The following is a 115,343-nucleotide window of genomic DNA, read 5'->3' as shown; positions in this document are numbered from 1 at the left end:
TTTGGTTACACTTATTCTGCTTGCAATACTAGGAAAGTAGAAACTCTTGAATCATAATGACGTGCCACAAAAAAATACTCTAATTGATATTAATTATAGGTGGTGTAGTTTAAATATAGTTGCTAAAAAATTTTGATGATGAGTGATGTTCGAAGGAGAAGAAGAGAGGAAGAGAGGAAGATAAAAAAAATCAAACCAAACCCAGAGAAAGAAAAAAAAGACAAAAGGGTGAAGATCTATGGTATTACGGCCCTAGTGTTGTTTTTTATAATAGCCATAATCGCTATTTTTTTGAAAGCATGGTGGGAATTCAGAGCTAAGTATGGGAGCTAATTTTTAATGTTATGAAATGAGCCATAACAACTCTTGATACCCACCGAGATGATTAATGGCGAATTACATCTGACCTATTAAAAACAATAAAAATAAACAGATGAAAACAGTATTGTATATAAAAAATATGGTTTGCCCACGGTGCATTATGGCTGTACAAGGTATTTTAGACAAAATGGGGATTCCATATGCAACCGTCACTTTGGGTGAAATAACCCTGAAAGAGGAACTTTTGGGTGAAATTAGGGAAGATCTGAACATTAGACTTGAAAAAATTGGTTTTACCATTATCAATGATCGCAAAAGCCAGCTTATTGAGCAAATGAAAAACTTGGTCATAGATAAGGTTCATCGTTCTAAATCGCTTGAAGGTGTCAAATGGCCCGAATATATTACCAATGCGTTGAATCTAGAATATAAATATTTAAGTTCATTATTCTCGTCAGTTGAGAGCATCACCTTTGAGCAATATATTATTAATCAAAAAATAGAGAGAGTCAAGGAATTGCTTGTCTATGATGAACTGAGTTTAAAGGAAATTGCCTACCAATTGGACTACAGTAGTGTCGCCTACTTAAGCAATCAATTCAAAAAAATAACAGGAATGACACCAACACAGTTTAAAACAAGTGTAACCTACAACAGAAAATCACTTGATGATGTTTAATTTCTACTATTTAGGTTTGCGATATACTTCCCAAGGAAACCATCACATAGGTCTAATTTAAACAAATATCCTTATTATCAAATGGGTCAAGGTTTATTTTTTTAGGAACAACGGGTATCTGTTGCAAGCCCTAATTTAGAACAAATATTCAGGGCAAAATAACTTCAACATGAGAGCTATTAATAAGTGAAATTCGGGTTAATTCATACATATGCATTGCAATATAGTTGCTCGTGTAAATTACCTGAATCCAATCCAAGAATTTCGATAGCCCTTGCACGATTTTATTTTTCAATCAATATTACAGCCACGAGCAGTTAAAATTATTATTGTAACCAAATAAAAACATGAACAATGGAAAACAACACCAAAAAGCCAAACAATTATTTAAAGTTCTTCGCAATGATTGGCACATCAATGGTCACGATGTTCTTTTTAATGTACACACATTCATATCAGATAATCGATCATTTCTGGTATAGTGAAACCAGGTTCTTTATGACTTTGATTATGGGTGGGTCGATGGTCATTATTATGCTACTATATATGCTACAGATGTACAAAGACCGAAACAAGAATATTTTAATTTTGAGCCTAGGTGTTTTGCTCATTGCAGGCGGAATATGGCTGGTCAGGAGTCAGGTTACGGTTTCCGGTGTTGACTATATGGAAGGTATGATTCCCCATCATTCCATAGCTATCTTAACTAGTGAACGAGCTCAAATAAAAGATGTCAGGGTAAGGGAAATTGCCGATGAAATCATCAAAGCGCAACGTAGGGAAATAATGGAAATGCAATGGTTGATTAACGACATCAAGAAAAATGGAATAGTAGAAACAGAAGAAGAAAAAGAAAAGCGTCCTCTTCCCAAATTCGAAGGATCACTTACCAAAGAAACAACAAACCTTGACTGAAACGGAAAAGTGAATGCCATAAACTAACATAGGATAAGCTCAGGGCTGACAAGGATCTCACATAGCCTATACCCTTAGTTAACTTTCCAATTGTCCGGTAGTAAGTCATCCGGGAACACAACATTTTCAAGAAGGGGCATAACGTTGTCGGCTACAATGACCTGTTAATTGGCCTATATATTTGACCAATGCGATGAATCTAGATTATAAACATTTAAATTTATTATTCTTGTCAGCTGAGAGCATCACCTTGGAGCACTATACTAATAACCAAAAATCGATAGGGTCAAGGAATTACGTGTCTATCATAATCTGAGATTAAAGAAAAAACCGGCCAAAACTAAGTCGCCTATGGAACAAGCAGTAAAAGACATTAAAAATTTGTTCATCGAAGCAACACAAGCCAGCGAATTCGACCTTGTCCTTACGCTAATCAATTACCGTGGCATTAGTTCTGCGAACTTGAACTCTAATTTGCACGAGTGGTTTGATGCCATAGAATTTTATCGTGGGCTTTATAACGAGCTTGATGGAAAGGAAAAAGCCCGCATAGGGGTGCTGTTATACTCTACCTTTTTTGAAAACAGTGATTTCTATAATATCATTGGCAATCTATGCCGTATAAGGTTAGGATTTAAGGGTTTTTCTTATTTGTTCTGGAAGACCAAAAAATATGAAAGGCTACTTGGAATAGGAGAAAAACAGGACTTTCTACAGGAGTTGCTCGTTGATGCCGAAAAATCCGGATTGGTTGAATTTTATGAAAAGAATCATTTCAAAGAAATCAGAAATACCTTTTTCCACTCAGCATATTCCATCGATGAGGAGCATTACGTAATGCATGATTCCGAGGCCATTAATCTAGATGGGGTTTTAATCCGTTCCTTTGACTTAGAAGAGTTTTTTTATCCAAAGGTTGAGCTCGTGATTGATGTTTTTGAAACGTTTAAGGATGCTTACTGGCATCATTTCAATTCCTATACCAAAGACAAAAAAGTACAAGGAACATTTCCCAATCCCTGTGAAGTAACCATTTTGGGTTCAGAAGAGGGCTTAAAGGGTTTTCGTATCAAAGACGCGGTTCAGTTTTATGGCAAATGGCATGATTCTGGAATTTGGTTCGATGAGCAATATGGATTTTGGGCCGGTCACAATATCAATATGTACTTTGACCGTATCGAGGATATTGAGATTGATGAGCAGTTACAACGGTTTGAAAACAAGGAGGACATAACGAAGAACAATACAGAGTTCTTCAATTTGGTTGACAAGGTCAAAGAACGAAATGACCCAAACGAGTTGGTTCGTGCAACGCAACTGCTTCTAAAATTCGGGGATGTCCGTAAAACCAAAATGGATTCAGAAGAGAACCCTTACAAGAAGAAGAGTTTTCCAAAAATAATTCTACCCTACTACCGTAAGGCACTGGAAATAGGAGAGCCTTATTTTAAAAATGTAGCTGAATTCAAAAAATCAATTGCCATTTTAGAAGAAGCCCTTGATACAGAGTAATGATTTATTACTCCTGAAAATTCTACAACTCTTTAAGCAAATTTCGTAACATGGTTGGCGGTAACAATGCTGAACTTTGCATAAAGTAATTCAGGAAAAGCCATGGAAAACACAAATGTTTTAGAGCAAGAGCATAAAACCAAGAAATCTGGATTAAAAAAATCCTTTCCGGTAACAGGTATGACCTGTGCCGCCTGTGCTGGTAGCGTTGAATCAATTCTTTCCCATACCGATGGTGTCAATGAAGCTACCGTAAATTTTGCCAGTAACTCGGTACTGGTGGATTATGATGAAAACATTTCAGAAGAAAAACTACAAAACGCTTTGCGTGAAGTAGGTTATGATATCATTATTGATGCGGAAGACCCCTCGCAGGCACAAGAGGAACTTCAGCAACAGCATTACCGAGACATAAAAAACCGTACCATTTGGTCCGCGATTTTAACGCTGCCCATCTTTGTCCTCGGGATGTTCTATATGGAATGGGTGCCCGGAAAATGGATTTCGTTGGTATTGACCGTTCCCGTCCTGTTTTGGTTTGGTCGTAGTTTTTTTATCAATGCCTTTAAACAGGCCAAGTTTGGTAAGGCCAATATGGATACCTTGGTCGCCTTGAGTACAGGTATTGCCTTTCTCTTCAGTGTTTTCAACACCCTCTTTCCTGAATTTTGGCTGAGCCGTGGCATTGAACCCCACGTCTATTACGAAGCGGCCACGGTCATTATTACGTTCATTTCCCTTGGAAAATTATTGGAAGAAAGGGCCAAATCAAACACCTCTTCGGCCATTAAAAAGTTGATGGGATTACAACCCAAAACACTAAAAATCATTGAGAATGGGGAGGAAAAAGAAATTCCCATTTCGGCTGTGCAAGTGGGTCAAACCATTTTGGTGCGCCCAGGAGAAAAGATTCCCGTTGATGGCGAAGTTTCCAAGGGAAGCTCATATGTAGATGAAAGTATGATTACAGGTGAACCTGTTCCCGTAGAAAAATCAGATGGTGGAAAAGTCTTTGCGGGTACGGTAAACCAAAAAGGAAGTTTTCAATTTACCGCTGAAAAAGTAGGCGGCGAAACCTTGCTGTCCCAAATCATTAAAATGGTTCAGGAAGCCCAGGGAAGCAAGGCACCCGTTCAAAAACTGGTTGATAAAATAGCGGGAATATTTGTTCCTATCGTTTTGGGGATATCTATCATTACGTTTATTGTTTGGATGTTTGTTGGAGGTGACAATGCGTTTTCTCAAGCCTTATTGACTTCCGTAGCGGTATTGGTTATCGCTTGTCCCTGTGCATTGGGATTGGCTACACCTACGGCTATAATGGTGGGGATTGGCAAAGGTGCCGAGAACAATATCCTAATAAAAGATGCCGAAAGTTTAGAACTAGGACATAAAGTGAATGCGGTCATTCTTGATAAAACGGGTACCATTACCGAAGGAAAACCATTAGTGACGGATATTCATTGGTCTGAGAATAATAAAGACACGAAGAAATACAAACAAATTCTTTTAGCAATTGAAGCACAATCAGAACACCCTTTGGCGGAAGCGGTAGTTAACTACTTAAAAGATGAAAATATTGAAAAAGCTGAAATTGCTTCTTTTGAAAGTATTACAGGAAAAGGCGTTCAAGCTGAAATAAAGGACGGTTCAAAATATTATGTGGGAAACCATAAATTAATGCTTGAGAATAATATTCAAATCGATGCTTCCTTAATGCAAACAGCAGAAAGTCTCGAAAAGCAAGCAAAGACGGTCATATTTTTTGGTAACGAAAAACAAGTACTTGCGATACTCGCCATTGCGGACAAGATTAAGGAAACTTCAAAAAAGGCTATAGCAACCCTTCAAGAAAGAGACATCGAGGTCTTTATGCTTACTGGAGATAATAATAAAACTGCATCTGCTGTTGCACAGCAAGTAGGAATAACAAATTATCAAGGAGAAGTAATGCCCTCGGACAAAGCAGCTTTTGTAGAAAAACTGCAAGCTGATGGAAAGATCGTAGCGATGGTGGGCGATGGCATCAATGATTCCCATGCCTTGGCAAAGGCCAATGTAAGTATTGCAATGGGTAAAGGTTCTGACATCGCTATGGACGTCGCGAAAATGACCTTGATAACATCCGATTTGCAGTCCATTCCCAAAGCGTTGGAACTATCAAAAAAAACGGTTTTTGGTATACGTCAGAACCTGTTTTGGGCATTCATATATAATATCATTGGAATACCTATCGCGGCAGGAGTTCTGTATCCCGTAAATGGGTTCTTATTGGACCCGATGATTGCAGGAGCAGCAATGGCATTCAGTAGCGTATCTGTAGTTGCAAATAGCTTAAGATTGAAACGAGCAAAACTTTAATTTTAATTATAAATTTAAATACGATGAAAATTTTAAAATTCAAAACAAATATCAATTGTGGTGGTTGCGTCTCTAAAGTAACCCCCTTTTTGAACAAACAAGAAGGCGTTGAAAATTGGGAAGTGGATACCGCCAATCCTGATAAAATCTTGACCATAGAAAGCGATGGTGCTTCCGAAGAAGATGTAAAAGCCACCTTGCAAAAAGTAGGATTTAAGGCAGAGTCCGTAGAGTAATACCTTTAAATTATTATGGGTTACGTTATTCTCTTAGGTGTCATTCTTCTTTTGGTTGTTCATTTTTATAGAAAAGCAAAACGACAAAAGGTGCAGCCTTTCCCAGAGCATTGGCATGGATTGTTGTTGGATAATGTGCTCTACTATCGTAATCTTTCAAAGGAAAGGCAAACAGTATTTCAGCAGCGAATGATGCAATTTTTAAGTGAAGTCTATATTGATGGCGTACAATTGGAATTGCAAGAACTCGACAAGATTTTAATTGCCGCAAGTGCAGTAATACCTGTTTTTGGTTTTGAGGAATGGCACTATACCAATTTAAGCGGGATTCTATTGTATCCGGATAACTTCAATGAGGATTTGCAATTCAGCAGCAAAGATAAGTTGCGAAATATTGGCGGAATTGTAGGGAATGGACGTTTTGAAAAGCAAATGATATTATCGAAGAAAGCCCTTTACCATGGCTTCAAGAACCAAAGCGATAAAAACAATACGGGCATACACGAATTTGTACATCTTATTGATAAATTGGACGATTTCACGGATGGAATTCCGGAAAGGTTGTTGGAGCATCAATATACCATCCCGTGGTTAAAGTTGATCCATAAGGAAATGGAGGCCATCAATGCCAATAAATCCGATATAAGAAACTATGGCGGTACCAACGAAGTGGAGTTTTTTGCCGTAGCTGCCGAGTACTTTTTTGAACGTCCCGATTTATTTAAGAGAAAACATCCAGAACTCTACAAAATGCTGGTGGAATGCTTTAGGCAGGAACCGGGAGTTTTAGAAAAGTAACGTTTCAAGAAACCGATTTTTTAGTTTAGGGTAGTAAAGCACCACAACGTAATTCCTTATTTAGGTGTTGTTATTACTAGAAGAACCTTACGAACCATTTTTAATGTTATACCTAGTGGATGTTAAAAGATTGAAGCATAGATTTTTTCGACATTTTCAATTTCCTCTTGTGATAATTCGTCGAATTCTTTTTCCTTTTTGTTTTTCGATAGCTTTCCGTTGTTTTGATTGAGAAGCTTGATCAACAGATCTACTTTGTTGTTGGGCAAATTAACCAACGCATTGATTTGATGGGTCATTTGGTCATATTTTTCCAGAAAATCCAACTCTTCGGGTATTATCTTTTCAATGGTCTCTTCGACACATTCATAAAGAAACTCTGTCTGCGATGTGGCATCAAAATAACGATAGAGGTCAATGGTGTCGTTCAAGATTTCAACGTTGTGGTCAGGGGCCGGCTTCCATTCAATCAAATCAAGTCTGGGCGATGAGAAATGCTCCAAAATATCTTGATACTCTCCTATCCGATTCAGTATAGCTGCCGAAATCGGAAAGATCATATCCCTCTGGGTATAGCCCATGCGAACCAAAATATGATGTATGATATATCGATGTATTCTGCCGTTTCCGTCTGAAAGAGGGTGGATGAACACAAAACCAAAAGCGATACTGGCTGCCGCCAAAACTGGGTTATAGCCACTGTTTTGCAATAAGTTGTTGGTTTCAATCAACCCACGTAGGAGTGATTCCAAATCTTTTGCCTTGGCCGATATATGGTCAGGCATCGGAAGCAAGCTTTCACGGTCATGTTCGCCAATAAATCCTTCATCTTTGCGAATGCCCATGTGCTTCAATTTTTTGGTGCCCATTACTATATCCTGAAGACGTTCTATCTCTTCTATGGTGAGCGGTTTTTTGCCTGCCTGGCCAATGGCCTTCCCCCAATTTCTGGCCCTCATGTTTGGAGGATATTCCCCCTCGATGGCAAAGGATGCTTTCGAATCTTTCAACAAAAGGAATGCGGCCGTCCTACGAATCAAATCCTTGTTTCTTCCCTTTAATCCTTTTTCCATGATTTCAGGAAATTTTGTTGAAGTGAAAGCCTCCAGTTTTTCGGTCTTGCGTGTCATAGGACAAAATTCCCTAGTGCCCGGTAAATTATTCTTTACGCGATGCCTGGTACTATTTTCAACCGGTCCTACATATTGATGCTTGGGGTTTACAACTTCAACATAATTACCGGTTTTTAAATCGGGGATATCCAGTTTTTTACCAAAGAGCCATTCATATAGGAACCAAATCCTTCTGGAATATTGACCAGTGGGCTCGTTCTGCACCATGCTCATTACCGGCGCATCACCCACTGCCAGAAAAAACTCTTTTAAAATGAGCAAATCAATACCTTCGTACTTCAGTGCAAAAGTGAGATGGCCACTTGCATTATCCTCGGGTATATACCGTTTTGCAAATACCTGCCATTGTGGGGTATTGTACCGCTGTTGTTTCTCTGTTACAATGGCAAGTAGCTCTGGTAAAGGTAATCGTCTATTTCTTGTATCCTCGATAAATTGTAGAAGCCAACCATACCCAACCAAAATTCCTTCCTCTGGCAAGACCCTATCGTGAAAAGTGTTTATTTTTCGTGCAAATTGATTACTCATAGTTACATTTCATGAAATATAAGTACAAATATAATATGAAAAATGGTTACTTTTCATGAAAAACAGTTATTTATAGTTAAGAGACATGAAAATAAGTTTCTCTTTGCTTAAAAGGAGTTTGACAGATACCTTATTTTAATATGTACTCAACCACTGTTGAATTTTAACAAATCATCTACATCAAGATTTCCAGAGCAGACGTAATTCGCCGCGACACAATCGAGATCTTTCCGTTCCAGATTTATCAACCTCCTCGGAGCCGCACCTGAACACGTGGAGGCGTAAAAGTGCGCTCCCTGCATTTATCTTGTCAAATTACGCAATTTAATCTTCCATTTCTTGTTTTAATCTCATTGATAGTTTCTTAATCGACTGGAAGGGTTAAAAAGGTTAGGGATAAAAATTTTATCTTTATAAAGGCGTCTAAACATTTCGAAATGAAAATCTACACTAAAGTCTTTCTAGTTTTATTGGTGCTATTAATTTACTCTTGTAATAATGACGACAATGGTGTTTCTGAAGCAGATAGGGCAGAAGCCTTGCTTGGTCAATGGGAGTATGAGGCCATTGGTTCCAACATCGCAGTCGATATTAATGGGGATGGCACAGTGAATGATGACTTTTATAATACAAACGAAATTCGGCAGTGCCTAAAGGACAATTTGACGTTTTTCAATGATAGGGGACCTGGGGAAAAGGATGTTTTCACCATCAATGAAAATGGACTTTCTTGCGGTGATGTTCCGGCATTTCAAAACGTGGAAAGTGATACCTATGAATTAATAAATAACGAGATTATCCGATTTGATACCCGTAGCGATTGGACGATCATAGAATTTACCCAAAACCGACTAGTTGTTGAAGAAGAGGACTTTTTAGATGACCGCAATGTGATTGTTACCTATGTATTTAGACGTAGTTAACAGCCTCAAAAAGGAATCTTTAAACGAAGAGATATTTGTCTTATACCCTTATTACTTTACCAAAAGCCACTTCACTCCACTGTCCATTGGTATCCCTGACCCTGACCTCAAAGTCTTGGTCTAAATAACGTAGTCTGCTTTCTCTGGCCTCCTCCTCTAACAAAAAGTATCGGTCCACACCATTCCCCACAGCCTCATTATAGTTGAATACCCGGGTATCCCATCGATTATCCCTTCTGTTGTAAATCCTGATCTCTACTCGGTCCAAGGTGGCACCCCCATAGGCCTCGGAACATCCGATATCATAACAAGTGTATATCCTTACCTGATAATCGCATCCATTCAAACCGCCACAACTGACATTGTACTTTTCTCCTTTTACAAAAGCTACAGGCCTTCTCAAGGTATCCACAAATGTGCTTCCGGTTTGCGTTTCCCCCGTTGAATTCTCCACCTCAAAATCAATGGTGAACGTATCCTGACTGTCGGGATAGAATGTGAGATTGGTGCTCCCATAGTTCAATGGAACGGTTTCGCCCTCATCATATCTTGATCCTGAAAGAAGAAAATAACCCGCTCGATTACCCTCAAAGGAAAAGGTCATCGTATAGGAAACCGTATTATCATGGGTTCCTATGGCATTGGTGATGACAGTTATATTGAATGCCTCTCCCTCAAGGCGTTCACCAGGAGCCTGACTTATGGTTAAATCGAATGGCTCAACATATCGCTCATAATCAATATCCACACTTTCGTTTTTGGTGACATTGGAAGAAGATATGGTGTTGAATACTATGTTGTGCAAACCCTCCGAAAGGCCGGTGTAGTTACCCGAAAATGAACCAACGGGCACTGGGAATGCCTCTCCTGGGCCATAAGAGTTTCCGTCAAATTCAAAAGTACTATTAGCATTGCCGGTAGAATAGTACATGGTATACGTATCTCCCCCCAGGCCGATTTCAGTAATATTAAAGTTAATGGGTATGGCCTCTCCAATAAATGCGCCAGGCCCCGTAGCATTTACAGTGAGAACATAGTCTTTCGGGCTGACATTGACCGTAATGGGAACAGGTTTTTCCAGCCCTGTCTCATTTTTGGCATAAAAAGTTATAGTAACCGTTCCCTCGCTGATGCCCTCCAAACTCCAATTGAAATTCCCCTTGGGAACATCGTAACTATTGCCTGGGCTTACGGCGTTTCCATTGGTATCCTTCAACAATGCATTGCCGTTCATTGCAAACCGCATGGTATAGTCCGAAGACCCTACGCTTTCTGAAATATTGAAGTTTACCGAGGTCACCTCCCCAACAGAAATATCCGATTTTTGGATGCCGCCAGTGAAAGAAAAATCAACTTGTTGATATGCTATGGTTATAGGTTCCGTCGCATGGGTTACGCCTGATCCCGACTCGACACTAAAGACCAAATTATGCTCACCAGGCTCAAAACCGGTATAAAATATGTTGTTTATGTCTGCGGTCAAGTTAAATTTCTCCCCAGGTCCATAAGAATTTCCGTTAATACTTACCCCACCACTTTTTCCAGAGGTAAAAAATGCCTCATAGGTGTCATTGGTGCCTTCAGGTTCTTCATCGATATTCACAATAGCAGAAACGGGAATATTGGTAAATTCAGATGTTTTTGATGGGGTGAAAGTCGCCTCGAATTCATTTTGCTTGATTTCCAGATCGATGATAACCGGTTCAGAGGATTGTCCAAAATTATCCGTTACCACAAAGGAAACTCTATGGGTATCAGCCGTCTCTGGGATATAGAACAGTGAAAAATTACCGAAAGCGACTGGATAATCCGTTGAATTTATGAGTTCTGTACCGTTCACGTTGCGTACAATACCATTTCCCTCCAGAATTTCATAGGAAATGCTGTATTCTATATTGTTCGTGTTTCCATTGGATTTTATATTGAAGTTGAATTGGGTCCTTTCATTGATGAACACCGAATTACTTTCCGAGTTGCCGGAGAATGTGAACGGAATATTGGCGACCTCGATTTCGACGCTGTCCCGTTTTTGCTGACCATTACTGTCCCGTACGTCAAAATATATTTTACGCTTTCCCAGATTCGTACTCGTAAATGAAAAATTATAAGTGTCAGGGTCAATGGCCCTAAATTGCCCCGGTTCCATAACCCCGCCGTTCTGGTCCCTTACGGTTCCACCACCCTCACTTGAACTGGAAAAGGAATGGGTTATCTCATAGGTCACATTCGAATTTTCATCCTGTGTTGCAAGGTCTATGGCAATGGCCAGATTCGTATCGAGCTCCACCTGTGAAGAGGAAGCCGTTGTATTGAGTGTAAAACCAAGATTTAATACAGTCAATAATAGTTCTTGGGTCAAGGTAGCGCCATCAGGGGCTTTGGCAGTAACGATCAGTTTATGTTCACCCAAATTCTCGGGTAGGTAGGATAGTTCGGAAATGCCTTTTGGTAGGAAAAATGGATTCCCCGCATCAAAGACCTTATCGCCCAAATATAATTTGCCCGAGCCGTTCTCGATTTGATACGTTATTTCAAAATTCCCTATTGTACTTGGACTTTCAGTTTCCTTATCACGAATAAGTGTAAGATTGACCGGGTTCTTTGAATTGATGATAAATTCATTAAGTCCCTTGTTGAGCAAGAAACTGAAACTGGCATATTTGGCACGATGAAACAGCTCCAATCTCTTCTCTCGCATGTTGGAATCCCATGCTAAAAAATTGATCTTATGCATACCGGTATCAATAGCCACGTAATTATAGGCCCAATTTTTATCGGTTATGCGCAATGTGTCGTTCTCACGTATCGTATCCCCCTCCATGTTTAAAAAATAGCCTTTTGCATTGGCTGCCGAGTATTTTAGAAAATAATCTACTGTAGAGATTTCCTTTTCCGGAACCAGGGAAAATGAGGTTCTCGTACGTTCGAATACAAAGCTTTCCTCGGGATGTTCCACCGAGAAGCTGAAATCGAAATCTTCCAAAATGACATCCTCAAAATCCTTGCTACAGGCAATAACTAGGATAGAAATGAGGGTCAAAACCCCTATTGTCACTTTTGTAGTAGTTTGTAACTTTTTCATTTTCGACTGGTTTTAAAACAGAAAATAACGAAGGCCGATACCTGCATAGGGATAGAAATTGCCCACATCGCTATTTACATGATAATACTCGTTGGCCTTGACCAAGAGGGAAAAATCATTGCTCAGGGTAAGCTCGCCCTCAAGCCCTACATAGGCTCCGTAGATAAACTGGCTCTTGGCATCGATGACCGCACCCGTTTCCAAGAGGCTATTGCCATTGTTGATGACCTCGTAACCGATAATGGCACCACCCCCGATATTGAGCGCATAACGTTTAAAGTTTCTTTGTTCCAGAATTTTAAAGAAATAGCCAGGTTGTACCGTGAATATGTTGTAGGGAATCGTGAACGTACCTCGGTCTTCCGCTATGGCGGCGAATACGCTCAACTGGGCATACCGATTTCGATTCAAGTGGTAATTATAGGTTGCCATAATGCCAAAACCGTCTTCGGCATATCCGCTGCTGACCCCGATTGATGAAGCATAATTGCCTTCCTGGGAATGAATTGAACTGCAAGCTATTATTGCGGTTATGAATAATAAATTTTTCATGTTCAAAAGTGTATTGGGTTGTTGATTATTTCATGCCCGATTTTCAGGGACAGGTTTCGGTTGCCCGATTCTTCGTCCAATTCCACGACCACCTCTTTTTTTTCGTCCAATGCGAATTTTTTAAAGACCACCACGAAATGGTTCTCGCTCTTTCCGGCCACCGTTTTGGGCTGTTTGTAGGTAAAAAGGGGCTTTAGTTCCATTCGCTGGTTGCTGCTACTGTTCCTGTAATTTGTGGCGATTTGGTGCTTGATGAAATTGATGTCCAGATCAAGCCCTTCCTTATTCTCGATCCGAAACTGAAAATAGAGTTCGTCCTCGTTATAATAGACCCCCTTGAGCCAAAGAAAAACATTATCCAACCGTGCAAAATAGCGACTGATTCTGGCCCTGTCAAACTGCATATAATAGCACCGAAGACGATAGTATTCCATTGGATCTTTTTCGTAAAGCTCTTTGGTTGCCCTGTCTATGGAATTGTCGGAAGTTTTTGCAGATTTAGCCGTTGATATGGCTACCGCCTCATTCTCTTTGTTTTCTGATGTAGTACCCTCAGAAGTGCTATTGTTATTTTGCACATTTCTTGTTGTTCCATCAATATTGGTAATGGCCATTTCGGGCTTGATGTACCAAGTGAACTGTTTTGGTCGCTCGGTCAGTTCAAGAATGAAATCATAGACTTGGCCCGATTCTGTAATTACGGTATGGTTCGTAAAGTTTTTTTCCTCCGTGGCAAGTTCATCGTAATATAGCTTTAAGATCCTTCCATGAAATTTACTTCCCTCAGCTTTTGGCAGGTCTGCTATAAACCCAAAATCGTTCCCGATAATACTTTCAGAAATATTTTCAGGAAATATCAAAATGGTCTTGTAGTTTCTAGCCACTTCCAAAGTGTCGCTATAACGCTGTGCGGCACATGCCGAAGCGAAAATAAATGTTGATATGAGTAGTATTTTCTTAGCCATTCATTTAGGTTTTGGGCACCAAAAAAACACGGTCTCCATTGACCAATAAGATTTTATCCTGTTGTTTGTATTTTTTCTTCTGGAAAAAGTTGCCGAAGGAGCGGACAAGGTTTCGACCGAGTGGTGTTTCAGAAACTTCTCCTGCCGCTTCGGAAAGTTCATTGACTCCTTGTTGTCGGATCTCTGCGTTAAATTCATTCAGCAGTTCACCTGCCCTTTCGTTGTGTAATCCGACCATTCCATCTTCTTGGTCGATAGCCGTTAGCGGTATCTTTACGTTGTCGATATTGGTTACTTCCAACAGAACCCGAGATCCTTGCAAGTTCGATTTGGCATACACAAAGGTGTTCTTGGGGAATCGCTTGTTATTATAGTGCACATCTTCCCTTAAAATAAGCACTACACGATTACCGGGCAGTATGAACTGATCGCGATATATTGACGCATCAAATTTTATTGATTCCACGGTAACTGTAGATGGTGATTCCATATAAGGTGCGGAATAGTCCTGACTTCGCGAAAGACGTTCGTCACGAGCTTCCATCAGTAACTTCCTGTATTCCAGTTTTTCTTTGGCTACGCTCTTTTTTGTAACATATTCGGGGGTTGTAGTGTTTTGGTCGAGGGTGTTTTCATCATCGATATCTTGCGAAGCCGTTTCGTCCAATGAAAAATTGTTCAGTTCTTCCAAGAGGCGTTCCAGTGAATCGTTTTCTTTTTTTGAGCGGAGAATGCTTTTGAAAAGTCCATTATTCTTCTGGGCGTCCAAAGAATCTTGTTGAGCATTTTTATAGATATCGTTTGGTTCCTCGACCTTAAGTTCCTTCTTTTGGTCCGGCAGGAAATTGTTGTAACCATCCTTATCCAAATCGTTTTTCCCATGGTTCCGCACAGAACTTATACTGGTCGTGATAAAAAATACCGTAAGCAACACGATTATGGGTGCAGAAATAGCGAACAGCTTATGCTGCCGTATCCAATGGTTAAACTTTTCAATCATACTGTTCATAGGTTGGTGGTTACAGATCCGTATTGTTCAAAACATCGAACCTGAGGATCTTTAAACCGTTCAAATTGTTCGGTGTCGATTTGGTCTCCTCGATAAACCCCGTTGTGATCAAGGTTCGATATTCCGCATTCCCATCTTTTAAGATTCGTTGTTTTCCGACAAACCGAAATGGAAAGGGATAGCGTGAGTAATCCACTAAAATCGAATCCTTTTCCACTTCGATGGAATAGCCACTTTTGGCTATATCCTCATAATAACTTTGATCGATCAACCTATTGTACAATCGCTGTACCGAATGATCGCCCATATAAAGCGCCCTGCCTTCAATATTTCTTTTGATATGGCGCAAATCAGGTTCCAAGGCAAAGAAGAGTTCATGGAAATTTGCAATATGGCCTTCGCATAAAATATCTACCGCCCGCTTGTAGTCCTTGATTCTGACTACGGCCAATTTCTGGCCTTTATCGAGCAGATAGAAACTGTTCCTGGCACTCTCGTTCGTTCTGTAGGTATAGTAGATATTGAGGATGGTCGAGACGAACGTAAGAATTAAAGATACATATAGTACCTTGTTGCTATTGCTACGAATCCTACTTAAATCGTTGAAAATCCTGTATTTACCGTCCATCTGTTCTTCTGTGTTCGTTTAAATTCTTCTTTGATCGTTGAAAGGATTATTGTATCAAAGTTCTTACGCCTTTTGTAGCTCCGCCCGTCTTTGCATCGACCGCTGTCTGTGCCGCTTTTTTGGCATAATGTTTTGTCCTGTCTTTTAGTTGGCTTGCGCTTACGTTCATGCCCTGCACAATAAAGTTGGACAAGACCGGTGCCTTGAGGTATACGAATACGTTCATTAACATCAATAGGGCACTTGTCAGCACCAGGCCCAAATTGGCTTCTCCGTCGTATAGCAAAGTTTGTATAAGATTATCGAGAATCTTGAGCATAAAATTGTCGATCAGATATAGCATGGGTATCCATAGGCATACGCTCATAAACTTCTGTAGCCAAGCTTTCCACATCCCCGAAAAGACAGGAATGAATGACAGCCCGATATTCAACGGGCCAAATATGATCAGGACGAAAAGGTAGATTACCGACATGGCTTTGATGCCGACAAATACAACGGCCGATATGAACGAGGCAATCGACGTGGCCGTAGAGGTAACAAATCCCAAGGCGATGGATGCAAGTCCTTCCGAATCCAAAGCCAATAAGCTCCATGTGCCGTCCTCGGACTCAAGGGCCTCCATCTGTGCTATAAAAATCTTCGTTTGAAGTACGTCCCACGAAATATCGTTGGCTTTAAAAGTTGTTCCGACCGTTTGATAAAACTCGTATATGGTCAGGATAACCACTTCGTAGTTCAAAAGCAATATGGCCAAAGGCACCCATTTGAGGTAAGCAAGAATGTTCGCTCTTTTTTCTTCGTTCAGAAACACGCCCAGTGCGATAAGCCCGATACCGATATAGGCGAATTGTTGCCCGATACCTATAATGGGATCGACCACCTCAAAAGCGTCAATAATATATTGGTCAAAAAGCTCGTTGACCGTTTCCCGAATTCCTTTGTCCGTAATCTGCATGGTTTCTTTTTATTCTTTGTTCATATTTATCAGTGTGCTTCTGGACTTTCTGAAGGCATTGGTCCGTGAAAGTTTGTTGTTATAGACTATCAGGTTATCGAGAATACTTTCCAGTTCACTGTTGATTCCGTTCACTTTCTTTAGGCGTTCCTCGGGTAGGATTATCGCCTTGGTCTTCAGGATATCGTTGCATTGTTTAAAAAGGTTTTTGGTTTCAAGGATAGCGTTCGCGGCAAAGCCAAAAAACTCCTGCCTTTCTTTTCGATTCAAGTGTTCCAATTGTTGTACGGTCTGTTTGGAAGTGCGATACGCCTCCAAAATCTTGGTTTTTAAGTCGATGGTCCTGCTAACGTCCGTCGATTTGGTCACATAGGCCGGTGCCTGTTTCTTGGCCTCCAGCTCTTCTTTAAGGATCTTTCTCGATTTTAAGGTTTCATTGTTGTTTTTCTCCATCAGGTTAATAAGGCGGGAAAGATTTTTGTTGACGGCCTTTAGCTGTATGTTGATATTCATCAGTTGACTGTTTACCATTCCAACGCTGGCGTTGGTCGCGGCATCGGTAACCGGAATTTGGGAAATGATCGCCAATGGAAAAAGCAAACCCATTAATACAAATGTTCTTTTCATAGTCTTAGTTTTATGGAGCATTTTCAAAGGCGTAGGCCTTTGCGGTCAACTCCCAATTTTTATGATTCTTTTTATACAGTTCCAAAATTTTACCGCTCTCGGTCGGATTGGTTTCGTAAATGCATTTCTCTTCCAAAGAGGTTTCCAAGCCGTAGACCTTTACCTTGTCCATCCAACAGAACGCGGCCTCACGGAACTTTCTGTCCTTCGGTAAATCCTTATTGATGGAAAGAATAAGCTGTTTTTGTTTCTCGTTTAAACCCATAACGGTCTGTATCTTATCGAAGGATTGGGCAAAGTCCCGCATGTCCAGGAAGACCTTGATGTGCGAGTTGACCACAATGGCATTTTTGATGATTTCGGAGGAGATAAAGTCACTTACTTTTTGGGAAATAAAAATAGGCTGGCCTCCCAGTTTTCGCGCCATTCTTGATTGGCTGTTGAAATAGTGTACCAGTTCGGGCCTTACCAAGGCCTTCCATGCCTCGTCTACGGCCAATATTTTATTTATGGACAGTTTGGCGAGGTCATGCATCTTCTTGTTAAAGATCTCCATTATCATCAGCGCAGTGATGGGAAACAGCAGCTCGTTATCGATCAGTTTGCCCAATTTGAAGTACACCACTTTTTCATCGCTTAGTCTGGTAATCCTATCGTCCTGTTTGTTCAAGAGTTCGCCTCTCGGCCCGCCTGTGTAATACTTTTCCAGCAGGAAGAGGAACACATTGGCATCGAATTTTTCCTTCGGAATTTCTTTGGTTCCAATAAATGCTATTATATGATTCCTGCAATACTCATAGAAAGTGTCAAACCTGAAATTTGTATTACCGCTTTGCCACATTAACTCGTAATAACCCGTAACCAAAAGTTCGATAACGGTATTTGCGACTTCCAAACCTGTGACATCCTTACTGTTACCCGTAATCAATTTGAGAAGCGTTACAAGGTGCAGCAGTTTGCTTTCGGCCAAAGTCTTGCTCCGAGTGCGGTTCTCGACAACATCGTGATTGTCCAGAAGAAAAGGATTGAAGGTAAATGGCCGGTCATCATCATGCTGCAGGATTATGCCACCAAATACCTCGGTAAGTTTATCGTAGGAATTGCCGTCCTCGATGATAACGGCCTCCCCGCCTTGCCTCAGTTCGGAAGCGATGTAATGGTTGACATAATAGGATTTGCCGCCGCCCGACCCGGAGGCGACCAACATCCCCCGATTGAATATCCAACCTTTTTCTTCAGGTATTCGATACAAGCTGGCAGTAAGCGGCCGGCCGGAGATTCTATCCACCGTACGCAGCCCATCAACGGCTTTCGACGAATCTTTATAGCCGCCTTCAAAATAGAGTAGGGAGGAGGCCATATCGCTCGGCATGGGTAGGTATAGCTCGAACGGGATGCCAATAGCATTACCAGGGACACCGGCAAAAAACAGATTCTTCCTATCTATACTGTTCCTCTTTGCATTGATCTTCAATTTTTTAAAGGCGGAAGAAATGGAGTTTTCCATTTGCCCTTGCCTGCTCCGGTCGTCCTCGAACCCGAATACATTGAGATGGTAAAAGACCGTTTCCTTGTGGTTTTCAAGGATATCTTTGGTATAGTCGAATATTTGATCCGCGTATATCGCGTTACTGTCATCTTTCTTTCCGGTACTGAAGCGCTGGAAGCTTTTCGCTTTTTTCCGTAGGCTGGAAAGTGCTTTTTCCTGATCCGGTATGTGGATATATTGATTGATGATATGTTCATGGGGCACCTTGAAACCCAAAGAAAACAGATTGCCGATAGGGAAACGATTATGACGGGTAGTGAACTTTCCATATAGCTCATGGGTGCCTACATGCTCTTTGGTGAACTGATCCAAATTTTCCAGCGTGAAAAATTGCCCCTTCTTACTGCCAATATTTATGGAGTTGTTGGCGAAATCCACATCGGTTAGATTGGCGTTTTCTTCACAAAGGCCAAAATATTTGGGGTATAGCCCATCCGGGGAAAACAAATCGTCATAATCCAATAGTTCGGACTTTATCAGACCGCTCGAATTAATCAAATTGTCGACATTCTCCACTTGATTTTCGAACTCCTTCAATATTCCGCTATCGATGAATTCTTCGGGAACGGTATGCGACAAATAGAATTCCCGCCTTTTGCCCAAGAACGAGTTCGCCCGTTTGGAACCATAGGTAATGTAATTTTTGGGAACAACGCTGATATATAGATAATGGCTGCCGACCAAATAAGGGCGGTCCTCAAAATGTTTTTCGTTGGCGCGTTCCAACATATCGCCTCGTAGCCTTTGGGAATTCGGAGTATAATTTTCCTGAAGAAAGAAATCCTGCCGGTGTAGGAGCCTATTCGGGCCCAAGACATTGATGATGTTGGAAAACAGCTCTTGAAGCATTCCATATTCCAGAGCATCCAATGTATATACTTCGGGTAATTCAAGTTTTAGGGGAACGGTCAAACAACCCTTCTCTTTGGATATCAATGCCCTTCTCTCATAACCGTAAATAGGGAACGCGTCCCAAAGTGCTACTTGTTTTTCCATAGCAATAGGTTTTCGTATGTATTGGATATTTTTATGGAATCGGGTTTGGCGGCATCTGCCATTTTTTTGACAAACCCATTGGCGCCGTAGGTTCGTGAGTAGAACAGAAGGACGAGGAATATGATGGCGATTGCGATGACGATCGCTAACATGGCCAATACCATCGGAATAAAAGTGGATAGGACCAGTCCCAGTATAATCGCTGCCAGGCCAAGATAAAGGCAGTACATAATGTACTTTGCCTTGAGGCCTCGATATAGGACATCCTTTTGCAGCCCTTTCCTGATCGGGATAAAATTATTCTCCATGACGTAAGGAAATTTAGATGTTGGCAATTTCCTCGCCAATGGCGATCATGGCAAAAAAGATGGCTATCCCAATAATGGCCTTTCCAAGTTTATCCGCAAGATCCGTCTGTTGGTTACGGATATAGATATAGGCCAAGGCCATAATACCAAGTGCCGTGCCCGCTATAATCTTGATAATATCTATGATTTCACGGGAAAGGCTTTTGGAGTCGTTCTTGAAATCTTGCGCCTCTTGCAGGAGTTGGTCAAACTGGCCGTAGAAACATATGGGAATGCAGACCAGAAGTAGGAATAGGATAATGGGATCAGGTTTCGGAATCCGGCCCATTGTTCTCGGCCGTATCCTCATTGCGGATAACTTTGAGTTTTTCATGCTTTTTGCGAGTTAAGGAATTTGCATCATCTTCCAATGAACCCTCTTTAAAAGCTTCCAGAAGTTCCGAGGTGTTTTCCACTTCGGTCATCTGGTCGAGTACAGCTTCCAAATCAGTTTGTTCATTATCTGACTTATATGCAAATATATTATTTAAATGCAAAAAAGCAATATTTTTTGAATCTTTTTTCTTTGACGTTTTTTTCTTCTTGAACAGCACCCACAGAACATACCCGTAATAGATTAGGGCCAAACCTATCAATATGTACCAGTAGCTGCTCAAAGTTTTCTATTTTTGTTCTATTATGTTTATCAGTTTTCTATACTTTTTATCTATAAAATCTTCCAAAACCTTTCTTATCAAGTCATTGCGATGGGTTTTTATGTCCAATTTATAGGATGCCCCCTGTGCCAATTTTTCATATTTTCCCATGCAGTCCTTACTTAAGGAAAGCACGAAGGATTCCTTTCTATCGCGAAAGTTTTCCGTGCGTAGGAACAATTTAAATTGTCGAACCGGGTACTCGTCGGTCATTGAAGAATTTTTGGATGTCATCCCTTTATGATTCTCAATGACTGCGGTTTCTTTCGTATTCCTAACGGTTTTAGGCTCAAAATGTTGTTTGGACCCACTCGGCGTTTCCTCAATCGAACGCTCACTTTTCAAGGTCTTCAGCACATTCACGGTTTCTTTGTTCTGTTCCGCCATTTTTTGGATCAGACCTAGTGTATTTACTTTTTTTCCTCTTTTCATAGTATTGCGCTATTTTGTTAGTTGGCTTACTTCCTCAAAGAAATGTTTGATATCTTTTTCGCCCCTTTCTTTATGCTCAGGTATGGGGTACAGTGTATTCCGATATCTTTCCTTGTAGATGGTCTTGTCCTTGACTACACTGGTCATCATGGGAATACCCGCCTCTTTAAATTGCTGGCGCAGCACCGCAAACTTGTTTCTTTTGACCAGCTTGTACTTGTTGAAAAAAAGATGGATGCTCTTTAATACACGCTCTTCATTATCAAGGAAATTATTTTTCAACGTGAAATAAAAGTGTGAAGTGCTGTCTATTTCCAGTTCGTCATGGTCAAAGGGCACAAAAACATGTTCCACATACATTAGCCCTTTGACCATCTCTACATTCAAACTGCCAGGAAGGTCGAGAATTATATAATCCACTTGGCCATAGTACTTCAGGATGGCATCCTGTAGATTCTGAACGGTTACTGGTTCAATAGGATAAAGTTCCAAACCTGCCCTTTCTTCGGCATCCAACATTTCCATTTCCCGATTCCGTTTTTTGTAGATGGAGTATTGAGGATTATCGGCATCCAAAAGCACAATTTTTTGCTGCTTTGCATAGAAAAGATTTGAAGCTAGAATAATGTTCAATGTCGTTTTTCCGATACCACCTTTTTCGCCTACCACACTAATAATCTTTGTATCCATAATCCGTTATTTAGTTCTTTCAATAATTAGTTAAATGATGAAATAATCAAGGCATTGTTTAATGACCTAAATCCCTAATTAATTATATAATTATTGAGAAATATATAATTATAATTTGTTAATAACTAGATGTTTATGAAAAATAATTTGGGCTAAAACCATATGAGGCCAAATGAATCTAAATGGATCCACAACGTGGTTTCATTTGGCTTAAGGACGAATCTATTTTTATGATATTTCGATGATTTTCTTGAAATGTATAAAGGTCCAATAATGCAAATAGGACCGATTTTTTAAATAATGATTTTAAAAAAACAGGATGGCTGTATCTAGACCGTTTTGGATTCAAATACAATATGATCGAAGGATAAAATCAAAGGAAAGTGTAGCCCATGTTCCTGCGGAAGCCAAGAAATGCCTATCGGCCTCCTTGGCATCCTCGGAACCGCTCAAAAGCCCATGGGACAAAAAAGTCCCATGCACTTTTTTTTGCCCAAGCGCGGTGTTTAAGTTTGCTGTATCGTTTATTATCATTTGAGATGGTGCATATCATAAAATGAATCCGTTATGGGGGCAATAGGTTGTCTTGACAACCCTACCTAAGATGGTAAAAACAATCGTTCGCTGTTATCCAAGATGTTATAATGTCCATAATTAATTTGATGGCACATTTATACCTTAAATATCCCATTTACTTTCGGTAATAATTTCGTATATTGAAATTCAGAGAATTTCGCAAGTTATGTTTTAAGTATCTTAAAACTACTACTTCTAACGAAGTGAAAAATGCGGTTATACCGTTAAACCAGAGAAATGGCACGTAAAACAGGCAGAAAACCTTTAGGCAATAAAAAGCGGATACATGGCATAGTGCTCCGCTTTAATGATTCGGAACTGCAAATGGTCAAGGAGACCATGGGAACCTACAACCTCGATTTTACCAAAAGGGGAGTAGTGGCCCCTTTTTTAAGGCGGCTGATACTTGATAAACAACAGGCCGAGGACACCAAAAAACTGCCCGGACCTTCGGCAAACCTCATTTATCAAATCAATAGGATCGGCACCAATATAAACCAGCTTACAGCAACTGCACATGCCAAAAATTTGAGAAGCCCATCCGCAAAGTTGGATGCTGAAATCGAAAAAACGAATACCTTATTGATGCAAATTTTGGAACTGTTAAGTGAAAAATTACCATAAATGATCGGTCGTATTCTATATCGCGAGACCATACATGGGGTATTGAACTATGTTTTTGGAAAGAACGGAAGTACCATTTTGGGCTTTCAGAACACGATATCGGAATTTGGCACCACCCCTAAATTTTTCGCGAATACATTACATTTTCAGGGCCAACGCCATGATTCGGCCAGTCGATATGCCCATATTACCCTCAACCTGCCCCATGGGGAGCATCTTGACGACAAAACGTTCTATAAGGTTGCCAAGGATTATATGGATGAAATGGGATACGGGGAACAGCCCTACGTCGTGGTACGCCATAGCGATACCATCCATGAGCATGTACACCTTGTATCTACCACCGTGAACGAATCCGGTACGCTCATCAATTTGCGCAACGATTACCATAGAAATGTAGCCACCCAAAGGTTTTTGGAGAAAAAATACGGTCTCTCTCCTTCGCCGGGCACAAAGGTTCAAAGGGACCTTCCGAAGTACCGTTTGCCCGAACTACAGCTTTCTGTCGATGAAAATAACGGGACTAAATTCTATATGCAGGATGTAATCAACGGCCTGTTGCAGAAATATAAAGTTCGGGGTTTTGAAGAGCTGGCGCGATTGGCAAAACCTTACCATATCGTCGTAAGGACGATGACCCATGCCAGCGGAAGGGTAGGGGTGGCCTACGGCATCGACAACCAAAAACAATACAATACCCAGTTCATAAACGGCTATGTCGTCCATCCTGAACTGAGTGGGCCAAAACTAAGGACCATCTTTGAAAAATACAGCAAATCAAAGCTTTTACCCATGCACAAAAAACGTTTGGAAAAGCAACTGCTGACCACATTTAAACTCTTCAATAATATTAAGACCGAGGATTTGCCCGATGTCCTGAAATCTTATCAGAACATCGATTGTCAGCTACTATATGGAAGGAATAGGCAATTGGCGGACTTTATTATATATGATAAGTCGGGATATACTTTTAAGGCATCCGAGATAAGCCTGCAACACGATTGGCCCAATAATTCCCGATTGAGTGGAGACCAGTCCTCCGAGACCCACATTGATATTGGGAGTAATCAGTTTAGCCTTGAAATCAAAAAACTGATAAAGAACGCTTTCTACAAATCGTATCTGGGCACAAATAAAAGCAAGGAGCTATTGTCGGAATTTGTTGTAAACAGAAATCTTAAGGACTTGCTGCCACTTATAGCACGTACTGAGCACTATTCTTTTTTGAACCACTATCTAGGTGCAAATAACGGAAAAATGTTGCCCAAGACCCTTAAAAATAGGTTTGATGACATTCGAGCCGAATTCGCGAAGACCGAATCGAAAAGGGAAATCAAAAAACTGGAAATAAGGACGGGGTTGATTAAAAAGGTGCTGGAAAAATCGGTTTTTGACATAACCAACGATACGAACATCGCATTTTATCTACTACGGGGGTTAGGTCTAAAATATCATCACGGCAACGTTACCTTTTTGAATTCTGGCACACATTCCATTCCCCTTACATTGCAAGGAATAATTCCCTCCAATTCCGATGAAGCCTATATTTCCACCGGGTCCATCAACCAAAATGAAAAGGTGTTGGAAATGCTAACAGCGGACGATAGCACAAAAGCCATGGATTTAAATCCAACATCATTTTTCCTGCCGACATTGATGCCGGAATTATATGGGAGCATGACCAAAACGTTTCGAACGGGTTACGAGAAAAAGAGTTTAAAGGCCTTTCATAAGGCAATGGAAGGATTCAATATCCTATTTGAAAAATCCCCAACCGATTATATAAGGCTTTTCAATGCCAGAGGTTTCTTTTTTGAAGCACGGGGAGATAAAATCCATGTAGCATCCATCTATTCCAAATATCCGGTCAGTGTTCCATTACGTAAAAACACTAATGAATATCTCAGTTCCCTGAAAAATTTGGATGATGTACTGAAAGAACAACGCACGGCCATGGATAGTATAAAAAAGCAGGGACGAGGGCAGCTTAAAAACCTATGGGTCTCTTATTTAATGGAAAAGCAGTGGTACGGAAAGGTTGCCTACATAATGGTCTATGAAGGTATTCAACCCAATTTACATCCTGAAACGATGGAGTACCATATGGAAAACGGCTTACGGGAAAAATTGATCGAGATGTCAAACCGAAAAGTTAGTGCCGAACAGGCCTCATTGCTACGAAAAAGTGTTTATGCATTCAGTTCACTTCTAGGTGGCGATTATAAAGAAGAAGACGTCTTTAACGGGTTTAAGGACGAGTTTACTGACTACTCGAAATATAAATCTTTATTTATCTAGGAAAAGACACCTTATCGGGATTTGGTTTTGGCGAAACACTTTTTCAGACAACAGGCTGGTACCTATAAGTACCACCATCCACCAAAGCTACGACCCGCGACGTGGTCGACTCGGTAATCTGCGAAACACTGTCGGCATAGAATAGTCTTACGATAACTTTTGGGTTGTTGAAATAGGGTGGTTCCCCTCTCAAGGGCTGCCCTTCGTCAATTCCGGCTATGAACATGACCTGGCCTATGGATTGCCATGATTTCGCCTTGATGAAGAACCCATATTTCAATTCAGCTTCGTAGTATTGTTCGTAAATATTTAAAAGACCATCAGAATTCATACCCTGCTTATTTTAAGCTCCTTGTATCACGGAGAATTTTATTAATAAAGTGTTTCAAAAAACATGGCTAGTGTCGTTAATTTAGAAGTTGAAGCCAATGTCATGATTTTGGGGACGCAATAAAAATTGATTATTTGCGCCTCTTATTTTCAACTAAATATCCCAAATTCTTTAATTATCCCTAAGAGCTTGACTTTTCGAAAAGCCAGTTGGAGTTAACCAAAACTCCATCACTCCATGCCGAGATTTTTATATTTTTTATCGAGGATTTTCTAGTCCGTTTTAATCTCACATCATAGACATTTGCTCTTTCGTCGTTTAGTTCTCGTATTGAGTGCCATATCTTTTGGACTACGAGTTTTTCTCCCAGCTCTATTTTTGATCTAGGGTCCTTTGAAATTACTGTTAGAATATCCCCAGGTCTTGCATTGAACCATAGTCTGGCCTGTTTCAAATTTTCCTCAACTTTGGCTTTTTCCTTACTTTTACGCCAATTTGGGTAAAGAAGTCCTGAACTTGATAAGGATTTATATTCCGAATTGGTCAATCCATTTCTACACCAATCGGCGAACTCAAGTAATTCTTCCATGGTAAACTTTTTTGCGGGACGCTTCATTTTATTGGTTTGAAATATAAAGTCATTGAAATATTGAATTGGTACACGAGTTTAAATTTCCCATCGTAACCTGGTTACTTATATCCAATACGTTTTCTGGGCCCGGTCTCTTTGACGATAAGCTTTTTGATCGCGTCAAAGACCACTTTGAACTGCTGGTCGTATTTCCGTTCCATAGCCAGTATTTGTTTCTCCAGCTCCTTGTTCGATTGAAAAAGCTTTCTGAGTTGGACAAAGGTTCTCATTATAGCGATATTGACATCAAGTGCCTTTTGGCTTCTAAGTACACTGGAAAGCATAGCCACCCCTTGTTCGGTAAAGGCCATGGGAACGGCCCCACCTAAAATACTTCTGTTGGGTATCACATTCTGTGATACCAGTTCATCTATCTCAGGGACGCTGAGCTCGAACATGAAATCCTCCGGAAACCTGTCGAGGTTCCGTTTGACCTGCTGTTTTAACGATCTTGTTTCCACTTCGTATAATCTTGCCAAATAAAAATCCAAGATTACCTTGTGCCCCCTTAAATAATGGATTGTTTCGGCAATGGTTTCTGATACGATCTTTGTCATATTTGGTCGGTTTTGGGGTATCACAAATTGTGATACCCCTCTTTAAATTTTCTTCTTGAAGGTCATTAAGGCATCCACTATAGAGGACTCCAATTCCTTATATTCCTCCTGTACATCCGTTTGGTACACCACGTTCTCGCCGATATTGTGCTTTTCGATAAACTCGTTATCGTACGAAAAGATCCACATCATATTATAGCCCAACGTATAATAATATAGTGCCAGCTTTATAGTGGTAAGGGAAATGGTTCCCCGTTCGACGTTCGCGATGGTCATGGGATTCATATCAAAACGCTCCGCAAGTTTTTTCATTGAGAATTGACTCGTAATTTGATTGTCGGTGTCCTTCTTGACCAGTTCTTCGCGTATCATACGCAAACGCTCCCCGATGTAAGCAAAGTCCTTCTTTGACCCTTTCATGATTTTTTCTATATCTTCCATACTATTTAGTTTACTAGTTTATATGACACTTCAGCTATCGGCATTCTTGATTGGTGAATTTGAGGCTATGCTAAGTTGCTATTCATTATTCTTCTTTGGTTTCGACCGGAAAACTCGAATATAAAGCCTCCAGATCCTCTTGTTCGGCAGCGGCGAACAAATTCACTTCCTGGCTTGCCGACACCTTTTCGAATGTCGGGATTTGATGGACCTTTAAGAACGCATCTGCCAATTCCCTGCTCGGCTTCTTACGATATTCTTTCATGAAATGCGCTGCGATGGCCTCTTCCTTCTCTAGGGATTCCCCGATCTGATCACCCATTTTATTTTTATCGAAAACGGTGGATTCGAGTTGCTTTCCCGTGCTTATCAAATATTCCTCCTGAACTAAAGTATCGATATCCTTAATGACTTTCAAAAAATTGATATCCAACACATTATCGATTTCCTTGTCAATGTACATCCGGTCCACTAACTTAAAAATGAAAGCCTTTAGATCTTCTTTTGAGGTTTTCCTTCTTGAAAGCTCTTCCAAACGGGGCAGGTGGTCAAAAAGTTTCAGTTCACGTACCAATGCTATGAACTGCATACGTTTTATGGTATTGGAATAGTGCTTATGGGCAAACTCCTTTAGATATACATTGTAAAAATCAATATAGTCCAATTGCTGGAAATCGATTGCATGGACATTATCGAAAAAATCAAGGGTCCCAATAAGTCGTAGCTTTCCTTCGACCAACTCTTTATGGTTCTTGCATTTAAAATGGGTATGTACGGGAATATCGTATCTACCTTGAATTTTCTTCGAGGCCATATTAGGTCTTATCTGGCCGAAACATAGTTTTTGTTCAATGGGATTTTCAAAGGTGTCGGCAACGATTCCCCCAAAATGACCTGTGGACATGCTCGTAATCTTACTCTTCGGCAGCAGTTCGGAGAGAATGGTACTATAATTGACCGTAGTGTCGTTATTGGAAACCGTTTTGCTCTTTTTTTCCTGATGTATCCTACCGAATATTTCACTTATCCGTCTTGCGGTTTCTCCTTTGGCGGCCCCACTGAAAACGTTCGAGCAATTGTCGAATATAACCTCCGCAAGTTCTCTACCGTAATCCGCAATCAGTTGCGTGACGCTCTGGATGCCCAATATGGTAGCGATATAGTGCGACCTTCCGGTATCGATTATCTTTCGAAGCCCCATAATAAAGACAGTCGGGACTTCATCGAAAATCAATCCTAACGGTCTTCCCCCGGGTTTATTGACTACTTGCAAGGTCTTATTGATGTAGAGGCCGATAGGGGCCGCGTAGACTTCCGAACGGTCAGGATTGTTTTGGATACACACGATTTTAGGTTTTTTGGGATTGTTGATATCCAGGCGAAAATCGTTACCGGTCATGATATAGTAGATTTCCTTGTTGGCCAACATCGATAGTGAAATTTGTGCGCTCGCGGTCTGCCCTGCCAATTGCTGGCCCGCTTGTCTTTCCATGGCATCCTTAAATGGAATCATCAAGGTGCGTACCTCCAGGTCCTGCATCATGATTTCCAACAGGTACTCGATGTTGACCATGGATAAGGTAATGGCGTGGGGAAGCGTACATATGTTCTTGCCCAATTCCTCGGATTTCTTCTTCAAGTACCAAATCAGTCCCGAAACGAAACTTATGGCGCTCTTCGCGAAGAAATCGCTGCGCTTTATCCAATCCTTGTTCAGGTTTTTCATGATAACGGTGGCCGCATCCGCAGCATCGGACTGGTTCTTCATCAAATACGGATCGATGGGATTGCAACGGTTCGACTTTTCGATGTTATCAAAACTTATGACGTAGAATTCCGGAATTTTTACGGTTCGGGGGGCCTTGTCATTTTCGGGCCGTTCCCTTTTTCTTCTGAGGTAGTTGTAAGCGATTTTGCTCAGGGTGTCGAATTTAAAATCATAGAGCAGCATGGTAAAATCCTTTTCTATCATTTGCTCGATAATTTCCTCGATCAGGGCAAAGGACTTTCCGCTACCTGGCGTACCGATAATCAACAAAGCGCGAAAAAGGTTGACAAAATTTATCCAGCCCTTTCTTAATCTCCCTTTATACCTATATTCATAAGGTATGTTTACCGAATGTTCGGTGTCCACACGTTTTTCCGTTTGCCGAAACATCTCGTTCCGGTCATTGAAAGGGTCGTCATCGACCATGTTGCCGAAATTCATCGTTTGGAAAATATGAACCGTACCGGACACGGTAAATAGGAACCCTAAAAAATAGAGACCTGCGGACAACCACAACATACCGATATGGTTCGTTTTAAAATATGCAGATATTAAAAGAAGCATACAGCCCATACCAAAATACGAAAGGCCACTGGAGAGCGATTTGCCTTCCTGTTTTTTAGGGTTGTATAACAAGACCGCACCAAGAATGCACATCACCAACAATCCCCTGCTTTTCAGGGGGCTTTGTAAGGGTCCAAATCGCATCAAGAACCGATAAACTATTTCGGAAAGATTGGAATCCAACTGCCGGTCCTGCAGGATGGGATAGTAGCCCGTAAAACCTATTACCGTAAATACCAGCACGGATAGTAGCATTGCCGAAAAAGCCAGATTCTTGTCCTTCATGTTGAAAACTTCAGGGTTGGAATGAAATTGAAGGACTAATTGAACATACGTTCCTTCCATTGCTCTACCACTATGTTGGACGCAAGGACGAAAGATACTTCATTCGACTTTATGTAGTCTATGGTCTTATCCATCAATAGGCCTGCCTGATCGTTGATGAACTGGGCATAGGTATCCGCTTTTTGCAGACGGTGCTTTAGTTCGATATCGTTCTCTTCGACGAGTTCGTCCAAGAGGGCGACATAATATTGGTTGTCCTGTAGTTCTTCCGATAGTGGTTCCATGATATTCATGCGATATGGTTTTGTAAGTTATCGTTTTTCTTTGTTCTTTCATCCTCCCTTTCCCTGGAAAGAAAAGCGGTGTTCTTAAAATGGGAGACAATGGCCGAATAGGGGATGGCATACGTATAGGTCAACCCGAAATCACATTCGACGCCATTTGGCTTTATGGACTTGATGGTTCCTTTGTTCGTTGCGCCCTCTGGACCCTTGGGCGATTTCAATTCGATTTGATCGCCAATCCCCAATTCCTTGGGTACGACTTTTTCCATTTTTATAAATTTTGTTTTTTTCGAAACCATGAGGTCGTCGTTCCAGTCCTTTCCGTTTGATTTATGGATGTTGGCGGTAAAAGGGAGATACAGGCCGTTAATGGCGTCGAGTAAGGTCTTGAATACATTTTGTTGCCGTATGATATGGGTAGTATTGATTACTTCCTGTAAAGAGAATTCCAAAAGCAATTTATCGGAGAACCCCACACATCGAACCAAACCAAAAACATGGTTGTCCCTACGGAGGTCAGAGGTCAATCTTTCCTCCAAGAGATTTTTGTGGGATGCAATTCGATTTCGCACTTTTTCAGTATAATGGATGCTCAAACTGACATTGCCATTTTTGAACGAGGCTTCCGCATAGAGGTCCGTATTGTTTTGATTGATCAGGGCCGTAAAGATCTTTAGGTCATACTCATGGCCAGAAATGTCATTGTCCATGATGGATTTGAGTTCGAGGCCTTTATTTTGTAGCATTGGCGTAATCAATTGCATGAAGAATTGTAGTTTTTCCCTGTAGACGTTCCCACCGAAGGAAACGTAGAAATCATCCTTTTTGCCATGAAGTTCTTGGTAGGAGAGAAGGTCTATACCGCTTTCCCCGAAAATAATTCTGGTCGGCCTTGCCATGATTTTGGAATGAAAAAGAAAATAATCTTTTTGATTCAATACAAGACGGAACTTTTTTACTTTATTGTCGGCCCTTCTGCGGTAGGGCTTGTTATAGAGGATATAGTTTTTTGGGTCGCCCGCCAAGTCATATTTGGGAAAGGCGATGTTGGCGATTCTACCGCCGTTGTCCCTAATGTGATAGGCATTGAAAATGCGGCCCCTAAAGAGCGGACTGTTTATGGTAGCTTTGCAGATTCCCCGATGGATCCGTAAGTAGTTTGAATTCCGCAACGGCACTATATTGTAGTTTTCTTCCAACGATTTTAGGAAAGCATTCGATTTTGTGATTTTGATAACGGTGTTGCCTAGATCGTAGGTTCGATTGGTTATTTCCAAACCTCTTTCTATGGCTTTGTAGAAATTGGCACTACGTTGCAAAAGGTATTTAAAGAACAGGCCCTTGTCGAAGGAATCGTTCCGGTTGAAGTAGGTCATGGGTTGGCGCATCGTCTGCAGTACAATGCGGTCCTCGTCATTTTGAAACTCCATAGACCCGGCACTTTGTTGTACCAACTTGTATCCGTTCTGATGTAGGTACATCGGAAAATTAGCCTCTTCATTGATCTGGGCAATCAAATTTTTATAGTGTTGCGGGTTATCCCCGTAGTTTGGACTTTGCATGGAAAGGTTTTAAAATGGCCGACACACCAAGCATGTCGGCCATTACATTGAGTTGGTAATTATTGGATTACATACTTATGGCGTTGCTAGGCTGTTTCTTTTTTTTTTCGCCGCTTACCGTTATCGCCTCCTTGGTTTCCATATCCTTGACCTTTGCTTTTTCCAAAGATTTAGTAATAAAGCGCTCGGCTCTCGGGCTGTAGCTGACCATATAGGTCAAGGGCCCCTTCTTGGTTGCCTTGATCGTTATTTTCGTCTCCTTGCCCTGATTTAAGGAATCCGCCTGTTCTTTGGTCAATTGTTGCCCATAGAGATAGGTGCTGGACGACAAAGCCGATTTTGTACGGATATCGTTCAGTTTTGGCTCGTAATAGGCCAGTTTCGTGAACGATTCTCCATTGGAGGAACGGCCCTCAAAGGAAACGAACCGGCCCTCATTGACCATTTTGTCAAACTCGGCCTGTGTAAACTGGTGGTTGTATGCCTTGGCCTGGGCCAACGTTACCTCCTCCTTGCGCTTGATCTGAACATCCAATCGGGAACCCGAAGTGGGACTGTATACCATTTGCACCATTTTAACGCTTTCCTTGATGATACCATCTTTTGGATACGCGGATTTATGGAGGTATTCTTCCCCTCTTACGATGGCATCCTGCACATTCTCGGGGAGCTTGGCAAAACTGATATACGCACCTTCAAGCCGTTCTTTGGCCTCGCCCAACGCAAATCGCTGCGCAGGAGACCTTTGCATTTCGAGATATTCGCTCTGCTTATCGATTTCAAAGGTCAGATTGTCGGCCGTCTTCACTTTGTACGTTGTGTCGTTGACGGCGACCGCATCGCCTTTCTGCCATGCCTGATTGAGTTTTACGAACACTTTTTCTACTTGTTTTTCCATTTTTGAGTGATTTTTAATTGTTAAGGAATTTTTAATTAAGTACTTTTGAGTAACGAGCATTTCAGGAGTGATTTGCTAGTTAAGGAACGGAAAAGGGGCGGGAGCGCCCTTTTTCCATTTTTTTATAGTGCGATTCTATATTCTTTCAACTGCACCTCCTTTCCGCTTTTGGATCGATGTTCCATGGTCTCCCATTCCGAATACCAATTACCGGACTTGGGTTTTAGAATATCTATCGCCTTGTTCAAATAGTTTTTATAGTACGACCAGACCAAAAGTTTAATGGCGTTCGTCTCCAAGGGCAATCGCACCTTGATACTTTCCTCGTTTTTGGAAACCGAGATTCCGTACCGGTTCAATCGATGCTGGTCGAGTATGTTGTTATATCTTAAAAAGCTTTGGGCCAGTTCCTTATTGTACCTTTTCGTATGGTCATAAAATCTGGAAAAGGCTTTTTTGTCGCCAATAGGGAATCTTAGTACCATATCCCTGTCCGTCAACGACAATTTGAATCCGGAATCCTTTATGAAGGTTATGAAATGAAGGTCCCGTAAATAACCTTCTATTTTCTTTTCTCCGGTAAAACTAAGCATAATCTTGTCCACTTTAACGGTTTGCCGTATTTGAAAAAGAATATCGGTTGTTTGTGAATTTATTTCTCCCAACGCCATATACACCACGTTTTTCAATTGGAATTTTTTATGAAAGGCCAAGGCCTCCTTGGGATTCTTGAAAAGAAAGAGTCCGTCAATTTTCTTGGGTATATTGGAATACCATAAGGCATGCTTCGCAGCTGATTCCCGGTAGGGGGCCACATTTTTGCCCGCGTCGACGAAATACCCGCAAACGGTATTCTGCATATTGAACAGGGGGAAAAGAATCTCCCCTTTTTCGTTTAGGAACATACGGCCGGTAAAAGAGGGTAAATCGGCAGCATCACCGTACAGGCCTTCGCCATTATTTTGGATGGGAAGTCTATAAGAATCGAAATGATTGAAATCCTTGGGCACTTTTTTGAACTCACCCTTCCAATCCCTTGATATGGTCAAAGCGTCAGTCTCCAATACCTTTGTATGGTAGGCCGCTACCTTGTCCCATAGCATTTCTTTTTGTACGCCCTCAATTTTCGAGACGTGTTCGGTGATCAGATCTGTTGCCGAGAGTTTTTCCTTCGGACGTTGGGCCTTATAGTACAAAAAGCCCTCTTCTGTATATATGACTATATAATACAGTCCGGCATTTTCGAAAATGCGATGGGTCTTTTCCGTTCGAATACTTTGGAAACCCAAGTGTTCAAAAAGTTTGGGGAGATGAATCCTATAGTCTTCCACAAGCCATTTGTTCATCATATCCTATTAATGTTTGTGTATTTGCATTAAAATAATATATTTGCTTATAAATACAAATATATGAATTTTTTTGAATTCACAACATTTCGAACAAAAAATATCATCTTGGGCATTTGGGAATGCTTGAAACAATTGGGAAGAAAGGAGTTGGCCTATCTTCTTTTATTGACGCTTGTATGCCTTGTGTATTTTGTACAGGGAGATCACAAGATGTCGGAAACGAGACTGCATGACGCCACCGTTGCCATGGCCCAGTATCAAGAACGCCTAAAACTGAATATAAATTCCGATTATGGCGATTCACTGACCGTTCAAAAAGAGCGGGAACAACTACTGATGGCCATCGAGGAACGCATCGTGACGTATCTCTATCAAATTCCCGATTATTCCTATATAGGTTCACTGGAAACGTACTTGAAATGTCGCCACGTACTATTGGAGCAACTCCCTTCCGCCGTTCCCTTGGAAAAAGGAGATTATATACTTTCGAGCGATTACGGTATTCGGAGCCATCCGATTTCCGGAAAGACAAAAAAACATTTTGGAATCGATTTGGCCGCATCCAACGGCAAACCCGTTTATGCATCGGCCTCCGGTATCATTACCGATATTTTCTATTCCGATAAGGGCTATGGAACCCATATCATAATCAAGCACCGATTCGGTTTTCAGACCCTTTATGGGCATCTGGATAAAGTTTTGGCCCATAAGGGCCAAAAGGTCGAACAGCATGAACTCATCGCTACCGTGGGAAGTTCGGGAAGTTCCACTGGCTACCACTTACATTACGAGACCATCAAAAATCAAGTAAAGATCGATCCGAGACCCTCACTTGCCTTAAAGAAGAAGATATATGAACATGTAATCCAAATAAATCCAAATAAAGATGGAGAAGAATAGCATTAAACGTTGGCAGAAGGTACTGCGTTCGGCAAGAAGGCTGTACCATTCCGTAAATAACTATAGGATGAGCGCTAAAGACCCCGATTTCAGGGATTTCAGCCTTCTGGAATACGACAAAGTAACACCTGAAGAGGTAAACGATGCGAAACGATTGGGTTTCATGAAACAACTCCAGCTTGCAAAAAGGGGATATGTAGATAAGAACCTTAAATTACAATTGGTAGCCGCAAAACGGAAAGAACGTTTTATAGAACAAGACCACAAGATTGTTCCCTTCGGAAATCTTCGGGTCATGGAAGGGGAAAAGCTAGTGGCCATGATGCAATTGGGCTTTGACACCCTTAACGAAACTTTCTGCGTAGCCTATCGCAATCATGAAAATATTCCCCTATGGAAACCTTATGACACGGTAAGATTGGAACGGTACTTTGGTGCACTGCATCCGGAAATGGGCAATAAACTTAAATTAAGCCATATTTTTTTCGATATAGGTGCTCTGAAAGTCGGCCAAGATTACAAATTGGCGATTTGTCGGGTCTATAATGATGCCGTTCGGCAAACATTTCATAGCAACACCTATTTTCAAAATAGTATTTCCTCCCCAAAGGAAGACCTATTAGTGAACCCCAAAAACTATTTTGGCCAGCAATTTTATCTGTCCTTGTCGCAAGGGAAGGAAACCATAATGACATTGACCGAGGCGACCGACCTTTATTTTGTTTTTCAGTCATTTATGGAAACGGCACCGAAACAGGAATCCATTTATTTTGAAAAGCAAGAGTTTAAGAAGCGATTTCTCGATAGCGGAATTATAGTATTGGCCCATCTTAAACATGGACTCCGCCTAGGGGTTCAAAATGGAACGTTACAGATAGGGAAACATGACGGGGCAAATGGAAAGGGGCGTTTACGCTGGGAAAATTTTGAAAGCCGGATGCAATCGGGTTCGCTCTCGGCCATTGAAAAGTACTATATATCGAAAGAGGTCATTTCAAAAAAGAACTTTTTGGTCGAAACGGATGCCATTTCCTTGAAATCCGACACCAATGAGGCCAGTCTAAAAAAGCACTATGGCACAGGAAAATGGCATTTTTTGGAAGGGAAACATCATCGGTCAGCAATGAATTCCAGACCGGTTGACGACTCGGTATTGGAACACATCAACCGAACCTATTCCCGAAGTACTAATTTCCAAACTGCGTTGGCAAAACTTCAAAAAAATCAAACCATACAAACTGCACAAGTAAAACAACAATAGCATGGATCGGAATATGCTTATACATCAGGGCAACACCTTTGAGAAGGTAATGGAAACCATCGATTTTACCTACTACATGGATTTTAGCGAAGGGGACGATAACGGCAGTGTTATTCTATTCGATAGGGAAACACGAAAGTTGGTTTCGGATAACTATATGGCGAACCGTGATTTGTACGAAAACCTTTTGTACTACAATTACGAATGGATTTGTAAAAGGCTCAGATATGCCAGAAAATGTATGGTCGAAGAACACGGAATCGACCTTGCCAAGGAATATTTTCTCAAACATGAAAAAGAGTTCCAGAGAATTCTTTGCAGGTCTGAAAATATAACGGACAAATGCAATATGGCTTTACAAAAGGACTTGGGTTTTACGCTCTCAAGAAATGATCTGCAAGAAGTTCGCAAGCTTCTGAACAGTAACCAAAACAAAGGATTAAGTATGTAACATAACCATCCGATCAAGTTCCTTAACTCACTCACTCAAAATGAAATACTCAAAAAAGAAGTACCTGGATTATTTGGTCCGGACGATTGAAGCACTCCACAGTCCTGAAAATCAATCCCATTTTTTCATCAACAATCCAGGATTCGGAAATATCTTCGACATTCTAAAAAATGATGCCTACCGGGCACAGCTCATTAGGATATTGGAGAAATATTATGGCGAAGAATACACAAACACCATTATCGGTAGCCTAAAAAAAGGATCGCTTAATTCTTTTTACACCCCCGAGCCGATTATCGATGCAATATCCCACTATTTAAAAACCCAAGGGTCCTTTACTCCTAAAACCATTCTTGAGCCAAGCGCCGGTAACGGTCTGTTCATTCGGGAATTGTTGAGGCGCTATCCCTCCGCGAAGTTTACCGCTTTTGAAAAGGAGATACTAACCGTACGAATATTGGAGCACAACTTCAGGTTCCGGCAGCGGGTCAAAATCTTCGGCGTTCCCTTTGAAAACCTTTCCCGGACCGATGCTGCGAAAAGCTATGACCTGGTCATCAGCAATGTGCCCTTTGGGGACAATAAAATATTCGACAGCGGTCTAATGGGCCATCCGTTACAAACCAAGATTTCCAGAAATATCCATTCCTATTTTGTCTACAGAAGTCTTGAATGTCTAAAACCTTCAGGTGTTTCCATTTTGATATGCACCAAGAATTTTATGGACAGGACCAAATACGTTCCAATTCGGGAGCATATCATCAAGCGAAACAATTTTATGGGTGGGGTGCGTCTGCCCGATACTACGTTTTCCCAAGAGAACACGGCTATTGTAACGGATATTCTGGTTTTCCAAAATAACCGGCGTATTGAAACTTCGAACGAACAGAAGAAAATAAACAGCTTGTTTGCCAACAGTTCAGAGCAAACCGTAGGGAAAAATAACGTTCAGATAAACGACTACTATACCGAATATACCTCCCAAATTATTGGAACTATCGAAGAAGGCGGTCTCTACAACAATGCGGACTACACCGTAAAAAGCGATAAAGGCTTGGCGCAGATCGCTCTTGAAATCAAAGCGTTGATGGCAGGATTTACCGTGCAACCAAAGGCGCAAAAAAAGGCCACAATTCCGGCCATTGCCCCAAAACCTAAAGAAACCTCGCAGGCGGAAGAAACGGCCATCGGTATTTCCGGTGCTGATGATCCCGAACTTAAACCTGGAAATCTGACCATCAAGCAACAAAAACTCTATAAAGTAGAAGAGGAAAACGGTTTACGGTTATTGAAAGTAAAGCCCCGGGAGTTCGATAGGCTGTCAAAAATAATAGCGCTGCGGGATACCTATTTCAAATTTTTACGGGCACCCGAAGAACAGATCGACAAGGTAAGGGACGAGCTAGACTATCAATACGATGCCTTCAATTTCCAGTACGGGCGGCTCCATAACAAAGCCAACTATCCCTTTGTGACCTTGGATATTCAGGGGCCTTTGATTTTGGGGCTGGAAACACCGAAAGACGGAAACTTTATCAAATCGGAGGTTTTCAATAAATCATTCCGGTCGATTTCAAAAGAAAAGCCGCAAGAGCCGAAGAAAGTGCTCAGCTTGGAAGATGCCATTTATTATTCCCTGAACAAATTCAATCGAATAAAATTGGATTCCCTGGTTTCGAACACGGGCATGGAACAGGACGAAATCATAAAAAAGGCTTTGGATCTGCAACTGTTGTTTTTGGACCCGAAGGAGCAGGGATGGGAACTGGCCCCCAAGTTCCTGTTTTTATCGGGAACCATTTACGAAAAACTGAATGCCTATCGCAAAAACGATTTTGGGGAATATCAGTCCTATGTGGACAAATCCTATATCGAACGTACTGTTGTTGCCTTGGAAAAGGTAAAGCCACCGATGACCCCTTACGAGGATCTGGATATCAAACTCCATGAACCGTGGTTTCCCATTGAATATACCCAAGCCTTCATTTTCGACACCTACCGCTCCTTGGTACATATCGCCTATAACGAGAGTACCTCCAAGTACATGGTCAAAATCGAAAAGACGGATTATGAGTATATCAAAAAATTCAGCGTGCGTACGGAACATCGCTATTACAATTTCAAAGAGATATTGGAAGGCGCATTGAACTCCACCATACCCTACGTCACAAAAGGCTCGAAACAATATAAGCGCACGGACAAGGCGAAAATGCAGGAAATACGCATCAAGTTCGACCTTATTTACAAGGAGTTTACCACATACATCTTGGGTAAGCCTGAAATCAAGGCGCAATTGGAGCGTATTTTTTACAATACCTACGATGCCCAGGTCCATCCGAAATACGACGGTGACTACCTTCATTTTGAAGGGCTGCAATATTTTACCCCGTACAAAAGCCAAATGGATACGGTTGCGGGAATCATCGTAAACCAAGGCCTTTTGGTCAACAAGGAAGTCGGTTTTGGAAAAACCTTGGATATTGCCCTTACGACCCAGAAACTAAAGGAGCTGAACCTCTCGGAAAAGACATTGGTCATCGGTCTTCGCTCCACCGTGGTGCAATTGGAACGGGAGTTGTTAAATGCATTTCCCACGATGAAACTATTGGTGGCCCATGATAAGGTAGTAAACGGGAAGACAAAGCGAGACACCTTTTTTAAGAAAATAAAAAATGGCCGGCATGACGTCGTGCTGATGAGTCATGACACGTTTAAGTTCATACCCCAATCCCCCGAGATCATCCATGAAATCATAAGCGAGGAGCTGGCAAACCTTGAACGCGACCTTAGCGTAATCAACGAAAATAAATACGATGTAGGCAAAAGGGTGCTCAAAGGTCTGGAGAAACGAAAGGAAAACCTGAATGTAACCTTGGAGCAGGTCTATTACCAGATCAAAAGCAAACAGAACGATGCCATCGATTTTGAGCAGATGGGGTTTGAACATATTATGGTAGATGAATCCCACAAGTTCAAGAACCTGATGTACACAACAAGGCACCACAGGGTTGCGGGGCTGAATACCAACAAAGGCTCCGAACGCAGTAAAAACCTTTTGGTGGCCATCCGAACACTGCAGAAGGCAAGGACAAGGGATTTTCAGACCACTTTTCTATCGGGTACGCCCATTTCCAATTCCATTACGGAGGTCTATGTGCTGTTCAAATATCTGATCCCGCATAGAATGGAACAGATGAACATTACATCATTCGACCAATGGGCACAGGTCTTCGCCAACAAATCCTATGAATTTGAACCTACCGTCTCGGGGGATTATAAAGTGCGGGAACGCTTTCGTTCGTTCAAGAAAATGAAACTGCTGTCCTCGCTGTACAATGAGATTTCCATAATTGTCAACGGAACCACGCACCAAATCGATAGGCCCAAAATGCAGCTCGATGTGCACACGCTAAAACCCACGGCGGCCCAATTGGAATATTTTGAACAGATCAAGGAATTTCTAAGAACGGGGGACAGCAGCCTATTATATGGGGATAAGGACTATACGGAAGACCAAAAAAGCGCCCTCTCACTGATTGCCTTGCACCACATGAGAAACGCCTCCATAGACCCAAGGATGTTGAACCAGAACCTAGAAGATCCGGGCGATGCCAAACTGCAGAAAATAGCCTCCGAGGTATATGACACCTATAGGAAAACGGACGCTTTTAAAGGTACACAGGCCATTTTTTCGGACCTGGGCGTACCGAAAGACACATTTAATATTTACGATGAACTCAAACGCATTCTGACCGAAGAATTCGATATTCCCAAAGAAGAAGTGGTATTTATCCATGATTTCAAGACCGACAACAAGCGGCTGGAATGCTTTAAGCAAGTGAACGAAGGCACTTATAGGGTCATCATCGGTTCTACTGAAAAGTTGGGGACCGGTACCAATATTCAAGAAAGATTGGTACGCATCCATCACGTGGACATTCCCTATCGTCCGACGGACATCGACCAACGAAACGGTAGGGGAGTCCGTAAAGGCAATATTGGCGCAAAGCAGCATTTTGGGGACAAGGTCGTTGTTTCCTTTTACATTGTCGAAAACTGTACCGATGCCCTCATGCTCAACAACGTCAACATCAAGAAAAATTTTATCGAGCAATTGACCAATGGCACCATACAGTTCAATCGGCTGGATATGGGCGCGGTAAACGATGAGGGCACCATAGATTACAAAACGCTCTTGGCGGTCGCAAAGAACGACCCGTTGTATCTGGAAAAAGAGGAATTGGGCAAAGAATTGGACGAACTGGAACTGGAACGATCCATTTTCAAGAAGAACCGTTTGGAGGCCAAGAACAATATCGCCTTTTATGAAACCGAACTGACAAGAACGACAAAGAATATTGACAAACTTGAAAAAGACCTGTCCTTGTGGACCACGCTGCAAGAAAAGGACGTTTACTATAGTGCATTGGGAAAGGCACTTGATAGCCCCGATACCATGGATGCCAATATGTTGGGCCAAATACTTAATTCGAGGTTACAGGCCAAACGGGAAGAAGTTGGCCAGCATACCATTATGACTATATCCAATGCAAGACTGGTTCTTGACGTAGAAGACAAATTGCACCACCGCTTATTGGTACTTACCCCACATGCATCTTATGGTTATGGTTCGAAGAGAATCGTGACCAACTGGCAAAGCCTGACCGATTACGTCTACAATGCGCTATCCAAAATACCAAAATCCCTCTTAGCGCAAAAAGAGCATCTGGCCGAGTACAAAAAATCCATAAAGGCCAACCGGAAAGTATTGGAACTTGAATTCGACAAGACCGAAAAACTGGCATTGGTTCAGAAAAGGCTCGTTGAAATCAATACCGACCTTGATGAAAAGTACGATGCCGAACCGGAAAATGAAACTGATGAAAAAACTAAAATCCCCTCAAAAAGTAATCAAATAGTCACTTCCAAAGAGTTGGGCTACTAAAGAAAATAACTTCAAATCAATAAAAAATTCGGACATCGTAAAATTCTTACTGACCGTCTTTGGATTTCTTTCTTAGATAGACCTTGAACTGTGTCGGTTGAAACAACAGTTGTTCCGTCAGGTTTTTTAGTATAAAAAAGTCCGCATAATTCGTTTCCGTTTCATAATTGTATAATCTATAAACAAGATATGTAGCTTTGTTCTTTTCGGAGAACAGTTTTTCGTTTAGGCTTAAATAAAATGGTGTGTTTGCCTCCCCCTTAGTGGTTTTGACTTCTACATAGATTTTATTTCCGTTTTCATCAAATGAACGTATATCATAGCCCTTGCCATCTTTGACAATCTTAACCTTGTCCAGTAAATCATTCAACCCTTTTTCTTTTAGTTTTTTCCGCTCATATTCCAATACCAACGCTTCGCCCATATTGCCGAGCTCCTTGTTTTCCTTGTTCTTTTTTTCAAAATCGATAGTAATTCCATTAAAACCAGGGTCAAGGGAGGGTAGTTTCGAAAAACCGTCTTCAGGAAAACCCCTTAACGTCAAATTGTTTCTAAAGACTTTTTCAATAGGTACCTTGCCCCATACCAATAAATGAAGTTGGTCGTAATGATGTGAATTTTTTGAGATAAAATCAACAGTCTTTTTTATCAATGATTCCCAGTCCCATCCTGACAACTCTTGCGCCGGGATTTCATTCCATTTCAGACTTTTGGGAATGTACTGTAGACAAAGCTCTTTTTGTTTTTTGGACAAGTTTGAGTCGTTCTCTTGATAGAAATCAAGTTTGTATACCAAAGCTTGTTTTGAGGGATCAACACCAACAGTAAAAAAAATATCCTTTTCCTTGTTTCCCTTTTTGAAAATTCTTGCCCAAGTATAGGGTTTGAAATTTGCAACTCTCTTCCCATCGGCCCAACCCCTTTTGCTCCATATCATCTTGTTCGATGTTTCATAGTATTCGAGTCTTTCAACAACTTCCGTAGACCAGAATTTGGTTTTCTTCCAAACCGTGTTCAAAAGATGATCTTTTGCAGTTACATTGTCTTTATTGGATTTATCGTAAACTTTATCCGCCCACCGTCCAAAAAAATCTATTTCGTCAATGTTGAAGAAAGGATTTTCATTTTCCTTATAAGTAGGTCTTTTTAAATTATAGAATTGGTCATAATGAAGCCTGTTCTTCCAGAACGACTTACAATTTTCGATTTCCGCAAGCCCATAAAACTCCTTTTTCAATTGATTTGCCTTTCCAATACCCAATTCTTCACAAAGATTGTAAAAACCATTTCCGTGGTCATTTGCGGTTTTATAGATAGCCATCGCGCTGATCAAAGGTCTTCCGTTTTTGTGTTCATACGCGGAGATTTCTCCCAGGGTCTTACTTAGAACATTCCTATCCCTATCCAATGCAAGGTTTAGCCCGATTTGGTTGGCAACATCTTCATAATATATGGGTTGTCCAAGAATGGATTGGTCAATTAGGAATTGTCTTATTTTTTGGTTCATGTTTTTTTTTGGTCAAAGGATAAACCTATATAGGCAACTAATTTCAAGGCCCACTTTTAAATTATACGTATCACCTACCCATTATCTCCGCATTTTTATTGAAGATGGACTTAAGTGCTAATTTGGATGCTTTGTTCCTGACACTTTCAAAAGCGATATACTTTTCGTCAATTGTGAAGCCATACGTTTCTTCACTATAGACCATAAATAAACCTTTACAGTCTCTATCATCATCCGCCTCCTTCATAATATAATCCATCAAAGCGAAATAAAGCTCAAGTTGTTCAATTTGTATATCATATATTCTTCTCTTGATTTCTATTAGATACACAACTTGGTCGTCAGAAAGCACGAAATCGATAATGGCCACCTTCTCGTATTCATCCTTTAATCTATACCTAATGCCCAATTGTGTTTTGCTTTTCGGGAAGAATTCGGAAAGGGCATTTGTAATTTCAATTTCTTCCCGGAAAGAATTCTTCTTGGCGGTTACATAGCCGGAGATACTTTTCAATGTACTTTTATAGCCATATTTTTTTCTCAAGTCTCCCATTCCCTCTTCTCCATACAATCTTACTAATTGTGCGGCCTTTAAGTCCTTAGAAGAATTGGTCATCCTTATAATGTCGGTTGCCCAATGTGCATTGATCCTGACCTTTACGTTTTTGTATCTCGATGCAAATATCTCCCCATAGTTCGTTGGAAAGGTAATGTGCTCTGCGGACTTGTCCCTAAAACCTGGACACCCCCAGAATTTCCCATAACTAGAATCCACTAATCTGAGTTTACTGCCACATCCACCACATATCTTTTTCGACCATAATTCTTTCTGTGCCAACAATTCCCTCTTTTGGGTTTGGTAGTTCATGATCTGTACCTCCTCGTATTCATAGTAGGCGTTAATGAGCAGGTTTTTATTTTTATGAAAGTAAACATCGGCAGCGCTCTGTTTTGACTCATTTAATTTTATCAATGATTGATAAAAAGCTTGGATCTCCTTTCGCTTCATGGGTTCCGCATAGTCAATCAACAAGGTTTTGGTTTTACCCATGGTTATATCCCGTCTTTAATTCGCCCTATTATTCGGTTGTAATAATTCATTCGAGAATTCCCCCGAAGTTTTTCAGGATACGTTTCCACTCCGTTGACATTGAACATCTCCAATTTATGCTTTGAGGCCCTTTCATATTTTTTTGGATAGAAATAAAGTATTCTGTTACTTACTGGAAAACGATTCTCTACCATGACCCTTGCGCGATAGGTAAAAAGCCACCAGAGATGCATTTCTACGAAATCAAGGTTCAGTCCGAAGATGTAGATATCACGAGTGAAGAAAAAATCTACCCAACTCTCGTAGGTCAGGTTTCCCTCTTTGACTCTTTTGGCAATTGGCAAAAAATCTCTCTTTTTATAAATACCCTTGGTACCCGTTGCAACATAATTTCGCATTTGTTGCAGATACCCGCTATAGTGTTCATACCCCAATGTAATCGTATTGGGTACGGTTTGACTACCGTGAATATGCCAAATACGATGTTTTCCCGTATCGTGATAACGGAACATATTGTACGAACTCTCTTTGATGAAACCCCTATTCGTAATTTTTCCATGGTCAACTCCCGTTGCCTTTTCAAAGGACAGGTCATAGTTCGTGGTCAATATATTTTCGATTCCCAAACCTAGGACTGATTCGTGAAGCTGGTTTGGCCTAAGTTTTCTGGTATTTGAGGCTATATATTTTTTAAGTCTACTTTCCGGTGTATTATGGACCCTTCGGGAATTCAGGTATATCTCTTCGTAAAGCATAGGAAATGGCTTATCGATTTTATTGATGTTCCTGTCGATTTTTGCATATTCCAGAAGGCCGTTGATCAAATCGTTCCAAGAATATGACTCCGTAGCGTTGTTAATATCATTTCCTATCAAAAGAACCCTTTTATTCATTCAATATTTTTTATCTCTATCGTAATTGGTTTAGTAATAAATATATTAATAAATCAAAAAGAATTTCCTTCACGACTAATATTCTCCAATAATCAATTTGTACATCAGTTTTACAACAAGTAGTGAATGCAGTAGTTTGGCGTTGGCCGGGCTATCCGCTATATCGCCCTTGCAGGCCCCAAGGTTTCGTAATCCGTGGAAGAGCTCCGCTGTCGCTTTCCACGAAAACGAACCCTAACGGCCCACTACGGTCGATGCCGCTACTATCCCTAACGCTTGCGCCCTCCGGGCGCTTTTTTTGTGGATAGGGAGAAGGAAGTCAAGGGTGCATTTTAGCCTGTTTTTACGAGGATTCCCACAGGTATGGGCGTATCTTGAAAGAGAGTTAAGGAAGGAGCGGGGCAAATTAATACGGTGCAAACCAAGCCCCGCTTTTAACTAATTTTTTTTAAGAACTATAAATACCGTTACTATGACAGACTTCTTTTCAACATTACGGCAAACGGGAATAGAACAATATGGCATCAGTGTCTCTTTTGATGGGGATTCGGTCAGCGTGTCCGTATTGCCCAAATCGAGCGCCAAGGACAAGGCCCTCCAATCCATAAAACCGCTTACCCTACGGGGAAACGTAACGGAAGTGGACGAGAAATTCTTTCAAGTTCTTCAAAAACCCTTGGAGCAGACCAAGGCACTTTTCAGAAACACCGTTGCTTTTGAAAAAGCCTTGGCGGAAACCGAACAAAAGACCCAACAGGCCAAGAAGAAAAAAGAATCGACTACCAAAAAGGCCACCGAGTTAAAGCAACTTCTAAAAGAGAAGGACTTTAACCCCATGAGCGACCATAAGAAGGCAACGGACATTGCCAACGAAATCTTGAAGATAGACCCGAACCACAAGGAAGCGCAAAAGGTCATCAAGGATATGAAAGCATACGAATCCCCAAAACTTTTTCAATGATGGAAATCGCAACAATAGAACGCAAGTACATCTACCAAGACGGCAACAACAATGCCATTGAGTTGGATGATTTGGATAGCCAATTGACCCATCAGCAAGTGATGGAACACTATTCGCAGATCTATGCCGAACTGACCAACGCCAATATCATGGACAAGGGCATAGTCAATGGCCATCATGAAATCCATTTCAAGACCTTGGCAGGAACAAAGGGATAGACCGATGAACGTAGACGAATTTCTAAAACACGAAAGATGCACCCACAAACCGACACCCCTTTTATCGAAAGAACTCAAAGAGTTCCACGCCCGATTGTTCAAGGCGGTTCAACAATCCCATTACAGGTACGGAACGCAAAGACCGAAAGTCTTGCAACCAAAAGTATTTCCCTTTCTGACCTGAGCGTTCTGCCTATTCTTTCCAAGCCGATAATCGAGGACGGATCATCGGTTGATATAAAGGCACTTGCCAGTTTAATGGTGGATGCCACCCGTAACTTTTCGGGAAATATTGACGACTGGCGGTTTTCGGCATCCGATAGCTTGGATGATTTGATATTGCGATGTGCCAATCGGCTGAAAGAAAGGGCAAGAATCGACCATATCGAAGTTTTACGGGAAGATGCCGACCTGCGCTTGGTCTTGAAACGCCATATCGGGAATCGTAGCACGGTCTATTGCATTCCGTTGCGACCCGTTATGCCCCTTCGATGGAAAAACCCTATGCTTTTTGATATACTAATATCCTTTATCAAAAGCCTACCCTATATCAATCTTTTCCATACGGGAGAGGATAGGGTGGACTGGCTTTGGGAATATCTATTTGAGGAAGAAGCCTACCACAGGAAAAACGGTAGTGTTTTTGATAATTGTAACTCGGTCAGGTTCTTTGGTCGCTACCAAAAGCTGTTCGACGAATACGAACCACAGGATTGGAAATTCCTTTTACTAAAATACCGTCCTCGAAAACCCCTGCACAAGCGAATCAAGGAACTGTTATCAAAAGCCGATACCATTGATTTTCGGGTGCCGTTCCGTATCGGAACAAGGGATGCCTATGAAAGTATGTTCGAGCATTGGGAATCTTTCCTGATAGTTGACGATGCGGACAGTGAATTTACCCGTTCCTATATCGAAATGCTCAACGAATGTTCCAACGAATATGACATTATTTCTGCCTATGAACTAACTACGGTCGAAAAAGGTAACCTACAGCCCTTTGAGGAAGGGTCGACCTACAAACTTAATCGATTGGAAGAATTTCTTACCGATCTCAACGAACTTTTAAGACTGCTTTGAACATGGAACAGATTGCCAATTTACGGCCCGATGAACACTTTCTTCCAAAATTTGCCATTATCGGTTATTCCCAAGAAGAAGATTATTACAACAGGGGGCACTACTTTTCATATCACAACATCGTAGGGGCAAAGCTTACGGCAGGGATGCCGCTGACCAAGGATACCGCCCGAAACCTCTTTAGGTGTTTGGAAGGGGATTTGATAAAGTTCAGGTTTAAGGGAATGTTGCCCAAGAACCTTATTCATTTTGATTTCAAAGGAAATCTCCAACTGGTATGGTACGTCCATCCAAAACAGCACACCCTGTATTTCGATACACGAACGGGTATCGCTTCGGGAAATTATCCCTTGCCAAAACTGATCTTCAAGCTTGAAGGGAACACCCTTAAAGTCTTTGCCCTCCATCGAAAGGATACATTGACCGACACCGTTTCATTGTACCACGCACCGTTATTGAACGTAGGGAGGCAAGGAAATGTATGTATGGGCAATGCCTCGATGGATTATGACGGCTTTGACTATTACGAGGACATCATGGGGTTTGTCGAGCAGCAATTCTTTCGTTCCGTTTTTACGGCTACCCATCACAACAACATTGCGAAAGGGAACATTGTGGATGTAATGAAACGGAATTTCAGGAAAACATTCTTTGATGACGCTCTACTGAAAAAAAACAAATTGACCTTAAAGGATTTATATGAAAACTAGAATTCATTTCGCTCCCAACTACTTTTACAATCCAACACATCCCATAACCATCGCATTGATCGGGGTAGGGGGTACAGGTTCCCTGATGCTGGCACGGTTGGCACGGATGGATTTTGCCCTGCGCCAAATCGGACACCCAGGTTTGCACATAATCGCCTATGATTCGGATATGGTTGAAAACAACAATGTTGGCAGACAACTCTATGCCCTTAGTGATGTAGGGGAGTATAAAGTGGTCAATGCCGTCAATAAGGTAAATATTGCCTTTGGTCTGCAATGGGAAGGAATTCCCATGGATGCACTTCCCGATGGCGAGGATATTCGGGCGAACATCATAATCACTTGTGTCGATAATGCCCGATTTAGAACGCTGTTATCAAAATCGCTTGCATTTCCCTTCAAGGGGTCTGAATATCAAAGCATGTTCTATTGGCTGGACATTGGCAACTGTAGGGATAGTGGGCAATTCGTGTTAGGAACTTTGTTCGAGGAAGAACGAAATATGGAACGGGAAGATTTTGAAATGGTGGACAAACTCAAAAACATCATCGATTTTTTTCCCGATTTGGATGCCCATGACATTCCCCGTCTTCAAGGTGCGGGATGTGCCTATTCCGATAAGCTGAACGAGCAATCACTTTTCATCAACGATGTACTGGTCGCCCATGCTTCCGATTGCCTATTTCGGTTATTGTACCACAAGCAGATTCAAAAGCATGGGGCATTTGTGAATTTGGAGAGTGGGAAGGTCAATTCGATTTTGGTCTAATTGAGAATTAAAATATTGACGCTAAAAAATATCAGACATGGAAACGTTGCATTATAAAGGATATGAAATCAAAATCGAGCGGGCTGATTTTCCCCAAAATCCACTTAGGGATTGGGATGGGCATGTACTTTTTTGTCTAAACCACAAACGATATGATTTGCATAATAACACCGATTTTGATACCAATGAATTTGAGAGTTGGGAAGCTATAAGAGAAGCTGTTGAAGATGAATATTGCCCCTTGGCCATATTGCCAGTTTTCATGTACGACCACGGTGGCATTACTATTAAGACTAGTCCTTTTATTTGCTGTTGGGATAGCAGCCAAATCGGTTTTGCCTTTATAGATATTCCTACGTTGAAGCAATGGGGTTTAAGGGCAGGGGATAAAACTGCCAAGGAATTGGAAGAAATGATTAGGGACAATGTTCGGTTGTACGATGATTATTTGACGGGTAATGTATTCGGTTACTCCATTGCCGATTCCAGTGGAAATACTTTGGACAGTTGTTATGGCTATTATGGGGATTTGGGAAAGGAAGATATGATCGGAGAAGCAAAATCAAATGTTGAGCATTACTTAAGGCAAAAGATCGTTAAACACGCTATTAAAGTGAAAAGATGGATCAGGTCACAAGTTCCATTAATATATAGGCAATCAATTGGCCAAATTCAATTTTACTCTAAATAACAAAAATGAAAACAAATAAAAAGAACAGATCTAACATCAAAGAACAGCATTACGGGACAATTCACAATTTCGTCTACCACAACGAAAGGACAGGATTATATGGTAAAAAGTTGGAAGCCTTGTACCGATTGGTGCAATGGAAGGGAAAACCTCTTGATTTTCCGACTGACCATAAATTCTATAATGTCAAGGTTATAGAATATGCCGATAGGGATTTCATAGGTTTTATCAGAACGGGGTTTTCAAAAAAGGCTTTCTTTCCGTGTAAATTGCAGACCGTTGCGCTTCGGCTTTTGGGTAATACTGGCAAATCAAAAGCACCATTGCAATGACCATGTATGCACATTTAATCACGATTTTTAGAAAAATCGACCCAGAAAAACTGTATTGGGAGTTTACCTATTTTGAGGAAAGGTCTTTTCAATCCGCAGCATTTGGGGCAAGAAAAAAAGAATTATTCAAAATTGATGGCAAATTCTACCGTGTGGATATAGTCGAAAAAATTAGCCCTTTGAAACAGCTTCCGAATTTGGTGGTCAAGCACGGTAGGCACACTATTTTTAGAGACTATGTGGAATGATAAGGAAAAACCAAAAATGTTGTACATATGTTGTACAGAACAAAAAAACCCAAGATTTTCGTCTTGGGTTTTTTATCATCAAAAAGTAGCGAGAGGGGGACTTGAACCCCCGACCTCTGGGTTATGAATCCAACGCTCTAACCACCTGAGCTACCTCGCCATTTACTACAATATTTCAATTTTGTCTCCGGGTTATGAATCCGACGCTCTAACCAGCTGAGCTACCTCGCCTTGTTTTAGTAAAGCGGCTGCAAATATAAATGTAATTTTTCGCCCAATCAAAAATCAGAATTAATTTATTAATTGACGTTTATTTTTTTATATTACCGGATTATAGAAATGAACTTGTTTAATCTTTTTGGATTGAAGCGAAAATCAGACATTTTTTGCCCATTCGAAGACTTTTTTGAGTTGCATAACAGCGCTACGGAAAGAAAAAAAGACAAGAAATGGGTGAAAAAGGGTAATTTTTTAACCAATAGAAACAGTTTAAACGAGTTCAATACATCAAACAATTAACGTACAACTAATGGGTGATAAAATAAAATTTGAAATTGAATTTGTAATTCAGTCATCGCCACAATTACTATATCAATATATTTCAACACCTTCTGGCCTTTCAGAATGGTTTGCCGATAATGTGAACTCTCGCGGGGAGTTATTTATATTCATATGGGACGGGTCTGAAGAGAATGCCAAGCTCTTAAAACGAAAGAGCGATGAATTTGTTCGATTCGCTTGGGAAGAAAACGATGATGATAGCTATTTTGAAATGCGTATCATCGTAGATGAGATTACCAAGGACGTATCGCTATTTATCAGTGATTTTGCCGAAGAGGATGAATTGGAAGAGGCCAAGATGTTATGGACCAATCAAATCTCTGATTTAAAACAAGTATTAGGCTCAAAATAAATAGCGACTTTACAGAACATCGTATCTTTGCCCTTGATTTTTTCAAGGCACCCTAATGGTAAATTATAACGGTCAATTACTAGAATCCTCATCTTTTTTTCTTAATCAAGAAAACCGCGGTCTTCAATACGGTGATGCCCTTTTTGAGACCCTGCGGGTCGTTAATGGAAAGATTTTCTTTTGGGAATCGCATTATTTCAGGCTAATGGCAAGTATGCGCATTCTTCGAATGGAAATACCGATGGACTTTACGATGGAGTTCTTAGAGGATGGGATTACCAAGACCATTGCGAAAAATGATTTGACCAATACGGGTGCAAGGGTGAAGTTATTGGTATATCGAAAAGAAGGTGGATTGTATGCACCTAAGAATAACGACATCAACTACATCATTACGGTCTCACCCTTGAACGAACTTTTTTACACCATTTCGGGGAATACCTGCGAGGTAGCGTTGTTCAAAGATTATTACGTGAACGCTGATATGTTATCAAATCTTAAGACCACGAATAAAGTGTTGTATGTAGTCGCTGGCGTGTTTGCCAACGAAAACGGATATCAAAACTGTTTGTTATTGAATGGTAAAAAACAGGTGGTAGAGGCGATTAATGGAAATTTATTTTTGGTTCAAGGGACTAGTATAAAAACCCCTCCCTTAAAAGACGGGTGTTTAAACGGTATTATTCGCAAAGAACTGATTGAACTTATAGGGTCCCTGACGGATTTTGAAATTTTGGAAGAATCAATATCCCCATTTGAATTACAAAAGGCAGATGAGCTTTTTATTACCAACAGTATTTCAGGGATTATACCTATAACTGGATATCGCAAAAAGGAATACAATTTCGAAGTTTCGAAACAATTGCTGGGCAAACTGAATGCCAAGGCGCGGTTGGCCTAGTTTAAGGTAGGGTTTTCTGGGGCGTTGGACCAAATCAGGTAATCCCCACCCAATTCAACCATTTTCTCTTTCCAAAATGCAGAAGATGATTTTTCTATGATTGAGCTTTCATACTCATTATTTACGACCACCCACGATTTCGATAAAAGTTCTTGATCAAGTTGAAGGGAGTCCCAACCAGAATAGCCCAGAAAAAATCGAATATCGGATTCCGTTATTTTGTGATCATTGATTAATTTGATGGTTTTCTCAAAATCGCCCCCCCAATAAATACCATCGGAAATCTCAATACTGCCTTCGATCAGATGGGGTACTTTGTGAATAAAATACAAATTGTCTTGTTCAACAGGTCCACCGTTATAGACTTTGAAGGGCACCTTGATTTCGGTTACCAAATCACCAATATCGTATTCAAGCGGTTTGTTCAGTATAAAACCAACAGAACCTTCTTCGTTATGCTCTGCCAGCAGTACCACGGATCTATTAAATGATACGTCACCCGTTAGTGCCGGTTCTGCAATCAATAATTTTCCTTTTCTAGGCACGGTTTTACGCTTAAAAATGTTCTAACTGTACTAAATGTAAGCTTTTATCCAATAATTTCAAAAACTCGTAAAAAATAAAAGCACCTCTACAAAGAGGTGCTTTTAAATTCGGTATAAATTATAGCTACTAGTTTACAGCGTTACTCAACTCAGTACCTGCTTTAAACTTTACAACATTTTTAGCTGCAATCTTGATAGTTTGTCCAGTTTGTGGATTTCTACCCTCTCTTGCATTTCTCTTAGAAACAGACCAAGATCCGAAACCTACCAAAGAAACCCTGTTTCCTTTTTTAAGGGAACCTTCAACATTTCCTAAGAAAGATTCCAATGCTTTTTTGGCTGCTGCCTTTGTGATGCCAGCATCAGCTGCCATTGCATCGATTAATTCTGTTTTGTTCATAATGGAATTAATTAATTGTTGTTAAAATAATTTTAATGCTGAACAAAAATATGCGGATTTAGCGTCGAGACAAGTAAAACCAAGGGAAATCAACTTTTTTGTTAATAACTTGAATGGTTTGTTGATAACGCCATATGTTTTTGGCCAAAATTCGCTATCACAGTAACAGCAAGGCTTTAGCGCATATAGGCTTCTTCTGAAATTGAAAGTCCGTTCAAAACTTCATGGGCGGCCATTTTGCGTTTGCCCGACAGTTGAATTTCCAAAAGATTGATAAACCCATTTTCAACGGCTACTTTAATACTCTTTTTATCCGCTATGATTTTACCGTTGGTATAGGTGTGATTTTCCTTTTCCATACCCACTTTAAAGATCTTTACCGAAATTTCATTCCCATCATTGACCATGATACTCCATGCCGTGGGGTAGGGACTTAGACCACGAATGTGATTGTAAATGGTTTTTAGTGGCCTTGACCAATTAATTTGGCAGGTTTCCTTATAGATTTTATGGGCAGTTTTTAGGTTTTGATTTTCTTCTTGTTTTTGAAGCTCAACGGTATCCTTTTCTATTCGTACGACCGTTTTGAGTATTAGGTCGGCTCCAAGTGCCATCAGCCTATCATGCAATTCGCCAGCGGTCTCATCAGCAGCTATTTCAAGTTTTTCTTGCATTATGATTTCGCCAGTATCTATTTTTTCATCTATAAAGAAGGTAGTGGCACCGGTTTGGGTCTCCCCATTGATAATGGCCCAGTTGATAGGGGCCGCCCCACGGTATTGAGGCAATATTGAGGCATGAAGGTTGAAAGTTCCATATTTGGGCATTTGCCAAACGACTTTCGGCAACATTCTAAAGGCTACGACGATTTGAAGGTTCGCTTTTAAATCCTCAAGTGCAGCTATAAACCCTGGGTCTTTCAAGTTGGTGGGTTGTAATAAATTCAGTTCGTTGTCAAGGGCATACTTTTTTACTGCGGATTGCTGTACTTTCCTTCCTCGCCCTGCGGGGCGATCCGGTGCGGTAATCACCCCTACGATATGATATCCACTAGTGACCAGTTTGTCCAGCCCCGCAACTGCAAATTCAGGAGTACCCATAAAAACAATCCTTAAACTCCTTTTTCTACTTGTTGATTCCATATTCGTTCTTGTGATTTAATTTTACGGCTTCATCTTCCAGCAACTCTTGTAAAACCCTCAAGACCCGCCTTTCGTTATGGAAAAGACCGACGGCAAGTTCCCTAGACGTCTTACTTCTTTGCTGTAATTGTTTTAAAATCTCGGTCTTTATTTCGGTTGAAGACAGGTGTTCACTTCCATTCTTGACACATACGTCGCATAGACCACAGTCTTTTTGTTGGGTTTCCCCGAAATAGTCAAGTATAAATCTACTTCTACAAATACCACTATTCTGAGTGTAATCGAACATAGCACTTAAATGATCTCGTTTAGTATTGTTCAATTGTTCCATTTTTTTGGCAAATGGATGAATGGTTTTTTCATCTTCCCTGGGCACGAGAAAAGTAATTTCTAAATCACTATCGCTTGAACTATAGGCTGCGATACCATCGCTTTCCAGTTTTTGTAGTATTTGTTGAACCTTTTTTTCATCGGTGTGTCCCTTCTTTGCCAATAAAAAGGTATTTATCCTAGTTTCAAAATCAAAAATACCCCCATAGGTTCTTAGAATGGTCAATACGATATCTGAAATGTCCCTATTGTTCTCTAAATAACCAAAAATAGCTTCCTTCGAAGTGGTGAATTTCAATATGGTTTTTTGTTGAAAGGCCTCAGAAAGTCTGATGACCCCATGTTGGTCTAGAACTTTTAATGTATTGTACGTAAGAAGTAGGGGTAACTTATACTTGTTGCTAAAAGCATTGAAATGTAATCCAAACGTTTCGCCACTCCCCTCCCCGTAGGCTATTTGAAGGTGACTGTTCAGTTTTTGGTAGGTGTTTTTTACATGTGCTATTGTGGGTAAGCTTTCTAAAAATTGCCTTTTAGCTTGCATGGCGTCTTCTTTATTGGTCAAAATCACGGCTCTGGCAGGTTGTCCATCACGGCCTGCCCTGCCAGCTTCTTGAAAATAATTTTCAATACTGTCAGGTATTTGATAGTGTACCACTAATCTAACGTTCGATTTGTCCACTCCCATACCGAAGGCATTGGTCGCTACGATTACCGGAATTTTGTCGGTAAGCCAATCGTTGAGTTTTTTTTCTTTCTCGGCTTTTGTCAAGCCCCCATGAAAATGGGTAGCGACGATACCTTTACCATTCAAAAAATTGGCCACTTCCATCGTTTTTCTTCGGGTTCTTACATAGACAATTGCAGTATCGCTATCGTTTTTGAATAGTTGTTTTAAATGATACCGTTTGTCGTCGGTTTGTTTAACCGAAAGCGCGATGTTTGAACGGGAGAAGGAATCTTTGAAAATTATTGGTTTTACCAATTGTAGGTTTTCAGCTATCCCTTTAGCGACCTTATGGGTCGCAGTAGCGGTGAGGGCAATGAACGGAACATTGGGCCGTAGTTTTCTTAAAATGGCGCAGTTAAGGTAAGAAGGTCTAAAATCATTGCCCCATTGCGAGATACAATGGGCCTCATCTATGGCAATCAGGTTAATGTTCATCTGTGTAATACGCTCTTGCACCAGTTCTTGTTGCAATCTTTCGGGAGAAAGGTATAAGAACTTATAATTGCCATATACACAATTGTCAAGCAGCTTGTTAAGCTCTTCGAACGAGAGTCCACCAGTCAATGCTATAGCCTTAATACCTTTGGCTTTAAGGCTTCTGATCTGATCATTGATTAAGGCGATTAAAGGCGATACTACAATACAAAGCCCCTCTTGGGCCAGTGCGGGAATTTGATAACAAATTGATTTGCCACCTCCCGTAGGCATCAAGGCTAACACGTCTTTTTGGTCAAGTATTGAATTTATGACCCGCTCTTGAGAACCTTTGAAGGTAGCATAGCCCCAATATTTTTTTAGAATTCCTTTTGGATTAAGCGGCACTAAGCAAGTTTTAATTCATCGAGTATAAAGGTAACACGATCTTCGATAGTCGTTTTTGGTATTTCAATGGGTCGATAGCCAAATTTCGTGTAGGTACCGATCAAGTGTTCATGAATTGCCTCTGCCTCTTCAAAGGTCTCAAAACGTTCGTTGTCTGAGATATAGATATCCCTCCATGGGGGCATTATAAACAGGATATCATAACGATAATCCTCACATGCCCTAACGAAGTCATTGGAGTAGGTTTGGTTGAAATAGTCCATATACGCCAATACGTCAGGTATGCCCCTATCAAAAAAATGAACCGTCTCACTGGATTTTTCGGCTTGAATAACATCATTTATCCTAGCATCGAGCAAGGTCTGATTGAATTTTTTTGGGTCATCGACAAAAACCAACGGATTTGAAACCAATTCTTTTGAGATTCCATCTTCTTTCGCTTTTGCGGTCATACTACGTATGATTTCATGAAAACAATGAAAACCCCTTGCTTCCAAAGCTTTGACCACAACGGTTTTACCTGTACCCGGTGCCCCGGTTATGACTATCTTACCTGCCTTCAAGAATCTTACTTTTAAGCTGCAAAGAAATGAAATCATTACAACCAAAAAAAATTGAATTTATACCGCTTATATTTGTTGAAAAATAGAGATGGAAGACCAGAAATCAGAGGCGTTTTACAAAAGATTGAAGGAGCAATTATCGGAAAACGGAAAATGGCCCTCGAATTACCTTTATAAATTTATAGTACCTACAGGTGAGGAAAAAATCAATGCCATCGCCAAAATCTTTGATAACACCGGCGCCGTGATAGAATCAAAACAATCAAAGAAAGGCACGTATACCAGTCTTTCGATTACGGTCAACCTTAAAAATCCTGATGCCGTCATTGAAAAGTATAAGGAAGTCTCCCATATAGATGGCGTAATATCGTTGTAAATAGGGCTGAATGGTATAATTTTCTTATTTTGCAGGCGAATAAGAACAGTTTCTTCCTGTTCATGTAATCATAAACTTTCCGATTTGAATTTAGTAGAAAACCTAGAATACAATACCGAGCGTTCAAAATTGATTATCCCTGAGTATGGGCGGCACTTCCAAAAAATGGTCGACCATGCGGTTTCAATAGAGGATAAAGAAGAACGTAATAAGGTTGCCAAGGCCATTATAAGCGTTATGGGGAATTTACAGCCGCATTTGCGTGATGTGCCTGACTTTCAGCATAAACTTTGGGATCAATTGTTCATTATGTCCGATTTTCAATTGGATGTTGATTCCCCGTTCCCCATTACTTCGAAAGAAGTGCTGCAAAAACGCCCAGAAGCGTTGGAATATCCTCAAAACTATCCTAAATATCGATTTTATGGTAATAACATAAAACGAATGATAGACGTTGCAGTAAAATGGGAAAAAGGTGATTTGCGTTCTGGTCTTGAATATGCCATTGCAAACCATATGAAAAAATGCTATCTCAACTGGAATAAGGATACGGTTGAGGATTCCGCAATTTTTGCACACCTCAAAGAGTTGAGTGATGGCGAGATTGATTTGGCCCCTGATGGTGAAACACTTACTGAAAGCACCCAGTTCTTAAAGAATAGGATCCAGAAGACCAATAATAGGTCCAACAACAAAAAGAATCAGCGCAACAATCGCGGAAAAAAACGATACTAACTACCGATTTATAGTCTCAAATGGGAACATTTAGAATTGAGGGTGGTCATCAATTACATGGTGAGATAACCCCGCAGGGTGCAAAAAATGAAGCATTACAAATACTTTGTGCCGTATTATTGACCTCTGAAAAGGTTACGATACATAATATTCCAGATATTGTCGATGTCAACAAATTAATTGCCCTATTGGAAGATTTGGGGGTTAAAATTCAAAAAAGGGGCAAGGGTTCCTATACTTTCAAGGCCGACGATGTGAACCTGGATTATTTACAATCTGATCAATTTAAACAAGATGGACGTGGTCTTAGAGGTTCTATCATGTTAGTGGGTCCATTGCTGTCAAGGTTTGGTAAAGGTTACATACCGAAACCAGGAGGGGATAAAATAGGTCGTCGAAGACTGGACACCCATTTTGAGGGTTTTATAAAACTTGGGGCAAAATTCAGGTACAATAAGGAAGAACATTTTTATGGGGTAGAGGCCAAGCAATTGAAAGGCACCTACATGCTTTTAGATGAGGCATCGGTGACGGGTACCGCAAATATTTTGATGGCCGCGGTTTTGGCCAAAGGCACAACCACGATATACAATGCAGCTTGCGAACCTTATTTGCAGCAGCTTTGTAAAATGTTGGTAAGAATGGGTGCGAAAATCACGGGTATAGGTTCGAACCTATTGCGTATTGAAGGGGTTGAGACGTTAAACGGTACCGAACATACCATGTTGCCCGATATGATTGAAATCGGTAGTTGGATCGGTCTTGCCGCAATGACCAAAAGTGAACTGACTATTAAAAACGTCAGTTGGGATGATTTAGGACAAGTTCCCAATGCTTTTCAAAAATTGGGGATTCAATTGGAAAGGCGCAACGACGATATTTATATTCCTAAGCATGAAAAGGGGTACCAAGTACAAAACTATATTGACGGTTCGATAATGACCATCGCAGATGCTCCATGGCCAGGCCTTACCCCAGACCTGTTAAGTATTTTATTGGTCGTTGCCATTCAAGCTAAAGGGGAGGTCGTCATTCATCAAAAGATGTTTGAAAGCAGGCTGTTCTTTGTGGATAAGCTTTTGGATATGGGCGCAAAAATCATCCTCTGTGATCCCCATAGGGCAACCGTAATCGGTCACAACTTTCAATCTACCCTAAAGGCCACGACAATGACCTCACCAGATATCAGGGCGGGTGTCTCATTATTGATAGCCGCACTTTCTGCAAAAGGTACTTCTACCATACACAATATTGAACAAATTGACAGGGGTTATGAAAATATTGATGAACGTTTGCGTGCTATAGGGGCCAAGATTGATCGAGTGTAAGAATCCGTATAAGGCCGATTGTAAAAATCAACGACCACAATATCGTTCTTGACCAGTTACGTACCACCAATTTTTTGGTAATCGCTTCATTTTCATTTGTGTTTTCAATGTTGCCATGCAATGGTACGAAAATGCTGAAAGTCAGTACCCATGCCGTAATTACCATAAGTAGTTTTATGGTGTTCAACGTGTCAAAGACCTTGATTGCCAATAGTGTAGTGAATAGTAATTGACCGAACATCAAGGGCAGTACCACAACAGTTATCCTTTTGGTATACGACCGATGCCACTTTTTGAGATTTTTTAAGGAATAATGTTTTAAACCTGGATAGATGACCAACTGCACCAACCAAATGAGTACAAGCAATCCAGTATCAAAAAGCAACGCAAATAGGTACATCCATTTTTTTACGAAAATAGGATTTCTTTTACATTCGCAAAAAATGGAAATATCAATTTGTTTTTACTTTCGAGTGCATTTGACACGTTGATAAAAGAATCAATTTGTCCCATTTTTAAATTGGCGGAAGTTCCGTTCAGGCCATAATCATGAAAAGCCATGCTCCATTTTGTAAAAAGCCTGCCTTGAGTGTCTTCTTTTTCAATTAATTGAACATCTTGATGCCGTGGGTCCCTTAGTATCTTGTGGAATAATCGTTGTACTTTTTCCTGCTCTCCTTCCAAAAGTTGTAAAAAGTGCGAGTTGTGATAAAGAAGGCAACCCGTGATGCCGTGTTCTGCGTTGTATTCCTTTGCATTGCTCAACATACCATATATTTCTGGCAGCACAAACGAATCATCCGCTACCGAACGGTAAACAAGCGAATGCATAATAAAGTATTTATTGCTTTAGGTTGCTTAAAGATATTAAATTTTATTTGCTAAGCTTTTAAGCTTGAAGATGTACTTGTTTACCCTTTCTTATGCCTTACTTCTCGAAAGAAGTTGTTTAATAGCTAGCCATTCAGGGCCGTCATGTAGGGATTTGAATTCTTTTTTGGTTAAAATGCTTTCCCTCTTCTCCCATTTTCGCCAAATCAGGACCTTTAGTATTTTAATGCTGATGCGTTTTGAGCGGTCGTTTTCCAATTGTGCCAATTTCAATGCTGCCGCGAACAACTGTTCATCATCGATATCACCGTAAAAACGAATGGCACTTGCGATACTGTTATTGGCAGAATCAATTTGCTTTTTGTTCCAAAATTTTTCAAATTTTGCATAGTGATATTGAGCCTTTTCCTGGGCTATGCGCAGCCCCTCTTCAGCCTGTTGCACACTTGGTGTATTGTAGTTGATATTATGGTATAGGGCATAGATTTCAATTGGCTCTGCAAGCCCAAGTATACTTCTTCTTTTGTTTACGGTAACCGGGTCTTGTATGGGATATGGTGCTTTTTCCCCCATACTTGCCCCATAGGTCTGTTTGCGCCATGTTTCGCGGGCGATCCTATCATGTAATTCGGCGTAATGGTTTGGGTCGACATCCTTTTTTTGAATTGCCCTTTCTAATAATTTGAGGCATTTTTCTTTGAAAAAGACGTCTGGGTGATGTTGCGGTATGGCCCAGGCTAGTTTTGCACCCTCTGCACCGACCAAACGATTACCGGGCCAGCCATAAATTTGGATAATGCTATCCAGCTTGTTTTTATTGATTTCCCATCGAATTTCAACGGGTTCAAAAAGCTTGTCATAATACTCATAACCAGCACTTTCGGGCAAAGATTGAATAGCCTCTTGATATTCTGATAAAGCTAGTTGATCTTTTGCCCACATATCCTCTAACGTTTTGAGCAAGTCAGGATTTTCAATCGTTCGGTTATAGGCTGCTTTTGATTTTGTAAAGTTAGCTATGACTCCGTTCCAACTACTATCATCCCTTAGAGGGGCTAATTGGGGATAGGTAACCAATAAAATGGAATCCCGCAGTCCGTTTGCTATTGCCTTGTTGAGGGCTAGAAATGCTTTATCATTTTCATTATTAGCGGCAAAGACCGTTGCTATCATAAAATAATTATCCCAATTTTTAATCGGCATGGACTCCGTAGCTTCGAATAGCAGTTCAGCTGCTTCCAATGTCGGTTTTTGATTTAGGGCTTGGTATGCTTCGATAAATTCGGCGACCCATTTTTGATTAAAATTAGTTATTTGGCTTTGTTGACGGACCTCTTGTTTATCCTCAGATTTACAATCCGTCATACATAGCGCAGCTAAAATACCCACGAGGGCCATGTGCGGATTACATTTCAAAAAAGTCATTTGTTCTATTTATACATTGTTGGGGCAAAGAAAGTGTGGATATTATTTCTGGAATAGAACCAAATTTGCCTTTAAAATTAGAGTTTGAGGTAAGTTCTAGGCAAATAGCCCGTCATGGACTTGAATATTCTAATAAAATGGCTTTGATCCGAAAAGCCACAGATATAAGCTATCTCAGTTAGGGAATGTTTAGAGGTATGTAACAAGTCGATTGCCTTCTTAACTTTCAGCTTTCTCGTGTATTCGCCCATAGTACATTGAAAGTACTTTCTGAAATGTTTGGAAATGGTAGTAGGGTGAACCCCTACGTTAGTGGCCAACTCCTGCAGGGAAATATTTTCGTTCCACCTATCATTCAATAATTCTCGAACCGATATTGCCCAATGCGGTAAGAGATCCTCTTTTTTTAAATTAAGGGAATTTTCGACAAATGCGACGAAGAGCATTTCTATCACATCTTTAGATTGCATATCGTTAAGCAATGCTTCACTCATTACCTTTATAAAGGTAAAAATCGGTTCATGGCCCTTTTTTACGGCTAGGTCAATATCAGCCTCGATATAACCATATCTTTCTAAGAATTGGGGATCCAATTCCAGGCTGATGTGTTTTGACGGAAAACAGTTGTATACATTTCGATGCGGTTCATGGGAATGATAAAAATTAACCGAACCGGCCACTCTTTTCGTGCTATTTCCTTTTCTGAATTCGGTATTGTTTCCATATAACACAAAACTGATCATCGGTTTTTCATGCGAATGCCAAACCCCGGTTTCCGTGACAGTATTATAATTTGTAATTCCAACTGAGACCTCTTCAAAGTCTGTAACTTGATAGTCAGGGGCTAGATACTGTCCTTTCTTTAAATGAATATGGTCAAATGTTGAAATCATAGTGCTTGCCACAAAATAAAAGAAACTGGTTCTAGTAAGTAATGACTTTTATTATTCTCCCTTTTAAGACGTGATAGCAAGGGTTTTGTTACGTGATCGGTACTTTTTTGAATTTAGTATGGGTCTGAGGTCACCTAAAGTGTGTTCACACTACCGTTTTTCAATACAACTAAGTCCAATGTGATTAAGGCAACTATTTTCTTAGTTGCTTTGATTTAAGAAGCTTGTAAAATCTTAAATTGTCGAAATAGTTCATTTTATGATTATTTTTCCATCGGGATACTTGGCAAACCTACCTTTTTCCTTTTCATGAACATGATCAGGGTGGGGCCAAGGCCAGCCCCCAAATTGCGTCAACCGGTATTCGTCCATAGCTTGTTGGATCTCTTCATCGGTATTCATGACAAACGGACCGTATTTGGCTACGGGCTCGGCGATAGGTTTGCCCTGAAGCATCAAAAAATGGGCAGGTTGCTTACCTACTTTAAAAACAATGTCTTGCGAAGCATCCAATACAATCCCAAAACTTCGATTCACTTTTTTATCCCCAAAATGGATTTCTGAACCTTCATAAAAATAGAGTGTTCGTGATACTGCAGCCCCTGCTTTTGGAAGTGTAAACATGGTTTCTGCATCTACATGAAGGTTCCAAATGGCCACTTCATTCTCTTTTTTGGCCGCCCAAGAATCTGGAGCCGGATGGTTCGCTTGATTTCCTTTGTAGTTTCCGGCAATTACTTTCACTATAGCATTTTCTTCTTGTACTACGGGAATGTCTTCATGCCAAAGCATTTTAAAATAGGGGTCCACAAACTTGTCGGCTTTGGGTAGGTTCAACCATATTTGAAAAAGTTCCAATGTATTTTCTTTGTCATCATGAAGTAGCGGAAACATTTCTGAATGTTGTACACCGCGACCAGCGGTCATCCATTGTACGTCCCCCTCACCGAAACGCCCTGCGGCCCCTAACGAATCTGAATGATCACAAAAACCTTTGTTTACGATTGTTATGGTCTCAAACCCACGATGTGGATGGTATGGAAACCCGGGAATGGTGCTGCCATGATACATTCTCCATCCATCTTTCAGGGTAAAGTCGTTCCCGATATTTCTGCCCTCTAAAAGTTTGGAATCTGGTCCCATCTCGCCATTGCCCTTTGGATAATGGTCTAAATGGTATACACAGAATAAAAACGGGTCTTGGGTTTGCCACGGAAAACCCAAAGGGTAGGTTTGTAATACGGGGTCATTCATGACTTATAATTTTACCATAAAGTTACATCATGCCATTTTTAATAAAGGGTCCGGGACTAAAATCCAGACCCCCTTATTCACTGCACCGATGATAAGACCGATTTCATATTGTCACCAACTTCAAAATACCTCTAAGGATTCTGTAACGCATCGATTTGTTTCTGTATGTCATCTGCCTCAGCATACTTGCTGTCACTTTCGCTTCTATTGATCTTAGAAAGATCAAAAGCTTCTTTCATGAGTTTTTGATACTTCTCCTGTAATTTCTCTACTTCTGTTTTCTTTTTAAATAATCCGAACATAGCAATTCTTTTTTTCAGTTATCCCCAATCGGTGGAGGTCCGTCAATCATTGGCTCATATACTTCATCGCCTTTTCTTGTCTTAAACTCTTCGGTCACCTTATCGATTAGCTTTTGGTCTTCGAATAGATCTACCATCGTCATGGCCATTGCTTTTGAGGCATAGACCATTCCCTTATGACCAATACTCATACCCCCACAGGCCACTACGGCCCAAGAGTGCCATGGGGTACCTTTTGGTGCAACGGTCACCCCTAAATTGATGTTCGGTACATTCCAACTTACGTCACCAACATCGGTTGAGCCGCCACCAGGTGTTTTTTCGGTTTCCCGTAAGGGATAAATACTGCTATCCATACCGACTTCGGGCTTGCCCGTTGCCTTTTGAATGGCCTTGCCGAATGTGGTTTCTTCGGTTGTGTAACTGATAGGCCCTAACAACTCGAGGTTTTGCTGCATTATTGCACCACCGGTTCGATTGACCAATGTCTCATAGATACCAGAGACCAATGAAATTTTATAATCGACGTTAGCCATTATCGCAGCTCCTTCTGCCATGGCTTTCAACCTTTCGTAAGTGGGTAGCATTACCTTGCGTTTTGGATCGCGGACCCTGACCCATAGTTTTGAATAATCCGGTACCACATTCACAACTTGTCCGCCATCTTGAATATGATAATGGATTCGCGAACTTGGCAAAATGTGCTCTCGGTAATAATTGATGCCCGTGGTATACAGTTCTAAAGCATCTGATGCACTTCGCCCATTCCAGGGATCCGCTGAAGCGTGTGCGGCCTGACCATAGAATTCCACTATAAAATCTATTAGTGAGAGGCCGCTTTGAACATCAGCCTCTATACCCGCGCTGGGGTGCCAACTAATATTGACGTCCACGTCATCCCAAAGCCCCGCTTTGACCATCCAAACCTTGGCAAAGTACTTTTCTTCTGCCGGTGTACCCAAAAATTTGACCGTCCCCTTTATTTTTCCGGCGTCCATCAATTCTTTGATGGCAATTGCCGAACCTAGGCTGGCAGTTCCGAACATATTATGTCCACAACCATGTCCTGCTGCATCCGGTTCAAGGGGTTCTTTTGTCGGACTTGCTTTCTGAGATAAGCCAGGCAAGGCGTCAAACTCGCCTAAAATACTGATAACGGGACTTCCCGACCCGTAAGTAGCGGTAAACGCAGTAGGAATATCTGCAACCCCTCGAGTTACCTTTAAACCATTTTTTTCTGCGTAATCAGCTAAAATTTTCGAAGATTCACTTTCATTGAAGGCGGTTTCTGCCAGTGCCCAGATAGAATCACTGATCTTGATAAGTTTTTCTTTGTGCTTCTCTACTGAAGCAATGACCGCCTTCTTATTCGAATTCAGTTTTTGTGAGCTTACCGATAGGGTTGCACATAACAAAATAAGGATGCTGAGGTTTTTTTTCATAATGCTTGTTTAAATGATGGTTATAGGCATTCTAAAGATACTTAAAGTTGGTATAAACTTGACCGCTCGTTGCGGCAATAAATTATCATAGTGATGTCTGATTAAATCTGTTGGTCCCAAACCGGCCTCCCCGGAAGCGTATGTTTTTTAATAATCCGTGAACTTTCTTTTTTGGTTTTTTGTTCCTTTTTAAAGGTATATAACATTTCGCTGGCATATTTTCTCATCCTATCGATATCGACGATAGGTTTTGGATAGTCCCTTTCGAGTTGAAAATTTAAAAAGACCCCTTCCATTTCGGGAATCTTCCAAGGTTCATGAATATAACTTGCCGGTAATCTTGAGAGTTCTGGAATCCATTTCTTAATAAAAATACCCTGTGGGTCGTGCTCTTTACCATTTTTAACGGGATTATAAATTCGTATGGTATTTACCCCAGTTTCCCCTGATTGCATATTTAATTGTGGAAAATGGATGCCAGGTTCAAAATCAAGGAAATGTTGGGCAAGGTGCTCGGTACAATCTTGCCAGGGTTGCCACAATAAGTGGGTGAAAAAAGAAGCGAGCATAGCACGCAGCCTGAAGTTCACGAATCCGGTGGATATAAGACAACGCATTGCAGCGTCTACCAGTGGAATTCCCGTTTTTGACTTCCTCCAAGCTTTTTGCAAGTCTGGCCTTCTTTCTTTATGTAGGGTATGGTAACCTTTATTGATACTTTTGAATTCCATTTCACCCTCCATCTCAAATTTTTGGATAAAATGTGCCTGCCATCTCATTCGAGAGAGAAAGGCATTGAGTTCTCGTTTGCTAACGCTATTTCTGTAATTCGCGGCATGTTGACATACTTGACGGGTAGATAAATTGCCCCATGCCAAATACGGTGATAACCTGCTGCTGTGTAGTCTTGAGGTTGCTGGTTTTGAATAGTTCTTATTATAGCCTGATATGCGCCGCTCTAAAAATGAGTTTAAATATTTTACGGCTGTTGTCGTACCTCCCCTTTGTATATTCGGGTTTGTTCGGGTTTCGAGGGAAACTGTCGTAAATTTCGGTAATATGTGTTCATCGATTTCTTGGATTGAAAGAAAGTTTCCCTCAATCATGGGAGGTTTGTCGATAGGGCTATTGATGAAGTCGACCCAATGGTCTTTCCAGGCCTTTCTGTTTTGAATACCCCTTAAAACCCCATTTTGAATACTTTCCGTCCAAAGAATTTGTTCCGTTTTACACCATTCAGCCACCGTTTTGTCACGATCATAAGTCATGAGCATTCCCGTTTCTTGATAAGAAAACAGCTGTCGAATAGTAAATTGGGAGTGTAGTTTTTGTAAAACGGCTAATATTTCACCCTGTATGATGGCAATCTTGGTAGAAAAAGGATTTAATTGCCGCTGCATATCAGCTAGGCTTTGCTTGATAAAGTCAATGTGTTTTTCACTGTAGTGCCCATCTTGCATCCAAAGGGGTTCAAAACAATAGAGCAATAAAACCTTTTCTCGGGTGCGAATCGCCTTGACCAATGGTTCGTGGTCTAAAAGTCTCAAATCCCTTTTGAGCCATACGATGACCATTATGCCACAGCTTCTTTATATACTTTCAAACAACGTTCACGGGCCATTTTATGGTCTACCATTTTATCAGGATATGTAAGTTCTTGCAGTTCTGGCACCCATTTATTGATATACGCTTTTTGTTTGTCAAACTTATCTACTTGGGTCATAGGGTTAAAGATTCTGAAATAGGGAGCAGCATCTACGCCACTGCCGGCAGCCCACTGCCAGTTGCCCACATTGCTTGCCAATTCGAAATCCAAAAGTTTTTCGGCAAAATATGCTTCGCCCCACCGCCAATCAATAAGAAGATGTTTGCACAAAAAACTGGCTACCAACATACGCACGCGATTATGCATGTACCCGGTCTCATTCAGTTCACGCATGCCCGCATCCACTAGGGCATACCCTGTTTGCCCATTTTTCCATTTTTCAAATTCCCCCTCATCGTTTCGCCATTCAATACGGTCATATTTTGAACGGAAAGCCTTGTCAACCGTATGGGGAAAGTGCCATAAGATCTGCATGAAGAATTCGCGCCAAATCAATTCGCTCCAAAACACCTCATTATCAGCTTTAATTGCCTTTCTGACCATTTGCCTTACCGAGACCGTTCCAAATCTCAGGTGCGGCCCCAATCGAGAGGTACCCTTCTCTTTTGCAGGATAATTTCGGGTAGCCTCATAGTTCTCCACCAAATCTTTGGTAATGGTATAATCGGGTACCTTTATCGATGAGGTCTCAAAATCCATATCGCCTAGGGTAAGGTTGGGCAGGCGTTGGTGTTTTACGCAGTTCTCAAGTTTTGGTTCGTAGTCCACCAAATCCGTTGAAGGGTTAAAGTGTTCCTTCCATTTATTTTTATAGGGGGTGTACACAACGTAGGGATCTCCGTCATCTTTGACAACTTCACTTTTTTCAAAAATAACCTGATCTTTAAACGTTTTGAAACCAACACCTTTTTCCGCCAAAAAGTTTTCTATTTCCGTGTCACGTTCCTTTGCATAAGGTTCATAGTCATGATTGGTAAACACATTTTGAACCTCATATTCTTCCAACAGCTTAGCAAATACCTTTTTAGGCGTATCATGAAATAGCGCCAAAGAGCTGTCGGCTTTATCTTGAAGTGTATCGCGCATTTTTTGAAGTTGTTCAAAAATAAAGGTGACCCTAGCATCATTTTTGGGCAGCTTGTGCAAAATCCCTGGATCGAAAATGAATAAGGGATATACGGGATATTCCCCTTTCAGGGCTTGGTATAGTCCTACATTGTCTTCAAGGCGAAGGTCACGACGGAACCAAAAAATAGTGATGTTGTTCTTCATTTATGAAACGTTCAAGGTTGACATTCCACCATCAACACCCAAAACCTGCCCTGTTACCCAAGTGCTTTTGTCGCTAAGCAAGAACACGGCAAGGTTAGCTATATCCGCTGCGGTGCCAACTCTTTTTAATGGGTGTCTTTCGGCCATCATTTCACGTTTTTTATCATTGTTCAATAAGCGACCTGCCAGAGGGGTATCGACAAGGGAGGGAGCGACACAATTAACCCGAACTTTTGGAGCCGACTCTGCTGCCAATGATCTTGCGAAACCTTCAATGGCCCCTTTTGCGGCAGCGACGCTTGTATGAAACGGCATACCGGTAGAAACCGCCACGGTGCTAAAAAATACCATGCTCGCACCTTCCGCCATCTTTGGCATGATGGTTTTGACTGCATTGACCATGGCAAAGAAATTCAATTCCATTTCTTCCCTAAATGTGTCCAAAGACAACATTTTTAACGGTTTTAAATTGATACTGCCCGGTAAATAGGCAAAACCATGAATTTCATCTGGTAATCTTGAGGTATCTAAGGTGTCCGTGGTCGCATCGAATGGAATATAATCCACATCCAACCCCTGAAAGTCATCATTTTTTGTTCTAGATGCTACATAAACGGTATGATCGGCACATAATATTTTTGCCATTTCAAAACCTATTCCATGAGAGCCTCCTATAAGTACTATGTTTTTCATTGGTATTAAATTGATTTAATTTTTAAACTGTTTGTATAGCCCTGGAGTATACCAAACATACTATTCAACTTCGCCTCACGAAAAGCAAAAATCCGTAGCAATTGTTTTTTAACTATAAGGGGATGGGCAATTTGACCCAAAATACCCAAAGGAATCTTGTAGTCGATAATATCCTCCATTTCAATACCCCCATCGATTTCGTTGATGAAATGTTTGTGGTGCCAAAGCGCATAGGGGCCAAAAAGCTGTACATCAACAAAATATTCGCCTTCTTTTACATGCGTTATTTCAGAAACCCATTTGGTTTTGAAACCAGGAAACGGACTTACCCGATATTGTATGAGTTGCCCTTGATACATTGGCCTGTCGGCCCCTGAAAGTATGTGAAACCCCATATGTTCCGGTGTGATCACCTTAAGGTTTTTGGGGTCGGATAAAAATTCCCATGCCTTCTCTTTCGTAATGGGGAATGCTTGCTTGGCCCTCAGCTGGTATAATTTCATGAAACGGTTTTTTCAAAGATAAAAGCAATATTGTTGAATAAAAAATATTAAAAGTTAAACAAAAATTAATAGATAACGGTATATCGAATTTTTCTTTTGTTTGCCCAAATAATTGCCTAGCCGTCTTATTCTTTATTAATTTCACAATTTACTGGCAGTGTGAAAGCGTTACTTTTTTTTCTAGGCATGTTTTTTACGACCGTCTTATGGTCGCAAACGGTTACCACCCAAATCGGTGAACTTCCAGCTTTGGTCAAGGAAACTTCCGGACTGCTTTTTTACAATGGTCGATTGATAACACACAATGATTCCGGTAATCTTCCTCAGTTGTATGAAATAGACACTACGTCCCTGGCCATCGTAAGAACGGTAACCATAGCAAATGTTCAAAATATTGATTGGGAAGACCTTACCCAAGATGATGACTTTATCTACATCGGTGATTTTGGTAATAATCGCGGTGATAGGCGAGACCTTCGAATTCTCAAGATCTCTAAAACGGATTATGGGCTTTCCGATGTGGTCGTAGCCGAAGAGATCAACTTCATGTATGAGGATCAAATGGATTTTGAGACTACAGAGGATAGTGATTTTGATGCGGAATCCCTTTTTTCCCTTCAAGATGACTTAATCGTACTTACCAAACAATGGCAGCAGAAAGGAACGGTCGCCTATCGCATACCAAAAATCCCTGGTGCATTTTTAGCCGAACGTATGGATACTTACCAAGTGGATGGACTTGTGACCGCCGCCGTATTCGATAGTGCCAGTAGTCGATTGTTTCTCGTGGGGTATTCTGAATTTTTGGTTCCGTTTTTTGCAACTATAGCCGATGTCAATCCGGATGCTATTTTTGGAGGGGAAAAAGAAAAAACGAATCTTGATATTGGTTTTGCACAAGTAGAAGCCCTAGCCCTAATTACACCTGACCATTTTTATGTCAGTTCTGAAGAATTTATAAATCCGCCCATAGTGAATACCGCCTCAAGGCTGTTCTCGCTTTTGCTGAACGAATCGCAAGAAGGGGAAGGTGGGGGTGTAGACCCTATTGATACGGAAGTGGATCCAGAAGGATTCATAGTTTTTAAAACCTTTGGCTCAAATCAACTCAACTACAACTTAAATATAACCGAAGGTATTGTCGCCATGGGTATCTTCGATAGTTCTGGCAGACTGATTTCATATGAACCCCTTGAACGAATCACAACAGACCCGATTGATATTTCTACATTGGGACAATCGTTGTATTATCTGACCTTTTTTTTAGTAGACGGCGCGATCTCCGCCCCATTTTATAAAGACTGAATATTCTTTAAGTATTCGTTAACATTTGACCTGTAGCTTTATAATTAGTTTTGTCGCGCATATCACTAATTAAAACACTATAATAATGAAAAAATTACTAGTATTTACGATGGCTGCGATGGTTTCTTTTGTAGCTATGGGGCAAATTGAGACCCCGCAACCGAGTCCTGCCGCGAAAATTTGGCAGACGGTCGGTTTGACCGAGGTAACCGTTGATTATTCTAGACCTTCTATGCGAGGTAGAACGATTTACGGGGATTTGGTTCCATTCGGGGCTCTATGGAGAACGGGTGCGAATGCCTATACCAAGATAACCTTCAATAAGGATGTTACCATTGGCGAAAAGCCCGTCAAAGCTGGAACGTATTCTATTTTTACAAAACCGGGAGAGAAAGAATGGGAGGTTTTCTTTTATACAGATACGCAAGGCGGCGGTGTTCCGAGGGAATGGGACGAAAGCAAGGTCGTTGCCCATACCAAAGTAGCTACGATGCCCATGGAAATGCCCGTAGAGACCTTTACCATGACGATTGATGATGTTACCAATAAAGGTGCTAATTTGGGTATCATATGGGAGAATACCTATGTCGCCGTTCCCTTTACCGTAGGTACCGATACTGAGGTCGTTGCGAACATCGAACGTGTAATGGCCGGCCCAAGCGCAGGTGATTATTACGCATCTGCAGTGTATTATGCCACTGAGGGGAAAGACATCACCAAAGCCAAAGAATGGATGGACAAGGCCATGGCAATGACGGAAAACCCAAGATTCTGGCAATTAAGGCAACAATCATTGATTTTGGCAAAAGCCGGTGATAAAAAAGGCGCTATCGAAACAGCAAAAAAATCTTTGGCCGGTGCTGAGGAGGCCGGTAACCAAGACTACGTGAAAATGAACAAAGATTCCCTAAAAGAGTGGGGGGCCTTGTAGATTACACCGAATAATGTTGATTGAACCCTGACCAAAGTGTCGGGGTTTTTTATGTTTTCAGAGGTGGGTTCTTCAATGTCCTATCCAAGACTTCCAACAAAAGGGCAAGTACGACCACCAATGCGCATCCAAAAGCATTCAGCCATAAATATGACATCCAGTCTTGATGCCATCCTAAAATCACAATGGCCTGGGTAACCAATGCTGCGATGAAAACGGCATTTCCCTTGACGAACTTTAAAAAAAACGCAATAAGGAATATCCCCAAGACATTACCGTAGAAAATTGACCCAATAATATTTACCAACTGTATTAAATTGTCAAATAGATTGGCAACGCATGCTATAATTATGGCTATCACCCCCCAAATCAGTGTAAACCATTTAGTGGCCGTGACATAATGTTTCTGGGTAAATTCCCCTTGTTTGTTGCGTTTGTAAAGATCTAAAGCACTTATGGTACCAAGGGCATTAAGTTCTGATGCCGTAGATGACATAGCCGCCGATAATATCACGGCTAGCAGCAGCCCTATCAAACCTTTTGGCAAGTTATTGAGTATGAAATGTATGAAAACATAGTCTTTATCATTGGTCTCAACGATTTCATCTGCCTCACTGATAAGGGTCTTGGCCGCATCCCGATTCATTCGCTCTTCGTTATTTACCGCGACCACATTCAGTTTGGCCTGTTCGATAGCGTCAAAATCCTTTAATTTCAGTGCCTTTGCGTAGTCGTTTTGGGCCATCCGTTTTTCCAACTCCAATTTCTGATGATCCTCTTTTAGGGCGGTGTAGTCATCGGCGAGTCCAGAGGCCAAAATGGCTTCCGTCGCTGCGGGGTTGAAATTCAATGGTGAGGGGTTGTACTGGTAAAAGACAAAAACCATGACGCCAACCAAGAGAATGAAAAATTGAAGTGGCACTTTCAACAATGCATTGAATATCAATCCGAGTTGACTTTCACGGATGGATTTACCCGACAAATACCGTTGCACTTGGCTTTGGTCTGCCCCAAAATAAGACATAAACAGAAAAAAGGCACCTAGGGTACCGCTCCAAAAATTATAGCGATTGTTCCAATCAAATTCAAAATCAAGAATATTTAGTTTTCCGTTGGCACCTGCTATTTTTAAGGTCTCGGAAAATGAAATATCATTAGGGAGGCTTCCTAAAATAAAAAAGAATGTAAAGAACATTCCGAAAAGAATAACGAACATCTGCTGCTTTTGGGTAACGCTAACGGCCTTTGTGCCACCAGAGACAGTATAGATAATGACCAGCGAACCAATGATGATATTCAAGGTCCTTAAATCCCAACCCAATACTGCAGAGAGAATTATAGAGGGGGCGAATATGGTAATACCTGCCGCGAGTCCACGTTGCACTAAAAAGATGACCGCAGCCAAGGTCCTTGTTTTTAAGTCAAACCTTTTTTCGAGCATTTCATATGCGGTAAATACCTTAAGCTTATGATAAATGGGTATGAATACGATACAGATGACGATCATAGCCAGCGGTAGGCCGAAATAGAATTGAACAAAGCCCATACCATCATGGAATGCTTGCCCAGGTGTGGATAAAAAGGTAATCGCACTGGCTTGTGTAGCCATAACGGAGAGCCCAATAGTCCACCATTTCGCGTTATTACCGCCTTTTACGTAGTCGTCGACATTTCTGTTATCCTTTGTTTTCCAGACACCGAAGCCAACAATGAACAATAATGTACCACTTAAAATAATCCAGTCGATTACAGCCATTTACTAGATGTTAGCCTTCATGATGTAAAGAAAAAGAAGAATATAGAAGGTGTTCAATACGAGAACAATGGTATACTCTTTTTTCCAAACGAATTTATTCAATGTATCATCCTTTGATTTCATTTTCTTTCTCAACGTTATCCTTGCCTAAAGATAGCATATTCGCAAATAGCTTGTAGGCCCCCGAAACACCAGCTGGAAGCTCCCTGAAAAAACTCAACCCGGTGTAAATGTAATTTCCCTTACCGTATGGGGCCACCAAAAGGCTACCTTTCTTCGCAGGTTCACCACTATCACCCATTGATAGTATTGGCGTGAATTGTGCGTCCCATTCATTTGGAAAGTATAGTCCGCGTTCTTGTACCCAACCCTCAAAGTCTTTTTCGGTTATAGGATTGGGGGAGTTTACTATGGGGTGGTTTTTGGCAATGATATCGACTTTCGCGTTTTCGTCGGTAACCCTATCCCTTGAGATGGTCAATGGATAAGGGGCGATGTTCTTGAATTGTTGTCGCCAGCGACCAGCGGTATTGTATTGTACGATCAAATTACCCCCATTTTTGACATAGTCGAGCAAAATGGGTTGTTTGAATCTTAAATCGTCCAATACATTGTATGCCCGAATACCCACAACGATACCATCATATTTATCTAAAGTGCCTTCTTCAATGGTAGCTATGTCTATGGGGTAAACGTTATACCCAATCTGCCTTAGACTTTCGGGTACTTTATCACCCGCCCCTACGATGTAACCTATATTCTCACCGCTTTTTTGGATGTTCAAACGAACGACCTTCGCCTCACTATCAAGTAAAATTGACTGTTTTGGAACATGATCATATATGATTTCAACGAGTTTTTTGTCATATGTTCTACCTGACATCGAAATTTTAGGGCTAATAAATCCCTCACTTTCCTTGGTTGGCGGCCTAACTTCAAAATAAACGGTTTGTACTGCTCCTTTTTGGGCAATATTAAAGTTGATCGATTTAGGTTTAACCTCCCAACTATCAGGATGGTTCAAACTGGCGGTACCCGAAATACTATCCGTACCGGCACGTATGGCCAACGCAATCTGTTTGGGTTGCGAATCAGCAAAAATGACAACATCATCGGCAAAACTGGAAGTAACTTTTGGGAGAACTACAAAGGGTTCATGCAATTCACCTTTATCAGGTTTTGAGTGGCGATAGATCAACGGTTTGGTAAAACGGATACGGGTACTATTGTTGAATTCCAATTCAAATCCAACCTGAAAGGCGTTAGGGGTACTTGGTTTACCGATCAATGATTTATTCGATACCTCGTACATGCCCAAACTACCCTTTTCATTCAACCAATAGGGGCTTGTGAAGGTCTTGTCGGAAGGTATGGAAAACGTAAGCTCCAAATTATGTTTTTCATTGTCCTTGAGTTCCAAATCTGGTTTTAATGAAGCACTAACATCGTTGATAGTAATGGATTTGAGTGTAATCTGGTTTGAGCTGCGATTCAAAACCTCAAAATCAACTTTGACATTCCCATTTGGGGTAGTGGAGGCGCTTGAGGCATTGGCTTCTAGAAAAATACCGGAGCAAGCCAAAATGATATCCTTAAGGTGTTCCGCCTTTAAATTTTTCCAATGCTCATTTTCCAACTGTTGAATGAGCGCATATGCTTCCATCAATTGAGGAAGATGTACCGCTGGATCATTAAAATCAAAGTTTTTTTCAACCCCGGTCAGAATTTCACCGATGGCACCACCACCTTCGACCCTAGACCAAGTGGTATCGATACCTTCAAAGATGTTTGATTTGTCATTAGGCAAATCCCCTTTAAGCAATTCGATATACTCTGTTTGTGAACCTCTGGTGGAAACCCTTCCAAATCCTTGGCAGAGGTGTTGACTGCTGGCAAGAGAGGCAATTTCATTATTGGAAATACCGAGTTTCGGATAATATTTACCCGTGTCCATTTGCAATAGGTTCGATTTGTCTGCTTGCGCAAACTTTTCGCGACTGCCATAAAACCACCATGAAGTGTTGAAAAAAAGCCTTTTAGGCTGCCAGGGTTGAACCGCGCCAAGTTGCTCGGGATATGCGTTTGGATTACCGGCTAGGTCAAAAGCCTCATGGCTTAGCATTGCCGATGCCGTATGGTGCCCATGTGTCGTGCCAGGACTTCTATGATCGAATCTGTTGATGATAACATCTGGTCTTAATTGTCGAATGTTCCATATTACATCACTTAAAACGTTCTTCTTCTCCCATATTTGCAATGTCTCATCTGGATGTTTGGAGAACCCGAAATCATTGGCGCGTGAAAACCGTTGTTCCCCTCCGTCGACCCTTCTTGCAGCCAGTAACTCCTGCGTTCTTAAAACCCCAAGAAGCTCCCTCAATTCAGGTCCAATCAAATTTTGCCCACCATCACCTCGCGTAAGCGAAAGATATACGGTTCTTGCTTTTACTTCGTTGGACAGGTACGAGATCAATCGTGTATTTTCATCATCAGGATGCGCGGCAACATATAGGACGGTGCCTAAAAAATTAAGTTTTTGTAACTCATGATGAATTTCGGCAGAAGATAGTTTTTTGGGTGCTTGGGCGTTTAAAAGAATGCAAAATAAGGTTAAGGCAATACTTAATGCCTTCATTTTACGCATAATGGATGGTTTTTGGTTAATAGAAACAAAAAGGTCTTACAAAACGCAGGTAGCACGATTCCCGAATTCTTTTCTGTTCTTTTTAGCGGCAACCTAAAAATGAAACCAGAACTGTCGAGGACCAACTGGGCACATAAAGTACAACTACCATTTGAAAAAGACGTACTTGTCCTAGATTCAAAGATAAAAATATTACCAACCTTGGGGTTTACATTTAGAGATTCTTTAACAGCTAAAGGGACTGTTCCAAATCTTCGCTGGTCGCCACTTGTTTTTGGATCAAGACGACACCCTTTTGTAACAAAAGACTGTTCGGATAGGTCAATAATTCACCATTGTCCTTTTTAAGGTTAATATTAAAAGCTTGAATGTCAATGATAATTGCCTCTTCTGGGAAATCTTTGTCAAGAATACGTATGCGGTCACCTATCTTGAAAGGGAAGTAAAAGAATAAGATGATACCAGCAGTAACATTACTTAAAATGGACCAAGAGGCGAATAGGGCTACCCCCAATACGGCAAATATTGATGAGACGATAAGTCCTAATTCCCTAAAATCAACCCCCCAAATAAAAATGAAGGCTATAATCATTAAAAAGAAGAGCCCAAACGTGATATATCTTCCGACCAATACCGTGCGTACCTGATTGATATCACTTAACCTTCCGATTCGTCTAATGGTCTTAACGGCAAGAAATCGTAGCAAAAGAAATAGCGCAATACAAATAGCAGTACCGACAAGCTCGCTGTTATATGAATGTAAGACCTCCTTTAACGAATTCATAGATCCAAACTATCCCGAAGGTGTTCAAATTTCGTGGAATTCTGCCTCCAATAAGGTGATTTCAGACTTTTAAGTTTTGTTCCCTTTGAAGTCAAAGTCTTTGCATTTGCACCGTAACCACTTTTAAATTCTTCGGTCCATCCCTCGATGGTGTATGGAAATTCTTTAGAGAAATCAATAGTCAATTTTCTGAGGCCTTTCGCATATTCTATGGTGTATGTACTGATTGCTCCATCCGTGGTCAAGGTACAATTTGCTTTCATCGCCTGAACTGGAAGGTGTTTGACCCTGAAAAACTCCAGTGATGGAATAATGTCGATTTCACCGATAGGTAAATCGGAAGGAGAAATACGGATTTTATTCCAGATTTCATTTTCTAACAGCGCTTTTTCCAAAGTAAGGTTTTGGTCGGCCTCATTTTCAAAATAAGAGTGTGACGTAAATTCGAATTCCTCACGGTTGTTCAGTTGAGAATAAACGTGTCCGCACCACTCTTGAATGGATAAACTGGTTTTGATCGCATGCTGGTTGTCATGAACAGGATAAAAAGTACTGCTCATTATGGAATAGGGGTAGATACCCGTTACGTATTTTTTGGTAGCATTAAGTTTGAGTACCGGTATGTTTGATGGGTTACTACGATCCGCCTTTACCTGAACTTCTGGTAAAAAAGGTTCGGTGACATAGACTAAAACTGCTTTTCCATCCCTTAGCTCCCCATAACGGGCCTGCTCCAATTTATAAGAGGTGATTTCCGCCTCGCCGGCGTACCAATATTTCTTGAATGCCTCAGAAAGGTTTTTTCTAGGGCTGTTCTTAGCGTTCGACGTATCCGTATCCCCACTATTCATAAATGAGGCCAACTCTTCTTTCGAAGTATCTGATTTTTGCTTGCATCCTTCGAAAACAGTTACTGCCAAAGCGAACAAGATTAAAATCAATTCAAAGCGAAACCATCTTTTCATAGTTGAAATTTTTGTAAAAATAACTAAGAATGACTAGTCAACCATAGCTGTTAACGTTTTGTAAACGATATGTGTAGGAAGACCAACAACATTATTGTAAGAACCCTCAATGGCCTCGATACCGATGGCACCTAGCCAATCTTGAATGCCATATGCCCCAGCTTTGTCAAAGGGTTTCCATTTTGAAACGTAAAAACGAATCTCTTCTCGGGTCAATGGACAAAATTTCACCTTGGTGGTCGCACTTACCGTTTTTTGTTTTTGGGTCGTTGTGAAGCTTACTGCAGAAATGACTTCATGCCAATCCCCTGATAACTTTGTTAGCATTTCAATAGCTTCATTTTCATTATTGGCCTTGGCCAAAGATTGTTCTTTGTGCCAAACTACAGTGTCAGAAGTCACCAAAATTTCATTTGTTTTTAAAGTGTCTTTAAAAACACTCGCCTTTAGTTGGGCAAGATAGATTGCTATTTCAGCTGCTTTCAAGTCATTTGGGTATACTTCATCTACAGGGTGTAACCTTATTTCAAACTCAATGCCCAGGTCTTCAAAAAACTTTTTGCGCCTTGGTGATCCCGAGGCCAAAATCAAACGATGTTCGATCAGTTTTTTCGCAAGCGGATTCTCAATCATTTTTTGCACTGAAATTAGAGTCCCAATCACCCCGCACTTTGAGAACTTGTTCTATGATATCGCGAACACAGCCCTCGCCACCGTTCTTATGGGAAACATAATCTGCGATTACTTTTACCTCAGCTACCGCATTTTGCGGGCAGGTGGCCAACTGAATCATTTTCATTGGGGGAATATCGGGTACGTCATCACCCATGTAGAGCACATTTTCAGGTTTGATATCGTAAATGTCAAGGTATTCTTCCAAAGGTTCGGTCTTATGGTGCGCACCCAGATAGATATCGGTTACGCCCAAACCTTTTAATCTGCTACGGACCCCTTCATTGGTACCGCCTGAAATGATACATACATTATACCCCTTTATCAGTGCGGTCTTAAGGGCATAGCCGTCTTTGACGTTCATTTTACGAAGCATTTCACCGGTGTCTGTAATCAACACGGAACCATCGGTAAATACACCATCAACATCAAAAACAAAAGTGGTGATTTGGTTCAGGTATTCTTTATAATTTTTCTTCATAAGTGGTTTTAATGGATTCACTTAATAGTTGATATATTTTTTTTTGAATCGGACTTTTAAGTTGGTCTAGATGTTTTTGCATGGTCAGGTTGTCTCCCCTTCTTGCCGGGCCGGTTTGTGCCTTCTTTGGGTTGGCGTGCCCAAGTTTGGCAATTGATTCATGTAATAGCGGTTTCAACAGCTCAAAAGACAGTTTTTGTTCTTTGCAAAGCTCTGAGGCAATATAAAACAAGTGGTTTGAGAAGTTGTTGGCAAAGACCGCCGCTAAATGGAGGTATTGTCTTTGGGCTGAGCTTATTTCATGAACTGATCTCGATATTTTCAAGCCCATTGTCCTAAGAAGGGCCAAATCAGATTCTTCGGTGGCCTCAATACAAATAGGAATGGTATTGAAATCAATTTCCCTATTCATGGTAAAACTTTGTAGGGGATAGAAAACGCCTTTTCTCTTTGCCTTGATTACATCCATCTGCACCCCGCCCGAGGTATGGCAGACCAATCCGGTTTTTTTGTCAAGCAATTCGGCCACATCGGGTATGGCATCGTCATTTACCGCAATCAAATAGAGATCTGCACTTTTAATGTGTTCAGGGTGGGTAGTGATCTCAATACTTTCATTGAACCTCTCAAGGGTTTTGTTGTTCCGTCCAAAAACCTGAATGACATTAATATCATCGATCTCCAGTAGGGTGGTGTATAAATGAAAGGCAACGTTTCCAGAACCTAGGATAACAATCGAAATCATATTCAAAAGTACGAACTTGATTTCTTAGATATAGAACTCGTTTAAACTTTTTCAATTGGCTGAATCCCGACGGTTCGGGAGCCCTTTTTCACCTACTTTTTGTCTTTTTTCCCATTCCGTGAGCTGCTACCTGCCTACCGACGAGGCAGGTTCGCTTCAATCCAAAAAAGTTTAAACGAGTTCATTCTAAAATAATTAACAATTTTGTTCAACCTTTTCTTGATGTCTGAAGCACTTAAAATCATTTAAAACGAAGTATTTTTGCATGCCAAAGACAGAGGGTATGGTAGAACTGCTTAAAAAGACACTTTTCTCTACACGATTAATGGCGGTTTTGTTTTTGTTGTTTGCTGCGGCAATGGCCATAGGCACGTTCGTTGAAAGCAGTTATAGTACGGAAACGGCCCGAATATACATCTACAATGCCACTTGGTTTGAGGCCATTATGGTCTTTTTTGTAATCAACTTCACCGGCAATATTTTTAGGTATAAGCTTTTACAATGGAAAAAATGGCCTGTTTTGATACTGCACTTATCTTGGATACTGATCATTATCGGTGCATTTGTAACAAGATATATCAGTTATGAGGGCATGATGCCGATTCGCGAGGGAGCATCAGAAAAGGTATTTTATTCTGATAAAACATACTTGACCGCTTATGTTGATGGTGATTTGAATGGCCAAATGATGCGCAAGACCTTACAGCATCCTATTTTGGTGACACCCGAAGGAAAGCGGAGTAACTTGCCTTGGCGTGAGGATTTTAATGGTCAGGCTTTTACGATTGAATATAAAGATTTTATCAAAGGCGCAAAAGAAGGCCTGATCCTTGACGAAAATGGTAAGTACTATTTGAAAATCGTTGAGGCGGGCGATGGGCAACGACACGAGCATTATTTAGAGGATGGTGGTATCTCAAGCATCCATAATGTACTTTTTGCACTGAACAAAGAAACTGATGGGGCAATCAACATCCATACTACCGATAGCACCTACCTCATTTCAACGCCTTTTGATGGTGACTTTATGCGAATGGCCGATCAGTTTAAAGGACGAGTTGTAAAAGATAGTCTGCAAACCCTGCAATTACGGTCTTTATACACTATGGCGAATATGCAATTCGTGATTCCTGAGCCACTCATTAAAGGCAAGTATGGTGTAGTGAAAGTACCCGATGAAGAAATTACCAAACTAACCTTGGACGCCTTGGTAGTCACCGTTACCGCCAATGGGGAAACCGTTGAGAAGAAGTTATTGGGCAGTAAGGGTACCGCTGAGTTCAGCGATAGGTTTAAAGTAGGCGCATTGGAATTCGCATTGTCTTATGGTTCGAAAGTTTATGAGCTTCCGTTTCATATGAAGCTCAATGATTTTATTGCAGAAAAATATCCCGGTACCGAGGCAAGTTACAAGTCATTTATGAGTAAAATCACGGTTGAAGATGAAAAACCCTTCGACTACGATATTTACATGAACCATGTTTTAGACCATAAGGGATATCGCTTTTTTCAGGCAAGTTTTGACCCAGATGAAAAGGGCACGGTCTTATCCGTGAATCACGATCAGTGGGGTACTTGGATTACATACATAGGTTATTTTTTACTTTACGCTGGTTTAATGGGTATCATGTTCTTTGGAAAGACAAGGTTTAAAGAGCTCTCTAAATCATTGGGTAAGTTGAAAAAGAAAAAAGCAGCATTGACCGCAGGATTGTTTTTATTCGGATTTCTAGGGCTACAGGCCCAAGAAAATAATGAGCATGATAAGCGGTTACCCACAAAAGCGCAAATTGATTCTGTTTTGGCCTCCACAACGGTAAGCAAAGAACATTCCGATAAATTTGGGGCCTTGGTCATTCAAGACGAGGGGGGGCGTATGAAGCCCATTCATACCTTCTCTTCGGAGTTGTTACGTAAATTGAGCGGCAAGAATGAGTTTAATGGAATGAATCCAGATCAAGTGCTTATTTCCATGATGCTCAATCCACCAGCTTGGTATAATACAGCGTTCATTGCCCTGGGGAAGAAAGAAAATGATAGCATACGGGAAATAGTGGGAGTACCTAAAGAGCAAAAATTTGTCAAGGCTACGGATTTCTTTGATGCCACGGGAATGTATAAGCTTAAGCCCTATATGGAGGAAGCTACGTCCACCAATAATCCCAATAACTTTCAAAAAGATTTTAAGAAGGTCAATGAGCGTTTAGGACTTTTGAATATGGCATTGAGCGGTGAAATCGTAAAGATATTTCCCTTATTGAATGACGAGAACAATAAGTGGATTTCACCATTGGAATTTAGAAGTGGCGATTATCAGGTAGCGGACTCTCTTTATGCCAATTTTATGAACAATGGATTGCCCTACTACCTAAATACAGTTCGGCAAGCTATAAAAACCGGTGACTATACACAAGCTGACAAACTATTGGCCGCATTCAAACAGAACCAAAAGAACCATGGTGCCGAAGTATTACCATCTGACAGCAAAATAGCGACTGAAATTTTATACAATAAACTGGATATATTCAATCGCTTATACCGCTATTATGGACTTGTTGGTGCGCTCCTGTTTTTTGTGCTGATTTTCAAGATCTTCAAAGAGCGTGAACTATGGAACGCAGCAAGTTTCTTTTTAAAAGGCATCATTATTCTATTCTTTATTTGGCATACCGCGGGGTTGATTTTACGTTGGTATATTTCTGGTCACGCGCCGTGGAGTGATGCTTACGAAAGTATCCTATATGTGTCTTGGGCCACAATGGGTATGGGATTGGCTTTTGGCCGCAAGAGTGAATTGACACTCGCCGCCAGTGCCTTTGTGACCTGTATGTTGCTTTGGATTGCCCATCAAAGCTGGGTGGACCCTAAAATTGCCAATCTAGTGCCAGTTTTAGACAGTTATTGGGTAATGATCCATGTACCTATAATAGTAGGAAGTTATGGCCCGTTTACTGTAAGTATGATTTTGGGCATAGTTGCTTTGGCACTCATGATACTGACCACCAAAAAGAACAAAAAACGAATGGAGATCAACCTTAAAGAGTTGACCATCATCAACGAATTAGCACTGACCGTTGGCTTGATAATGTTGAGCATTGGTAACTTCTTGGGCGGCCAATGGGCCAATGAAAGTTGGGGGCGTTATTGGGGCTGGGACCCCAAAGAAACTTGGGCCTTGATTTCCATCATGATCTATGCTTTCGTACTGCACATGCGTTTGGTGCCTGGTCTACGCGGCAAATGGATTTATAATTTTATGAGTATCGTTGCTTATGCCAGTATTATGATGACCTATTTTGGGGTAAATTTTTATTTGGTAGGGCTGCATAGTTATGCCAGCGGTGATCAGGTCATTACACCAACCTTTGTTTGGTACACCGTATTAGGGATTTTTATCCTTGGTGGGTTGAGTCTTTGGAGGTACCGGGTGAACTATGCAAAAAGCTAGTCGTGGATGCACAAGGCAAGCATGATTCAGAAAGCAGGGTCTCATTCCTTCATTAACAAACGCATCAATTCTTCGGCCGCCACTTTGCCTTTTTCCTTTAAAAATGGTCTAGGGGTATTATCGCCCAACTCGAAAACTATGGCAGGCATATTATGGTTCACAAAAAAGTAGGTACGTGAAACCATAGTAGGGTCAAGTTGCTTAGAGGCCTTTACGTTGGTTTGTTTTTGGGGTAAACGCTCGCTAATACCCTCAATCCAATCAAACACGATTTTTCCCCTTTGACCGGTAGCCAAGGTATCCAAAGGATAGTAAATATCATCCCAAGTAGAGTGAAAATCCGCACCAAAAACGAATTCATATCCTTCAGCCTCTTTTTTTCTTAAAAAATCGCGAACGCTTCTGGTCTCTGGCTGATTGAAATTTTGCCAATCCCGATTCAGGTCTATCCCACCCATGTTATGGCGCCAATGTCCATTATCTACCCCATCGGGATTCATTAATGGTACGGCAAAAACGGTAAAATCATTCCGGAATTTTTTGGCTTTTTCACTTCCTCCAGATAATGTCTCCATAAACGACTTCATTGCCAGAAAACCCGTAACCTCTGGCGGATGTTGCCGAGATATGATCATTAAGGCTTTTTTGCTGTTTTTGTTGGCCTTGACCTCCATCAGGTTCATAGGACGACCTTCGGTGCTTTTTCCGATTTCATAGTTCTGAACAAAAGGTTTGTTCGCTAACGAATCCATCCACTTTCCAACGGTTTCTGAGGTATAAAGTTCTTGGGCGGCAATCCATAATGGGGTATTTCCTATTTCCAAGCGCAATTTTGCCATTTCTGGTGCAGCTTTGATTCCGAATTCACCCTCACCAAGATTGATAGGTTTAAAACGGGTGCTATCCAAAGGCTTAAAACGAATTCCGTCAGTACTTATCTTAGGGTAATACCTGCTTCTTGAGTCTTGATAAGAAAGTCGTACCGTAATTTCCCTAGGATTTTCAGTCCATATCTTGAAGGCATACCACGGACTCACGTTGATAGGGGTGTTTTCTGCGGTTATCCAAACCGTATAATGGTCATTACTATCATCGGCTACCCCATTAAGACGGGCGCCATCAAAATCATTTGAAAAGAAAGTCGTACTATCTTCAAATGTCCAAATCCCTTTCCACTGTTTTTGAACGGGCCTATTGACGGTAGGTACTACCGGACTTTTGGGTTGCCCTTGATATCCTTTATCGGCAATAGCTTTCTTTTTGACCGTAGACTCGGTGTTTTTGCATGCCGTGAGGGTTACGAGCAATAGCACTAGGGATAAGCGAATCGGTTTCATCACTTTAAGGTGGTTTTTGATTTTAGTATGATATTACAAAAAAAAACCACTTCAATTTGGTGAGACGCTTTTTTTTAGCATCTTTGTTTCATCATGAAGTTATAGAAATTATGTATTGCAGCGATGTCATGGCCGAAAGGCGATTTAGGTAACCGAAGCACTTTTCGGTCAGTAGGCATCATTCTTTTTTTTACTAACATAATTTCATTTTAATGACGACACAACCAATATCCATAAAAAAGCTATTCAGGTATTTTATCATTGCCGTTACCGGCAAGGAAACTGAATTCACAACTGGAAGCATTCGCAAGGCGATTTTTATGCTTTCGGTACCCATGATCTTAGAAATGCTCATGGAAAGTATTTTTGCATTGGTCGATATTGCCTATGTTTCTCAAGTCAGCGTCAATGCCGTGGCGACGGTTGGCCTGACCGAATCGGTTATCACGTTGATTTATGCCGTGGCCATCGGCTTAAGTATGGCGGCAACTGCGGTAGTGGCCCGTAGGGTAGGGGCCAAAGACATCAAAGGGGCTAGGGAGGCAGCTGTACAAGCGATTTTATTAGGAATTGCCGTTGCTTTGATCGTAGGTCTTTTCGGTTTTTTATTTCATAAAGAAATATTGGCATTGATGGGTGCCCAACCTGACTTAATCGCAGAAGGTGCAGGGTATACAAAATGGTTGATAGGTGGCAATATTACGATAATGCTACTTTTCTTGATCAATGCGATTTTCAGGGGGGCGGGAGATGCCTCAATCGCCATGTGGACCCTAGTTTTATCAAATGGACTCAATATTATTTTAGATCCCCTGTTCATATTCGGATGGGGACCTTTTCCTGAATTAGGGGTAATGGGCGCGGCCATTGCGACGAATATCGGAAGGGGAACGGCCGTGTTATTTCAATTGGGTATTTTATTGTTCGGATGGGGTAGGATAAGGATTGCTTTCCACGATTTTATGGTCAACACCAAGGTAATGCTGAACCTGATAAAAGTATCTTTAGGTGGCATTGCCCAATTTTTGATAGGGACTTCAAGCTGGGTGTTCTTAATGCGTATCATAGCAGAATTTGGCAGTGAGGTGTTGGCAGGGTATACCATAGCGATTCGAGTAATGTTATTTACATTAATGCCCTCATGGGGCATGAGTAATGCGGCTGCCACACTTGTGGGCCAAAATCTTGGCGCCCAACAACCAGACCGTGCCGAAAGCTCTGTTTGGAAAACGGGAAAATATAATGCATTGTTCATGGGTTTGGTATCATTGATATACCTCTTTTTCGCCAAAGAGATCGTTGGTTGGTTCAATGATAATACGGTGGTTGTGGAAAACGGCGGACTTTGTCTTCAAATCATAGCCGCAGGCTATATTTTCTATGCTTACGGTATGGTGGTTACCCAAGCATTCAACGGTTCAGGTGATACGAGAACCCCGACAAAAATCAATTTTATTTCTTTTTGGATGTTTCAGTTGCCCGTGGCCTATGCTTTGGCCTTTCTTTTTGATTTTGGTGCAACTGGGGTGTTCATTGCGATTACGACCGCTGAAATATTACTTGCTGTGTTAGCCATAGTTTGGTTTAAAAGGGGAAAATGGAAATCTTTTGAGGTTTGATAATTGGTTTTGGCATATGCTATACCCCTGATATTATATGACGGGCATTCTTGATGATTTTGCTAACTTTAGGGTCAATTTAGTTTAGATATGAGTAAAGATAAAATAGGTTTGAATACCATTTGCACCCATGTGGGTGAAGTACCCGACAAGCAATTCAAAGGTGCGGTCTCACCCATGTACATGAGTACTTCATATGCCTTTGAAGATGTCGATGTTAAAAGGTATCCCAGATATTTTAATACACCCAATCAAGAAGGCTTGAGTAAAAAAATTGCGGCTTTGGAACATGCTGAGGCCGCTTTGATATTTGGCAGTGGTATGGCGGCCATTAGTCATGCCTTAATGGCATTTTTACAAGCGGGGGACCATGTCATTTTTCAGCAGACACTTTACGGGGGCACTTATAATTTTGCCACAACACAGCTCGAAAAATATGGCATATCATATTCCTTCGCGGAAGGATGGGGTGCAGAGGATATCGAAAGGGAAATTAAGCCGAATACAAAGGTCATCTATATCGAGACCCCGTCAAATCCGCTTTTGACCATTACCGATATGACGGCGGTTGCTGAATTGGCCAAGAAAAACAAGCTACTAACGATGATCGACAATACCTTTGCCAGTCCGGTAAATCAAAATCCTGCGGATTTTGGAATCGATGTTATCATTCATAGTGCCACGAAATATATGGGGGGGCATTCAGATATTTGTGCGGGTGCTGTCGCTGCCTCACAAGCCTATATTGATGCAATTTGGGAATCTTCGATTTGTTTTGGCGGTAGTTTGAGTGATCAAACGGTGTGGCTCTTGGAACGAAGTTTAAAAACAATGGGACTTCGGGTAACCGCTCAAAATAACAATGCACAGAAAATGGCTGAATTCTTAGAAGGTCATGAAGATATTGATGCCGTGTATTACCCTGGCCTAAGGTCCCACAAAGACCATATATTGGCAAAATCTCAGATGCATGGTTTCGGGGGAATGCTTTCTTTTGAGTTAAAACCTCCTTTGGATGCCTCGCAATTTATGAAGTCCCTTCAATTGATCAAACCATCCATGAGTTTGGCAGGTGTCGAAAGTACAATGCTTTCACCAGTGTTGACTTCGCATGCCTTAATGTCAAAAGAGGACAGGGAAAAACAGGGCATACGCGATGGCTTAATACGCTTCTCAGTGGGTATTGAAGAAGTAAAGGATTTGAAAGGTGATATTGAACAAGCTTTGACCCATGTAAAAACGAAATCCGTATTGGCATAATGAAGTTGGATATTTTAGTATTTGGGGCGCATCCTGACGATGCCGAGTTGGGTGCTGGGGCAACCATAGCAAAAGAAGTGGCAAACGGTAAGAAAGTTGGTATTGTTGATTTGACCAGGGGGGAACTGGGAACTCGGGGAAGTGCCCGGATTCGTGATGAAGAAGCGGCAAAGGCCGCTAAGATATTAGGGGTCTCTGCCAGGGAAAATTTAGGTTTTGCCGATGGTTTCTTTGTAAATGATAAAGAACATCAACTGGAAGTCATTCGTGTGATACGCAAATACCAACCAGAAATAGTCTTGTGCAATGCGATTGATGATCGTCATATCGATCACGGTAAAGGCAGTAAATTGGTAAGTGACGCTTGTTTTCTAAGTGGATTACTTAAAATTAATACCAAAGCTGATGGAGTGGATTCGTGGCAAGACCCTTGGAGACCAAAATTGGTATATCATTTCATACAATGGAAAAACCTAGAACCTGATTTTGTCGTAGACGTTTCTGATTTTATCGAAACAAAAACGAAAGCTATTTTGGCCTATGGTTCCCAATTTTACGATCCTAACAGTGATGAACCTGAAACTCCAATAAGTAGCAAGAATTTTATCGATAGTGTGAATTATAGGGCGCGTGACTTGGGCAGACTTATAGGTGTTGCCCATGCAGAGGGCTTCAATGTAGAACGTTATGCCGCAGTTGATCGTATTACAGACCTTATCTAACTTGCTTTTTTGTACTTTTTGACAACCCTAGGTATGGTGAAGTAAAAGGTAGAGCCCTTTTTAGGCAGGCTTTCAACCCATATTTCCCCTTTGTTTTTGAGTACCATCTCTTTACATAACGAAAGACCAAGGCCGGTTCCCTTCTCATTGTTGGTACCATAGGTCGTAATGTTCGAATTATCGGAAAATATCTTTTGCATGACATCATTGTCCATACCAATGCCGGTATCCCTTACCCTTATGTTCCAAACTGCTTTGTTTTCTTCTGCTTCAATGGTAATCAGACCATTTTCAGGCGTAAATTTAATGGCATTGCTGATGAGGTTTCGTATAACGATATCAATATGGTTTTCATCGAAATATCCCATTGCATTTTCCGTAACTTGATTAATGATCTTGATTGACTTGACCGCAGCAAGCTCAGATAAAAATTGGATATTGCGTTCAACCAACTTGTGTATCGAATTGATCTTTGGCCGTGTAACGGTACCGTTCATTTGGGCGTGCCCCCATGATAATAAGTTGTTGAGGGTAAAAAGAATATGATCTACATCGGTTTTGAGTTTAGGCACAAAACCAATAAAATCATCTTTAGCCAAATCACCGTTTGAAAAGAGTTTTAAAATACCTTGCAATGCCCCAATCGGACCTCGTAGGTCATGACCTATAATGGAGAATAACTTGTCTTTGGTCTTATTTATCTCGTTGAGTTCTTTTTCCCTATCCTTTAAAATTTCGGTTTTTGACTTCAGTAACTTATTGAGCTTTTTTTGCTTTTTTTGGTTGAAGTATAAGGGTATCGTAGTGCCAAGAAGAATCAATAATATTATTATCGAAGCTGTAATGTAGTTTCGCTGTTTCGCCAAGGTCTTTTCGTTTTTGGCTATCAGCTCTTTTTTCTGTTGGTCGTAATTCAGTTTCGTTTTTAGCAGGGTAAGGCTTCGTTTATTCTCGTCCCTAGATAAGGAATCAGAGATTTTCTGAAAGGTTTCATGATAGCCAAGGGCCCTTTCAAAATCTTGCTTGTTCTTATTTAATTCGTAAAGTACTTCAGCACAATTCATCTGGCCCTCCAAAGATTTTATTTTTTTGGAAACCTCAAACCCCTCTAAGGCGTATGTATTGGCCACAGTATAATTTTCTAAGCCTAGATGTGCCTTGGCCATTCCTTTAAGTAAATCTATCTTACCACGTTCATCTTGAAGGTTTTCATGAAGAATGTTACTTTGATCGAACCAATAAAGGGCCCATTTGAACTTATTCTGTTTTAAATAGATTTCTCCTTTGACCCCATAAACGTAGGCCAACCAATCGTAGATTTCCTTTTTCTCGAATATCGCGATACTTTGGTTGACATTATACATGGCATAATCAAAATTGCCCATATCGGCATGTATTGATGCTATATTACCCATCGTCTCTGCAGAAAATATTTCGTCACCGATGTCTTTGTTAAGTTGTTTGACGATTTTATAAAAGTCCAGTGCTTGTTCGAATTCTTTTTGCGCGGCGTATAGGTTTGCAATATTCTCATTTAAAATGGAAAGCATTTTATTGTCTGAGATATCACTAGCCTTATCAATTGCCAAAAGGTAACTTTCCAAAGCTTTGGCATAATTGCCCGTATACGAATATTCAGTTGCCAAATCGTTTAACAATGCCGTTGATAGTTTTATGTTTTTCAACGAATCTGCCAAACTAAGAGCTTCTCTATAATAGGTAATGGCCCTTACCGTGTTCCCGTTATCAGAGAAATGATCTCCGATATTGTTCATTGCCCTACTGATGCCGAGAGGATAATTTCCCTTCTTACTTAAAGCAAGCGCTTCTTCTGATAATGATAACAGGCTATCGGTCTTTACAAATCTTAAGGTGCCCCCCAACCGTATTAGGGTATTGATATAGGTGGTATCACTATGCAGGTTTTTGGCCTTTTTTCGATGTTTTGAAATAACGAACGAAAGGCTATCTTTTGAGCTGTATTGTGAAAATGAAGGCTGCGAGGTCAATAGAAAAAATAGCACTATGCAAATAATGCTAAAAATCCTATTGGGAATTGGTCTTGTGTTGTAGGTTAAATTAAGGGGCATGGGTGCCTTTCAAATTAGGGCTAAACTAACTTACAAAAACCGAGTAGACCAATAATTGTTGTGAAAACACTATTTTTTGTGTGTTTCAACGCTTAAATTAGGTATTTCATCGATGTTTTAGGTGAATCTTAAAATTCGCAATCTTCAATCGAATGCAAATTAATTTCCCTTGGTCTTAAAAAATAACTTAAAGCAACTACCTGTATTGGGCGTGCTTTCTATATGTAAACGTCCTTTATTTATCTTTAAAAGTTCTTTGCAGATATCCAAACCTAGTCCGGTACCTTTTTCGTTATCCGTACCTGGGTTTGAAACGATGTTCCGTCCATTTAAAATCGAGTTGATCATATTCTTGTCCATTCCGATACCACTGTCACATATTTCAATTACAGTTTCTTCTGGTTCAACGGCGTAGGTAATACGTATTTCACCTTTTTTGTCACTGTATTTGATGGCATTGAAAATAATATTCCTAAGTATGATCTTGATATGCTCTTTGTCTACAAAAATCTGGATGTTATCACCTTCTTTGTGTACAACCAAAAGCTCTTTTTTTGCGATTTGCTCTTGGTACAAGACAATAATTTCGTCGATTACCCCTTTAAGGTTTACAGGTTCAGGTACTGCTGAAATACCATTCATTTGTTTCTGTGCCCAAAACAAGAGGTTGTTCAGGGTAAAGGCACTATGATCTACATTTTCTTTTAATCTAGGGGTTATTTTAGCAATTTGTTTTTCTGTGATCCCTTTGTTTTTATAAAGGGCCAAAAGTTCTTGCAAAGTATTGATAGGTGCTTTTAAATCGTGGCCAATGATAGAGAAAACCTTATCTTTTGTGGCGTTGATTTGAATCAATTGTTCATTGGCGATTTTTTGGGTTTTAATATTTCTTCTAATGAGAAACAAGATGGCCAGAAAGGGGATCAAAAGCACGATTGACAAATAGGTAATTGCCTTCTGCCGTTCTAACTTCTTCTTATTTTCAATTTCAATACGTTTTTGTTCTTCTTCGAAATTATTCTCGGCTTCCAACATCAGAAACTTTGTGGTATTGTCGGCAACTTGAATGGAATCAGCAAGGTTACCGGAAGCTTCTAAATAGGCTATCGCCAATTCTGGTTGATTTTTTTCCTTATGGATTTGATAAAGTATGTCAAATGCCCTAATCAATCCCGGATATAGATTGATTGACCTTGAAATCGTTTCTGCCCTCAACGCATATGATTCGCTTAGGCGTAACTCATTTTTCATCAAGTAAGATGCTGCAAGCCCTAGATAGGTCTCGGCCTCACGCTGTTTATCATCGATATCGAGAAGTAATTGTTCCGATTTTTTGAAGTTCGCTATGGCTTTGTCAAATTCTCCTTGTTTCAGGGCTATTTCGCCCAGATTGATGTAGACAAATGCCGTCCAAGCTCCAATTCGATGTGTTTCAAAAATATGCAATGCATCATGGGAGTATTTACTTGCCTTGACGTATTCCCCTTTTTGAATAAATGAATACCCCAAATTGCTGAGTACTTCAGCCAGCTGTACTTCATCATTCATGGTTTTAAGCAACTTGAGGCAATTTTGATAGTAGGGCAATGCCCTTTCGGCGTCCCTCAGTATGGCAAACGAGGTAGCGATGTTCATATTGAATACGACCTGCATTTCCTTATTATTGGTTCTTTCAGATTCCATTTTGCCCTTTTGACATACCAGATATCCTTTTGGATACTCCCCTTTCATAAAATGCCCCATTCCCAGAACATTCAGCGTTCTTAGGTAAATGGTATCAGCCTTTATTTCTTTGGATAGTCTTTCGGTTAGTTGGGCATGCTCGAATGCTTTACTGAATTTTCCGCTAAGCATATGGGCAGTTGCCAAAGCTAGATTTGAACCTGCAATTCCCTTGCTATACCCTTCTTTCTTACTTATTTCCAATGATTTTGAAGCCAGTTGCAACATGCTGTCCCTGTTGTGATAGGCATAACTATTGGCAAGTTGATAGATGGTTTTGATGTAGGTTGTATCGGTCTCATTGAAGTCTTTCAAAGATTCTAGGTTCTTCCTCTTGCTTTCAAGACTATCCCTGAACCTTACCTGTGCCGTAACACTTTGTACCACCAGAAAAAAAGTAAAAACCACCCGAAAAGATTTGAAACCATCACAAAAACAGGAATGGAATAGCTTCATACGGTAGGGTAAAACGTGTAGGTTGAATTCAAAATAGCACTATTGTGCTGAAAAGATAGCTATTACGGCGGGCAAATCAAATTTGATATCATTTTTATTTGGAATGATGATATAAAAAAAATTATCTTTGCAACCGCTTTAAATGGTGGTTGTAGCTCAGCTGGTTAGAGCATCGGTTTGTGGTACCGAGGGTCGCCGGTTCGAACCCGGTCTTCCACCCAAAAAAGTAAGTAGAAAGCCCTAACATGATTGTTAGGGCTTTTTTATAGGGTAGCCATACCTCAAAAATGGGGTAGGGAAGACCTGACTATTTTGAAGTCGCTACGGGCTTATCGACAATAACCCTATTGGCCCGATTGGCAACCTCCCAAGCGGTATGAAAAACCAATCGCGTCCTATTGGCGAGTAAATCATAATTTATCTTATCTGGGGTATCACCAGGTTTGTGGTAATCATCGTGGGTACCATTGAAGTAGAAAATGATTGGAATATTGTTTTTGGCAAAATTGTAATGATCACTTCTATAATAAAAACGATTAGGGTCATTTTCATCGTTATAGGTATAATCGAATTCAATATTCGTATATTTTTTGTTCACTTCTTCCGATAGCTCATGAAGTTCAGTACTTAATTTATCAGATCCTATTAAGTAAAGATAGTTTCTGTCTCCTGTTCTTTTCGGATCAATACGGCCGATCATATCAATATTAAGATTGGCGACCGTGTTCTTAAGCGGAAAGATCGGCTCATAATCCGTGTAATATTTTGAACCTAAAAGTCCCTTCTCTTCACCGGTCACATGCAAGAACACCACGGAACGTTCAGGCCCATTGCCCTCACTCGCTGCCTTCTGAAACGCTTCTGCAATCTCTAAAAGCGCTACAGTACCCGATCCATCGTCATCAGCACCATTATTGATTTGATTATCCGCTGTAATTCCAATATGATCTAGATGCGAAGAAATAATTAGATACTCCTCAGGTTTCTTAGACCCCTTTATGATTGCCGCTACATTTTCTGAATCAATTTGACTATTCTTGCTTTCAATGTCAAGGCTTATGGGCATATCGATGCTTTTAGGCTCGTGGTCTTCTGAAATATTCTTTAAGATTGTGGTGGCTGCGGCCTCATTCAAAAGCACCGTAAAATTGTCACTGCTTTCCGCTTTCAACTGCATCCTTCCGCTGTCATTCGTTTTCATAAAATCAAAATAGCGCTTATACCGGGCGAAATTTTCGGTGTCGAAGTACAAAACGCCTTTGGCTCCTTTAGCGTAGGCAAGTTCAGATTTTTTCCCCAAGGCTTCTGACATATTGCCCCACACGGATTTTTCGCTTGTTCCCGAGATGACGTAGTTACCATCTTCAGTTCGCGGTTCCCCTGACTTTATCAAAACGAGCTTGTCGGTAACATCAAGGTTGGCAAAGTCGTTATATTTCCCATCTTCAATTCCATATCCAGCATATATGATTTCGCTAAAATTTCCTGAAGCTGTTGAAAATGTCAAAATATCCTTACCTACCCCGAACGGCTTATTATTGATTTTTATCCCACCTTCCGGTACTTTTCCTATTTCCAACGGTACTTTTTGAAAGTATTCATTGTCGCCTTGGGCTGCTGGAATGCCCATGACCTCATATGCATTTTTAAGATATGCTACGGCCTTTTTTTGACCGGGTTTTCCTGTTTCCCTACCTTCAAAATCATCTGAGGCGTAAATGAAAAGATGTTCTTTTAGTTCTTCTTCGGTAATGGTTTGGGCATATAATTTTGACCAATCTTGTGCTTTGGTATCCTCGGCCTTATCCATCACTGTCTTTTGCGATGAATTACAAGCTAATACAAATCCAAAACCTAATAGCAACAACTTTTTCATGATACTTAAATTCTTATGTTTCAAAAATACGGAAAGATGATGGCTGCTTGCAATATTAATTTAATGACATTCTTTCTTGATATTTAGAAGGGCTTATCCCCTTAACTGATTTAAAGTGTTTATTAAAGTTTGAAATGGTATTAAACCCTGACAATAAAGCTATCTCGGCTTTTGACATTTCTTTTTTTTCAAGTAATAACTGGCAGGCATGTTCAATTCTAACCTCAGTGACAAAGGTGAAAAACGATTTGTTACTACGTTGTTTAAAAAACCTACAAAGTGCATTCGGACTCATATGAATCAGGTCGGCAATGGTTTTCAGCTTGATTTCATCTTGAAAATTTTTCATAACATGGTCAAAAATCAACTGTAACCGCTTTCCATGATCGTTTGATAAACTTTTTTGGTAGGGGTAATTGCTTAGCGGTAAGCTATCTGTTGCCGAAAAAGATTTCAAAATATCAAGTAGTCTTAAGAAAAGCTCATATTTATTAAGGCTTTTTATCATTTTGAACTTTTCATAAATAGCACTATTAGCTGATTTTAAAGAGATTCCAAAATTGATTTTGTCAAAAAAAGGCGCTACTTGTTTCATTTCGGGTAAGTCAAAAAAGTTTTCCCCAAATGCATTGGGTAAGAAAAACAATGATAGCATTCTTGATTTGGTATTACTTACCCGGCTTTTGAAAAGATGGGGAATATTGCTGCCAATAGCAAAGGTGTCACCAGGTTCAAATCGATGTACTTTGTTACCCACGACCAACTTTCCCCTTCCCTCTAAAATATGGCTTATTTGAATTTCTTCATGTTGATGTAGTTTGTCAAAAAAACTTAAATCATGGTCTTCTTGTACCACAATATTCTCTTGCGGCTTCTTAGGAATTTTAAACGGATAGATTTTCATTTTTCCAAAAATTAACCCAATGGTATGATATATCTTAAAAAATAAGGTAATATAATACCAAAAATGGATAAAAAAAGAAAAATGGAAAGTATTTACTAGCAGTATTTTTATAAAAATTGAAAAAATATGGGAACATTAACTTGGCAAGGCGTTATGCCTGCGGTTACTACAAAATTTACTCCGAGTGATGAGTTGGATTTTAAAATGTTCAAGGTAAATATCAAAGCACAATTGGATGCAGGTGTTACTGGAATAATTCTCGGAGGAACCCTTGGTGAGGCAAGTACATTGTCAGATGAAGAAAAGAAAGCATTGATAATTGAAACAGTACGTATTGTCGATGGTAAAGTCCCCGTCATTATAAATATCGCTGAACAAACCACTAAAGGAGCTATTGAAGCTGCAAAAGTGGCTGAAAAATGCGGGGCAAAGGGCTTGATGATGTTACCTCCAATGCGATATAAGGCCAATGATTACGAAACCGTCGTTTATTTTAAAGCAGTTGCGAAAAGCACAAAATTGCCTATTATGGTCTACAACAATCCTGTGGATTATGGTATTGAAGTTACCTTAGACATGTTTGAAGCGCTTTTGGAATGCGACAATATTCAGGCGGTTAAGGAATCTACCAGGGATATTTCAAATATTACCAGGATCAAGAAAAGATTTGGAGATAGATTAAAAGTACTGACAGGGGTTGATACCCTTGGCCTAGAAAGTATTTTAATGGGTGCTGATGGATGGGTTGCCGGTCTGGTCTGCGCGTTTCCGGCAGAAACCTGTGCTATATATAAGTTGGCGAAGGCCAATAAGATAAAAGAAGCTTTAGAAATCTATCGCTGGTTTTTGCCATTATTAGAGCTTGATATCAATCCCCAATTGGTTCAAAATATTAAATTAGCGGAAGTTGCTACTGGTATTGGAACGGAAGTGGTTAGAGCGCCAAGACTTCCACTACAAGGTGCTGAACGAGAACGCGTTTTAAAAATTATTCAAGAAGGAATGGCAGAAAGACCGACCCTTCCTGATTATAAATCACTTTAGGCTATGATTACAGGAAAAAATTATGTTGGGGGGCAACCGTCAGCATCCGGAACTAAAACGTTTAAGACTTTTAACCCCCTATTAAATAACCCTAATGCCCCGTTATTTCATGAGGCTACCGATAACGAGGTGGATGAAGCCCTTAAGCTAGCGACCGAAGCGTACCATCAGTATCAAAAGACTACAGGAAAAGAACGGGCTACATTCTTAAACTCCATTGCGGACGAGATTGAAGCTTTAGGCGATGAATTGATCACTACGTATTGTTTGGAAACTGGTTTGCCAGAAGGAAGGGCAAAGGGAGAACGAGGTAGAACCGTGGGGCAATTACGTTCTTTTGCAAACCTGATCGATGATGGTTCATGGGTGAAAGCGAGCATTGATACTGCATTACCTGAAAGAAGACCGGTGCCCAAACCAGATTTACGTAAGATGATGGTTCCATTGGGCCCTGTAGTGGTTTTTGGGGCGAGTAATTTTCCTTTGGCCTATTCTACCGCAGGTGGGGATACCGCAAGTGCATTGGCCGCTGGTTGCCCTGTAGTGGTAAAAAGCCACCCAATGCATGCGGGTACGGGAGAACTTGTTGCCCAAGCCATACTTACTGCGGCAAAAAAACTAAATATCGCTGAGGGGGTGTTTTCCAATTTGAACAGCAGTGGTATTGAAGTGGGTATTCAGTTGGTAAAACATCCATTGGCCAAAGCAGTTGGTTTTACGGGTAGCATTACTGGTGGAAGGGCATTGTTCGATATGGCTTCACAACGTGACATCCCGATACCGGTTTTTGCCGAAATGGGTAGTGTTAACCCTGTGGTATTACTTCCAGACGCCTTGAAAACCAAAGGTGTGGATTGGGCAAAAACCTATGCGTCTTCAATTACTTTAGGTACAGGTCAGTTCTGTACCAATCCGGGTTTGTTGTTTGCAATTGAAAGTGAAGGACTGCAACATTTCAAAGAAGTCCTTTCCCAAGAAATTTTAAAAATCGAACCATCCTGTATGTTGAATCCGTCCATTAAAGAACGATATGCATCAAGTAAAGACAAGATCTTCGGGCAAGATGGATTAAAAGTTGCAGCAAACTATAAAGGTAAGGTACAACCTAACTTTGCCGATCAAGCAGTCGTCATGGTTTCAGGTGCTGATTTTATTGCGAACAATGAACTACATGAAGAAGTGTTTGGCCCTTTTTCAATGATCGTCAATTGTAAAAACAAAGAAGAGCTTGAAAAAGCAGTGGATTGCATTGATGGTCAGTTAACGGGAACCATCATTTCTGAAGGTAGTGAGATTGTCGATTATGAATCGCTTTTAGATGTTTTACAAGAAAAGGTTGGACGATTGATTTTCAACGGTGTTCCCACCGGGGTGGAGGTTTGCCCCTCAATGCAGCATGGAGGACCCTATCCGGCCTCAACCGACAGTCGATTTACGGCTGTTGGCATACATTCCATAGATCGTTGGGTAAGGCCTATCAGCTTTCAGAACTGGCCAAATGGGTTATTGCCCGATGCTTTAAAAGACGAAAACCCATTACAAATTGCAAGGTTGGTAAATGGGGAGATGACAAAATCAAAAGTATAAAAATGGCCTTACCTACATTTGAATGTATAGATGGCCATACCTGTGGTAATCCCGTACGTTTGGTAGTTTCAGGAGGACCTCCGTTAAAAGGAAGTTCTATGAATGAGAAACGATTACATTTTCTTAAGGAGTATGACTGGATTCGCACAGGGTTAATGTTTGAGCCTCGGGGACATGATATGATGAGCGGCAGCATTTTATATCCGCCAAGTAATCCTGCCAATGATATTGGGGTGTTGTTCATAGAAACTAGTGGATGTTTACCCATGTGCGGGCACGGAACCATAGGTACGATAACCATAGGAATTGAGAATGGACTGATTCATCCAAAAATAAAGGGGCGTGTACGTTTGGAAACCCCTGCGGGATTGGTTGAGATTGAATACGCGCAGCCCAAGGAAAAAGTAGAATGGGTAAAATTGATCAATGTCAAGAGTTATTTGGCCGAAACGGAACTTAGTGTCAAGTGTCCGGAACTAGGTGAATTGACGTTTGATGTTGCTTACGGCGGTAATTTTTATGCCATTATTGATCCGCAGAAGAATTTTTTGGGGATGCATGATTTTTCCGCTTCTAAATTGATTCAACTGTCAAGGGAATTGAGAAAACGAATTAATGAAAAGTATCCCAATAGCTTTATACACCCAGAAAACTATAGCATACGTGATGTTTCACATTTGCTGTGGACCGGAAGACCTTTAGATGATAAATCCTCAGGTCGTAATGCGGTATTTTATGGTGATAAGGCCATAGATCGCTCGCCCTGTGGAACGGGAACATCGGCGCGAATGGCCCAGCTATATTCAAAAGGTAAATTAGAACTAGGGGAAGACTATGTGCATGAAAGCTTTATCGGTTCTACTTTTGTTGGTAAAGTAGAGGCCGAAGTTGATTTAGATGGAAAACAAGCCATAATTCCGAGTGTCAAAGGATGGGCCAAAGTCTACGGTCGAAACACCATAACCATTGATCCAGAAGATGATCCCTATGCTCATGGATTTCAAGTTGTATAAGCATGGCCAAAAAAGTAATCATAATTGGTGGTGGTATTGTCGGGCTTTGTTCTGCCTATTATTTATTTAAAGAAGGATGCCAAGTTGTTGTAATCGATAAATCTTCAATGAACTCAGGGGCTTCTTATGTGAATGCCGGATATTTGACCCCAAGTCATATCATACCTATGGCAGCTCCAGGAATGATTTCTATGGGGTTACTGTATATGTTTGATACTTCAAGTCCTTTTTACATCAAACCGCGTTTAGATATTGATTTTCTAAAATGGGCATGGTACTTTAAAAAATCTGCGACCAAGGCGAGGGTTGAAAAGGCCATCCCTATTATAAAAGAAGCAAATGTTCTGAGCAGGGAACTCTTCATGGATATTAAAAATTCTGGTGATTTGGGTCCTTTTCATTTAGAAAGAAAAGGACTGTTGATGTTATATCAGACCAACAAAGAGCGGGATCATGAATTGGAAGTTGCCGAAAAGGCAAAATTTCTTGGGTTGGAAGTACGGGAATTGGATAAGGTCGGCCTTTCGGGTCTCGAGCCCAATGTCTGTATAAATGCAGAGGGAGCCATTCATTATGAATGTGACGCACATGGTACACCCTCTGATTTTATGAAGAGGATGAAAAGATTTCTTGTCTCTAAAGGGGTTGAAATAATTCAAAGTGAAGAAGTGCTTTCGGCCAAAGTCAAAAACAATTCTTTAACTGAACTGGTCACCAAAACAACGTCCTATGCTGCTGATGAGTTTGTTTTGGCCGCAGGGTCTTGGTCGGCCAACCTGTCAAAAAAGCTCGGTATTAAGCTACCATTGCAAGCGGGAAAGGGTTACCGAATCAATGTTGAAGAAGCTACGGGTATCAGCATGCCTGCAATCTTAATGGAAGCCAAAATTGCGGTTACCCCCATGCTTGGATATACCCGCTTCGCCGGCACGATGGAGTTTTCAGGAATCAATGATACTATCAGAAAAAATCGGGTCGAAGCAATCGCGAAAGGAGCAGAGCGGTTTTATGGGGGCCTTAAAATTTCAAGGGAGGCCAAAGACCATGCAAAATGTGGCCTACGACCCGTCACACCTGATGGGCTTCCTTATATTGGTAGAACGGCAGCTTATAATAACCTAGTCATTGCGACCGGCCATGCTATGATGGGCTGGAGCTTAGGCCCCGTAACGGGTAAATTGACAAGTCAGCTTATCATGAACAGGCCCCTTACGATGAATATCAATGCTTTTGCCCCCGAACGCAGGTTCTAATTAGCAATAGTTACTTCTTTTTCGTTGTTTGATACCCCATTTGTTTTTCAATTCTGTGATTACGACGTAATTTTGCGGTATGCTAAAAAAATACATCGCCCTAGTTTTCTGCCTTTTAGTTGGTTTACTGTCAATAATGGCACAAGAACCCCGGGTATTCAAGGTTTTGGATTTCGAATTAAATGGTCCGGTCAAATCATGTACGGTCATCACCAATTACGGAAAAGAAATATTCGAGTTCAATGAGGCAGGTTTCCTCATAAAATCAACTACCCAATACAATGAGGAAGATAAAGATATTACGGTCTACAAATACCAAAATGAAGAGCTGGTGGAAAAGCGTATGGAGAGCTATAAGTCAAATATTCTTGACGAAGCCACGTCCATGGTGAATTTTTATGAAATCGATACCACCAAAACGAAATATATTAAAGAATTGGTAGTCTCTTTTGATAAAGAATTTTTTGAGCAACAAGAATATTATTACAATAGTGATGGCAAGCTTGAAAAAATCATTGTGTCACATGAGGATGCGGTAGATGAAGTTAGCATCGAATATTCACAATACAAAGACGAGCTTACCGAGCGTATTTATGAGAACGGGGTTATACAAAGTTCAGAACGACGGTCTACAAAAAAGCTGAAGAATGGAGCTATATTAAAGATTCGATTACGAAAGGAATTCGTTGATGGTGAACCGAATGAAGCCGTTGAAACAACGATGGATGAAGACGGACTTAAACAGCACGAACAGTTTTTTAAATTTGATACGGCCGAAAATGAGTTTGTACCAGCCGAGAAAAGAACGTACGAATATGACAAAGAAGGTATCTTGAACGAGGTGCGTTTTACTATCGGAAATGCAAAATCAATCAAAAACTATATTTTTCAATTTGACGATAGCCCGTATAAAAATTGGGTTAAAAAAATCATCACCCCAGATAATTCATATATAACTCGGGAAATTGAATATTTCAAAATAGAACGAGACCAGACAGAAGACCCGAATTAGGCCAACGTGTTTGCAATACGGCCAATAATATCAGGCCTTAGTTCATGACCTCCCTCAAAATTTATGATTTCGGCCTTTTTTCCAAAAAGGGATTCTATTTTTAATTTTTCTTCTTGTAGACGTTCTTTTGTCAGAAAGACATCGTTATCCCCATAAATTACCTTTACTTGGGTAGCATTGGCCGAAACGGATTTTAGATCCCCTTTCTTTATTTCATTGGGAATTCCGCCAGCATATAAAACCAATAAGCTACAATTGACGTTTCTCCTTACAAACCATCGAAGTACTACGGAAACCCCTTGTGAAAAGCCAAAAAGCAATATCCTTTTATCATTTCCAATGTTTTCGGCTTTTTTGACACTATCCAGATAACGAAGTATATTTTCAATCTCAAGTTCCGTAGCCTCTTTGGTCAACCAACTGGCCCCAACATGCTTAAAATCGTCTTTTAGATAATATTTTGAAGGAGCTTGAGGGGCTATGATATAGTTTTCCCTCGGGTCAAGGCCTTTGAAGTATTTTAAGAAATAACGGCTTAAAAAACCCATTCCATGAAAAACGAACCAAACATTTTTGGTGTTCTCCGTAAGTTCATTGAGCGTTTCGTACGTGTTGGTGTGTTGATAGGTAACCAAATGTTCGTTTATGGCCATATTCAAAAGTAATTGCTATTTTTTGAATGTGGAATATGTAATTTTACAAAAACTTGCCATGGAAACCCATAAAGAAAAAATTTTGGCTGTCTGCAATCAGATATGTAAAGGTACATTGATGGAGACTTTAGCCATAGAGTATATTGATGTCGGTGAAAATTTCTTAATCGCAAAAATGCCGGTCAACTCTAGGGTCTACCAGCCTGATGGTGTTTTGCACGGTGGGGCTACAGCTGCTCTGGCAGAGAGTGTTGGCAGTGCCGCATCGTATATATTTCTTGATGGTAACGAGTTTTATGTGCGGGGGATAGAAATCTCGGCAAATCATGTAAAAAGTATCAAAGAAGGCTATGTCTACGCTAGGGCCGCTATTATCCATAAAGGGCGTACAACACAACTTTGGGAAATTAAAGTCACCAATGAGCTTGGCGAGCTAGTCTCTAACTGTAAATTGACTACCATTGCGTTACCCAAAAAGAGTTAAGCTTGACGAGCTATTAGCAACTGTTGATACACAAAAAAAAGCTGCTTTACCATTTGTGGTCTATCGTCACCCCAATACTTTGAACATAATGGGTTTGTTTCAAGATAACGATGTGCTTCACCATACCCACGATTTTTCTGAAAGTGGTTTTGTCTTTTCACCTTTTGATAATCAACAAGCCACACTTTTGATACCTACTGATAACCATTTTGAAGCTACTTCAGGGAAATTTGGGGTTTCACATCGTACAGAAGTATTTGCTTCCGAAAAAGGCAAACACGATCATATGAATTTGGTGAAAAAGGGAATATCCCTTATTAAAAAAGGTGTGGTAAAAAAAATAGTCTTATCAAGAAAAATCAGCGTAAAGACTTTTGAAGAAGGCGTGCCGATTTTTTTGAGGGCTTTAGAAGCTTATCCGAATGCTTTCTGTTATTTATGGTACCATCCTAAAGTTGGAATGTGGGTGGGGGCGACCCCCGAGCGCCTCTTGCACGTTAGGGGTAACCGTATGAAAACTACATCCCTAGCAGGTACCCTTGCCGTTGAGCCTGATAAAAATCCGGATTGGTCACAAAAAGAACTGGAAGAGCAAAAAATGGTCACCGATTATTTGCTCGATCAACTTAAGAATGAAGTCTCTGAGGTAAAGGTATCAGAAACGAAATCGGTAAGGGCAGGTCAATTATGGCATTTAAAGACAGATATCCATGCCAATTTACCATTGGGTGCCAATTTAAGGCAAGTCGTTTCAAAAATTCACCCGACCCCAGCTGTTTGTGGGCTTCCAACGCAAGAAGCTAAAAAATTCATCTTAGGGCACGAGGGATATGACCGAACGTATTACACTGGTTTTTTAGGGGAGTTGAATTTATCTGAAACCGGTGCTGCCGACTTGTATGTTAATTTAAGATGTATGCAGATCGAACACAATGAAGTTTTTATCTATGTCGGTGGCGGAATCACAAAAGATTCCAACCCAGAAAAAGAATGGATGGAAACCGAGAACAAAAGTAAGACCATGCGGTCATTATTATAATCTTACCGTCGAAAGATTCGTTTTTCATTTGCGCAGTGCGTATTTTTGTGGGGCATGAAGCAATCAAGCATTCCATCTGCAAGAGCCGTAGTGTCAAGCTTAAAAGAAAGAGGTGTAAAACAGATCATAATCTCACCTGGTTCAAGAAACGCCCCACTGACCATAAGCTTCACCGAAGATTCATTTTTCACCTGTTTCAGTATTGTAGATGAGCGTTCGGCAGCTTTTTTCGCCCTTGGTATGGCACAACAACAGCGAAGCCCCGTTGCAGTTTTATGTACTTCTGGTAGTGCCTTGTTAAATTACTATCCCGCAGTGGCTGAAGCTTTTTATAGTGCTATTCCACTTGTGGTGATATCCGCTGATAGGCCACCCTATAAAATTGATGTCGGTGATGGCCAGACGATTAGGCAAGACCATGTTTTTGACCGTCATATCGCTTACTCGGCAAATCTTAAAATAGATGTTGAACATGCCGTGGAAAGATTGAGTAAATATGCGCCCGATTTGTTGGAAACTTCCCAGACCGAAATCGATGACTACAATACCCAAGAATTGAACAAGGCGTTTGATAGGATGTTTAAAAAGAATATCCCCATCCATATCAATGTTCCTTTCGAAGAGCCCTTATATGATACCATAGCGATACGCGAAAAGGGTAAAGCCTATTTTCCTGAAAAGGTCCTAAAAAGTGACTTCAAAAAAGAGGAAATGAACGGCTTTAAATCAATTTGGGCTTCTGCTAAAAAGAAAATGGTATTGGTCGGGGTAAACCATCCCAATCAAGTAGATCAACGGTTATTGGATATTTTGGCGAATGACCCCTCGGTTATCGTTTTTACTGAAACCACATCAAATCTGCATCACCCAAATTTTTTTCCAAGTATCGACAGTATTATTTTTCCCATTGAGAAATCGGAACGTCGTGATACCCTTTTCAATATGCTACGGCCGGATGTGTTATTGACCTTTGGCGGATTGGTGGTATCAAAGAAAATAAAGGTCTTTTTGCGAAAGTATCAACCTGGGCATCACTGGCATATATCGGAAAATCGTGCTTATGACACTTATTTTTCGCTGTCCGAACATTTTAAAACCACTGCGAATAACTTTTTGAATGTTTTATTTTCCGAGGGTTCGAATAGACAAATAACCAGTGATTATTTTGATACTTGGAACAAGGTTAAGTTGGGGTATCAACTGAAAAGGCAAAGCTATTTAAAAGAGGTGCCATTTTCAGATTACTTGGTTTTTTATCAGTTGTTGAAAACAATTCCCGAAGACCGTCAACTACATTTGGCCAATAGCTCAACGGTCAGGTATGCACAATTATTCGATTTACACCCATCATTGAAGGTCTTTTGTAATCGAGGCACTAGTGGCATAGATGGGTCTACATCAACTGCGGTCGGGGCATCTTTTTATGAACATGCGCAAACGGTATTGATAACCGGCGACCTAAGTTTTTTCTATGATAGTAACGCCCTGTGGAATAATTATATAAAAAAGGATTTCAGGATCATATTGATTAACAATTCTGGGGGCGGTATATTTCGTATACTGCCAGGTAATGATGAATCTGAAAGTTTTGAGACTTATTTTGAAACGGTGCAAAACCAAAATGCCTTTCATTTGAGCCAACAATACGGGTTCGAATACAGATCTGCCGATGATGTGGAATCATTGAAAAAAAGTCTGACCACTTTTTATCATTCTTCTGAAAAACCAAAAATACTCGAGGTTTTCACCCCTCGTAGAATAAATAGCAAAATTTTGCTTGGTTATTTTGATTTTATATCTTAGGGCATATAAACTAATATTTACTAAAGAACACTAGCAATTATGAGTAAAAGAGATGAATTAATAGAAAAGTACGCTGCTGATATTAAGGACAAGTTCGGTGAAAACCCAGATATGGATCTACTGACCAAGGTGGCTGTAGGTCTTGGGCCTGCAATCTACAATTTGGATGCTTCCAAAGTTTCTGGGGGTGATGACAAAGAACTCGAAACGGTAAAGAATAATTTTTTGATCAAAAAATTAGGAATGGCCGATAGCCCTAAGCTGATGGAGGCGATAAATTCGGTCATAGATAAATATGGTCGCTCTAATAAAAACAAACATAGGGCTGTCATTTACTATCAATTGGCAAAGCATTTCGGTAAAGAATCGGTTTATAACTAAAACGATACCATTGAATCAATATAGCCGTCTTTATGCATTAAAGGCGGTTTTTTTTTACCTTACTTTTGCCATATGATACAATTGGGTAATTATAATGAACTTACGGTAAATAGAAGTACTAGCGTCGGGGTGTTTTTGGAAGATGACGACGGTACGGAAATTTTGTTGCCGAATAAATATGTTCCAGAAAATGTAAAGCTTGATGAAAAGCTAACTGTCTTTTGTTATTTAGATTCACAAGAAAGACCGGTCTCAACTACACTCAAGCCATTTATTATCAGAAACTCTTTTGCTTTTTTGAAGGTTGTCGAGGTAAATAGCATAGGCGCATTTTTAGATTGGGGGCTCGAAAAACACTTATTCGTTCCGTATCGCGAACAGCGTGTTAAAATGGAAGCGGGCAGGTGGTACGTCGTATATTGTTATTTAGACGAGCAAAGCTTTAGATTGACTGCCTCAAGCAAGATAGACAAATTCTTAAGCAATGAGGAAATCAGCGTTAAATACAATGATGAAGTAGAAATATTGGTCAGTCGCAAAACCGAATTGGGTTGGGAGGTCATCATTGGGCATAAACATAAAGGACTCTTGTTTTTTGATGAGGTATTTAGACCGATCGCCATAGGTGATACACTTAAGGGGTATATCAAAAGAATACGAGAAGACAAAAAGATTGATATTTCACTACAAGCTTTAGGGAGCAAAATGTTGGATGCCACGGCTTCTTTGATCTATAAAAAACTGTTGGAAGAAGATGGATTCTTACCCTTACATGACAAATCATTACCTGAAGAAATCAAAAGGAAATTACAGCTTAGTAAAAAGGCCTTTAAAAAAGGAGTCGGCGTATTATATAAGGACCGAAAAATAACGATTCAAGAAGATGGTATCCGTCTTATCAACAATTGAGGCGGTAAACTGTTAATCGAAGTTTGGGCGTTTTCAACGAGGTATGTTTTTTTGTATCGACAAAAACTTTATTTTTGTAACGTCCCGATATACAACTTACTGAAAGCTATTTCTTTAACATCATAGTTAAGATAATTTTAATCCTAAGGAATATGCCTTTTATTGAAGAAAATGATTTGTTGGACCTTCATAAGGATATCGAAAAATCACAGATTATCAATGAGCGCCTGCTCGACCAGATAAAGTACAAGAACAAGGATTTACGAAAAATTAAAATCCAAAGAAATATTTTGGGAGGTGTAACGACCGTAATCTTACTTGGGGTTTTTGGCCTTTGGTCCTTTTTTTCGGGCTTACGCACTTCCAATAATTTTAGGGGGCAAGAAACCTTGGCGGAGGTCGTCGACAGTCTAGACACCTTTAGGGCAAGAATAGACAACCTAAAGACCCAGAACCAAGAATTGAGTTTGGTCAAAGAGTTCTACTTGGCTAAAGAATTTCTTGAAAAAGAGAAGATTTATTCCGTTCAGGTAAAGTCATTTGTTGAGAATAATGCCACCTTGGCTTCTGAATCCCTGACCAATACGCTATTCGTTAAAACAAATCCTTTTTACGCCTATTCCCTAGGTAACTTCGAAACGTTGGAAGAAGCACAAACCTTTCGTAAGCAATTGGTGCAGATGGGTTTCTCCGATGCTTTCGTGGCATCTTACAAAGACGGAAAGCGACTTAAGATTGAGGCATCCTATTAACAATAGCAATTGAATAAGCTCAAAGCGTGGCTTAGTGCTGCTAGATTAAGAACATTGCCCTTATCCATTTCAGGCATCTTGGTAGGTACCGCTTTGGCCAATTACGAAGGGTATACAAATGACCTCGTGTTTATATTGGCACTTCTTACGACTATCTTTTTTCAGATAACATCAAATTTTGCAAATGACTACGGTGATGGGGTCAAGGGTACCGATAACGATGATAGGGTAGGCCCGCAGCGTGCCCTTCAGAGCGGAAGTCTTACCCGGTCAGAGCTTTTGGTCGGTATTTTTATTAGCTCTTCGATAAGTTTGGTGCTGACGATATTCTTGGTAATAATGGCTTTTGGTATGGACCGTTTGCCGTATGTACTGGTTTTTTTGATGCTTGGCATAATCAGTATTTGGGCCGCTTTAAAGTATACCATGGGTAAATCCCCGTACGGTTATCAAGGTTTTGGTGACCTTTTCGTTTTTTTGTTTTTTGGCTTAGTAGCGGTTTTAGGTAGTAAATTCTTGTATACCTTATCCATAAGCACCATGGATTTTTTACCCGCGATCGGTATAGGTATGCTATGTGTAGGCGTCTTGAACCTAAATAACCTTAGAGACGTACTTTCTGATAAAAAGCATGGTAAAAATACGTTGATCGTAAAGATGGGATTCCGAAATGGAAAACGATATCATTATGCATTGTTGGGTATAGGTTTCTTATGTTTTATTGTCTTTACATTTTTGAAAATGAACACACTGCTTGGGTGGTCGTACCTTGTTTTCTTCATTCCGGTATCCATACATTTTATCAAGGTGCTAAACACGGATCAACCTAAATCATTGGATCCCGAATTGAAAAAATTGGCATTAAGTACTTTTGCCATAGCTTTTTGCCAGTACATCACAGTTAATTATTTTTTGTAGTTTTGAGTGTTAAAACTATCTAAACCCAATTATATTTTGGAACACCCCATTAAAATTCTCATTGTAGAGGACAACGTCATTATAGCTGATGATATGCAGTCCATGTTGGAAGAAATTGGTTACGAAGTTGTAGATAACGTCATTGTTTATGAGCAGGCCGTTGAGGTGCTCAAAAATAACCATGTAGACTTGGTACTAATCGATATCATTCTAGCATCTGATAAGACCGGTATTGATTTGGGCAAGCATATTAGGGATGCCTATAACATTCCCTTCATTTTTGTAACCTCAAATTCAGATAAGGCTACCGTAGAAAATGCAAAAACGGTAAAACCAGATGGATATTTGGTAAAACCTTTTGAGCAACAAGATTTATATACCTCAATTGAGATTGCCTTGTCGAACTTCAATTATGCCAAGAAATCTGAGAGTAAGGAAATTGCCGGTAACGAGGGAGATAGCTTCATGTCCAATTCCGTATTGAAAGACTCGATTTTCGTCAAAAAGCAACATCTTTATTATCGCATTCAGTTTGGTGACATTCAGTTCATAAAAGCCGACAACGTGTATTTGGAGGTGAATACCGTTGACAAAAAATTCTTAGTGCGTTCTCCTCTAAAGGACTATCTTGAGAAACTTCCCAAGAATAAATTTTATCGGGCTCATAAATCATATATCGTAAATGTCGATCATATCGATGCCATTAATTCAAAGGATATTATGATAAATAATACCCTGATTCCCATTTCAAAAGATTTTAAGGAGTTTATTATTTCTTCCATGAACTCCTGATACAAACTATCATCACCAATAAAAAAAGCCATACTTCATCTGTATGGCTTTTTTTATTGATGGTTTTGAACCAGCAAATAGGGTACTGTCTCCTTTAAAAGGGTTTTATGGCGCCATAAAATGGATACCTGCTCCATGAAATGCAGAAAACACCGATAAAGTGGGTTTTGATGTGGTGCGATTCGATTTTCACAACAAAAAAAGTGACTTTCACAACATATTTAGAATTCAAGATTAGATTCAATTTACTTTTGATGAAGTGAAAAGAAACAACCCAAATCTTATCACCTAAAATGTTGTTTAAAAAAGACTGTACTATCGATGTACGGTCTTTTTTATTGACAAAGCACTTAATTTTTTAAGGCCTGAAAACCAGATTGTTAATGTGTTTTAAGAGTTTTTACCACGAAGTGCTGTGAGTTGACAACAAAAATTAAGGACACAGGTTTGATCCTATTAAATTTGATGAAGTAGCATACAAGGTGGTATGCCCTATACCTATTTTTAAAAGAAAGATATTCTGGCTAATGTCAAAAAGAATTCACCTCTTACTATTGTTTATACTACTATGGTGTAGCCCCGTAAGTATATATGCCCAATATGCCGATAGCCTGAATATCGGTATTTTGGAACAATTTCAAGAAGCCCAGGACTCTCAACAAAAACTTAAACTTTTTTTTACCACCCAAAATAGATATGTCGATGATTCTGCCTACGATTGGCTTGAAGTCGTAAACGTATATTTAAGTTCTTCAGAGAAAAGAAGCGATTCTTTGGCAATCAGTTCTTATAAGTTGATGCAAGCACAACTATATCATGATATTGGAGACCATGATAAGAGTATTGCAATTGCAAAAGAGGCTTTTAAGGATAAGGATAGTTTGGACATAGAACTGAATACGTTGATCCTAAATTTATTGGATGACAATTACGGTAGGCTTCAGATGTATGATAAGCAAATCGAGATACGTGAACAGAAAACGGCTTTAGGTATTTCTGAAGGGGTTAATTTTTATGATATCTATGCCAATATGGGCTTGTATCGTAAGGCAATGAAAGAATATATTTTAGCTGTAAAACCAACAATACCCGACAATGATCATTTGGCACTCGCGAAACACCATAATAAGGTAGGCGACTATTTAAGAATGGATAAATCCTCGGCCACTGCCATTACTGAGTATAACAAGGCAAATGGCTTCTTAGAGGTATTTATCAATGACATTAGCAAACCAAAAACCGAAATTGAGTTATTCGAAACGGAATTTTTAAAAGCCGAGATAGCCGGTAATATCGGAAAGTGCCATGTAATGCTCAAAAATTATATTGAGGCCTTACCCTATTTAAAGGAAAGTATAGAGGTACTTTCTGAATACAACAACGGAAAGTTCAATGAACAAATAACCGACAACACGTTGAACTTGGCAGAGGCCCATTTACAACTTGACAATAACAAAACGGCAAAAAGGCTGTTAGAAAGTCCGTATCAAAATGTAACGGTACAACAAGAACTTAAGAAGAACAGGCTTTTGGCTTCGTATTATGATAAAATTGAAAACTACCAGAGTGCTTCACAATACTACAAACGCAATGAGCATATCTCCGATTCCATAAAAGCCAATGAGCTTTCAATCTTAAAACAACAACTGGTTGCGATAGTAGGTACGTCGGATTTAGAGAACTCGAGAAAATTGATAAACGAACAAAAATTGGCCAACGAAAAATTTAGAAGCGAAATACAGGCTAAGGACGAACGTATCTTTCTAGTGTACATTTCGTTGGTGTTTATCTTATTGGGTTTTGCGGGCTTGGTATATGCCTATCTGAAAAGTATTAAAAACCAACGGTTGATAGCTGAGCAAAAACATTTCATTGAGAATTCCCTGAAAGAAAAAGAATCTTTGTTGAAAGAGATACACCATAGGGTAAAGAATAACCTTCAAATGGTTTCCAGTCTATTGAGCCTGCAGACCAGAAACACAAAAAGCAAGGCCGCAATAGTTGCTCTTGAAGAAGGGAAAAGTAGGGTGAAGGCTATGGCACTGATACATCAAAAGCTATATCAAAACGATGATTTATCGGTAATTGAAATGCAGGGTTATATTGAGAGTTTGATTAACAGTGTACAATCAGTATACAAAAAGGGAGGTCATAACATAAGTATTACTGTTGATGCCGAGGGTACGGAACTTGATATCGATAGGGCAATACCTTTCGGACTTATTTTGAATGAATTGGTTTCAAATACGTTCAAATATGCTTTTCCAGAGAGTGATGAAAACGGTAAAATATACATTCATCTTAGAAAGAATGGCGAACAAGGCTATTTTGAATATGCCGATAATGGAGTTGGCTTGCCAGAGGATACCGATGAGCGTACCAACTCATCAATGGGTCTTCGATTGATCAATAGACTGGTGAATCAGTTGCAGTCTAAACTGAATGTAGAAAAAACAAATGAAGGGGTCCGTTTTTGGTTCAATTTTAAATAGGTCAACGTACTTCACTACGTAAGACCAGTCGGTGCAGTAGCTTAGGGAAGAAGCGCTTTAGATAAATACCTTGCACCTCTTTTCCCCCGATGTATACCTCGAATTTTTTTCTTTCAATCGCCCTTAGCATTTTCATGCAAAATTTCTGTGTTGACATCCCGTTTTTCGTCGCATTATCATTGGTGCCTTGTTCTGAACCATCTTCGGTCAGTGCGTTATGGGCTATATTGGTGTTTACGAATCCGGGGCAGACCATGGTAACGGCAATACCGTCTTTTTCGTGTTCCATACGCAGCGAATCAAAAAAGCCATGTAGCGCATGCTTTGCCGCGCAATAGCCGGATCGATACGGGGATGAAAACCTACCCATAAGACTGCTCACGACCACAAAATGACCTGATTGTCGTGCTATAAACCGAGGTAGTAACGCCTTACTTAGTGCAACCGTTCCTAAATAGTCAATGTCCATAATATCCTTATATACTTGAAATTTGGTTTCAGCTATTAATGAGCGCTGACTTACGCCAGCATTGTTGATGAGCATATCTATTGAGCCAAAACAGGCCCAAGCTTTAGCGGCTGTTTCCGCTGCTTTATCAAATTGTCTAAGGTCGAAGGGAAGAATCGCAACATCATTTTTAAAGGTGCAGTTAGCCTTGGTTTTTTCTAAGAGGTTTGCCCTTCTTGCCGAAAGTATAAGTTTGGCACCTTTACTACTCAGTTGATAGGCAAGTTCTTCACCGATTCCTGACGAGGCTCCCGTAATCCAAATTACCTTACCCTTTAATTTTTCCATTCCAATTATTTTAAGATAAAAATATGGCTAATTTTACCAAGCATGAAAGCAACTTACAAGAAGTATGTTCTTGACTTTAAACGACCGAGTGGAACCTCGCGGGGTACTTTGACCAAAAAAGAGACCTGGTTCATCATTATGCAAGATGGTGAAGACGTGGGCATCGGTGAATGTGGAATCTTACGGGGGTTGAGTATTGATGATCGTGATGATTATGAAAAATACTTGAAATGGGGGGTTGACAATATCCATCTGGGGCTTGACAAATTATTGGAAAGACTTGTAGGGTTTCCATCCATACAATTTGGTTTAGAACAGGCATTTTTGTCCTTACGATCTAGAAATCCCTTTATTTTATTTCCGTCTGATTTTACGCATAAAGAAATACCAATTGAAATCAATGGTCTGATATGGATGGGCAGCGAAGATTTCATGCTACAACAAATTGAAGATAAGTTGCTTCAGGGCTTTAAGTGCCTTAAAATGAAGATAGGGGCCATTGACTTTGATGCAGAATTAAAGCTTTTGAATGCTATTAGAAACAGGTTCTCCAAAGATGAGATTGAACTAAGGGTTGATGCGAATGGTGCATTTTCTGTAGAAAATGCATTGGAAAAATTGAGAATGCTCTCCACTTACGATTTGCACTCCATCGAGCAGCCCATCAAACCGCGGAATTGGACAAAAATGAAGGAACTTTGCCAACGTTCACCCTTACCGATAGCCTTGGATGAAGAATTAATAGGCGTTTCTGACCTAACAAAAAAAAGCGATGTACTAGAGACCATTCGACCACAATACATTATTCTGAAACCAAGTTTAGTGGGTGGTTTCAAATCAAGCAAAGAATGGATAAACTTGGCTGAAGGATTTGGTGTCGGCTGGTGGGTAACAAGTGCCCTTGAAAGTAATATTGGGCTGAATTCCATAGCACAATGGACATTTACATTGAACAATCAAATGCCGCAAGGTTTGGGTACCGGTAGTTTATATACCAATAATTTTGAAAGTCCACTGGCCGTTGCCGAAGGCAATCTATTTTATAGAAATGAACTATCTTGGCAACAAGACTTAATCGAAGATTTATGTATATAGAACAGGGTTATAAGGGGAAGTTTGGCTTATGGAAGTTTTTCATTATTCCCACTGCATTTTTGGCATTCATGGCATTAAATTATGTAGCTACACTATTATCGCCGGTAAATGTAGAGGATGCCATGGCCCAAATGATCGATCAGTGGGGCTCTCCTACTGTTTTGGTACTACTTTTGGCCCCTTTGGTAGCAGGTCTTTTTGTGGTTTTGGGATGGACCATTTTGGTACACCAACAATCGATTACTTCTTTAACGACCTCAAGAAAGAAAATCGATTGGAAACGGGTCTTGTTCGTCTTCTCCCTTTGGTCCGCCATCACCATTGCTTTTACTTTGATCGATGTGTATGGTTCACCTGATGATTATGTTCTTAATTTCGATGTAAGTAAGTTTTTGATTTTAGCGGTAATCGCAATTTTATTGATACCCCTGCAGACCAGCTTTGAAGAATACCTGTTTCGGGGCCATATGATGCAAGGTATCGGCTTGTTGGCAAAAAACAGATGGGTTCCGTTGTTCGTAACTTCCATACTTTTTGGCCTAATGCATATTGCCAATCCCGAAGTGGAAAAATTAGGGTATGGAATAATGGTCTACTATATCGGAACCGGCTTCTTTTTAGGTATAATGACCCTTATGGATGAAGGTTTGGAACTTGCCCTTGGTTTTCATGCGGCGAACAACCTTATCACCGCTTTATTGGTCACGGCCGACTGGACCGCGTTTCAAACGGATTCCATTTTTAAGGACATTTCAGAACCTGCTCTGGGGTGGGATGTCTTGATACCCGTTTTTATCGTCTTTCCAATACTTCTTTTCATATTGGGTAAGAAATATAAATGGGAAAATTGGAAGGAACGTCTCTTCGGAAAGGTAATGGACGAAAATGAATTTTTAGCCTTGGCAGATGAAAATCCATCCGAAGTTCAAGCTTAACGGACGATATTTCAATGCGAAATCCCTAGCGGGGCTTTCATATAGCCTCACGAAAGAAGGTGCACCTTTTGAAATCGCGATAGGTCATTTTTTATTGGAGTGGTTGAATCCCTCCCCTGAAATTACAGTGAAAACCTCTGGCTCTACTGGTAGGCCAAAGCAAATACCACTTCAAAAAGCGCATATGGTCAACTCTGCATTGGCCACGGGTGCGTTCTTCAACTTGAAACCGGGTAATTCAAGCCTTTTATGCCTTTCGGCTGATTTTATAGCAGGTAAAATGATGTTGGTAAGGGCTCTGGTATTGGGTTTGGAATTGGACTATGTCGCACCCAGTGCCACACCATTATTGGCAAACAGCACCACATATGACTTTTGTGCCATGGTACCAATGCAAGTTCAAAATAGTTTAGAAGTTTTGTATAAAGTAAAGCAATTGATTATCGGTGGGGCACCTGTAAATAATTCCCTCAGAAAAAAATTGCGATTGATCAATACTGCATGTTATGAGACGTACGGAATGACGGAAACCATCACGCATGTTGCCGTGAAACCATTAGGGGATTCTTCAGGGGTATTTAAGACCTTGCCCGATATCACTGTATCGATTGATGAGCGCGATTGCCTGGTAATCAATGCCCCCAAGATAACCAATAAGAAAGTCGTTACCAATGATATTGTGAAGTTGATCAACGAAGAAAAATTCCAATGGTTAGGAAGGTTCGATACCATAATCAACTCTGGTGGCGTAAAATTGATTCCCGAACAGATAGAGGCAAAACTGGCGCGGTTGTTTCCAGGGCGTATTTTTGTTATAGGGATACCCGATGGGAAACTTGGGCAAAAAGCGGTGTTGTTTTATGAATCAGAATCAGAATTAAGCAATATTCAAGAACAAGTCGCAAAATTGGACGGTTTGGCTAAATATGAAATTCCAAAAGCATTTTACCCCGTAGCCCATTTTGCCGAGACCAAAAGTGGAAAAGTCGATCGTTTGAAGACTTCGGGGCAAGTCAACTGAACTGAGCGCTAAAACTATTGGATAGCACTTTCTTTATCCTTTGGAATTAGGTATTTTTCAGATTCCATAACTACTTAAGAATCATGAGAAGAATACTTTTTACCCTAATCTTTATAGCTCCTTTTTTTTCGAAAGCACAGCAAATCCTTCCTGAAAAAGAGCGGGCTAGTGTAATCGATGAAATTTTAGAATACCGTTTCAACACCTTGTTGCCCGTTTTGATGGATAAATCGGACATTGACATGTGGATCGTTATTTCTAGGGAGTATAATGAAGATCCCGTTTTGAGAACGATGCTCCCCGCGACATGGCTCAATGCCAGAAGAAGAACCATCTTGTTGTTTTATAGGAATAAGAAAGCCAATACCATTGAAAAGCTGGCCGTGGCGCGTTATAACGTTGGCAAGAGTATCACCTCGGCTTGGGACAAAGAAAAGGAACCAGACCAATGGAAGCGGTTGATCCAATTGATCCAAGAACGCAATCCAGAAAAAATAGGATTGAACTTTTCTAAGGACCACAATATAGCCGATGGGTTGAACAAAACGGATTACGATGC

108 protein-coding genes and 2 tRNA genes (2 of these 110 only partly in view) are annotated in these 115,343 nt (G+C 40.5%); 53 read left to right on the top strand and 57 right to left on the bottom strand.

Annotation, left to right across the window (positions count from 1 at the left end):
• From AACM45_RS04505 to AACM45_RS04470, 8 genes are all read left to right on the top strand, one after another.
• Window positions 1–40, top strand: partial view of a hypothetical protein gene (locus tag AACM45_RS04505; protein WP_339141039.1) — the 3' portion only. The gene continues 122 nt to the left of window position 1, outside the view; only the last 40 of its 162 coding nucleotides appear in the window; the start codon falls outside the window, past its left edge; its stop codon occupies window positions 38–40.
• A 95-nt stretch (window positions 41–135) separates the two neighbouring features.
• Window positions 136–333, top strand: coding sequence for a hypothetical protein (locus tag AACM45_RS04500; RefSeq protein ID WP_339141038.1), 198 nt, complete (start codon window positions 136–138; stop codon window positions 331–333).
• A gap of 100 nt (window positions 334–433) precedes the next feature.
• Window positions 434–1,000, top strand: coding sequence for a helix-turn-helix domain-containing protein (locus AACM45_RS04495; protein ID WP_339141037.1), 567 nt, complete (start codon window positions 434–436; stop codon window positions 998–1,000).
• Between the two features lie 354 nt (window positions 1,001–1,354).
• Window positions 1,355–1,915: a DUF305 domain-containing protein gene (locus AACM45_RS04490; protein WP_339141036.1), complete on the top strand. Its 561-nt coding sequence runs from the start codon at window positions 1,355–1,357 to the stop codon at window positions 1,913–1,915.
• 351 nt (window positions 1,916–2,266) lie between these two features.
• A complete protein-coding gene (locus tag AACM45_RS04485) occupies window positions 2,267–3,427 on the top strand; it encodes a hypothetical protein (RefSeq protein WP_339141035.1) in 1,161 nt (386 codons plus the stop codon).
• A gap of 102 nt (window positions 3,428–3,529) precedes the next feature.
• Window positions 3,530–5,788: a heavy metal translocating P-type ATPase gene (locus tag AACM45_RS04480; RefSeq protein ID WP_339141034.1), complete on the top strand. Its 2,259-nt coding sequence runs from the start codon at window positions 3,530–3,532 to the stop codon at window positions 5,786–5,788.
• Between the two features lie 23 nt (window positions 5,789–5,811).
• Window positions 5,812–6,024, top strand: coding sequence for a heavy-metal-associated domain-containing protein (locus AACM45_RS04475; RefSeq protein ID WP_339141033.1), 213 nt, complete (start codon window positions 5,812–5,814; stop codon window positions 6,022–6,024).
• A gap of 15 nt (window positions 6,025–6,039) precedes the next feature.
• Window positions 6,040–6,822, top strand: coding sequence for a M90 family metallopeptidase (locus AACM45_RS04470; RefSeq protein ID WP_339141032.1), 783 nt, complete (start codon window positions 6,040–6,042; stop codon window positions 6,820–6,822).
• Window positions 6,823–6,944: 122 nt separating this feature from the next.
• Here the strand turns inward: AACM45_RS04470 and AACM45_RS04465 are convergent, their stop codons facing one another.
• Complete coding sequence (locus AACM45_RS04465) at window positions 6,945–8,483, bottom strand: Fic family protein (protein WP_339141030.1); 1,539 nt, start codon at window positions 8,481–8,483, stop codon at window positions 6,945–6,947.
• 437 nt (window positions 8,484–8,920) lie between these two features.
• On the opposite strand from AACM45_RS04465, the gene AACM45_RS04460 reads away from it, so the two are divergent.
• Entirely contained in the window at window positions 8,921–9,406 is a 486-nt protein-coding gene (locus AACM45_RS04460) for a hypothetical protein (RefSeq protein WP_067037728.1), read from the top strand.
• Between the two features lie 40 nt (window positions 9,407–9,446).
• Here AACM45_RS04460 and AACM45_RS04455 read toward each other — a convergent pair whose 3' ends face one another.
• Genes AACM45_RS04455 through AACM45_RS04395 form a run of 13 tightly spaced genes read right to left on the bottom strand, consistent with a single transcriptional unit; the run spans window position 9,447 to window position 21,897 of the window.
• Window positions 9,447–12,488, bottom strand: a complete 3,042-nt coding sequence (locus AACM45_RS04455; RefSeq protein WP_339141029.1) for a TraQ conjugal transfer family protein — start codon at window positions 12,486–12,488, stop codon at window positions 9,447–9,449.
• A gap of 12 nt (window positions 12,489–12,500) precedes the next feature.
• The gene (locus AACM45_RS04450) at window positions 12,501–13,040 is read right to left on the bottom strand and encodes a conjugal transfer protein TraO (RefSeq protein ID WP_067037733.1); all 540 of its coding nucleotides are present in this window, start codon (window positions 13,038–13,040) and stop codon (window positions 12,501–12,503) included.
• A gap of 2 nt (window positions 13,041–13,042) precedes the next feature.
• Complete coding sequence (locus tag AACM45_RS04445; RefSeq protein WP_339141028.1) at window positions 13,043–14,005, bottom strand: DUF4138 domain-containing protein; 963 nt, start codon at window positions 14,003–14,005, stop codon at window positions 13,043–13,045.
• Between the two features lie 4 nt (window positions 14,006–14,009).
• Window positions 14,010–15,005 carry a conjugative transposon protein TraM gene (gene traM, locus AACM45_RS04440; RefSeq protein ID WP_339141027.1) on the bottom strand — a complete coding sequence of 332 codons (996 nt, stop codon included), beginning with the start codon at window positions 15,003–15,005 and terminating at the stop codon, window positions 14,010–14,012.
• 19 nt (window positions 15,006–15,024) lie between these two features.
• Window positions 15,025–15,642 carry a hypothetical protein gene (locus AACM45_RS04435; protein WP_067037738.1) on the bottom strand — a complete coding sequence of 206 codons (618 nt, stop codon included), beginning with the start codon at window positions 15,640–15,642 and terminating at the stop codon, window positions 15,025–15,027.
• A gap of 46 nt (window positions 15,643–15,688) precedes the next feature.
• A complete protein-coding gene (locus AACM45_RS04430; protein WP_116183704.1) occupies window positions 15,689–16,600 on the bottom strand; it encodes a hypothetical protein in 912 nt (303 codons plus the stop codon).
• 9 nt (window positions 16,601–16,609) lie between these two features.
• Window positions 16,610–17,227 carry a hypothetical protein gene (locus AACM45_RS04425; protein ID WP_116183703.1) on the bottom strand — a complete coding sequence of 206 codons (618 nt, stop codon included), beginning with the start codon at window positions 17,225–17,227 and terminating at the stop codon, window positions 16,610–16,612.
• Between the two features lie 10 nt (window positions 17,228–17,237).
• Window positions 17,238–19,772, bottom strand: a complete 2,535-nt coding sequence (locus AACM45_RS04420) for a TraG family conjugative transposon ATPase (protein WP_339141024.1) — start codon at window positions 19,770–19,772, stop codon at window positions 17,238–17,240.
• Entirely contained in the window at window positions 19,757–20,080 is a 324-nt protein-coding gene (locus tag AACM45_RS04415; RefSeq protein ID WP_116183701.1) for a DUF4133 domain-containing protein, read from the bottom strand. Before AACM45_RS04415 ends, AACM45_RS04420 begins: the two co-directional genes overlap by 16 nt.
• A 13-nt stretch (window positions 20,081–20,093) precedes the next feature.
• The gene (locus AACM45_RS04410) at window positions 20,094–20,453 is read right to left on the bottom strand and encodes a hypothetical protein (protein ID WP_166247889.1); all 360 of its coding nucleotides are present in this window, start codon (window positions 20,451–20,453) and stop codon (window positions 20,094–20,096) included.
• Window positions 20,386–20,736: a hypothetical protein gene (locus AACM45_RS04405; protein WP_147296617.1), complete on the bottom strand. Its 351-nt coding sequence runs from the start codon at window positions 20,734–20,736 to the stop codon at window positions 20,386–20,388. Before AACM45_RS04405 ends, AACM45_RS04410 begins: the two co-directional genes overlap by 68 nt.
• Before the next feature lie 6 nt (window positions 20,737–20,742).
• Window positions 20,743–21,207 (bottom strand): hypothetical protein, encoded by a 465-nt coding sequence (locus AACM45_RS04400; RefSeq protein WP_067030415.1) that lies wholly within the window; start codon window positions 21,205–21,207, stop codon window positions 20,743–20,745.
• A 9-nt stretch (window positions 21,208–21,216) separates the two neighbouring features.
• On the bottom strand, window positions 21,217–21,897 hold the full coding sequence (locus tag AACM45_RS04395; protein ID WP_067030418.1) for a ParA family protein: 681 nt from the start codon (window positions 21,895–21,897) through the stop codon (window positions 21,217–21,219).
• An 813-nt stretch (window positions 21,898–22,710) separates the two neighbouring features.
• Between AACM45_RS04395 and AACM45_RS04390 the strand changes: the two genes are divergently transcribed.
• A complete protein-coding gene (locus AACM45_RS04390; protein WP_116183697.1) occupies window positions 22,711–23,097 on the top strand; it encodes a plasmid mobilization relaxosome protein MobC in 387 nt (128 codons plus the stop codon).
• On the top strand, window positions 23,098–25,395 hold the full coding sequence (locus tag AACM45_RS04385; RefSeq protein WP_339141019.1) for a relaxase/mobilization nuclease domain-containing protein: 2,298 nt from the start codon (window positions 23,098–23,100) through the stop codon (window positions 25,393–25,395).
• 43 nt (window positions 25,396–25,438) lie between these two features.
• Here AACM45_RS04385 and AACM45_RS04380 read toward each other — a convergent pair whose 3' ends face one another.
• The 9 genes from AACM45_RS04380 to AACM45_RS04340 form a co-directional block, all read right to left on the bottom strand.
• The gene (locus AACM45_RS04380; RefSeq protein ID WP_067030354.1) at window positions 25,439–25,726 is read right to left on the bottom strand and encodes a hypothetical protein; all 288 of its coding nucleotides are present in this window, start codon (window positions 25,724–25,726) and stop codon (window positions 25,439–25,441) included.
• 181 nt (window positions 25,727–25,907) lie between these two features.
• Complete coding sequence (locus AACM45_RS04375) at window positions 25,908–26,342, bottom strand: hypothetical protein (RefSeq protein ID WP_067030357.1); 435 nt, start codon at window positions 26,340–26,342, stop codon at window positions 25,908–25,910.
• Window positions 26,343–26,416: 74 nt separating this feature from the next.
• Window positions 26,417–26,914, bottom strand: coding sequence for an ORF6N domain-containing protein (locus AACM45_RS04370; RefSeq protein ID WP_067030360.1), 498 nt, complete (start codon window positions 26,912–26,914; stop codon window positions 26,417–26,419).
• A gap of 42 nt (window positions 26,915–26,956) precedes the next feature.
• Window positions 26,957–27,355 (bottom strand): helix-turn-helix domain-containing protein, encoded by a 399-nt coding sequence (locus AACM45_RS04365; protein WP_067030363.1) that lies wholly within the window; start codon window positions 27,353–27,355, stop codon window positions 26,957–26,959.
• 85 nt (window positions 27,356–27,440) lie between these two features.
• Window positions 27,441–29,972, bottom strand: coding sequence for a type IV secretory system conjugative DNA transfer family protein (locus tag AACM45_RS04360; RefSeq protein WP_339141016.1), 2,532 nt, complete (start codon window positions 29,970–29,972; stop codon window positions 27,441–27,443).
• 35 nt (window positions 29,973–30,007) lie between these two features.
• The gene (locus tag AACM45_RS04355; RefSeq protein ID WP_067030369.1) at window positions 30,008–30,265 is read right to left on the bottom strand and encodes a hypothetical protein; all 258 of its coding nucleotides are present in this window, start codon (window positions 30,263–30,265) and stop codon (window positions 30,008–30,010) included.
• Complete coding sequence (locus AACM45_RS04350) at window positions 30,262–31,818, bottom strand: hypothetical protein (protein WP_339141014.1); 1,557 nt, start codon at window positions 31,816–31,818, stop codon at window positions 30,262–30,264. Before AACM45_RS04350 ends, AACM45_RS04355 begins: the two co-directional genes overlap by 4 nt.
• A gap of 67 nt (window positions 31,819–31,885) precedes the next feature.
• Complete coding sequence (locus AACM45_RS04345) at window positions 31,886–32,716, bottom strand: hypothetical protein (protein WP_339141012.1); 831 nt, start codon at window positions 32,714–32,716, stop codon at window positions 31,886–31,888.
• A gap of 122 nt (window positions 32,717–32,838) precedes the next feature.
• A complete protein-coding gene (locus tag AACM45_RS04340; protein ID WP_147296615.1) occupies window positions 32,839–34,065 on the bottom strand; it encodes a hypothetical protein in 1,227 nt (408 codons plus the stop codon).
• A gap of 60 nt (window positions 34,066–34,125) precedes the next feature.
• On the opposite strand from AACM45_RS04340, the gene AACM45_RS04335 reads away from it, so the two are divergent.
• The 4 genes from AACM45_RS04335 to AACM45_RS04320 are packed head-to-tail and all read left to right on the top strand — an operon-like array spanning window position 34,126 to window position 41,622.
• On the top strand, window positions 34,126–34,965 hold the full coding sequence (locus AACM45_RS04335) for a M23 family metallopeptidase (RefSeq protein ID WP_067030381.1): 840 nt from the start codon (window positions 34,126–34,128) through the stop codon (window positions 34,963–34,965).
• Entirely contained in the window at window positions 34,952–36,226 is a 1,275-nt protein-coding gene (locus tag AACM45_RS04330; RefSeq protein WP_339141007.1) for a hypothetical protein, read from the top strand. Before AACM45_RS04335 ends, AACM45_RS04330 begins: the two co-directional genes overlap by 14 nt.
• 1 nt (window position 36,227) lies before the next feature.
• Window positions 36,228–36,677, top strand: coding sequence for a hypothetical protein (locus tag AACM45_RS04325; protein ID WP_339141005.1), 450 nt, complete (start codon window positions 36,228–36,230; stop codon window positions 36,675–36,677).
• A gap of 40 nt (window positions 36,678–36,717) precedes the next feature.
• Window positions 36,718–41,622, top strand: coding sequence for an SNF2-related protein (locus AACM45_RS04320; protein WP_339141004.1), 4,905 nt, complete (start codon window positions 36,718–36,720; stop codon window positions 41,620–41,622).
• Window positions 41,623–41,668: 46 nt separating this feature from the next.
• Here AACM45_RS04320 and AACM45_RS04315 read toward each other — a convergent pair whose 3' ends face one another.
• From AACM45_RS04315 to AACM45_RS04305, 3 genes are all read right to left on the bottom strand, one after another.
• Complete coding sequence (locus tag AACM45_RS04315) at window positions 41,669–43,129, bottom strand: DUF3883 domain-containing protein (protein ID WP_339141003.1); 1,461 nt, start codon at window positions 43,127–43,129, stop codon at window positions 41,669–41,671.
• Window positions 43,130–43,199: 70 nt separating this feature from the next.
• Window positions 43,200–44,180, bottom strand: a complete 981-nt coding sequence (locus AACM45_RS04310; RefSeq protein ID WP_339141001.1) for a hypothetical protein — start codon at window positions 44,178–44,180, stop codon at window positions 43,200–43,202.
• Between the two features lie 2 nt (window positions 44,181–44,182).
• Complete coding sequence (locus AACM45_RS04305) at window positions 44,183–45,073, bottom strand: SIR2 family protein (protein WP_339141000.1); 891 nt, start codon at window positions 45,071–45,073, stop codon at window positions 44,183–44,185.
• A 472-nt stretch (window positions 45,074–45,545) separates the two neighbouring features.
• Between AACM45_RS04305 and AACM45_RS04300 the strand changes: the two genes are divergently transcribed.
• The 8 genes from AACM45_RS04300 to AACM45_RS04265 are packed head-to-tail and all read left to right on the top strand — an operon-like array spanning window position 45,546 to window position 50,082.
• A complete protein-coding gene (locus AACM45_RS04300; RefSeq protein ID WP_339140999.1) occupies window positions 45,546–46,034 on the top strand; it encodes a PRTRC system protein E in 489 nt (162 codons plus the stop codon).
• The gene (locus tag AACM45_RS04295) at window positions 46,031–46,252 is read left to right on the top strand and encodes a PRTRC system protein C (RefSeq protein WP_116183680.1); all 222 of its coding nucleotides are present in this window, start codon (window positions 46,031–46,033) and stop codon (window positions 46,250–46,252) included. Before AACM45_RS04300 ends, AACM45_RS04295 begins: the two co-directional genes overlap by 4 nt.
• A 36-nt stretch (window positions 46,253–46,288) precedes the next feature.
• Window positions 46,289–47,332 (top strand): hypothetical protein, encoded by a 1,044-nt coding sequence (locus tag AACM45_RS04290; RefSeq protein WP_339140998.1) that lies wholly within the window; start codon window positions 46,289–46,291, stop codon window positions 47,330–47,332.
• Window positions 47,333–47,334: 2 nt separating this feature from the next.
• On the top strand, window positions 47,335–48,042 hold the full coding sequence (locus tag AACM45_RS04285) for a hypothetical protein (RefSeq protein ID WP_116183678.1): 708 nt from the start codon (window positions 47,335–47,337) through the stop codon (window positions 48,040–48,042).
• Complete coding sequence (locus tag AACM45_RS04280; RefSeq protein WP_116183677.1) at window positions 48,032–48,811, top strand: PRTRC system ThiF family protein; 780 nt, start codon at window positions 48,032–48,034, stop codon at window positions 48,809–48,811. The genes AACM45_RS04285 and AACM45_RS04280 overlap by 11 nt, the downstream gene beginning before the upstream one ends.
• Before the next feature lie 37 nt (window positions 48,812–48,848).
• Window positions 48,849–49,502, top strand: coding sequence for a hypothetical protein (locus tag AACM45_RS04275; RefSeq protein ID WP_339140997.1), 654 nt, complete (start codon window positions 48,849–48,851; stop codon window positions 49,500–49,502).
• 5 nt (window positions 49,503–49,507) lie between these two features.
• On the top strand, window positions 49,508–49,834 hold the full coding sequence (locus AACM45_RS04270) for a hypothetical protein (protein WP_116183675.1): 327 nt from the start codon (window positions 49,508–49,510) through the stop codon (window positions 49,832–49,834).
• A complete protein-coding gene (locus AACM45_RS04265) occupies window positions 49,831–50,082 on the top strand; it encodes a hypothetical protein (RefSeq protein ID WP_116183674.1) in 252 nt (83 codons plus the stop codon). The genes AACM45_RS04270 and AACM45_RS04265 overlap by 4 nt, the downstream gene beginning before the upstream one ends.
• A gap of 86 nt (window positions 50,083–50,168) precedes the next feature.
• Here AACM45_RS04265 and AACM45_RS04260 read toward each other — a convergent pair.
• A tRNA-Met gene (locus AACM45_RS04260) sits at window positions 50,169–50,242 on the bottom strand.
• A 369-nt stretch (window positions 50,243–50,611) separates the two neighbouring features.
• Here AACM45_RS04260 and AACM45_RS04255 point away from each other — a divergent pair.
• Window positions 50,612–50,995, top strand: coding sequence for an START-like domain-containing protein (locus AACM45_RS04255; RefSeq protein WP_339140994.1), 384 nt, complete (start codon window positions 50,612–50,614; stop codon window positions 50,993–50,995).
• A 55-nt stretch (window positions 50,996–51,050) separates the two neighbouring features.
• Window positions 51,051–51,896 carry an aminotransferase class IV gene (locus tag AACM45_RS04250; protein ID WP_339140992.1) on the top strand — a complete coding sequence of 282 codons (846 nt, stop codon included), beginning with the start codon at window positions 51,051–51,053 and terminating at the stop codon, window positions 51,894–51,896.
• Here AACM45_RS04250 and AACM45_RS04245 read toward each other — a convergent pair.
• From AACM45_RS04245 to AACM45_RS04225, 5 genes are all read right to left on the bottom strand, one after another.
• Window positions 51,893–52,441 (bottom strand): YqgE/AlgH family protein, encoded by a 549-nt coding sequence (locus AACM45_RS04245; RefSeq protein ID WP_339140990.1) that lies wholly within the window; start codon window positions 52,439–52,441, stop codon window positions 51,893–51,895. The two genes, AACM45_RS04250 and AACM45_RS04245, sit on opposite strands and share 4 nt — an antisense overlap.
• A gap of 127 nt (window positions 52,442–52,568) precedes the next feature.
• Window positions 52,569–52,841, bottom strand: a complete 273-nt coding sequence (locus AACM45_RS04240) for an HU family DNA-binding protein (RefSeq protein ID WP_339140987.1) — start codon at window positions 52,839–52,841, stop codon at window positions 52,569–52,571.
• A 176-nt stretch (window positions 52,842–53,017) separates the two neighbouring features.
• The gene (gene fmt / locus AACM45_RS04235; RefSeq protein WP_339140985.1) at window positions 53,018–53,983 is read right to left on the bottom strand and encodes a methionyl-tRNA formyltransferase; all 966 of its coding nucleotides are present in this window, start codon (window positions 53,981–53,983) and stop codon (window positions 53,018–53,020) included.
• Window positions 53,967–55,865: a RecQ family ATP-dependent DNA helicase gene (locus AACM45_RS04230; protein WP_339140983.1), complete on the bottom strand. Its 1,899-nt coding sequence runs from the start codon at window positions 55,863–55,865 to the stop codon at window positions 53,967–53,969. Before AACM45_RS04230 ends, fmt begins: the two co-directional genes overlap by 17 nt.
• A complete protein-coding gene (locus AACM45_RS04225; RefSeq protein ID WP_339140981.1) occupies window positions 55,865–56,428 on the bottom strand; it encodes an ATP-binding protein in 564 nt (187 codons plus the stop codon). Before AACM45_RS04225 ends, AACM45_RS04230 begins: the two co-directional genes overlap by 1 nt.
• 88 nt (window positions 56,429–56,516) lie before the next feature.
• Here AACM45_RS04225 and AACM45_RS04220 point away from each other — a divergent pair, with 88 nt between their 5' ends.
• The 3 genes from AACM45_RS04220 to murA all read left to right on the top strand — a co-directional run bounded on the left by AACM45_RS04220 (window position 56,517) and on the right by murA (window position 58,867).
• Window positions 56,517–56,804, top strand: a complete 288-nt coding sequence (locus AACM45_RS04220) for a DUF493 family protein (RefSeq protein WP_339140979.1) — start codon at window positions 56,517–56,519, stop codon at window positions 56,802–56,804.
• Window positions 56,805–56,888: 84 nt separating this feature from the next.
• A complete protein-coding gene (locus AACM45_RS04215) occupies window positions 56,889–57,539 on the top strand; it encodes a DUF4290 domain-containing protein (RefSeq protein ID WP_339140977.1) in 651 nt (216 codons plus the stop codon).
• 20 nt (window positions 57,540–57,559) lie between these two features.
• Window positions 57,560–58,867 (top strand): UDP-N-acetylglucosamine 1-carboxyvinyltransferase, encoded by a 1,308-nt coding sequence (gene murA, locus AACM45_RS04210; RefSeq protein ID WP_339140976.1) that lies wholly within the window; start codon window positions 57,560–57,562, stop codon window positions 58,865–58,867.
• Here the strand turns inward: murA and AACM45_RS04205 are convergent.
• The 11 genes from AACM45_RS04205 to AACM45_RS04155 all read right to left on the bottom strand — a co-directional run bounded on the left by AACM45_RS04205 (window position 58,839) and on the right by AACM45_RS04155 (window position 69,088).
• On the bottom strand, window positions 58,839–59,267 hold the full coding sequence (locus AACM45_RS04205; protein WP_339140975.1) for a hypothetical protein: 429 nt from the start codon (window positions 59,265–59,267) through the stop codon (window positions 58,839–58,841). The two genes, murA and AACM45_RS04205, sit on opposite strands and share 29 nt — an antisense overlap.
• Before the next feature lie 8 nt (window positions 59,268–59,275).
• Window positions 59,276–59,698 carry a BLUF domain-containing protein gene (locus AACM45_RS04200; RefSeq protein ID WP_339140974.1) on the bottom strand — a complete coding sequence of 141 codons (423 nt, stop codon included), beginning with the start codon at window positions 59,696–59,698 and terminating at the stop codon, window positions 59,276–59,278.
• A gap of 90 nt (window positions 59,699–59,788) precedes the next feature.
• A complete protein-coding gene (locus tag AACM45_RS04195; protein ID WP_339140972.1) occupies window positions 59,789–61,123 on the bottom strand; it encodes a DUF6624 domain-containing protein in 1,335 nt (444 codons plus the stop codon).
• 77 nt (window positions 61,124–61,200) lie between these two features.
• A complete protein-coding gene (locus AACM45_RS04190) occupies window positions 61,201–62,016 on the bottom strand; it encodes a helix-turn-helix domain-containing protein (protein WP_339140970.1) in 816 nt (271 codons plus the stop codon).
• Window positions 62,017–62,268: 252 nt separating this feature from the next.
• Window positions 62,269–63,270, bottom strand: coding sequence for a pirin family protein (locus tag AACM45_RS04185; protein ID WP_339140968.1), 1,002 nt, complete (start codon window positions 63,268–63,270; stop codon window positions 62,269–62,271).
• A 131-nt stretch (window positions 63,271–63,401) separates the two neighbouring features.
• Window positions 63,402–63,572 carry a Lacal_2735 family protein gene (locus AACM45_RS04180; protein WP_339140966.1) on the bottom strand — a complete coding sequence of 57 codons (171 nt, stop codon included), beginning with the start codon at window positions 63,570–63,572 and terminating at the stop codon, window positions 63,402–63,404.
• Between the two features lie 14 nt (window positions 63,573–63,586).
• Window positions 63,587–65,014 carry an amidohydrolase gene (locus AACM45_RS04175; RefSeq protein WP_339140965.1) on the bottom strand — a complete coding sequence of 476 codons (1,428 nt, stop codon included), beginning with the start codon at window positions 65,012–65,014 and terminating at the stop codon, window positions 63,587–63,589.
• 101 nt (window positions 65,015–65,115) lie between these two features.
• On the bottom strand, window positions 65,116–66,588 hold the full coding sequence (locus AACM45_RS04170; protein ID WP_339140964.1) for a cryptochrome/deoxyribodipyrimidine photo-lyase family protein: 1,473 nt from the start codon (window positions 66,586–66,588) through the stop codon (window positions 65,116–65,118).
• Window positions 66,588–67,892, bottom strand: coding sequence for a cryptochrome/photolyase family protein (locus AACM45_RS04165; RefSeq protein ID WP_339140963.1), 1,305 nt, complete (start codon window positions 67,890–67,892; stop codon window positions 66,588–66,590). The genes AACM45_RS04170 and AACM45_RS04165 overlap by 1 nt, the downstream gene beginning before the upstream one ends.
• The gene (locus AACM45_RS04160) at window positions 67,893–68,585 is read right to left on the bottom strand and encodes an SDR family NAD(P)-dependent oxidoreductase (protein ID WP_339140962.1); all 693 of its coding nucleotides are present in this window, start codon (window positions 68,583–68,585) and stop codon (window positions 67,893–67,895) included.
• Between the two features lie 5 nt (window positions 68,586–68,590).
• Window positions 68,591–69,088 (bottom strand): SRPBCC family protein, encoded by a 498-nt coding sequence (locus AACM45_RS04155; RefSeq protein WP_339140961.1) that lies wholly within the window; start codon window positions 69,086–69,088, stop codon window positions 68,591–68,593.
• Between the two features lie 159 nt (window positions 69,089–69,247).
• On the opposite strand from AACM45_RS04155, the gene AACM45_RS04150 reads away from it, so the two are divergent.
• Window positions 69,248–70,393, top strand: coding sequence for a T9SS C-terminal target domain-containing protein (locus AACM45_RS04150; protein WP_339140960.1), 1,146 nt, complete (start codon window positions 69,248–69,250; stop codon window positions 70,391–70,393).
• An 85-nt stretch (window positions 70,394–70,478) separates the two neighbouring features.
• Window positions 70,479–71,324 carry a DUF2911 domain-containing protein gene (locus AACM45_RS04145; RefSeq protein ID WP_339140959.1) on the top strand — a complete coding sequence of 282 codons (846 nt, stop codon included), beginning with the start codon at window positions 70,479–70,481 and terminating at the stop codon, window positions 71,322–71,324.
• 49 nt (window positions 71,325–71,373) lie between these two features.
• Here the strand turns inward: AACM45_RS04145 and AACM45_RS04140 are convergent, their stop codons facing one another.
• The 7 genes from AACM45_RS04140 to AACM45_RS04110 form a co-directional block, all read right to left on the bottom strand.
• Window positions 71,374–73,080: a sodium:solute symporter gene (locus AACM45_RS04140; RefSeq protein ID WP_339140957.1), complete on the bottom strand. Its 1,707-nt coding sequence runs from the start codon at window positions 73,078–73,080 to the stop codon at window positions 71,374–71,376.
• 106 nt (window positions 73,081–73,186) lie between these two features.
• On the bottom strand, window positions 73,187–75,724 hold the full coding sequence (locus AACM45_RS04135; protein ID WP_339140956.1) for a PIG-L family deacetylase: 2,538 nt from the start codon (window positions 75,722–75,724) through the stop codon (window positions 73,187–73,189).
• A 232-nt stretch (window positions 75,725–75,956) separates the two neighbouring features.
• Window positions 75,957–76,508: a mechanosensitive ion channel domain-containing protein gene (locus tag AACM45_RS04130; RefSeq protein WP_339140955.1), complete on the bottom strand. Its 552-nt coding sequence runs from the start codon at window positions 76,506–76,508 to the stop codon at window positions 75,957–75,959.
• Window positions 76,505–77,473, bottom strand: a complete 969-nt coding sequence (locus AACM45_RS04125) for a septum formation inhibitor Maf (protein WP_339140953.1) — start codon at window positions 77,471–77,473, stop codon at window positions 76,505–76,507. Before AACM45_RS04125 ends, AACM45_RS04130 begins: the two co-directional genes overlap by 4 nt.
• A gap of 33 nt (window positions 77,474–77,506) precedes the next feature.
• Window positions 77,507–78,106, bottom strand: a complete 600-nt coding sequence (locus tag AACM45_RS04120; protein WP_339140952.1) for a Maf family nucleotide pyrophosphatase — start codon at window positions 78,104–78,106, stop codon at window positions 77,507–77,509.
• Window positions 78,099–78,626 (bottom strand): KdsC family phosphatase, encoded by a 528-nt coding sequence (locus tag AACM45_RS04115; protein WP_339140951.1) that lies wholly within the window; start codon window positions 78,624–78,626, stop codon window positions 78,099–78,101. Before AACM45_RS04115 ends, AACM45_RS04120 begins: the two co-directional genes overlap by 8 nt.
• A complete protein-coding gene (locus AACM45_RS04110) occupies window positions 78,610–79,371 on the bottom strand; it encodes a Rossmann-like and DUF2520 domain-containing protein (RefSeq protein ID WP_339140950.1) in 762 nt (253 codons plus the stop codon). Before AACM45_RS04110 ends, AACM45_RS04115 begins: the two co-directional genes overlap by 17 nt.
• Window positions 79,372–79,654: 283 nt before the next feature.
• On the opposite strand from AACM45_RS04110, the gene ccsA reads away from it, so the two are divergent.
• Entirely contained in the window at window positions 79,655–82,819 is a 3,165-nt protein-coding gene (ccsA, locus tag AACM45_RS04105; protein ID WP_339141186.1) for a cytochrome c biogenesis protein, read from the top strand.
• A 41-nt stretch (window positions 82,820–82,860) separates the two neighbouring features.
• Here ccsA and AACM45_RS04100 read toward each other — a convergent pair whose 3' ends face one another.
• Entirely contained in the window at window positions 82,861–84,156 is a 1,296-nt protein-coding gene (locus AACM45_RS04100) for a M14 family metallopeptidase (protein ID WP_339140949.1), read from the bottom strand.
• Between the two features lie 212 nt (window positions 84,157–84,368).
• On the opposite strand from AACM45_RS04100, the gene AACM45_RS04095 reads away from it, so the two are divergent.
• The 3 genes from AACM45_RS04095 to bshB1 all read left to right on the top strand — a co-directional run bounded on the left by AACM45_RS04095 (window position 84,369) and on the right by bshB1 (window position 87,757).
• The gene (locus tag AACM45_RS04095; RefSeq protein ID WP_339140948.1) at window positions 84,369–85,775 is read left to right on the top strand and encodes an MATE family efflux transporter; all 1,407 of its coding nucleotides are present in this window, start codon (window positions 84,369–84,371) and stop codon (window positions 85,773–85,775) included.
• A gap of 90 nt (window positions 85,776–85,865) precedes the next feature.
• Entirely contained in the window at window positions 85,866–87,035 is a 1,170-nt protein-coding gene (locus AACM45_RS04090; protein WP_339140947.1) for a trans-sulfuration enzyme family protein, read from the top strand.
• Window positions 87,035–87,757 carry a bacillithiol biosynthesis deacetylase BshB1 gene (gene bshB1 / locus AACM45_RS04085; RefSeq protein WP_339140946.1) on the top strand — a complete coding sequence of 241 codons (723 nt, stop codon included), beginning with the start codon at window positions 87,035–87,037 and terminating at the stop codon, window positions 87,755–87,757. The genes AACM45_RS04090 and bshB1 overlap by 1 nt, the downstream gene beginning before the upstream one ends.
• On the opposite strand, the gene AACM45_RS04080 is transcribed toward bshB1, so the two are convergent.
• Together AACM45_RS04080 and AACM45_RS04075 are read right to left on the bottom strand one after the other, a co-directional pair.
• Complete coding sequence (locus AACM45_RS04080; RefSeq protein WP_339140944.1) at window positions 87,754–89,847, bottom strand: tetratricopeptide repeat-containing sensor histidine kinase; 2,094 nt, start codon at window positions 89,845–89,847, stop codon at window positions 87,754–87,756. The genes bshB1 and AACM45_RS04080 overlap by 4 nt on opposite strands.
• A 159-nt stretch (window positions 89,848–90,006) precedes the next feature.
• Window positions 90,007–92,025, bottom strand: a complete 2,019-nt coding sequence (locus AACM45_RS04075) for a tetratricopeptide repeat-containing sensor histidine kinase (protein WP_339140942.1) — start codon at window positions 92,023–92,025, stop codon at window positions 90,007–90,009.
• A 144-nt stretch (window positions 92,026–92,169) separates the two neighbouring features.
• Here AACM45_RS04075 and AACM45_RS04070 point away from each other — a divergent pair.
• A tRNA-His gene (locus AACM45_RS04070) sits at window positions 92,170–92,245 on the top strand.
• A gap of 87 nt (window positions 92,246–92,332) precedes the next feature.
• Here the strand turns inward: AACM45_RS04070 and AACM45_RS04065 are convergent.
• Together AACM45_RS04065 and AACM45_RS04060 are read right to left on the bottom strand one after the other, a co-directional pair.
• Window positions 92,333–93,901 carry a M28 family peptidase gene (locus AACM45_RS04065; protein ID WP_339140940.1) on the bottom strand — a complete coding sequence of 523 codons (1,569 nt, stop codon included), beginning with the start codon at window positions 93,899–93,901 and terminating at the stop codon, window positions 92,333–92,335.
• 55 nt (window positions 93,902–93,956) lie between these two features.
• Window positions 93,957–94,805, bottom strand: a complete 849-nt coding sequence (locus AACM45_RS04060) for an AraC family transcriptional regulator (RefSeq protein WP_339140938.1) — start codon at window positions 94,803–94,805, stop codon at window positions 93,957–93,959.
• A gap of 126 nt (window positions 94,806–94,931) precedes the next feature.
• Here AACM45_RS04060 and AACM45_RS04055 point away from each other — a divergent pair, with 126 nt between their 5' ends.
• The 5 genes from AACM45_RS04055 to AACM45_RS04035 all read left to right on the top strand — a co-directional run bounded on the left by AACM45_RS04055 (window position 94,932) and on the right by AACM45_RS04035 (window position 100,714).
• Complete coding sequence (locus tag AACM45_RS04055; RefSeq protein ID WP_339140937.1) at window positions 94,932–95,849, top strand: dihydrodipicolinate synthase family protein; 918 nt, start codon at window positions 94,932–94,934, stop codon at window positions 95,847–95,849.
• 3 nt (window positions 95,850–95,852) lie between these two features.
• Entirely contained in the window at window positions 95,853–97,436 is a 1,584-nt protein-coding gene (locus AACM45_RS04050) for an aldehyde dehydrogenase (NADP(+)) (protein WP_339140936.1), read from the top strand.
• A gap of 2 nt (window positions 97,437–97,438) precedes the next feature.
• Window positions 97,439–98,449 (top strand): 4-hydroxyproline epimerase, encoded by a 1,011-nt coding sequence (locus AACM45_RS04045; protein WP_339140935.1) that lies wholly within the window; start codon window positions 97,439–97,441, stop codon window positions 98,447–98,449.
• 2 nt (window positions 98,450–98,451) lie between these two features.
• Window positions 98,452–99,702, top strand: a complete 1,251-nt coding sequence (locus AACM45_RS04040; RefSeq protein ID WP_339140934.1) for an NAD(P)/FAD-dependent oxidoreductase — start codon at window positions 98,452–98,454, stop codon at window positions 99,700–99,702.
• 136 nt (window positions 99,703–99,838) lie between these two features.
• On the top strand, window positions 99,839–100,714 hold the full coding sequence (locus tag AACM45_RS04035; protein WP_339140933.1) for a hypothetical protein: 876 nt from the start codon (window positions 99,839–99,841) through the stop codon (window positions 100,712–100,714).
• Here the strand turns inward: AACM45_RS04035 and AACM45_RS04030 are convergent.
• Window positions 100,711–101,367 carry an alpha/beta hydrolase gene (locus AACM45_RS04030; protein WP_339140932.1) on the bottom strand — a complete coding sequence of 219 codons (657 nt, stop codon included), beginning with the start codon at window positions 101,365–101,367 and terminating at the stop codon, window positions 100,711–100,713. The two genes, AACM45_RS04035 and AACM45_RS04030, sit on opposite strands and share 4 nt — an antisense overlap.
• 58 nt (window positions 101,368–101,425) lie before the next feature.
• Here AACM45_RS04030 and AACM45_RS04025 point away from each other — a divergent pair, with 58 nt between their 5' ends.
• From AACM45_RS04025 to AACM45_RS03985, 9 genes are all read left to right on the top strand, one after another.
• Window positions 101,426–101,851, top strand: coding sequence for a PaaI family thioesterase (locus tag AACM45_RS04025; RefSeq protein ID WP_339141184.1), 426 nt, complete (start codon window positions 101,426–101,428; stop codon window positions 101,849–101,851).
• Window positions 101,829–102,890: a chorismate-binding protein gene (locus tag AACM45_RS04020; protein ID WP_339140931.1), complete on the top strand. Its 1,062-nt coding sequence runs from the start codon at window positions 101,829–101,831 to the stop codon at window positions 102,888–102,890. Before AACM45_RS04025 ends, AACM45_RS04020 begins: the two co-directional genes overlap by 23 nt.
• 54 nt (window positions 102,891–102,944) lie before the next feature.
• Complete coding sequence (menD, locus tag AACM45_RS04015) at window positions 102,945–104,693, top strand: 2-succinyl-5-enolpyruvyl-6-hydroxy-3-cyclohexene-1-carboxylic-acid synthase (RefSeq protein WP_339140929.1); 1,749 nt, start codon at window positions 102,945–102,947, stop codon at window positions 104,691–104,693.
• Window positions 104,694–104,732: 39 nt separating this feature from the next.
• A complete protein-coding gene (locus AACM45_RS04010) occupies window positions 104,733–105,074 on the top strand; it encodes a DUF2853 family protein (protein ID WP_339140928.1) in 342 nt (113 codons plus the stop codon).
• 72 nt (window positions 105,075–105,146) lie between these two features.
• A complete protein-coding gene (locus AACM45_RS04005) occupies window positions 105,147–105,983 on the top strand; it encodes a CvfB family protein (protein ID WP_339140927.1) in 837 nt (278 codons plus the stop codon).
• 152 nt (window positions 105,984–106,135) lie between these two features.
• Window positions 106,136–106,735 (top strand): SPOR domain-containing protein, encoded by a 600-nt coding sequence (locus AACM45_RS04000; protein ID WP_339140926.1) that lies wholly within the window; start codon window positions 106,136–106,138, stop codon window positions 106,733–106,735.
• A 9-nt stretch (window positions 106,736–106,744) separates the two neighbouring features.
• Window positions 106,745–107,653, top strand: coding sequence for a 1,4-dihydroxy-2-naphthoate octaprenyltransferase (menA, locus tag AACM45_RS03995; RefSeq protein ID WP_339140925.1), 909 nt, complete (start codon window positions 106,745–106,747; stop codon window positions 107,651–107,653).
• A gap of 36 nt (window positions 107,654–107,689) precedes the next feature.
• A complete protein-coding gene (locus AACM45_RS03990) occupies window positions 107,690–108,445 on the top strand; it encodes a LytR/AlgR family response regulator transcription factor (protein WP_339140924.1) in 756 nt (251 codons plus the stop codon).
• A 527-nt stretch (window positions 108,446–108,972) separates the two neighbouring features.
• Window positions 108,973–110,937 carry a histidine kinase dimerization/phosphoacceptor domain -containing protein gene (locus AACM45_RS03985; RefSeq protein ID WP_339140923.1) on the top strand — a complete coding sequence of 655 codons (1,965 nt, stop codon included), beginning with the start codon at window positions 108,973–108,975 and terminating at the stop codon, window positions 110,935–110,937.
• 1 nt (window position 110,938) lies between these two features.
• Here the strand turns inward: AACM45_RS03985 and AACM45_RS03980 are convergent, their stop codons facing one another.
• Window positions 110,939–111,733: an SDR family oxidoreductase gene (locus AACM45_RS03980; RefSeq protein ID WP_339140922.1), complete on the bottom strand. Its 795-nt coding sequence runs from the start codon at window positions 111,731–111,733 to the stop codon at window positions 110,939–110,941.
• A 42-nt stretch (window positions 111,734–111,775) separates the two neighbouring features.
• Between AACM45_RS03980 and AACM45_RS03975 the strand changes: the two genes are divergently transcribed.
• The 4 genes from AACM45_RS03975 to AACM45_RS03960 all read left to right on the top strand — a co-directional run.
• Window positions 111,776–112,828, top strand: a complete 1,053-nt coding sequence (locus AACM45_RS03975; RefSeq protein WP_339140921.1) for an o-succinylbenzoate synthase — start codon at window positions 111,776–111,778, stop codon at window positions 112,826–112,828.
• On the top strand, window positions 112,819–113,763 hold the full coding sequence (locus tag AACM45_RS03970) for a CPBP family intramembrane glutamic endopeptidase (protein WP_339140920.1): 945 nt from the start codon (window positions 112,819–112,821) through the stop codon (window positions 113,761–113,763). The genes AACM45_RS03975 and AACM45_RS03970 overlap by 10 nt, the downstream gene beginning before the upstream one ends.
• On the top strand, window positions 113,735–114,784 hold the full coding sequence (locus AACM45_RS03965) for an AMP-binding protein (protein ID WP_339140919.1): 1,050 nt from the start codon (window positions 113,735–113,737) through the stop codon (window positions 114,782–114,784). Before AACM45_RS03970 ends, AACM45_RS03965 begins: the two co-directional genes overlap by 29 nt.
• A gap of 83 nt (window positions 114,785–114,867) precedes the next feature.
• A protein-coding gene (locus AACM45_RS03960; RefSeq protein WP_339140918.1) for a M24 family metallopeptidase crosses the window boundary here: on the top strand, window positions 114,868–115,343 show its beginning. It continues 871 nt past the right edge of the window; only the first 476 of its 1,347 coding nucleotides appear in the window; the start codon lies at window positions 114,868–114,870; its stop codon lies beyond the right edge, outside the window.

The organism is Croceitalea sp. MTPC5 (assembly GCF_036985505.1).
Classification (GTDB): Bacteria; Bacteroidota; Bacteroidia; order Flavobacteriales; family Flavobacteriaceae; genus Croceitalea.
Note: the sequence above shows the minus strand (reverse complement) of the source record. Positions and strands in the feature narration are given on the sequence as shown.

Coding starts and splice junctions, on each gene's coding strand:
- AACM45_RS04500 (WP_339141038.1), top strand. CDS start 136: ATGATGAGTGATGTTCGAAGGAGAAGAAGAGAGGAAGAGAGGAAGATA.
- AACM45_RS04495 (WP_339141037.1), top strand. CDS start 434: ATGAAAACAGTATTGTATATAAAAAATATGGTTTGCCCACGGTGCATT.
- AACM45_RS04490 (WP_339141036.1), top strand. CDS start 1,355: ATGGAAAACAACACCAAAAAGCCAAACAATTATTTAAAGTTCTTCGCA.
- AACM45_RS04485 (WP_339141035.1), top strand. CDS start 2,267: ATGGAACAAGCAGTAAAAGACATTAAAAATTTGTTCATCGAAGCAACA.
- AACM45_RS04480 (WP_339141034.1), top strand. CDS start 3,530: ATGGAAAACACAAATGTTTTAGAGCAAGAGCATAAAACCAAGAAATCT.
- AACM45_RS04475 (WP_339141033.1), top strand. CDS start 5,812: ATGAAAATTTTAAAATTCAAAACAAATATCAATTGTGGTGGTTGCGTC.
- AACM45_RS04470 (WP_339141032.1), top strand. CDS start 6,040: ATGGGTTACGTTATTCTCTTAGGTGTCATTCTTCTTTTGGTTGTTCAT.
- AACM45_RS04465 (WP_339141030.1), bottom strand. CDS start 8,483: ATGAGTAATCAATTTGCACGAAAAATAAACACTTTTCACGATAGGGTC.
- AACM45_RS04460 (WP_067037728.1), top strand. CDS start 8,921: ATGAAAATCTACACTAAAGTCTTTCTAGTTTTATTGGTGCTATTAATT.
- AACM45_RS04455 (WP_339141029.1), bottom strand. CDS start 12,488: ATGAAAAAGTTACAAACTACTACAAAAGTGACAATAGGGGTTTTGACC.
- AACM45_RS04450 (WP_067037733.1), bottom strand. CDS start 13,040: ATGAAAAATTTATTATTCATAACCGCAATAATAGCTTGCAGTTCAATT.
- AACM45_RS04445 (WP_339141028.1), bottom strand. CDS start 14,005: ATGGCTAAGAAAATACTACTCATATCAACATTTATTTTCGCTTCGGCA.
- traM (WP_339141027.1), bottom strand. CDS start 15,005: ATGATTGAAAAGTTTAACCATTGGATACGGCAGCATAAGCTGTTCGCT.
- AACM45_RS04435 (WP_067037738.1), bottom strand. CDS start 15,642: ATGGACGGTAAATACAGGATTTTCAACGATTTAAGTAGGATTCGTAGC.
- AACM45_RS04430 (WP_116183704.1), bottom strand. CDS start 16,600: ATGCAGATTACGGACAAAGGAATTCGGGAAACGGTCAACGAGCTTTTT.
- AACM45_RS04425 (WP_116183703.1), bottom strand. CDS start 17,227: ATGAAAAGAACATTTGTATTAATGGGTTTGCTTTTTCCATTGGCGATC.
- AACM45_RS04420 (WP_339141024.1), bottom strand. CDS start 19,772: ATGGAAAAACAAGTAGCACTTTGGGACGCGTTCCCTATTTACGGTTAT.
- AACM45_RS04415 (WP_116183701.1), bottom strand. CDS start 20,080: ATGGAGAATAATTTTATCCCGATCAGGAAAGGGCTGCAAAAGGATGTC.
- AACM45_RS04410 (WP_166247889.1), bottom strand. CDS start 20,453: ATGAAAAACTCAAAGTTATCCGCAATGAGGATACGGCCGAGAACAATG.
- AACM45_RS04400 (WP_067030415.1), bottom strand. CDS start 21,207: ATGAAAAGAGGAAAAAAAGTAAATACACTAGGTCTGATCCAAAAAATG.
- AACM45_RS04395 (WP_067030418.1), bottom strand. CDS start 21,897: ATGGATACAAAGATTATTAGTGTGGTAGGCGAAAAAGGTGGTATCGGA.
- AACM45_RS04390 (WP_116183697.1), top strand. CDS start 22,711: ATGGCACGTAAAACAGGCAGAAAACCTTTAGGCAATAAAAAGCGGATA.
- AACM45_RS04385 (WP_339141019.1), top strand. CDS start 23,098: ATGATCGGTCGTATTCTATATCGCGAGACCATACATGGGGTATTGAAC.
- AACM45_RS04380 (WP_067030354.1), bottom strand. CDS start 25,726: ATGAATTCTGATGGTCTTTTAAATATTTACGAACAATACTACGAAGCT.
- AACM45_RS04375 (WP_067030357.1), bottom strand. CDS start 26,342: ATGAAGCGTCCCGCAAAAAAGTTTACCATGGAAGAATTACTTGAGTTC.
- AACM45_RS04370 (WP_067030360.1), bottom strand. CDS start 26,914: ATGACAAAGATCGTATCAGAAACCATTGCCGAAACAATCCATTATTTA.
- AACM45_RS04365 (WP_067030363.1), bottom strand. CDS start 27,355: ATGGAAGATATAGAAAAAATCATGAAAGGGTCAAAGAAGGACTTTGCT.
- AACM45_RS04360 (WP_339141016.1), bottom strand. CDS start 29,972: ATGAAGGACAAGAATCTGGCTTTTTCGGCAATGCTACTATCCGTGCTG.
- AACM45_RS04355 (WP_067030369.1), bottom strand. CDS start 30,265: ATGAATATCATGGAACCACTATCGGAAGAACTACAGGACAACCAATAT.
- AACM45_RS04350 (WP_339141014.1), bottom strand. CDS start 31,818: ATGCAAAGTCCAAACTACGGGGATAACCCGCAACACTATAAAAATTTG.
- AACM45_RS04345 (WP_339141012.1), bottom strand. CDS start 32,716: ATGGAAAAACAAGTAGAAAAAGTGTTCGTAAAACTCAATCAGGCATGG.
- AACM45_RS04340 (WP_147296615.1), bottom strand. CDS start 34,065: ATGATGAACAAATGGCTTGTGGAAGACTATAGGATTCATCTCCCCAAA.
- AACM45_RS04335 (WP_067030381.1), top strand. CDS start 34,126: ATGAATTTTTTTGAATTCACAACATTTCGAACAAAAAATATCATCTTG.
- AACM45_RS04330 (WP_339141007.1), top strand. CDS start 34,952: ATGGAGAAGAATAGCATTAAACGTTGGCAGAAGGTACTGCGTTCGGCA.
- AACM45_RS04325 (WP_339141005.1), top strand. CDS start 36,228: ATGGATCGGAATATGCTTATACATCAGGGCAACACCTTTGAGAAGGTA.
- AACM45_RS04320 (WP_339141004.1), top strand. CDS start 36,718: ATGAAATACTCAAAAAAGAAGTACCTGGATTATTTGGTCCGGACGATT.
- AACM45_RS04315 (WP_339141003.1), bottom strand. CDS start 43,129: ATGAACCAAAAAATAAGACAATTCCTAATTGACCAATCCATTCTTGGA.
- AACM45_RS04310 (WP_339141001.1), bottom strand. CDS start 44,180: ATGGGTAAAACCAAAACCTTGTTGATTGACTATGCGGAACCCATGAAG.
- AACM45_RS04305 (WP_339141000.1), bottom strand. CDS start 45,073: ATGAATAAAAGGGTTCTTTTGATAGGAAATGATATTAACAACGCTACG.
- AACM45_RS04300 (WP_339140999.1), top strand. CDS start 45,546: ATGACAGACTTCTTTTCAACATTACGGCAAACGGGAATAGAACAATAT.
- AACM45_RS04295 (WP_116183680.1), top strand. CDS start 46,031: ATGATGGAAATCGCAACAATAGAACGCAAGTACATCTACCAAGACGGC.
- AACM45_RS04290 (WP_339140998.1), top strand. CDS start 46,289: ATGCACCCACAAACCGACACCCCTTTTATCGAAAGAACTCAAAGAGTT.
- AACM45_RS04285 (WP_116183678.1), top strand. CDS start 47,335: ATGGAACAGATTGCCAATTTACGGCCCGATGAACACTTTCTTCCAAAA.
- AACM45_RS04280 (WP_116183677.1), top strand. CDS start 48,032: ATGAAAACTAGAATTCATTTCGCTCCCAACTACTTTTACAATCCAACA.
- AACM45_RS04275 (WP_339140997.1), top strand. CDS start 48,849: ATGGAAACGTTGCATTATAAAGGATATGAAATCAAAATCGAGCGGGCT.
- AACM45_RS04270 (WP_116183675.1), top strand. CDS start 49,508: ATGAAAACAAATAAAAAGAACAGATCTAACATCAAAGAACAGCATTAC.
- AACM45_RS04265 (WP_116183674.1), top strand. CDS start 49,831: ATGACCATGTATGCACATTTAATCACGATTTTTAGAAAAATCGACCCA.
- AACM45_RS04255 (WP_339140994.1), top strand. CDS start 50,612: ATGGGTGATAAAATAAAATTTGAAATTGAATTTGTAATTCAGTCATCG.
- AACM45_RS04250 (WP_339140992.1), top strand. CDS start 51,051: ATGGTAAATTATAACGGTCAATTACTAGAATCCTCATCTTTTTTTCTT.
- AACM45_RS04240 (WP_339140987.1), bottom strand. CDS start 52,841: ATGAACAAAACAGAATTAATCGATGCAATGGCAGCTGATGCTGGCATC.
- fmt (WP_339140985.1), bottom strand. CDS start 53,983: ATGGAATCAACAAGTAGAAAAAGGAGTTTAAGGATTGTTTTTATGGGT.
- AACM45_RS04220 (WP_339140979.1), top strand. CDS start 56,517: ATGGAAGACCAGAAATCAGAGGCGTTTTACAAAAGATTGAAGGAGCAA.
- murA (WP_339140976.1), top strand. CDS start 57,560: ATGGGAACATTTAGAATTGAGGGTGGTCATCAATTACATGGTGAGATA.
- AACM45_RS04205 (WP_339140975.1), bottom strand. CDS start 59,267: ATGTACCTATTTGCGTTGCTTTTTGATACTGGATTGCTTGTACTCATT.
- AACM45_RS04200 (WP_339140974.1), bottom strand. CDS start 59,698: ATGCATTCGCTTGTTTACCGTTCGGTAGCGGATGATTCGTTTGTGCTG.
- AACM45_RS04195 (WP_339140972.1), bottom strand. CDS start 61,123: ATGACTTTTTTGAAATGTAATCCGCACATGGCCCTCGTGGGTATTTTA.
- AACM45_RS04190 (WP_339140970.1), bottom strand. CDS start 62,016: ATGATTTCAACATTTGACCATATTCATTTAAAGAAAGGACAGTATCTA.
- AACM45_RS04185 (WP_339140968.1), bottom strand. CDS start 63,270: ATGAATGACCCCGTATTACAAACCTACCCTTTGGGTTTTCCGTGGCAA.
- AACM45_RS04180 (WP_339140966.1), bottom strand. CDS start 63,572: ATGTTCGGATTATTTAAAAAGAAAACAGAAGTAGAGAAATTACAGGAG.
- AACM45_RS04175 (WP_339140965.1), bottom strand. CDS start 65,014: ATGAAAAAAAACCTCAGCATCCTTATTTTGTTATGTGCAACCCTATCG.
- AACM45_RS04170 (WP_339140964.1), bottom strand. CDS start 66,588: ATGGTCATCGTATGGCTCAAAAGGGATTTGAGACTTTTAGACCACGAA.
- AACM45_RS04165 (WP_339140963.1), bottom strand. CDS start 67,892: ATGAAGAACAACATCACTATTTTTTGGTTCCGTCGTGACCTTCGCCTT.
- AACM45_RS04160 (WP_339140962.1), bottom strand. CDS start 68,585: ATGAAAAACATAGTACTTATAGGAGGCTCTCATGGAATAGGTTTTGAA.
- AACM45_RS04155 (WP_339140961.1), bottom strand. CDS start 69,088: ATGAAATTATACCAGCTGAGGGCCAAGCAAGCATTCCCCATTACGAAA.
- AACM45_RS04145 (WP_339140959.1), top strand. CDS start 70,479: ATGAAAAAATTACTAGTATTTACGATGGCTGCGATGGTTTCTTTTGTA.
- AACM45_RS04140 (WP_339140957.1), bottom strand. CDS start 73,080: ATGGCTGTAATCGACTGGATTATTTTAAGTGGTACATTATTGTTCATT.
- AACM45_RS04135 (WP_339140956.1), bottom strand. CDS start 75,724: ATGCGTAAAATGAAGGCATTAAGTATTGCCTTAACCTTATTTTGCATT.
- AACM45_RS04130 (WP_339140955.1), bottom strand. CDS start 76,508: ATGAATTCGTTAAAGGAGGTCTTACATTCATATAACAGCGAGCTTGTC.
- AACM45_RS04125 (WP_339140953.1), bottom strand. CDS start 77,473: ATGAAAAGATGGTTTCGCTTTGAATTGATTTTAATCTTGTTCGCTTTG.
- AACM45_RS04120 (WP_339140952.1), bottom strand. CDS start 78,106: ATGATTGAGAATCCGCTTGCGAAAAAACTGATCGAACATCGTTTGATT.
- AACM45_RS04115 (WP_339140951.1), bottom strand. CDS start 78,626: ATGAAGAAAAATTATAAAGAATACCTGAACCAAATCACCACTTTTGTT.
- AACM45_RS04110 (WP_339140950.1), bottom strand. CDS start 79,371: ATGATTTCGATTGTTATCCTAGGTTCTGGAAACGTTGCCTTTCATTTA.
- ccsA (WP_339141186.1), top strand. CDS start 79,655: ATGGTAGAACTGCTTAAAAAGACACTTTTCTCTACACGATTAATGGCG.
- AACM45_RS04100 (WP_339140949.1), bottom strand. CDS start 84,156: ATGAAACCGATTCGCTTATCCCTAGTGCTATTGCTCGTAACCCTCACG.
- AACM45_RS04095 (WP_339140948.1), top strand. CDS start 84,369: ATGACGACACAACCAATATCCATAAAAAAGCTATTCAGGTATTTTATC.
- AACM45_RS04090 (WP_339140947.1), top strand. CDS start 85,866: ATGAGTAAAGATAAAATAGGTTTGAATACCATTTGCACCCATGTGGGT.
- bshB1 (WP_339140946.1), top strand. CDS start 87,035: ATGAAGTTGGATATTTTAGTATTTGGGGCGCATCCTGACGATGCCGAG.
- AACM45_RS04080 (WP_339140944.1), bottom strand. CDS start 89,847: ATGCCCCTTAATTTAACCTACAACACAAGACCAATTCCCAATAGGATT.
- AACM45_RS04075 (WP_339140942.1), bottom strand. CDS start 92,025: ATGAAGCTATTCCATTCCTGTTTTTGTGATGGTTTCAAATCTTTTCGG.
- AACM45_RS04065 (WP_339140940.1), bottom strand. CDS start 93,901: ATGAAAAAGTTGTTGCTATTAGGTTTTGGATTTGTATTAGCTTGTAAT.
- AACM45_RS04060 (WP_339140938.1), bottom strand. CDS start 94,805: ATGAAAATCTATCCGTTTAAAATTCCTAAGAAGCCGCAAGAGAATATT.
- AACM45_RS04055 (WP_339140937.1), top strand. CDS start 94,932: ATGGGAACATTAACTTGGCAAGGCGTTATGCCTGCGGTTACTACAAAA.
- AACM45_RS04050 (WP_339140936.1), top strand. CDS start 95,853: ATGATTACAGGAAAAAATTATGTTGGGGGGCAACCGTCAGCATCCGGA.
- AACM45_RS04045 (WP_339140935.1), top strand. CDS start 97,439: ATGGCCTTACCTACATTTGAATGTATAGATGGCCATACCTGTGGTAAT.
- AACM45_RS04040 (WP_339140934.1), top strand. CDS start 98,452: ATGGCCAAAAAAGTAATCATAATTGGTGGTGGTATTGTCGGGCTTTGT.
- AACM45_RS04035 (WP_339140933.1), top strand. CDS start 99,839: ATGGCACAAGAACCCCGGGTATTCAAGGTTTTGGATTTCGAATTAAAT.
- AACM45_RS04030 (WP_339140932.1), bottom strand. CDS start 101,367: ATGGCCATAAACGAACATTTGGTTACCTATCAACACACCAACACGTAC.
- AACM45_RS04025 (WP_339141184.1), top strand. CDS start 101,426: ATGGAAACCCATAAAGAAAAAATTTTGGCTGTCTGCAATCAGATATGT.
- menD (WP_339140929.1), top strand. CDS start 102,945: ATGAAGCAATCAAGCATTCCATCTGCAAGAGCCGTAGTGTCAAGCTTA.
- AACM45_RS04010 (WP_339140928.1), top strand. CDS start 104,733: ATGAGTAAAAGAGATGAATTAATAGAAAAGTACGCTGCTGATATTAAG.
- AACM45_RS04005 (WP_339140927.1), top strand. CDS start 105,147: ATGATACAATTGGGTAATTATAATGAACTTACGGTAAATAGAAGTACT.
- AACM45_RS04000 (WP_339140926.1), top strand. CDS start 106,136: ATGCCTTTTATTGAAGAAAATGATTTGTTGGACCTTCATAAGGATATC.
- AACM45_RS03985 (WP_339140923.1), top strand. CDS start 108,973: ATGTCAAAAAGAATTCACCTCTTACTATTGTTTATACTACTATGGTGT.
- AACM45_RS03980 (WP_339140922.1), bottom strand. CDS start 111,733: ATGGAAAAATTAAAGGGTAAGGTAATTTGGATTACGGGAGCCTCGTCA.
- AACM45_RS03975 (WP_339140921.1), top strand. CDS start 111,776: ATGAAAGCAACTTACAAGAAGTATGTTCTTGACTTTAAACGACCGAGT.
- AACM45_RS03970 (WP_339140920.1), top strand. CDS start 112,819: ATGTATATAGAACAGGGTTATAAGGGGAAGTTTGGCTTATGGAAGTTT.
- AACM45_RS03965 (WP_339140919.1), top strand. CDS start 113,735: ATGAAAATCCATCCGAAGTTCAAGCTTAACGGACGATATTTCAATGCG.